Below are 105,535 nucleotides of genomic sequence, written 5' to 3'. Positions count from 1 at the left end.
CACAAACCACATCAGGCACTCATCCATCACCTACAACGCTATGAATGGCATCAAGGCAGACGAGCGGGGGGTGATGAGCTGGCCACAAAAAACGAACAGCTTATCGCCTCTTATCGGCATCAAAGCCTAAGTGCCACCGCACATGGCAGACTAAAGGGCATACAGGTTGCCCATTTATTTACCCTAACAGGTCACCCTCATCAAAGCATGAATACCGACTGGGTTGTCTACGCCTTACAGATGAGCATCAAACCCATCGATGAAGACAACAACACCCATCAGTACTATACCGCTGATACAAGCTTTACCGCATACCCTGCCACACATCCGCTTGTGCCCACAACCCTGCCCAAGACCCATTGCCCGTACCCAAACCGCCACTGTCGTCGCCCCAGAAGGTGAAGAGATACACACCGACCAATACGGTCGCATCAAAGTCAAGTTTCACTGGGATAAACCCACACTCACCAAAGACACCTTGTAGACAATCGCACCGGTGATGACAAAGATGACCTAAGTCAGATAAACACCTGCTATCTTCGTGTCGCCAGTACCTGGCAGGAGATCACTATGGGCACATTGCACTACCCAGAGCAGGCCAAGAGGTCATCATTGACTTCTTTGGAGGCAATCCTGACATGCCCTATGTGGCAGGCTCTTTGACCAATCCAAACAACATGCCTCTATACACCCTCCCTCATGAAAAAGTCCTCTCTGGCATCCGCTCCAAAGAGTATGGGGGAGACAAATCCAACCAACTCATCATGGATGACACTAAAGACAACTGCAAACCCACCTAAAATCCGACCACCTACACACCGAGATTAACCTAGGACACATCAGACGTCTTACCACCCCCAAGGACGAGGTGAATACGAGGCGAGGGCTTTGAGGTGAGAACTGATGGACATGGGTGGTAAGAGCAGATAAAGGTGTGGTGATTACCACGCATGGGAGCCACATGCCACAAGTCACATCAAGACATCAAAGAGACCACAAGTCAATTAGAACAAGCCACAAGCACCCACTCATCACTCATACAAGTAGCATCCAAGCACAATGCGAAAGCGAGCCTTGGATAATACCTCATGCCCACCTTAGATGGGCTTAAACAAGCATGACAGGTAGGGAGATCAATGACCATCATGCCCATGTCAATCACCACGATGACGACTTAGATGACACCCTAAGTCATCCAGAGCTGTCAAACCCACACATCGTCCTTAGCTCACTGGCGGGCATGACCTTAACTGCCAACAAAACATTCACATCACCACCGACACAACCTTGCCATCACCACAACAAAGACCTAAGCCTTGCCACACCTCAAAGTACAATCTAACCGTCCAAAACGGCATCAGAGTCTTGTCCAAACAGGAGGTATTAAACACTACACCGCCAAAGACACATAGAACTACAAGCCCAACAAGGCAACATCAAACACATCGCCAAAGACAACATAGAGATTATCTCAACAGAAGGTAAAATCCAATCACAAGCCCACTCAATTATCCATCAACATCTGTGGTTCTGAGTTAAAATGAACGAACAAGGCGTGTTTATCACAACACCTGGGGTGTTAGGGTTAAGAGCAATGAGAAGGTGATGGAGGGGGGTGAGTATGTGGGGTATGAGGTGCCAGAATTACCTGATATACAGATTGGTGATTACTCTGAAGGCTTTCATGTTGCTGATAAAGAGACTCAAAGACCGCTATCCAATCAAACTTTTTGGATTAGACGATCAAATGGAAAAATTCAAAAAATCAATACAGATGCCAAGGGTTTAACAGGTATGATAAAATCTGAAGAAGCTGAAGAAGTAACATTAATGTTTCTATACCTTTGGAACCATTAATTGATTAATGTGCATTTATAGAGAGTTAATTATGAGTGATAATATATTTTACTTTACTAAAGATGATGCAACCATTAATAAAGATGGTAGCATCAATATATCAGGAAAAAAATCTGATGGCACAATTATTATATAAAGTGTAGTGCTCAGGATTTATGTACTGCAACTTTAAAACCTATAATAAAAACAGTAAGATATCAACCACAACTAATTTTTTCAAACTAACAGATATACCAATGTGATGGAAAGTAAAGGGTGGGTACAAGCGGCTTTTTTGCAAAGAAAGTGGTTCAATGATTCTAATTTAGAAATGACTTTATCGGATAAAAGAGGAGGTTGGGGTAATTCAAATCCAAAACTTGATTATTATAACCCTAGTAGATTAATCATGAATGGCTATCAAAATTTCCACGCTATAATCAAGCATTAAATAATCTAATTGCAAATTTATTAACAGAAAAATCAAAAAAAGTTATTATTAAATCATTAAAAAACTATCTTTTTCCCCTTTTAATTTTGAGGATTCTGACACTTATGAGTTCTCGAGTTCTTACTATAGAGGAGCTGATATAGAATTATTAAAATCATTCCATAGAGATTGGCAAATACAAAGGGAGGCAATTGATAATTCTTTCCCTGCAAAATCAGCAACATATATATCCAACTCTCTTAACATTGATGATTTATGGGCTGCATTTGGAGCGTTCAATATCTATGCGTCTATTGGAGATTATAGTGTTTCTTATATTAAGAGTAATGATAGCTATAAAATAAACATAAAATCCATATATTGTTATGCAATAGACAGCTACGATTTTATTATTGATGGAAATAAGGGAAAGGAGACTATTTAGGTCATTGGAATAAAATGATATGACTTTTTCCTTATATGATAAAGATGATATTAAAACAGCATGATGACCGTTGTCGTTGATGATACAGGAACAACGGAAAAGTATTTTATTCCCGAGAAATTATTTTTTCCAATTTTTAATCAGCACTATCAACTTTATCGTAAAAAACATAATAAAGGCAAAGATATGGTGATTTGGACAAAACCACATTTAATAAAACTTGAATCTAACAAAAATTCATTTTTTCAGATAAGTAAGAAAGAAGTGGATAAAATATTAGGAGGATAAGAATGAATAAATCAAGAATTTTTATATTATTAATTTCATAATATTTGTTGCCATGGCATGGTTTTCTGTTTATATTGTTTACTATTTTCAAGCACAAAAAATAATGAAAGAAGTTAATTTAAATAATTTTGATGACAGGTGTTATGGTATGTCAACATTGGAATTTAGATGGTCAGAAAAAATAAAAAAAGAACATCTGTTTTTTAGTTGTCATCTGACATTTTATGGCAGTAATTTTTACTCTTTAGTGTTTTTTTATAGTCCTAAAGAGAAAAAGGTGGTAGACTACCTAATGATAAATAATTTTTATCAAGAGGATATTTTTGATGCAGATTATATGAAGTTGTGTTTTACTTGGAAGGATAAAAAGATGAATTGAGAGTTATGCATGAACAGTGTGAGGTAGTGTTAGAGGATTCTTATTTTTTTTCAAGAGCAATACAAACTCCAATTTATTCTTATATAGAGCAGGAGTAAATATACACTCTGCAAAATGAAAAAAGTACTACGTTTGCAGTTCATAGTAAGGTTTGTCAAACAATAACGAAAATGACCTTTCTATAAGCTCGAGTGAATGATTTCCCGTAGCAAAATTCAATTTTGTTAGTTGTACTCTTTGTTTATAATAATGGCAAGTTATCGGTCGGTAGGATAATTGATATTAATACAAGCTCGTCAACGACAAGACCACGAACCAGACCACACCCCAACCTTTCATTGGACGGGACGCAGATATGATAAATCCATCAATACCCGTGTTGCCAATGCCAACAAACCAAAAACTCAAGCTAAACAAGCAAAATAATCCGATTAACACCAACCTAGGAGCATATCATGCCAAACGCCTTTATCCAAAACGCCGTCAGAAGTTTATGACCAAGGATTATTATGAAAAAATGAAAGAATACTATGATGATGTTGTTGATTACAGTATACAAGACCAAAACCTTATGTGGATGAATTTAATTTCTTGTCTGTGGATTTACAGCCAGACTGGATAATCCTATTTGATGTATATTACGGACAACTCCTACTTGCCTATACCGCAGGTGATGACATCAAGACTCTGATTCCTTATCTATACAAATGTATCGAATGCAAAGAAAATGAAGCTGCCGCCATTGCCAAACATCATTATGATGAAGGCAGTCTACCAAGTGTTTTAGGTTCTAATTCTGACAAAGTCTTACAATTTATCAGTCTAGCCTATTTGTTAGATTGCCGTGATTTATTACCTAAAATTAAGCTGTTGGCAGAAGGTCAAAACCAAGATGTCTTTGATGCCACCGATGCAATGACTGACCGTTTGTTTAGAATCAGTGGTCTTGTGCAAGAAGTGCGAGCTGGCAATGTGGACGGTGGTTTATACAACAACCCTTGGTATACGATTATCTGTGACTGCCTAGATGATTTATATCACAACACAGGCAACACCCAAAAAATCAAAGACGCCATCATCGATGAGCTAAGACAAAACCTAGAAGAATGGTACGAATACCACAATGATAAGCTATGGCATAACAGCCATCTTAGAATGGAAGATGAATACGGCTATTTTGGCTACTGGGAATTTGTGCCAGCATGCCTTGTCTATCTTTTTGATTTGGACGATACACCCTTGCACAAATTCATCCATTACCCCAAAGATTTGGTGGCGTGGGCAAGACAAAACAGTCCTAAGCCAACACCAACCACCCCACCCAAATATGATGAAACCTGCATCATCCAAGAAGGACAACCTGCTACTGTATCAGGTTATTACCAAGACCGCATGACTAAAAAAATCATCTACCTAAACATCGGTGATGTATCACCCATTTACCCAACCCCAAGCCACTTATCTAAATCACAGGCTTATGTTTGGTGCAAACTCACAGAGCATGGCATCAGTCTCATCCCAGAAGAAATCCTCGCCAATGCAAAAAAATAATCCGTTAAACACACCCCAAAAAACACAGCTTCTAGCTGTGTTTTTTCACCCCCCCCCTTGACCCCCTCCCACCTCCCATGCTAAAATCCAATCACTCCTAAATCATTCTCATTAACCCCACCTAACCATTCAATCATTCAATAAGGACATCCCATGAACCATCGTGCTCATCTACACTCTGTTTATCTGCCCAAAAGTGTATCTGGCACGCCTTATCTATGGTTCGACAGCTTACAAGGGGTAGAGAGTATCAACGGACTGTTTGAATACAAACTCATCGTCAAAGCCAAAGACGAACATGGCAACCCTGCCCATGGTATAGAGGGGCTAGAAGGTTATGTCAGTTTTGAAGCTTATCATGGCAGTATCATCCACCCCAAAGAGGGTACCCCCCACCAAGGCACCACCTCCTACCAAAGCGTCGCCTCTCACTTAGACCTAAGCTCCCTCATCGGCACGCCCTTAGGCATATCCCTTGACTTAAATGACAAACACCCCATCGATGATAGAACCATCACAGGACAAGTCACAAGACATGGCATCATCACCAGCTGTGCCAAACTCACCACACACAACAGGCATGCCGTCTATGAACTCACCTTATCTCCATGGACTTACCTACTCACCAAAACAAATAACTACCACATCCACCAACACAAATCCATCCCACAAATCATCGAAGAGGTGTTATCCTGCTACCCTTATCCTTGGCAGTTTGAACTCATCCATGACTATCCTGAACAAGACTACCAAACCCAATATGACGAATCAGACTACGCATTCATCACTCGCCTCATGAGTGAGCATGGCATCAGCTTTTACTTTGAACACACCAAAGACAATCACACCCTAATCATCACCGACCATGTCAGTCACCTAAAAAGACACGCCAATCCCTTTTATGACACCTTGACGCTCTATCCACCCAATCAGCGTATGCCAGAGTATGCTGAATACCTAGAACACTTTAACCCCAAAAGCAGACTGACCTGTGCCCAAAGTCTCTTATCTGATTATCAGTTTAAAACCCCTAATGAACCCCTAATGGCTCATGATACCATAAAAGGGGTGCAAACTGACACACACAAACCACATCAGGCACTCATCCATCACCTACAACGCTATGAATGGCATCAAGGCAGACGAGCGGGGGGTGATGAGCTGGCCACAAAAAACGAACAGCTTATCGCCTCTTATCGGCATCAAAGCCTAAGTGCCACCGCACATGGCAGACTAAAGGGCATACAGGTTGCCCATTTATTTACCCTAACAGGTCACCCTCATCAAAGCATGAATACCGACTGGGTTGTCTACGCCTTACAGATGAGCATCAAACCCATCGATGAAGACAACAACACCCATCAGTACTATACCGCTGATACAAGCTTTACCGCATACCCTGCCACACATCCGCTTGTGCCCACAACCCCCTGCCCAAGACCCATTGCCCGTACCCAAACCGCCACTGTCGTCGCCCCAGAAGGTGAAGAGATACACACCGACCAATACGGTCGCATCAAAGTCAAGTTTCACTGGGATAAACCCACACTCACCCAAAGACACCTTGTAGACAATCGCACCGGTGATGACAAAGATGACCTAAGTCAGATAAACACCTGCTATCTTCGTGTCGCCAGTACCTGGGCAGGAGATCACTATGGGCACATTGCACTACCCAGAGCAGGCCAAGAGGTCATCATTGACTTCTTTGGAGGCAATCCTGACATGCCCTATGTGGCAGGCTCTTTGACCAATCCAAACAACATGCCTCTATACACCCTCCCTCATGAAAAAGTCCTCTCTGGCATCCGCTCCAAAGAGTATGGGGGAGACAAATCCAACCAACTCATCATGGATGACACTAAAGACAAACTGCAAACCCACCTAAAATCCGACCACCTACACACCGAGATTAACCTAGGACACATCAGACGTCTTACCACCCCCCAAGGACGAGGTGAATACCGAGGCGAGGGCTTTGAGGTGAGAACTGATGGACATGGGGTGGTAAGAGCAGATAAAGGTGTGGTGATTACCACGCATGGGAGGCCACATGCCACAAGTCACATCAAAGACATCAAAGAGACCACAAGTCAATTAGAACAAGCCACAAGCACCCACTCATCACTCATACAAAGTAGCATCCAAGCACAATGCGAAGAGCGAGCCTTGGATAATACCCTCATGCCCACCTTAGATGGGCTTAACACAAGCATGACAGGTAGGGAGATCAATGACCATCATGCCCATGTCAATCACCACGATGACGACTTAGATGACACCCTAAGTCATCCAGAGCTGTCAAACCCACACATCGTCCTTAGCTCACTGGCGGGCATGACCTTAACTGCCAAACAAAACATTCACATCACCACCGACAACAACCTTGCCATCACCACAAACAAAGACCTAAGCCTTGCCACCACCTCAAAGTACAATCTAACCGTCCAAAACGGCATCAGAGTCTTTGTCCAAACAGGAGGTATTAAACACTACACCGCCAAAGACGACATAGAACTACAAGCCCAACAAGGCAACATCAAACACATCGCCAAAGACAACATAGAGATTATCTCAACAGAAGGTAAAATCCAAATCACAAGCCCCACTCAATTATCCATCAACATCTGTGGTTCTGAGTTTAAAATGAACGAACAAGGCGTGTTTATCACAACACCTGGGGTGTTTAGGGTTAAGAGCAATGAGAAGGTGATGGAGGGGGGTGAGTATGTGGGGTATGAGGTGCCGAGGTTGCCGAGGAAAAATAGCATACGTTTTTTATTTGAAGATGACTATAAAACACCTTTATCATTTACATCCTATACAGCGACCAATAAGCTTACAGGAGAAATTATTGAGGGGGTTACTGATGAAAAAGGTTGGACGCAAATTTTTTATACAGACAACCCCAATGTTATTGATATACATCTTGATTTGGAAATAGGAGAAAATAATGTCAGCAACATCTAGAGAGCCTGTCAGCTCAGCAATAACAGGTACTAATAACCCAACAAGGCATGTTAATATTAGTTTACCTAATTTTACTGTACATTTTAGAAGTCCTGATATTAATAACCAAGATAAGCTTGGTAGATATGGATTTGACTATCCTAGAGATGAAGATTTTTATCCAATTGAGAAAATTAATGGGCAATATCAAACGGTTGCCAAAAACGTAGTGGCACTACAAGATTCCTACTGGCAAGAAGTCACAGGCAATTACCTTAAAGAATTTGGGTATATACCTGCTTGGCTTTATATGTTTCCCAATACAACCAATGATATCTTTGCGGGAGGCTCCAATATGCATGCAGAGGGAATTGCACTCAATTTGCAAATACATGAAAATTACAATCAAGGTTTGGATTATAATACCACTTTGTTGCTTAGTGCGAGCGATGACAAGATTGTAGTTAGCCCAACGGTTATACCTGTTAGCGATTTTCAAGGAACAAGAAAGGTTTTTGATATAGATAAAAGATCTAATATGAAAAAACAGCGGGTACAGCACACATTAAACCCAGCTTATGCTCAAAAAACAAAGGTGGTTATTAAGCTTAAACCCAATACCGTGCTAACTAAACATGCTCGTATTAATATTCATGTTGATGTAAAAGGACAAAAAATTCTAGTAGGTATGTTAATGGTGCATAAAAATAATATTACGTATAAATCGGAGTTGGTGTTGGTTAAAGTGCGTTCGAATGCAAACAGTCCAATATTTCCAAGTCCTTCCGGTGATGTTGAGTATTATCTAAAAAGACGGTTCTTTAACCAAGCTCTAATCAGAGCTGAGGTGGTATTGGAAACAAAGTTTGACTTGGTTGAACTTTCTAAAACACATCAGGAGGTGAGGAGTTTTTTGGGTCAATATGATGAAAAAAACTATGTTGGTATGTCTGCAACTGATTTTATATTAAATGGTATTAAAAATTTATATGAAAAGTATGGCGATAAACAACCGAAAGATGATAGGGGGAAAGTTATTAAATTGGATGATTCTAATAATAAAAGAACTTTTGTTTTTATTACCGATTTTGATATCGGTTATAATGGTCTCGCGTCTTATGACAACTCGTCAGGTAAATTCAAATTTGGTAATTATATCATAATCTTTAAACCTGCTAAAAAAAGAAATGATACCCTGGCTCATGAGTTAGGGCATAGTTTTGGTTTGTTTCACGTCTTTGAAAGTATTGATGCTAACAAATTTCAGTTTCATCAAGGTTATAGCAATAAAGTCATGGATTATCTCCAAAGAAAAGATGGAAGTGAAAATAAATATATAAGAAGATTGTTCATGCGTCATGAATGGTATATTATGCAAAAAGACCAAAGTGTTGTCAAAGCATTTTACTACAAGGGGAACTAATAATGAAAATTATTTTTATAGTCATAGTTTTTTCTTTTTTAACTGCCTGTCAAGATAATGGCATTAATCAGGAGTTATTATCATTGAAATCAAATAATAAAGAAGGAGAATTTCTTGATTTTAGCACAGTTCAATGTCAAAAATCATTTGACTTACATGAATACATTTTTCCTTACGAATGCTCTGATAATTGTCAATTACCTTATTCGAAAAATCCTAGTTTTAATAATAAAAGTTTTTTTAATGAATTATCTATTGACAAGTATGATATTGATAATTGGTTTTTTACAGAAAAAGTTGAAAAAAGATTAATATCTAGTCAAGAATTTTCAAAAGATGAAGATAATAGTATTTTTGGTAGAATTAACTACTGCAACACATCCGAGATAATATATAATTTTTCTCCTATTCATTACACAAAAAATATTAGAAAAGATGATATTGTATATCTTAAAGGGCATTTAAACGATATAAAATTTGATGAATTGGATAGATATAATATCTATCAAATTATTAGATTAGGCGGAGAAAATAATCCTGAAAAATTTTTTGAAAACCTAATGAATACTCCAAGTCTTAAGGGCAACTATTCTTGTGATATTAGACAAAAAGAAGTTCCTTATGGTATGGTGGAAATGGCATATTGTGCTGAGTATAACAAATTAACAGTAATTACTTTATATAATCCCAATTGATTGGTCAAGGTATTTTCTCAGGAATTATTATAAAACCCTAGCCGCCCTACATAACCCAGACCAAATCCTTGATGGTAACCTTAACAGCAAAGTCCCTATGGACATGGGACTTACAAATGTCAATTCTTCTATTGGCAGTCAATGGAAAAATGTGCCTGATGATGCTACAATAGACGCATCGGACAAAGGGCATACCCGAGTGGGTGCTATTGATGAAGCCATCAAAGCAATTCCCGAAAGTGAGCGAGCCAACACGCGTATGAATGTTAAATTAGAGAGGTGTAAATAATGCAGGACTTAGAATTAGATGCTAAGCAAAAAGTTGATGAGTACTTGAAGTACTGGCAATCACAAAACATCAAAATAGAAACAGGTGCCAAACCCACCCAAGCCTTTATAGACACCTATGGTGATTTTTTTCCAAGACCGTTGTGGTATCTTTGGGAGCAAATCGGCTTTGCCTGTTTTGACAATGGCGGATTTTGGCTGGTAAATCCTGATGATTATGCTGACCTGCTTGATGAGATTTTAAAACCTACGCCGTTTTATGCCCACGATGATTGGTATGTACTGGGCAGAACGGCGTTTGGGGAGTTGAAGGTGATGGGTAGGTACACCAGGTCTCATTTAACCATTGTCTTGGATTATATTCGTATTTTTCCAGCTATTGAAGACAATCGCCAACTAACGCAAAGACAGCACGCCATTAACATAGTTGTAGAAGTTAATGGTGCTATTAGAGAGATTGGAGGCGAAAAATCCTATGATTTAACCGACACCCACCGCACCCCCCTCTTTAACCGCTGTCTTGCCAGTTATGGCAAACTCAAAGAAGATGAGATGTATGCCTTTGTGCCAGCCATCGCCTTAGGTGGTAAGCAACTTCTACAAAATGTCCAAAAGGTTAATATCTTTGAACACATTAACTTTATCACGCAGTTAGAACCCTTTGAGATTATGATGGACATTAACAGGGTGGTGGACAATCTAGGTATCACCCCAGAGAGTGCTGCCGCCTTTGTTGCCTCTCAAAATAGCCCACCAACCACCCCACCCAAATATGATGAAACCTGCATCATCCAAGAAGGACAACCTGCTACTGTATCAGGTTATTACCAAGACCGCATGACTAAAAAAATCATCTACCTAAACATCGGTGATGTATCACCCATTTACCCAACCCCAAGCCACTTATCTAAATCACAGGCTTATGTTTGGTGCAAACTCACAGAGCATGGCATCAGTCTCATCCCAGAAGAAATCCTCGCCAATGCAAAAAAATAATCCGTTAAACACACCCCAAAAAACACAGCTTCTAGCTGTGTTTTTTCACCCCCCCCCTTGACCCCCTCCCACCTCCCATGCTAAAATCCAATCACTCCTAAATCATTCTCATTAACCCCACCTAACCATTCAATCATTCAATAAGGACATCCCATGAACCATCGTGCTCATCTACACTCTGTTTATCTGCCCAAAAGTGTATCTGGCACGCCTTATCTATGGTTCGACAGCTTACAAGGGGTAGAGAGTATCAACGGACTGTTTGAATACAAACTCATCGTCAAAGCCAAAGACGAACATGGCAACCCTGCCCATGGTATAGAGGGGCTAGAAGGTTATGTCAGTTTTGAAGCTTATCATGGCAGTATCATCCACCCCAAAGAGGGTACCCCCCACCAAGGCACCACCTCCTACCAAAGCGTCGCCTCTCACTTAGACCTAAGCTCCCTCATCGGCACGCCCTTAGGCATATCCCTTGACTTAAATGACAAACACCCCATCGATGATAGAACCATCACAGGACAAGTCACAAGACATGGCATCATCACCAGCTGTGCCAAACTCACCACACACAACAGGCATGCCGTCTATGAACTCACCTTATCTCCATGGACTTACCTACTCACCAAAACAAATAACTACCACATCCACCAACACAAATCCATCCCACAAATCATCGAAGAGGTGTTATCCTGCTACCCTTATCCTTGGCAGTTTGAACTCATCCATGACTATCCTGAACAAGACTACCAAACCCAATATGACGAATCAGACTACGCATTCATCACTCGCCTCATGAGTGAGCATGGCATCAGCTTTTACTTTGAACACACCAAAGACAATCACACCCTAATCATCACCGACCATGTCAGTCACCTAAAAAGACACGCCAATCCCTTTTATGACACCTTGACGCTCTATCCACCCAATCAGCGTATGCCAGAGTATGCTGAATACCTAGAACACTTTAACCCCAAAAGCAGACTGACCTGTGCCCAAAGTCTCTTATCTGATTATCAGTTTAAAACCCCTAATGAACCCCTAATGGCTCATGATACCATAAAAGGGGTGCAAACTGACACACACAAACCACATCAGGCACTCATCCATCACCTACAACGCTATGAATGGCATCAAGGCAGACGAGCGGGGGGTGATGAGCTGGCCACAAAAAACGAACAGCTTATCGCCTCTTATCGGCATCAAAGCCTAAGTGCCACCGCACATGGCAGACTAAAGGGCATACAGGTTGCCCATTTATTTACCCTAACAGGTCACCCTCATCAAAGCATGAATACCGACTGGGTTGTCTACGCCTTACAGATGAGCATCAAACCCATCGATGAAGACAACAACACCCATCAGTACTATACCGCTGATACAAGCTTTACCGCATACCCTGCCACACATCCGCTTGTGCCCACAACCCCCTGCCCAAGACCCATTGCCCGTACCCAAACCGCCACTGTCGTCGCCCCAGAAGGTGAAGAGATACACACCGACCAATACGGTCGCATCAAAGTCAAGTTTCACTGGGATAAACCCACACTCACCCAAAGACACCTTGTAGACAATCGCACCGGTGATGACAAAGATGACCTAAGTCAGATAAACACCTGCTATCTTCGTGTCGCCAGTACCTGGGCAGGAGATCACTATGGGCACATTGCACTACCCAGAGCAGGCCAAGAGGTCATCATTGACTTCTTTGGAGGCAATCCTGACATGCCCTATGTGGCAGGCTCTTTGACCAATCCAAACAACATGCCTCTATACACCCTCCCTCATGAAAAAGTCCTCTCTGGCATCCGCTCCAAAGAGTATGGGGGAGACAAATCCAACCAACTCATCATGGATGACACTAAAGACAAACTGCAAACCCACCTAAAATCCGACCACCTACACACCGAGATTAACCTAGGACACATCAGACGTCTTACCACCCCCCAAGGACGAGGTGAATACCGAGGCGAGGGCTTTGAGGTGAGAACTGATGGACATGGGGTGGTAAGAGCGGGTAGGGGACTTTTGTTATCCACCCAAGCACGCACACAGGCACAGTCTCATTTGACAGATATCCAAGAACCGATTGGCATTGCAGATACCGCCTATCATCAGCACACCAATCTAGCAAACTCGGCCATCTCCCATCAAGCCCAAGAAGAAGATGACCAATCCGCTGTTGCCCAAAAACTCTCAGAGCAGTTACAGGCACTTCGTGGTGCAGGCGACACCAAAGAAATCTCATCGCCACAGCTAACCCTACATAGCCCAGAGGGCATACAAGCCTTGTCTGACAAATCACTTCATTTGGCATCTGCTCATCATACTGCCGTAACCGCCTCACAGCACATTAGCCTAAGTGCTGGCAAAAGTCTGCTTGCCACTGTTAGAGGGGCTGTCCGTTTCTTTGCTCAGTTGGCAGGTATTCGTCTGTTTGCTGCCAAAGGAAAAATTGAGCTCGATGCCCAAACCGATGGTATTGATGTACTGGCACTCAACAACATCAAAATCCATTCAAACAACGACTGGGTAGAAATCACCGCCAAACAAGGCATTCTCATCAATGCAGGAGGCAGCTATATTCGCATTACCCCACAAGGCATTGAACAGGGTACAGATGGCGACTGGAAGGCTCTTGCCACAAGCCACGAACTCTCAGGGGCAAACAGTTTGCCCATACAGACAAACAGTCCATTGTTTAATGATGAGATGTTTGTGCTTAGGGATATGGATGGGAATATATTGGCAAACGAACGTTACAAGATTGTCAGTAAATCAGGCGAAGTGTTTTATGGTGTCACTGACAAAGATGGACAGACCGAGCGTATCTTTACAGGTGGCTTGACAGACGATTTGGAGGTATTTTTAGATGACAGATAGTACAAAACAAGACAATGTTCTGACAAAAGTTATGTGGAACACCCAAGTGCTTGCCCCCACACACTACCCGATAGAGCTCGTGGCAGGAGAGAGTTTTTGGTTCTTTGATGAGATGGGGGATGAACGAGTGGGCTTTTATGCCCAAGCTGGCGGTGGTTGGCGTAATGGTGCAGTAGATACCATCGGAGGTTCACCCAGCAGTCCCACATTTTTGCCTGTGGGTGTCAAACTGATGTGGTTATCCTTTGCAGAGTCTTGTTTTTATCATGCTGTCCTACTGTTGCCCATACAGTCATTGCAAGCGTTGGCAGAGCAAACACTTGATACGAATAAGCAGGTTATCAAAAACCTTATTACCATTCAGTTTGCCATCGCTCCACATGGCTTTGTGAGTCTGCGAGCAGGGTTTGGCAATCATATACAAGAGCTTAGTACACATAAAGCAGAGGTGGCAAATGCTTCTTGGGAGTTTTTTGCACTAACCAACCATTTTTCTCCTGACTTGATGACAATGGAACAGTATATTGCCAAACAATTAGCAAAAGCACCAAAAGCAGTACAAGAACAAATCAAAAACGGCAATTTACCAACCAGATGGCAAGAATACAGTGAACGCAAATTCGCTTGGCATATCGCCTGTGATGTTGCACTATTTGCCCATCAAATTGCTTATGTCAATGGCGAATCATCTTTGCACCTAACATCAACAGACAAACAAAGCACAAATACCTCCCCAAAACTACAACCTGCCCCTGCTTGGATAGAACTCTTTTTTAGAAAAAACAATCAGCGACATTGTGTAGTGGTTAACCTATCTCATCATCAGTTTGGTAGAACCGAACAGCCCGAGGATGATGTGGCGGTGTTTGAGGTATTCAAAGGCTTTTTTAGCTCAAACAGACCCACCGCATTGGTTATTAACCTAACCAAAGATATGGCGGATGCTGTATTTTTGACCAATGGACACAAAGAACAAGCACTAGATGCTCACATCATCACAAAGACACTTGCCGATGATGAGTATCCTTGGTTTAAATAGGAGGATATATGGAACACACAAATACCAACACAAACACAGGGAAAACTCCCCAAAAAAGCATCGGCAAAGGCACGAGTAACTCCAAAGATAACTCCTGTGTTGAATGCACGGTCAATTGCTTGGAAATCAATGTTTTCTTTGACGGCACTTGGAACAGTCGTTATAATAGTGATAGGTATAATAGTCATAAAGAAGAGGATATGAGTGCACTACTTAATAAACCTGAGAACCAAAAAAAGACTTGGCAACCGTGGGATGATGACAAAATAGTTGCTCAGAAAGTCCTTGAAGGTCGCCTACTTGGGGAGGATTACAAAGGAGGAAATACCAGCTTTGCCCGAGCTCCCACAGGCGTAGACCAACTGGCACGAGCTTTTGGCGGTAATGAACGCATGGTAGCATTGTATGTTGATGGCTCAGGCACCATCACGCCTGAGGCTGTGGACATTACCAACGAGAATTTAAATCAACTCCCAAAAGACAAAGTTCAAAAATACGGCAACACCAATGCCAAGGAACCCAATAAAGACATTGCCATTGAGAATAACAGATATTCAAATGACAGTGCTTGGGGTGCAGGTTTGGGTGTGGGAGCAACATCAATACACAAATGGGATTTTTTTAATTCAGGTGTAAAAAGCAAGCTCCGCCAAATGCTCCAAAAAATTTATGTCACACTCCAACAAAAAAACATTAAATCAGATTGCTTGGTAAGTTTTAATGTCTATGGTTTTAGTCGGGGGGCTGCCACCGCTCGTATGTTTGTTCATCGTGTGTTAAACTATGGGCATGACAAAGATATTACCAAAGAAGTGGATGACATGCTTGGTAACTCATCTGACAATCCTATCACTTTGACCCAATTTGGCGTAAAATTCCGTGTTAAGTTTGTCGGACTCTTTGATACCGTCAGCTCCATCGGCACCAACCACAATGATGATGTAATTGATGAAAAACAAGAGCTGTGCTTTGATGAGCATCGCAGACCCAATCAAGTCGTCCACATTGTCGCAGGTCATGAGTTTCGCCAAAAGTTTGCCACCACCACCATTGCCAGTGCGGTTCAAAATGGTTGTGGCTTTGAGGTTGTCCTACCGGGTTGTCATACCGATATTGGTGATGGGTTGGAGACAAGGTGGGTGCAAGATGAAGATGTTAATCCTAAGACAGGACAGCGGGACTGGAACTTAAAGCATGTCGAAGACCGCACAACCATTTGTCAAAAGTACAATCTACTTTCCACACCATTTATGGCATTAACCAAGTTAAAACTATTTTCGCCACTTGCATTCTCACAGGTAATTCGAGCCGAAGAAAAAGCCTTACTAAATCTACAACGAGCAGAGTTCAAAGAAATCAAAAGACGCTTGGTAGAGCAAGGTTGGTTTGTAGAATCTACTGACAAAACCAAAAACGAGATTGAGATTGATGATGATGTCTTGACGATGGAAAAAATTAAGGTGCATAGAAAACCTCATTTTAATCCAGAAGGTCGTATTAAAACCCTCTCCCCCGATTATCCCAAAATCGCCACCAAACTGATGCTTGACATCATGACAGAGGTTGGGGTGAATCGTAATTATGATTTAGATAAATACCATGCTGATAAAGTCAAAGACCCTTATTTTCAAGCATTCTCCGAAGAGTTGATTGGCGAGGCTATGAAACGATATAAGGACTTTAAAACCAACAAAGCCAAATACTTTGTTGATAATGATATCATCAATGGCACACAAGAGGGTAAAGACTACTATGTTGGCATTCAAGATATCCAACAAAGAAAAATCCTATTTCACGACTACCTACACTGGTGTAGCAGTATGGATAGAAAGTTTTTAAGCCTGATTGGCACACAAGTCAGTGTTCCCCAAATTAACCCAAACACCAATCAATTCTACCGAACCGTTTATCAAGGCTAAACAAGGAGCAATCTTATGAAGAACATCACAATTTTATCCCTTATTCTATCATCAGTACTTTCTTTAACTGCCTGTGGCATGCTAGATGGCTATGGACAAGAGGCGGGGGCGAATGGTAAGCCAACACCAAGATTTAAAAATGCTAGGGGGGGGGAGATTTTAGGCTGTCAAAAGGAAATAATACCTGCCAGTGATGGCGGTGCGTGGCTAGAATATTATAACCTACCCCCAGAAATCGGCGGTAACTTTATCTGTGAAAATGGCAAGCCCAAACTCCCCAAAGACTGTCAAGGTCGGGAGATTCGTAGTGAGGCACAATTTATTGCTTTTTGGGAAAAACATCAACTTCCTATTGGTCTAAAATACTTTGAATGCGTGAATGGTCAGCCACGCATTCCTGCAATACAGCTAGAAACATGGAAGCAGATGGAAAGAGAAAAACCCACCTGCAAAGATTCTCGTGGTCGTAAACGCCCTTGTGTCTAATGATAGATAATTAAGTAGCGTGAACAAACCAAATTCACGCTACTTTTATACTTTTTACACTACCCCAAAATCGCCACCAAACTGATGTTTGACATTATGACTGATATTGGTGTCAATCGTAATTATAATTTGGACAAATACCATGCCGATAAAGTCAAAGACCCTTATTTTCAAGCATTCTCCGAAGAGTTGATTGGCGAGGCTATGAAACGATATAAGGACTTTAAAACCAACAAAACCCAATACTTTGTTAATGAAAATATCATCAATGGCACACAAGAGGGTAAAGACTACTATGTTGGTATTAAAGACATAGACAAAAACAAAATCTTATTCCACGACTACCTACACTGGTGTAGCACCATGAAAAGAGACCCAGCCAGTCTCTTACTGGCTTATGTCAGCGTTCCCCACATCAACCCAAAAACCAATCAATTTTATAGAACAGTCTATCAAGGCTAAATCACACAAGGAGCAATGCCATGAAAGCTTTTAACATCTGCCTTATCATTATGATAAGCTTATCATCTCTAACTCTAAGTGCCTGCGACCCATTTAAAGGTCTAAGAGATTATGGACAAGAGGCGGGGGCAAATGGGAAATTTAAAGGATTTAAAAATGCTAGAGGGGGAGATGTTTGGACTTGTAAAGATAATGTTATACATGCCCATGAAGGCAATAGTTATTTAGAAAAATATGGTCTCCCCCTAGAAATCGGCGGTAACTTTATCTGCGATGGCGACACCCCCAAACTCCCCAAAGACTGTCAAGGTCGGGAGATTCGTAGTGAGGCACAATTTATTGCTTTTTGGGAAAAACATCAACTTCCTATTGGTCTAAAATACTTTGAATGCGTGAATGGTCAGCCACGCATTCCTGCAATACAGCTAGAAACATGGAAGCAGATGGAAAGAGAAAAACCCACCTGCAAAGATTCTCGTGGTCGTAAACGCCCTTGTGTATAATATTGCGGTATGATGTGGGGTATACGACTACAGTTATAGACTTACTATCTGAGCTTTCTTGGTTAAATCATGTTTATTTTAAGGGCAAGTGGCAATTATTTTTGCGTCCAGTCCTGATCGGTGCATTTAAATTGACCACCAGTCTCCCAAAAATGCGATTTTCTGGCTTTAACCAGTCGTGTTGTTCCTTTTTGGGATTTTAGGACGCAAAAGCTTGCCTTATGATAACGATAACGGTATTTTTTCATATCTTCGGCGGCGACTTTTATATATATTTCATAGGAGCTATTGTAAATAAATTTATGTGAAACATCATAGCCATAACTAACACAATGACCATTATAATGAAAATTATTTTCTTGTAATGGTAGTAATTTTGGGTCTTCGCCACCCATATCCCTAAGATAAAAACTGCTGATTTCTTTATTAGCATTTAGACTAAAACAGGGATAATTATCCACCAAAGAAATCAACACTTCGCCATCTTCTTTACTAAGATTAACAAATGAATTGGCATAACCCATTGAAAGAGGGGATAGTGTCATTAAAATAATAAAAAACTTATACATCATTGCGTGTTATTGGGTGAATTTAGCAATCACAAAGAGTAGATAATTAAGAATAGGTAATCATCATTTTGGTGTCCAGTCCTGAGCGGTGCATTTAAATTGACCACCAGTCTCCCAAAAATGCGATTTTCTGGCTTTGACCAGTCGTGTTTTTTCTGTTTTTAAAATACAAAAGTTGGTAGTAGAATAAATGTGGCTACTACTTCTATTTCCTTGTATGTTATTTGGACTATTTTGTATATAGGCGTTATTATAACCACCGACATACACACTAAACGGAGTGTTGTAGGGAAAGTCTTTATGATGGTCTACAGTAATACAAGTGCTTTCACTAAAGCCAAATTTTTCTTCGCCAATTTTATGTGAATAATTGTACTTATAACCATCCAATCCCCTAGAAGCTAACCCAATATGATAAATGGGCTCATTATCTGTTAAATAAAAGCAGGGGTAATTATTTTTTAGGATAATAAGTATTTTACCATCTTCTTTGGCAAGAGTTGATGTAGAATGAACATGACTAGAGAATAACAATACAAGTAAATAAAAAGGTATCTTAAGCATGATTATCTCTTGGAAGTAGTTGTTTATTGGAAGGGTTGTTTTTAAATTCTTTTAAAATGCTATCAATAAGAGGCATTCCTTTTGTGTATGGATGAGGACTAGGAGATGTATGGTTATTTGTGGTGTCTATAAAATAATCTGCAATAATACTTCCTTGCTGCTCCATATTAAAGTCAGATAAGTCTTGATTGGATTGAACTTTAGAAAGGTACTCATAAGCTTTATTATTTATATATCCCCCTTTGAGTGCAATAATAATGCCATTTAAAAAAGGTGAATAACCTAATTGGTACTGCCACACATGGGTCATTTCATGAACAAAAAGATGTTGGATTATATTGGGATTTATTAAATTTTGAATCGGATTTGCATAATCCTCTTCGTAAATATCGTCAGGAAAATGAATGGTACCAAAGGGTGTCATGGCAGTTTGACTGGGCTGAAAGATTGGGATAAATCGTCCATGATGAATCTTAACTTTATCATAGTCAATGCTGTCTTTAAATATCGGCATGACAAGCTTACGCTCATTTGCAGTAAGCCCTCTATATTTACCAAAAATAAGTTGCAATATTTTCTTTGAAATGCCAATCAGTGAATTGGTAAGTAGGGTAGGCTGACTTTGGTATTGATTGATAGGCAAATCATACATGGCAATCTCTGCACTTGCACTACAGCAGTCCCCTTGGGAGGGGGGTATAAGTACAGGATAACTAATTTCTACCAATTCCAAGGCGGTATCTGCCTGTATACGCTCTGTACAACCCTCATCGCAGGTTACCCCCTTAATGATAGAGCCATCTGAAAATTTTAGTTCATATACCATGCCTGTAAGCAATGTACCGTCTTCACTTTGCAGGACAAACTGTTCATCAAACAAAGGTGTGGCAGAATCGGTGTTGCTGGAAGCTTTGTGAGCAGCACCCTTACCTTTTGTTATTTCTACCACAAACTGTGATTGCGAGGCAATGAGTTTAGCACCACAAGCAGTCATCATGCCATCTAATGCTAAAGATTTGCCAAAGGTATTGGCGCTAGAGGCACCTTCAATAATAGGAAAGGTACCTCGGCATTTTGGGCAAGTAACCATATCGCCCATACAAGCGCCTGTTTTTCCATAAATATTTAAATTAGAGGAGGCGGTGATGACTGTACCACCATGTGTCGTAGTATCGCCTTGTCTTATGGCAGGATAAACAGACATAATCATTACTCTCTATAAACTTTCGATATGATTATCGTATCATTAAACAAAGTTGATATCAATCATGTTTGTGGCACACTATCGTAAAAGTTAGCTTGCTCTGTGTTTGTATATTGAGAGAGCCGTTTATCAAGACTAAATAAGGAGAGACCTTATGAAAACCAAAGCCATGCTTATTTTATCAATCCTTTTATCAATCCTTTTATCATCATTTACCCTAACCGCCTGCGACCCATTTAAAGGTCTAAGAGGCTACGGTCAAGAAGCAGGGGCAAATGGTAAATCAAAGAGATTTAAAAATGCTCGAGGTGAGGCGAGGTTTGATTGTCAAAAAGGATTTATACATGCTCATGAAGGAAATAGCTATCTAGAAAAACACGGTCTTCCCCGTGAAATTGGTGGTAACTTTATCTGCGATGGCGACGCCCCCAAACTTCCCAAAGACTGCCAAGGTCGTGAAATCCGTAGTGAGGCAGAATTAAATGCTTTTACAACCAAACTCCAATTACCCTTAGCTTTAAATGACTTTATTTGTAAAAATGGTGTTCCTACCATTCCTGTTAAAGATTTAGAATACTAGAAACGCCATGAATCTATCATGCCCACCTGCAAAGACAGCCGTGGTCGTAAACGCCCTTGTGTATAATATTGCGGTATGATGTTGTTGTCATGTAGGGGGCTACACAGACCCCTACACTCACGCTCGTACAGTCAAAAAAGGAGGATTGGGGCGAACGTTTTAACCCAAGTGTGGCTGTATAAATTTTAATAATAATTGTTGTTATTTTGTTCTAAATGATGTATGATTTTATAGGGTAATTTAGACATCTATTTGATGTGGTCGGGTGGCTTCTTTTGTTTGATTTATTATGAGCATAGCAACGTTGATGATTGGTGAAGTATGGTTAAACGCAAAAATATATTAGGAATATTGGGTTGTGTGCTATGTATGACGACCGCACACGCCAACACTGGGGCATCAGAAGATAAGGCAAGGCAGTATGCTCGCCAAGCTATTTTTGAGAGCTTAGCAGAGGCAGATAGAGAGCTCACCGCAGAGGAGAGACAGATTGAGGATGAGATTGTCAAGGCATATTTGATTCTGCAAAAAGAGTATGGGCAGTCACTGACACAGTTACAAATGACTCAGACTCCACCAACCACAGACAGTCAAAATAATGAACTGCTGGCAAAAAAATTATTAGAACTCAAACAGTCAATGCATGAGTTTTTTTTGGATAGAAATTTTGGCATGGAGCATCGTTCTGCTTTGGTTTATCCTGATGATTCACCCGATAAGACAGCAGTGGATGATGAGACATTAGAAGGTCAGACGAACCAGACCAACCATGAGGATAACAAGGCAGATGAAAAATAAGTTAATATCCCAAAGCTTTACACGCAGTTGGGTTTTACTGCCAAAGATGATGTTGCTAGGACTGCTGACGACATCGACCATCGCAGTGGCTGACCTAGATGAGGAATACTTTATCGCCCATCAAGTGGCTCAGTCCCATCAAATCCCAGGTCTTCTAAAAGGCGATACCGAGACTCTGGTCAATGAAGTGCTTGCCGAGCTTATTAAAACTCATAAGCAAAAAGAAATCATCAAACAGTACTACGAGGACAAAGCGACTTCACCCATGCTAAAACAGAGCATGGTAGAGGCTGTATCTTCATCTGAGTTTGACTCTTGGTTGAATGAAAAAATCGCTACCATTTATATGGATTTGTATGATGTAGCACAGCTTAGGCAGATGTACAAAGACAGTCGCACCCAAGGTGATGCAGATAAGCCCTCTGATGACATGGCGGTTTATTTGTCACAGTACATTCAGTCAAGCCTCTCTTATGAACACAAAAAAGAACTTCAAGAGCAGTTATTTTTAACAAAACTCAAAGAAACCACCCAAAACATCTTAGACCAACACGCCAAGCCTGATAATACAGATAAGGATGATGATGAATATTATTAAACGCACAAAAGGTCTGTGGAGTATCTTATTACCCATCATGACTCTGTATGGCTGTGCTTCTTTGCCGTCAAGTGATGACAAAGCACCCTCTGAGATTGACGTGGTTTTGATGTCTGACGCCGACATCAATGAGGATGTGTTGGGTGTTGCCTCACCTGTTCGTCTAACATTATTACAGCTAAGTTCTGAGATACAGTTTAGACAACTGCCACAAATGGCGAGTGATGATAAGTCTTATGATGAGCTTTTGGGCGGAAGCATGCTTGAACAGACTGATGTCACCCTAAGACCTGACGAGCTTTTAGAATTCAAGCTCCCCCTAAATGACAAAACTAAATACCTAGGAGTGGCGACAGCTTATCGTGATGAGTCAAATGATTGGAAGCAATCTCTACAAAAGCAGGATAAACGTTGGTATCAAGTTAGGGACAATCATTTTTTATACTTGCATGTTCAGCCACAGGGCGTGGTTCAGTTATCCAAACAAGAAGCTTTGAGTAAAATGCTTGCCTTTAAACTCAAAGAGCAGGGCAAGAGTATGGAGAATTTTAAAAAACTCACCAAGCGTGAGCAAGACAAAGCATTAAAAAAACTTGAAAAAGCACTTGAAGAATCTGCACCTGCTGACATGTCAAAGGGCTATTTTTCGTCACCTAAGCCAAAGCTGGATGTGGTTGATGTCTTAGGGGATGGTAAAACTGCTACGGATAAAGCATTGATGGCGGATTGATGTGATTTTTATATTTTTACAAGAGGTGAGCGTATGATTGATTTTAAGGTTGTTTGGGGAGAGGGCACGTTAATCTCACCTCAGCATTTTCAACAGCAAGAGCGTTATTTTGAGACACTGATTAATAATTTTGCACTCAATAAAAACCATCATTGGGGTTTTAAAAACTTGGATTTTAATGAATCCGCCAAGGAAATGGGTATTTTAGAAGTGGCACAGGTCAGCGGTTTTTTTAAAAATGGCTTGTATTTTGAAGAGACTTCTCAAAGCTGTCCAAGATTAAAGATAGAAATCCCGCCAAACATAGAATCCGAAACCGTGTATTTGGCGTGGTCAAATGAGTCTGTATACCAGCAAAACTATGCCATGATTGATGATGCTGATGGCATAAATGCTCAGTATATCCTGCACGGTATTGAGCTGTCAGATGCTACCGAATTAAATTCTGCCAAAAGACAGGTCGTCGTTGCCAATAAAAACTTACGCTTGGTGTTATCAAGCCAGCTTGGCGATGGCATGATTCACCTACCTGTTGCCAAGATTTTATCAAGCAACGCCAACGGCGAGTATTTTCTGGACAAGACATTCATCCCACCATTTTTGAACGTGAACAAAAATGAGATTCTAGCCAATCATCATCAAGAGTTGCATGGTATATTAAAACAGCGTATTCAATCCTTGACTGGGGTTTTGACCAACCCATCTCTAATGACAAGTAATGACGTCAGAGACTTCCTGTTTTTACAGACCCTCAATCGCTATCAGGCTTATATGCACCATACTGCCACATTGCCTGTGATACATCCTTGTGAATTATATGAAAGTTGGTTAAAACTCTATGGTGACCTAAGCACGTTCGAGCCAACCAAAATGAACTTGGCATTGCCGAGTTACCATCATGATAATCTCAAAGAATGTTATGCTGAACTCATGGCGTTGCTAAAACAGGCTCTGTCGATTGTGCTAGAACAAAAAGCCATTCTCATTCCGTTTGAGATGACTGATGAGACGACCCGAGTTGCCATTACACCTGATAAGTCACTGCTTAATAACTGCCGTTTTGTATTGGCGGTGAATGCCAATATCCAGCCGGAGACATTAAGACAGACACTGCCAGCGACCATCAAGATTGGCTCTGTTGAAAAAATCAAAGATTTGGTGGCTTATCATCTGCCTGGGGTCAAGGTCAATGCATTGGCAACGGCACCCAGAGAGCTCCCATATTATGCAGGGTTTAGCTACTTTGAGCTTGATAAGACTTCTGAGCTGTGGGCGGATTTACACCAATCATCAGGCATGGCACTACATCTGGCGGGCGAATTTCCAGAGTTACAAATCGAATTTTGGGCAATCAAACCTGTTTATTAATCAAACAGGCATGATGAGTTAAGTTATGATAATAATGCATTTAAATAGGACAAATCATGCAAACGGTCAGATTTGAAGAAATTGAGACAGGATTATCCAGTCAGCAGAGTGCCTCTATCAATGCTGATGACAGCAATCCTTTGGTGAAATCAGCCATTCCCTTGTTTGCGATAGCCTCTCAGATGAAGTACTACTATAGCAATCTGGGGAGTGCGGAAGTATTAAAACATCTAAAAGCACAGATTGAGGTTTTTGAAGAGCAGTCTGAGGGTATGGGTGTGCGTTATGAGACGGTTCGTGCTGCCAGATATTGTTTATGCACACTGCTTGATGAATTTGCCGCCAAGCATGGTTGGGCGGATCAAGAGTGGATGGCAAACAGTCTGTTGGTCACGTTTCATAGTGAGACGTGGGGTGGCGAGCAGTTTTTTGCCATGTTGGATAAAATCAAGGCGGAGCCCCAAAAAAATCTTAACTTAATTGAGTTTATGTACTATTGTTTGGTTATTGGGTATATGGGCAAATATCAGGTGCTCAATAATGGACAGGTCAGCGTTCACAACCTCAAAAAAGAGCTGGAAAAACTCATCGCCAAATACAAGTCATTGCCCTCATCGCCATTGTTGATGGATAAGTCATCAGCAGGCGAGCTAAGCGGTATTAGAAATAAGGTGGTGCCTATTTGGGTAATGGCACTGGCTTTTGGTTTGCTTTTATTGGGGCTTTATAAAATCTTTGATTATCAGCTTACAAACAGAACAGACGACATCAATCAATCCATACAAGCACTAACCATTCCCGTCAAACAAGACACGCCCGTTGCAAGCACACAACCAAGAAGGCTAACACCGCTACTCAAAAATGAGATTGAAAGCGGGCTTATTGAGGTCAGTGAGATGCCAACAGCAAGCAAGATTACCATCTTGGGCGATGAGCTGTTTACCTCAGGCTCAGACAAGATAGAAGATAGGTTTTTCCCTGTATTGGCAAGTGTGAGCCAAGCCCTAAATATCGTCCATGGTCAGATTATTGTCTCAGGCTATACTGACGATAGACCAATCAGTAGTTCGGCTTACCCCTCTAACTGGCACTTATCACAAGGAAGGGCGGATGCAGTTAAGCAGATTTTGCTCAGATATATTGAAGATGCTTCTCGAGTGCGTTCTGAGGGTAAAGGCGACCAAAATCCTGTACTGCCTAATGATTCCGAATTAAACAGAGCGAAAAATCGCAGAGTAGAAATCATTGTGTATTTGGATGAAGGCTCACCATCGCTGCAAGATACTGAAGGCACGCAAATTAACACAATACAATAATGGGGTAATAATGAACTTTTTGTCAATGATAAATGTTGGGATGCTATGGGGTGGATTTGGGGCGGTATCTCTAATTTCCATGATTTGGTTTGGGGGTGCTTATCTTCAGATAGGCACATGGAAGCCTTTGGAGCCAACTTGGGTAAAAGTCTTGTTAAGTTGCCTTATTATACTGGTGGTAATCGGGGTAAATGTCTATAAATGGTATAAACAAAGACAGCTTAACAAACACGTCATGGAAGAGCTAAAAGCCAGCGACCTATCCTCTGATGATAAAGCAGTCAATAAAAACAAAATCACCGAACAGTTCAATTCGGTGGATTTGATTTTGCAAAAGCATAATGACACACAAAACAAAAATCTTGTACAAAGACTATTTACGGATAAAAAAGGTTACATCTATCAAAAACCTTGGTTTTTGTTGGTAGGTGCTTCAGGCGTTGGAAAGACCACCTCTATTCTAAATTCGGGGTTAAAATTCCCCATCGGCACCGTGGATAATACTTCTAGGTTGGCGGGCACACAAGATTGTGACTGGTTTTTGACGGATGATGCGGTACTGATTGATACAGCAGGTAGATTCGTTGAGCAGGACAGTCAGTCAAAAAACAGTGATGACTGGCAGGAGTTACTCCATCTATTAAAGCGGTGCCGTACCAAACAGCCTATCAATGGGCTGGTGTTGATGATTGGGGCGGACGACATCATGAAAAATGATGAGCAGTATCTAGAAAGCCAGCTGTCCGAATTTAGAATTAGATTGCAAGAGGTGCAAAACACATTTAACATCAGCTTCCCATTTTATGTGGTCATTAATAAAATTGACCTCATTACTGGTTTTGGGCAGTATTTTAATTATCTTACCGAAGAGGATAGAAATAAGGTATTTGGCATTACTTTGGATGTTTTGTCCGATAATTCGGCAGAAAAGATAAATATCATCACCAAAAAATTAGACGACATCGCAGAATCCATTGAGTTAAATATATTTAACAGTGTGGCATATAACAATCAGCAGAATGAGCCATCGGATTTGGCATTGTCTTTTGCCTCAGAATTTGCTGACTTTACCACGCACCTAAAAAGCTATCTCAAAAAACTCCTAAATTTGTCAAAATACGATGCCATGCTTCATTTGGGCGGGGTTTATTTTACCAGTTCTGCTCAGCAGGAAATGGGGGAGATGACTCATGCCAATCTCAAATACCAACTGCAATCCAAATACATCCAAGACAATAACGGCTTAATGTTTGGTTCAAAGCCTTATTTTATTAATCATTTTTACCATTTTGTTTTGATGGAGGCGTCCAATTTGGCAGGGACGGACGCTTCTTGGCTCAAGAAGCAAAGAATGATTTATTGGGGGTTGTGCTTGTTATTGTCAGTATTAACCATTGCGTGTGCGGTGATTTTTGTCAAGGCTTTCTTCAAGAACTCGGCATATCTTGACAAGGTGGAGAAAAACACCCAAGAGGCTCATGCCGTCTCAAGCTCGGTGGATGGTAGTAATGCCTTGGCAGTACTTGATTTTGCCAACAAAGTTAGGGTTATCCCCAATCGTGACATATCAGCAGAGCTAACCCAAAAAAGTTTTTTGGGCGATGTTGGTCTAAATGATTATGACAGGATTTATGCCACCTCACAACAAAAATATCGTTCGCTTATTGAGGGGAGTTTGAACGAACTCATCTCCACCACCATCAAAGAGAAGCTCAAAAATAACACCACCCAAGGCTCTTTGGCGGGACTATATCAAAATCTAAAAGCCTATCTCATGCTTTATAATCATAAGCATTATGATGGCAAATTTATCGCCGGATGGGTGCAGTCCAACTTACCTAATGAAGCATTTGAGTCAAACGCTGATAACTTTGAGCAGTTAAAGCAAATATTGATTGACAAAAAAATCACGCCAAAAGATCCCCAAGATTTGGCGATGATAAATAAAGCCCGAGAGATGTTGGCAGGGCAGGATATTGGTAATGTGGTCTATGCCGATTTGATAGGATATACCCAAACTCTTGACACCAAAGGCATGCCGTCCGTATCTTTTGTGTCCATGGGTGGTTCTGCCACGCAAAGCTTATTTCGCAGGATAAGTGGCAAGACATTGAATTCTCCCATGCCAGTACTGTACACAAAATATGGCTATCAGAACCTGTTTTTGCCTTATGTAAATACTCGCCTAGATAATTTTTATAATACAGAAAATTGGGTCATGCCAAGCAATGATTTTTTTGCCTCAAAAGATCAGGTGTTGTCAGATATTTATCAAAAATACACCAATGACTATATCACCTATTGGCAACAGTACATTGCAGACATTAGGATGTTAGAACCAAAAAATTTACAACAAACCATCGTCATGTCAAAGCAGTTATCAGAAAAAAACTCCTCTTTGGCAGGCATTATCCGTGGTATTTATGATAACACCAACCTTGTGGAGGAGGTTGCCAAGCCAACACCTGATGTTGCCAACGATGCCACGGCGAACACAGGGCAGGAAGCCAAGCAGGGCAAGGAAGCTGTGATGCAGGCTAAAAAGACCGCCAAGACCAACGAAACTTCTGCTCAGATGAGAGGCTATCTGCAGGATGTGGCAACTCATTTTTCTCAATTTCATGTATTAGCCCAAAGCAGTGAAGGCATGCCATCTCAGTTGGATGAAATTGCCAAATCAATCAATGACTTGTATGTGTATTTGGTGGCATTGCAGATGAGCATGCAAAACAATGATGCGCTGATGCCTGATAACAAGCCAGTCATTAACTATCAGGCTCAGGTCAGTCGTCTGCCTGACCCATTTAGACCTATGTTAGACCAATTTGTGGGGCAGATCTCCCAAACGAGCAAAGACTATCAACAAACCTATAAAGACGAGCAAGCACAAGCCGTCATCGAAGAGCAAAAAAAAACGGTACTGTCCATCGCTGAACAACAAGATGCCCATGTCAGGCAAGGCTGTGAAAGCTTAATTACTGGAAAGTATCCTTTTGATAAATCAGCCTCTCAAGAAGTATCGCTTCAAGAGTTTGCCAAAGTATTTGGCTCGGAGGGTTTGTTTATGCAGACATTGCAGAGTAATATTTTGGTGAATGAGCGACTAAGCACCCCTTTTTTGTCGCTACTTGAAGGTTCGGATAGGCATAAACATTACCAAAATGCCCAAAAAATCAATACAAAATTTTTGGCGGGCTCCAAAAACCCTGCATTGGATTTTACGATGAAAATCATGGCGATGGATAAAGATATTAAAGAGCTGTCCGTAAGTTATGATGGTACGCAGACCACCTATTATCATGGACCTCAAAAAAGCATCAAACTCTCTTGGCCATCAACGCAAAAAAGCATGACTCTAAAAGCCATGGATTTTAATAACCAAAGTCATGGCTTGGAAGTAAAGGGTGATTGGTCTGTGTTTAGATTGATGGATAAAGCAAGTCGGATTATTAACACCAAAGACAACAAAGGGGTGATTGCAACCTTTGAATTAGATAAACATGAAGTACATATTGAGTTTAAGTCTATCTCTGGCACAAATCCTTTTTTACTTGGTGAGTTAAAGGGGTTTGTATGTTAGTGTCATTTTATGGTAAATTGCCTCACCATGCCGAGTTCCTCACATCACATAACTTGCCATTATGGTCTAAGACCATCACTGACTGGATGATTCGAGGGCAGGGTCAGCTTGGTGAGATGATTTTAAAGCAAAATCACAAAAGACCAAGCGTGTATTTTTTTATGATGGATGGTCATGACTTGCCAGTTCAGATTTCAGGTATTTTTTTGGCGAGTCATGACAGCAGACACAGGGAATTCGCCTTTGTGTTGTTTCATGAATATGAAAAGCAGTCATTAATGTTGATTAGAGATGGTTATCAAGAGGCCATTAGGCAGGCGAGTTTTGACATTTCGTTGCTTGCAGATATGAATAATGGTGAGCTGTTGGATGGCTATGAAGATTTTTTGCAAAGAACTGAGGTGCCATTAAATGAAGGCATCTGGCAGAGTGCTTGCTATGCCTTAGAGCGTTTGAGTTCCACACAGTTAAGTAGTACACTTTATCGTAAATTAATCATGAGTTCTTAGGAGGATTGGATGGATGACTTTTTGGCACCATTGCACGATGAACGGGTAGCAGGGCATAATATCGAGTATGATGACGATTTTTTAAACTTGATGAGCCTACTACAAGACAAGCCAGAGCAACAATATGGCGATTTGGTGGTTGAAGCTGGAATTAAGGACTGGCGTGCTATTTATGAGTCTTGTCATCAGATTTTACTGCATAAGAGTAAAGATTTGCTTGTCATGAGTTATTTTACTCAAAGTGGTATTGTGCTAAATGGGCTTATGGGATTAAAAGAAGGGCTGTTTATCATCAAGGGTAATCTTGAGAAATATTGGGAGGATGTCTTTCCAAAGCTTATTGATGAAGATGGTGATTATGACCCTGATTTTCGAGTGAATGCACTGTCTTTGTTCTTCGCTCCTGATGGTATCTTAAAAGACCTAAGAAATGCCCCTTTGGTTAAAAATGGATTGTCAGGAAAGTTTCATACGGTAAAACAGATAGAGGCTTTTTTGGAGAGCTATGATGAGTCACTATATACTGGAGGTATTCAAAGGCTGGTCATTGATTTGTCTGTTGCCTCCGAAGATGAGCACTCGCCCATAAGCCAGCTAAAAGAGGCAGGCGTGCTCATATCGGCAATCAAGGCATTATTTGAAAAATACGAGATAAGTGGTCTAAAGTTTGAGCCTGCTGAGCAGTTAATTCAAAAGATTTTGGATTTACTAAACCAATCAGGAGAGTCTGGTTTGGGGCGACAAGATGTCACACCAACCAAGATGACCGACATAAAAATAGCAGAATCTGTCACGCCTGTGATGAATTGGGCGAGCTATTCTGTAAATTCAAGAGAGGATGTGCAATTATTGCTTGAAAAGATTCATGTGTATTTTGAAAAGCATGAACCTTCACATCCTGCACCATTATTTATCAGACGCATTCAAAAATTGATGAATCTTAATTTTTATGAAATAATGAAAGACATCAGTCCAGAATCATTAGATAGATTGGAAAATTTGGTGGGGCAACCCTTGTCTAATGATGATGAATTTAATTAAACCCAAGTCAAACCCTAGGAGATGACATGAGTAGTAAATCCGCTCAGAAATTTATTGCTAAAAACCGCTCGCCTCGTGTTCAGATTGAGTATGATGTGGAGGTGTATGGCACCGAAAAAAAGATAGAATTGCCCTTTGTGATGGGTGTGTTTGCTGATTTGGCAGGCAAAAGCAAGCAGGAGTTGCCAAGCATTGCCGATAGAGCATTCATGGAGATTGATGCGGACAATTTTGACGACCGAATGAAATCAATCAAGCCTAGAGTTGCTTTTAATGTAGATAATAGATTAGAAGAGGATGGGACTCAGCTCGGTATTGAAATGGAGTTTGAAAAAATGGAGGATTTCTCACCAGAGCAAATCGCACAAAAAATTGACCCATTAAAACAACTCTTGGATGCAAGAACAGAGTTGTCAAATCTACTTTCCTATATGGATGGTAAGGCGGGGGCAGAAGATTTGATTGATAAGATTTTATCTGACAATGAACTGCTTCAATCTTTGGCAACTTTACCAAAAAACGCCACATCAGAAGATAATAATTCCTAAGGAGGCGTCATGACTACGCAACACGAACATCAAACACACACCCAAACTGTTTTCGATAATGACTTTGAAGCTTTGGTTAATAAAGAATTCAAGCCCAAATCCAAGCAAGCAGAAGATGCGGTTCAAGGTGCACTAAAAACATTGGCTCGCCAAGCACTGGGCAACACTGTCAAGCACTCATCGGATACTTATCAAACCATCCAAGCAATCATCGCTCAGATTGATAAAAAGCTATCCGACCAAATCAATGAAATTATCCATCACGAAGAATTTAAGCAAATGGAGAGTGCTTGGCGTGGGCTACATCATCTGGTCAATAATACCGAGACCAATCACCTGCTTAAAATCAAGGTTATGCCTCTAACCAAAAAAGAACTCGCTCGCAACCTCAAGAAGTTTAAAGGGGTGATGTGGGATCAAAGCCCAATATTCAAAAAAATCTATGAAGAAGAATATGGGCAGTTTGGTGGCGAGCCCTTTGGTTGCTTAGTGGGAGATTATTATTTTGACCACAGTCCGCAAGACATTGAAATCTTGACGGAGGTTGCTAAGATATCCTCTGCTTCTCATTGTCCGTTCATTACGGGTGCCAATCCAAGCCTTATGCAGATGGATTCTTGGGAGGAGTTATCAAATCCAAGAGATATCACCAAAATATTCCAAAACACAGAATATGCAGCATGGAGAAACTTGAGAGCTAGTGATGATGCTAGGTATTTGGGGTTGGCATTACCTAGATTTATGGTGAGAGCACCTTATAGTAGTGCAAGTAACCCTGTTGATGAGTTTCACTTTGAAGAGCGGGTATCAGACCATGAAGGGTATGCATGGGCAAATGCCGCTTATGCCATGGCAGTCAATATCAACCGCTCATTTAGCGAGTATGGTTGGTGTACTTCTATCCGTGGTGTTGAATCTGGCGGTACGGTGGAAAACCTACCAACTCACACCTTTGAGACTGATGACGGTGGTGTGGACTTAAAATGCCCAACCGAGACTGCCATTAGCGACCGTAGAGAGGCGGAGCTGTCCGCCAATGGGTTAATGCCACTTGTATATCGCAAAAACTCTAATTTAGCCGCCTTTATCGGTGCACAGTCCCTGCAGGAGCCAACCCAGTATCACGATGCAGATGCCACAGCCAATGCCAAGCTCTCTGCCAGATTGCCTTATCTGTTTGCTTGTTGTCGTTTTGCTCACTATTTAAAATGTATCGTGCGTGATAAAGTTGGTTCTTTCCGTGAACGTGAAGACATGGAGCGTTGGCTCAATGATTGGATTATGAATTATGTTGATGGCGATCCGGTCAACTCATCCCAAGAGACCAAAGCCAAGAAACCTTTGGCAGCAGCTGAGGTGATTGTGGAAGAAGTGGCGGACAACCCAGGGTTTTATACCTCCAAGTTTTTCTTGCGTCCGCACTATCAACTTGAGGGATTGACAGTGTCCTTGCGATTGGTGTCCAAACTCCCCTCTCTTAGAAAGGACTAGCAGAACATAGCAACCCCTTAGGCGGGGGTTGCTATTTTTTTAGAATATAAGGGGCAATATTATGACCATTCGCTACTATATCCTAGAAGGCGACACCACCACCGCAGGCGGTGTCGTCCAAAAAACCACCAACTCCCTATCCTTTAAAGTCTATGGCAAAGAACAAAGCTATATCGGCGATGATGTTTGGTGTCCTGCTTGTCAATCCATGGGTAAGATTGCACCAGACCAAGGCAGACTCTCCACCAAAGTAAATGGACGAATGCCTGCCTTAAATGACGACCTATGTCTATGCAAATGCACTCCACCGCCAAAGCTGGTGAATTCGCAGATGAGCTTTAGGGAAGTGGTTGATGATGGCTATAACACTCAGCCCAAAAATCACAAGGAAAAGAGTGGTGCAAAAATTTTTGATAAACGCATTAAGTTCGACTTTGGAGAAATAAATAATGATATTATCCCATTTTTGAGATATAGGTTAAAGATAGATGGCATAACATATGAGGGAGAGCTTGATGATGAAGGTAATACAGATATTTTTTATAGTGAAAAAATAGCAAAAATCACAGATTTAGAGTTATTTTTGATATCAACTCATGAGGAATGAAATGGATTTGTTAATAGATCAACGTTATGATGTGGCAGAATTTTCTATTCCAAAAAGAAATTTGACATCAGAAGAGATAGACTTAGCTAAAGTTGTTTTTTGGTAACACCATTAAGTATCATGAAGTTAAGGTATTTAAAGTGGATTATCTGATACACCAAGATAAAAACACCATTGTTACGCCAAATGGTAGCTTGTATCCCGGTCAAGATGTTTACAGTGAAAATTACGCTCTTGATCGAGATGGAATCAAACACTTATTTATCCATGAGATGGCTCATGTCTGGCAAAGTCAGAAAGGCATGTGGGTGCGTTTATCAGGTGCTAAAATACATATCTGTTCTTATCTTGATGGCACTAATCCTTATTTGTACAATATTCATCAAACATTTGGGACTAGGGTGGTGAAAATGCAGACCGCTCAAAGCAAGACAGTGTCCAATATTATAACAGTTAAGTCCAAACTGTCAGATTATAACATGGAAGCACAGGCGGAGATTATCGCCGACTATTGGGCATTAAAGTTTAAAAGAAACCCCGATCTGATGAAAACAAAGAATTTTGAAACTAATGTCAGGGCTAGAAACCTAGATGATGTTATTCGACTTTATGAATATAAAGTCAGAGAAGCTATTCGATTATAGATGGAAATATGCTTATGTCAAATAAAATAAACAAAATTAAGATATTCTTTCTGTTTATTAAAATTTTATTTATCATCGCAATAATATTATACTTTGTTATTATGCATGATAAAGAAAAAGACCTGGTCAAGAAAGGATTGTTAGTAGATGCAACTATTCAAAAAAATGATATAGTATTTAATGTTAAAAAAGATTATGCTTCTGGATTGATAATTAGAGATAATAATATTAGTATATATGATAAAAACCTGGGGTATGAAATTTCAAATATTATTATAGAAAACTATCCCTCCGCCATTCATGATAAAAAAATTTATCATTTTATGTTATATCAATATGAACTTGGAGGTCATGGATTTTCTGGATTTGATTTTTGCATTAATAACAAAAAAGTTTTTTATGGGAAAAACATAAAAAACTGTTTAAAAGATGATGGTCTTGATTGATTTTAATAAATCTAGCAATAATCTACGGCTGTTAAAGTAAATGGCTTGGTCTGCCCTAAATGACGACCTATGTCTATGCAAATGCACTCCACCGCCAAAGCTGGTGAATTCGCAGACGAGTTTTAAGGAGGTGATTGAGAATAATAGCAATCGCACAATAAATAATGAGGCATTGATCCAAAAAGATAATTTTATTATAGATGATAATTATCAGTTGCAATTTCAGTGCATTGATAGTGTAAGTGGTTTCCCAATTTTTGGTATTTATTATATTGCTATATCTAATACCGGTACTATCTTAAAAGGATTGACTGATAAATGTGGTTTAACAGAAGTGTTAACTAAGGACAAAGAAGAAACTTTTGAGATACATTTTTTTGAAGAGGTGATATTGTGAGTGAAAAAAATTTTACTGTTAGAATTAAAGTTACATCAAAATCCGAAAAATTAGAAAAATGCTGAAATATAGATTGGTGTTTTTTAAAAAATCTAAGTCTTATAACGGTGTATTTGATGATAATGGCTGTAGTAAGGTGTATAATGCAGATTATTTTGATATTGTTTGGTTTGAAATATATATAGGTAATGATTTGATAGATAAAATATTTGTTATGCCAACAATGAATGGGAAATATAATGCTTATGAAGTAAAAGTAAAGTATGGAGAAATTTCTATGAACAAAACCATCATTTCTGTTGGGTATAATAAGCCCATAGCACCAACTACATCATTAAAAAAAGTTTCATTTTGTGAAGCATTGGATTTATTTATAAAAAATAGAAGTATTTGGACTTTTGATAACCCTCCGGATTTTTACAGAAATGAAATAGGTGATGAACAATCCTATATTAGGAGTTTGGGTATTCACCCTAATACGACAGACGGGGTTGATTTACAGTATTTCTTGGTGCAGTATAGATATAGAAGAACAGTGGATCCTTTTACTGGATTTTTAGCTTGGAGTTTTCTTACTGGTTACATTTATATTGGTAGTGCTTTTTCCGCATATCATAGCAAATCTGGAGTGGACGGATACTTTAAAGGTATTTTAAATGATTTTTCTGGAAATAATGCTGGTCATGATGCCGCTGTGTACGGTTTAGAAAATTACAAGGAGAGATTGTGTGATTAGAAAAACCAAAGTAGAGAAAATTGCGGATAAATTAATTATTTTGATATTTTTAATTGTATTTATTTTGATGCTATATATAATATTTGAACCTTATCTCATTGTAAATAATTTAGGTGATAATATGCATACAGCTATAGATAGATTGGGACATCCAGATCTAATATATGATAAAAATGATTGTCTGGTTTTATCTATGGTTAGCTGTGATGATTTTGATAAAAATAATATACATAGTATTGCCATTTGGTATTACGGCATTGAAAGTAATATTGTTGTTGGTTTTGATAAAAGAGAAATTATTGTATACAAAGGAGTGGTGGATAATATATATAAGTGACTATATTTTATGATAAATTCTTAGATTGTATTAAGAATTCATTATTGAAATTCTTATAATGAAATGTTTGGAAGAAGACTATTTATTTAAATCCATTTGAAAGTATTTGGTATTAAGGTGTAAAAAAATAAATTGTTAAAATTGTTTAATAGTTTTATGAAGGATTATTTTAGTCTTGTGTATCAGATTGCATAAATAAATTATCTTTATTACAGATAAAATATAAAGCGAATTTTAACTTAGAAACAAGACAGACTTTCAACTAAAGTAAACGGCAAACGCTAGCCCTGCATGACGACCTATGTCTATGTAAATGCACTCCACCGCCAAAGCTTGTGCATTCGCAGACGAGTTTTAGGGAAGTGGTTGATGATGGCTATAACACTCAGCCCAAAAATCACAAGGAAAAAAGTGGTTCAAAAATTTTTGATAAACGCATTAAGTTCGACTTTGGAGAAATAAATAATGATATTATCCCATTTTTGAGATATAGGTTAAAGATAGATGGTGTAACATACGAAGGAGAGCTTGATGATGAAGGTAATACAGATATTTTTTATAGTGACATAGAAACCGAGATTGCGGATTTAGAACTGTTTTTCTCGCAAGATGGAGACAACTAAATGGGCATACCAATCAATAAAAGTGGCGACAAGCTAATCATTAATATACCGAGCAGAGATTTAACGGCAGAAGAAATAGCCTTGGCAAGATTGATATTTGGTGAAACTATCAAGTATCAAGCAGTTAAAGTATTTAAGGTTGATTACCTACCCAATCAACAAGAAGAAACCATCGTAACACCCAACGGCAATCTATATCCAGCAAAAAAGGTATATAGTGAAAATTATGCTCTTGCTAGTGATCGCATGAAGCACTTATTCATCCATGAAATGGCTCATGTTTGGCAAAGTCATAAGGGCATGTGGGTGCGCTTAATAGGTGCTAAAATACATACTTGTGTTCGTCTTAATAATATTGACCCTTATTTATACAACATTCACCAAACATTTGGAAGCAAGATGATTAAAATGCAAACTTCTCAGAATAAATCGGTATCTAATGTTGTGACAATTAAGTCCAAGTTGTCAGATTACAACATGGAATCTCAGGCAGAAATCATAGCTGATTACTGGGCATTGAAATTTAAAAGAAACCCCGACTTAATGATAACAAAAAATTTTGAAACTAATGTCAGGGCTAGAAATTTGGATGCAGTGATTCGACTTTATGAAGAAAAAGTAAAGCAAGCAATTGGCGCTTAGGACTGGTATGATGGAAAGGGTAGAAAAATTCATAAAGGCAATTGCTGTTTTTATGTTATGTTTTTTTGTTATGGTGATTGGTTTGATGTTATGGATAAGTCATATCATGTCTCAAGACAAAGACCTTGTCAAAAATAATTCATTAAAAAATGCAATTATTAAGCAAAACGATTTAGTCTTTGAGATTCAGGAAGGTTATGCAAGTGGTCTTGATGTTGGTTATGATAGCCAAACCGTTTATTCGCAAGGTTTGGGGAAAAAAGTATCAAAATTAACCATTGAAAATTACCCCTCCATGATTCATGATAAAAAAATTTATCATTTTATGCTATATCAATATGAACTTGGAGGTCATGGATTTTCTGGATTTGATTTTTGCATTAATAACAAAAAAGTTTTTTATGGGAAAAACATAAAAAACTGTTTAAAAGATGATGGTCTTGATTGATTTTAATAAATCTAGCAATAATCTACGGCTGTTAAAGTAAATGGCTTGGTCCGCCCTAAATGACGACCTATGTCTATGTAAATGCACTCCACCGCCAAAGCTTGTGCATTCGCAGACGAGTTTTAGGGAAATTATTGATGATAGTTGGATTGCAAAGCATTGTCAGACACAAGGGCAACAGCACCATCAAGCAAAATTACAAAATAAAGAAGCGGAATACCATACTCTACCCCACTCTCAACTTAAAATCATCTCAAACCTAAGCGGTGGATTGCCAAGTTGTTTGTTGATTTGTACACAAAGACTGTGAGCTAAGAGTTTTCTAATAAAACGGTTGGACAGATGACACAAGTCTCTTGCTTTGGTGGTTTGAACATTAAATCTTTGTGATAATTGAGAGATGACGGTTTGGGTGGTTTTTCTTGTTCGTTTAAGATAAGACACAAAACCTTGACCTCTATCCTCTTTCATATTATCCCTAAGAGGTGTTTGTAAATCAACCCCCAACTTAGCAAGTTCCTCTTGTAATGCTTTGGATAAATAGCCCTTATCCCCAAAGACCAAACTGGCTTGCCCTCCTTGTAAGGACTGTGTCAACTCAAACACCACCTGTCTGTCATCTGTATTGGCAGGTGTTAATGAGTAAGCAATCACTTGACCGTCTTGGTTTGTGAGTAAATGGGCTTTAAACCCAAAGTAGTGTTCGCTCTTACTGGCACAATAACCAAAGCTCCCAACCCCCTTAAACCCCTTAAACCCCTTAAAAGATTTGTGTCTTTTTGCTCTTTGATAGACACAGACAGGCAAAGGAAAGCTGTCAATCAAATAAGGCTTAGTGGGACGACTGTCTTGATTGTCAAGAATACACAAAGAGCCAAGTACCTTCATCATTTTGTCTTTAACCCAAACCAAGTTGGCACAGTGTTTGGCAAAGTTTGGGTATGAGCCTAATTTGGGGAAATAGTGTTAATAGCAGTTTTTAAAGTAAGCCCAAATCTCCTTATCAGTGTCAAAACCTAAGCTTTCACCCACAAGCTCCATGGTGATGATTTCTGTGTCAGACAAGGCAGGCAAAAAGCCTTTGCTTCTTAGAGGTTTGGTTACAATATTTTGATACAAAGCCTCTACCAACAGATAGACAGTAATGATAAAATCATCATAAGACATAGCTTACTCCTAGACTGTTTTGTGGTGAAACATTGGATTGGGCTATGTTGTTTTTATTTCAAGCACCCTGCTTGTTGTGGTGTGTTAGTTGAGAGTGGGGTAGCAAATATATTAGCCAATCATGAATCGGCAAACAACACCTTATCATCGCCATAATAAAACTCATCATTGATGAAAATCTGACATGCCACACCTGTGCCTTGTGCGTTATTGCCAAGCTTAATGGTGATTTTGGTGCCATTGACAAAAAAATCATGAGCTGTGCCAAATATCGCTCGAGAGTCGAACGGATTTTTAAAGGTCAGCAGTTTTTTAAAAGAAAAAAACTGACCTTGATATAAATATACTCGCTCGCCATTGATAAAAATGGTCTCTTTTGATCCGCCAAAGATGCCCCATGCGTTATCCACCTTGATGTCAATGCCATTGTAGCTTGTGTGCCATGTTTTTTTGAACATTTCTATCCGCCTTTTAAAAAAGAAATCCCTATCTTAACAAAAATACGTTACAATAGCATGGTTGATTTGTTATTTTAATTACTGTAAAGGCATGAACATGAACCTATTTACCCTGGCCCAAAACTTAGCCCCACAGCAAACCCAACAAATTCAATGAGTTATGCCATAAATGCTGGGTTACGCTATCGCTAACCCAGCCTACGGGCTTTATCTGGATCGTGTCTGTCCATCCACAATCGCCAATCTGCTTCGTCTGTATAGCGTTCACCTAAAAAAAATCTAATGTGAGTGATACCATTTTCGGACAAAAGATACCTTTCAGGAAATTCATAACGAATTTTATCTTTTATTTCATCGTACACTGTAGTATATTTGAAAAATTTTAGCGTATCATATTTATCAAGGCGTTGTGCCATTTGTTCATCAGAAAGCATGACGTTATAATAAGACATGGCATGGCTAAGACTTGTTAAGCTAAGCACTGCAATAGCAGTCATGATTTTAAAGAGTTTCATACTTTATCTCCCTATTTAGCTATTATATTGCCATCATTATAGATAATATCCCATTGGTATTTATTAAGTGCGATACCTGAGTTATAATCCATAAGATTGTCTGTGGAAAATTTTGCAAATACAAAATGATTTGGTTCCTTATGGTTAAAACTATGTTCTAACCCCAAACTATGTCCCAGCTCATGTACGGTTGTGCGTAATCCTTCATCATTATTGGGGCGGTCATAGGTTAGGCAAAAATTACCCCAATAAGTACAACATCCCAAGGTGCAGTCCATTGGGTTTTTCCTATGGGTTCTGCCTCCCCAAGCGTTATCATGGTGGTATTGTTTTCTTGATATTCTTTGGGATAGTCTGTAAATACAATATGGGTTGTTTGATGAAACTTTTGCTTTCTGTCGGACAGTTCAGGTGTGCTGTTAATGATGTTACGATAGAGATTTCTTGCATCCATCAAGATACTCTGGTTGCCGACATTGACTTGGGGTGGGTATTGGATTAGATAGTTGCTAATCTCTTTATCTAAGTCTAAAGAGTGAATATAATCCATAAACCTGTAAGAACCGCTATCAGCTTGACAACCAAACTAACGATTACTACGACCCATGCCAATCAATCTTATGTGTGAAACTCGTCTAGCCTTTAAATCGTCACGAGCATAGACAACCCCTATTGCTGAAACATAAAAACCATCGATATGGGTAACACTACGCACGACACACTCATCAAGGCAAGTTTGTTTTTCTTTGGCATAGTCTTCTAAATATTTTTGATAAAATCTATCAAACATCTGCTCAGATTTTTGTTTATCATCGGTAGATATTAAGTAAAGTGATGATTTCTTGGCGTTCTCCATCGTAAATATAGGGGGTGTATTTTTCTAGGCTGTCCCTGTCTTGAGAGCCGAAGAATATGTAATCCAAAATAACCAACCTATCGGAACAATCATCAAATACTTTCTCAACCTTTTTTTATTATTCACCAAATCTTGCGCATGATATTTTTCAACACGCTCAAGAAACGCCTGCCTATCTTTAAACAATATTTTACCCTTATAACACTCTGGTGGACCTGCAAATGCCACATTAAAACACAGTGCCATCAGTGGTATGATAAACAGTTTAAAATATTTCATTTGGCTACTCCGATGGACTTAGTTAAATTGATGTCGTTGTGTATTTTAGTCCATTGCTATTTAAAGAGTGAGCATAATCATCGCTCTGACCTCCTTCTAATATCCATCCAATAAATTCCAGTATTGACATCTTTATCATGCCCCTGTAATCTACCGTGAAAATTAATAATAATATCGTCATAAATATATTGGGAGCCAATATAGTACCAATAGTCATAACATTCTTGTTTGGTTTGACTTAAAAAATCACGATATAGTTTATAAAAAATAGCCTCAGCCTCTTTCTCGTTATCGGTAGCAATCTTAATTAAGGTAATAACTCTGTCTTTTTCAAAATCAAATATTAGATGCTCCTCAGGGTCTTTATCATAAAACAATGAAAACTCCTGCGGAATACGACCGCCACTATTTACCACCTTTGAGTGTTCAAAATATCCAAGAAAAAAGTATTGTAGCCCAACACTAAAAGGGATATCAGGTGACACATAATGCTCATCAAAATAATAATTTGAACCGCTTATTAAGCCATATTCAATAAAATTTTTATCATCATATTTTTCAATGCGTTCTACAAGCTCCAAATCAGTTAAAAATATAGGGAGATAACGACCAGCGTAACTTATTTGTGAATAAACACAAAACGCAAAAATACATAATAAATGGGTGAATTTCATAAAGTTACTTCCATTCAAGGTTGTTGTCATTGTTCATAATATCCCAATGGTGTTTAAAAAGAGACCATTGATTGCCTTTGTATGGATTAATATCGCCATTTTCGGTATGTTCATAGTCCATGATATTGTCGGTATAACCCCATGAAAATCTCAATCCTGTCTCATCTCTAAAAGTATGCGACAATCCAAAGCTGTGTCCCAGTTCGTGAATCAGGGTGTGTGTATCACTTTGGTTAAATAGCACACAGACATTTCCCCAATGATTGCATACTCTGTCTGTCTGACAAGCGTTGTAATCATCGGTTACTTCATGCTTTTGAGCAATCCCTGCCAATTGACTATCAAATCCAGCAATGGCATAATCACTAAATATAAGATGTGTATGTTTTTGATAATTTTTGCTATCAGCATATTCTTTTATTCCTGATAGTAATAATCTGTGCAACCCAACCAAGTCTTGCATTAATTGTTTTCCGTCATACTTATAAGCACTGTATTGATTGTTGGCATCTTTTATTTGTGGATATTTTTGTAAAAATTTGTCAATCTTCTGATGATACAGCGATGGTATTTTTTGTGTATCATTGCCAGCATATATCAGTTTGTCTGCCAAATTAACACTGATTGGCTCCAAAGCATCAGCTTGAATAAGTGCCTGTGAAAACAGATGTTTTTGAATGTCAGTCTTATAATTCATCGGGTGTGTGGCAACAGAGATATTTGGTATAGTAACGATAAATGTAGGTTGAATAACCGCCTTTTGAATCTTATTATTTGGATATACACATAGTAAACCAACCTGTTTTTTGGTACTGCCTTTTTGAGCGAATACTTTGATATAGCCTATTTCTTTAAAGGATTGAGTACAGGTTATGGTTATGATAGGGTTTTGGCTTTGGTGGTAGATTAAGGTTCTGCTTTCTTGCTTAGAGCTGTATTTATTACCTTCTTGAATAAGAATGGTATCATCAAAATGGATTTGTTGTTTGGTCATTTGTGATAAAGCTTGACCCAATGATAGTGTAGGTGTGACTACCTGCAATCCTTGACTACACTCAAAAGATAAGGTTATGCCATTATCGGTTAAAGGTTGCGGATTGGTTTCATCTGAATCTATACGCAACTTTAATGAGACTTGACTAACACCGACAGGGCTAGTTGAGACAAATAAAGTTAGCCAAGCAGGGGTATAACTAAGGCTATCCACACCGTTTAGCTCTTTTATAGATTGGCTTTTAAATTTTTGATATTCATCAATCAATCTTTTAGTATCTCCTTGAAATAACTTCTGTTTTTTGCTGTTAACTTCAACCAAAGGATAAATATACTCATCACGGAGCCAATCAAACCCATACCTCCCTTGATAGTTATCATCTCGTCTAAAATGCACAGTAAACTTAGGCAGCTCATCATCGTTAGCTTGGGTGTTGGCTAGATTGTTTTGTAATTTTGCTTGGCGATACTGTGCTTGTGCTTGGCGATATTGGGCAAGTCTATTATCATCAATAATCTCTTTAAAACTTTTCTGAGAATTGATAAGTTTTGGTGGTGGATTGCATTTGCACAGACATAGGTCATCATTTAAGGCAGGCATTGCCCCACCCAAAGAAAAGGACAGTCTTGGACCACTAGGAACGATTTGCCCCATAGACTGACAAGCAGGACACCAGACATCATCGCCGATACAGCTTTGTTTTTTGCCATCTACATCAAAAACAATGGGATTGGTGGTTGTCTGGACGATACCGCCTGCTGTGGTGGTGTCGTTTTCTAGGATGTAGTAACGGGTTAGGGGCATGAGATGTCCTCATGTTGAGTGTGTCTATCAATGGTAAGTTTAAATTCATTATCAACAACGGTCAATGTCATATTTCTAATGGGATTAGGATTGCCGATAGATAAAAGTATCTCATGACTTATCATGGGCAGGATGTGATTGGTGATGATGGCATCAATCATACGACCGCCTGACTCTATTTCTTGACAGCGATTGGTGATGAGGGTGATGACGGCATCATCATGACTTAGTGTGATGTTATGATTGTCCCGCATGCGTTTGATGACTTTGTTTAGTTGCAGGGTGATGATGTGTGACATCATCTCGTGATTGAGTGGGTAGTAGGGAATGTTTTGGATTCTACCCAAAAGTGCCGCCGGAAAAGTCTGCAATAAAGGCTCTCTTAATGCCGTAGCCAGTCCTTCTATATCGGGTTTTAGAAGCTCGTCTTGACATAAAGTTAGGGTAAGCTCTGAGCCGACATTGGTGGTTAGGATGATGATGGTATTTTTGAAGTCAATATAGCGACCCTCGCCATCTTCCATAAATCCTTTATCAAAGACCTGAAAGAAAATCTCGTGAACATCAGGATGAGCCTTTTCTATCTCATCTAGTAGGACAACACTATAAGGACGTCTGCGAACGGCTTCGGTTAGCACGCCACCTTCACCATAGCCGACATATCCTGGAGGGGCACCTTTAAGCGTGGAGACGGTATGAGGTTCTTGGTATTCACTCATGTTGATGGCGATGAGGTTTTGTTCACCGCCATACATGATGTCTGCCAGCGCAAGGGCGGTTTCGGTTTTGCCCACGCCAGAGGGTCCTGTTAGCATAAAGACGCCAATCGGTTTATTGGGATTGTCTAGATTGGCTCTGGCGGTCTGTATGCGTTTGGCTATCATATCAGTTGCATGGGGCTGACCGATGATTCGTTGGTTGAGCGTTTCTGATAAATGAAGGATTTTTTGCACTTCGTCATCCATCATTTTACCAACTGGAATGCCTGTCCATTCAGCAATGATTTGAGCGATGAGATGAGAATCTACCACAGGATGAACCAATGCCTCTTGTTTTTGTATGGTCTGAAGTTTTGTGATAAGTGCTTGTTGCTCTGCTTTGAGGGCATTTATTTCCTCTGGTTTATCATCATCCGATGAGGCTATGGATGCTCTGATTACATGAAGTGCCTCGACAAGTTGTTTTTGGTCTTGATATTGTGCATTGATAGCATCCAACTCTGACTGTATGGCTTGGATTTGTTGCTGTTTTTGTGCAATGACATCGCCATCGGTTAGGTAGCCTGATTCTTGTTGTTTTTGAAGCTGGTGAATCTGCTGTTCGATGGATTTTATGCTTTCTTCTTTGGTGGTGATAGACAGAGGGGTGCTGTTTAAGCTGACGGCAACCCTAGCACAAGCGGTATCAAGAATGCTAATAGCTTTGTCTGGCAATTGTCGTGCAGGAATATAGCGAGCTGAGAGTTTGACAGCAGTTTGCACGGCATCGTCTAAGATGAGTACCTGATGATGGGATTCTAGTCTGTCCACCAAGCCCCTTAGCATATCGGTTGCCACTTCTTGGTTGGGTTCTGGCACTTGAATGACTTGAAATCTTCGGGTCAGTGCAGGGTCTTTTTCAAAATATTTTTTGTATTCTGACCATGTGGTTGCACCAATGGTGCGAAGCTCGCCTCTTGCCAAAGCGGGTTTTAAAAGATTGGCGGCATCGCCTGTACCTGCAGCACCGCCAGCACCCACTAATGTATGAATCTCGTCAATGAATAAGATGATAGGCTTGGGACTTTGGTGGACTTCTTTGATAACTGCTTTTAGGCGATTTTCAAACTCACCAGAGACACTTGCTCCTGCCTTGAGTGCACCGATATCAAGTAAGATGATTTCAACTTCTCTTAGGTGGTTTGGCACATCGCCTTGAGCAATTTTTAGAGCAAGACCTTCAACGACAGCAGTCTTTCCTACACCAGCCTCACCAGTCAATAATGGGTTGTTTTGCTTTTTGCGAGAGAGTATATCCACCATTTGGCGGATTTCGTTATCCCTGCCTGTAACGGGGTCTAACTTCTCTTGTCGTGCCTGCTCGGTAAGATTGGTACCAAAACGTGCCAAGGCGGATTGCCCCGTTGGGTCATTGGGTGACAAGGAGACTTCCTGAGCTGTGGGTTTTTCAATGGAATGTTGGCATATTTGGTCGTAGTCGTCATACAGCTTTTGAGTATTGATTTTGCCAAATTCGGAACTGATTCTAAGAAGTTGGTGTTTAAACTGGTTGGATTCTAACAGTGTGTAAATAAGATGACCTGTGGTGATGCGTGTTTGATTAAACTTTAAAGAGGTATACAGCCATGATTCTTCGATGAGTGCCATGATGTCGTCAGAGAAGTCACTGACCTGTTCATAGCCTGTTTTTAGGGTTGTTAAGTGGTTTGCAATGTCGCTTATTAGATAGTCATGATTTAGTTCAAAATGACCCTCTATGAATCGTAAATCCGTATCGTCCATTTGTAATATTTGATATATCCAATGGGAGAGTTCAACATACCTATTTTCACGCAACTTGGCAAACATAAAAGCACTTTCAAGGCTCTTATATAGTGATGTATTTAGTTTGGCAAATAAAGCAGAGCGGTTGATTTGAGACATATCGGTTCCTTGTTTGGTGGCTTAAAAGTAATATCATAACAAAATATCTCACCAAAAGTCCACAACCAAATCATAATTATGGTGGAAGCAAATGATGGATGTTTGGTGTCATTGAACTTCTGCCAGTACAGAGGATGTTCCATCATCATTTAAAGAATAGATAGAGTGTATATTGCTTGACGATTACATCTTTCTATAGGATGATAATGAGTATTAATGCCTCTTAAAGAAAAATATTTCCCATCATGCTCTAAAAAAACAGAGATATACCCATCAACAACAAGCTCTAACTGCCCCAAATATCTTTTATACAGTTCGTCTAATATTTCTTGGGATTTTTGATGGTCTTGAACAACCAAGTTGATGGTTTCTATCATTGCCATTTTGTCATCATCGGATAAAGTATGCGTTCTTTTCTTATCTTTTTCTGTTTCATGACGCATATAATATTGTAAATAGTGAACCATGCCATGGCTTCTACCGATATAAAGATAGCTGTTTAATTCATTAAACTGCATAATGTGATCTTTACCTTCTTTTACGACCCAACGACTTAGATCGTCTGTATGTTTATCCAAAGATACTTCAAAACGGGTCAAGAATTCATCAAAAGACATCAGTTTAACTTTTCTGTCATGGGGTATGCCAATATACGAGGGCGGGGGAAGATAATTGTATTTTACCTGCCATTCTGGTTTGCAATATGTCTTACCGTAATAATCTGCTGACTCATAAGGCGGTGCTGAAAAAGCAGTTGTGTGGATAAAGGCAAATAAAGTAGCGATAAAATATTTCATCATAACTCCTTGGTCTTGGGAATGGTTAGACTTCTGTCGGCACGGAGGATGTTCCATTGCCATTTAAACAGAGAATTCATTTTGCCAGAAAATTCATTAACTGTTTGGTGTTGTGAAGGCTTGTCTTCTAACTCAGAATCTTTGATTTCTGTGATTCTCCCCTCATAATCCATCACATTATCTGTATATCCTTGATAAAACTGATATGTGGGAAAGCGGTTTAGGATGGCTTTGGCGCGGTTCTCGTCCAGATGTCCTTTGCTGGCTTTGAGTTCATCTAATTCTGGTGGCTTGTCAAAGGTATGGGGCAGACCAAAGCTGTGTCCAAGCTCGTGAAATATCGCATAAATATCATTTTGTGCGACAGCATAGATGATGGCGGTATTGCCACCGACATAATCGGCTCGATTTAATAACTTGTCGTTAGGAATACCTGCAAAACAACCACAAGAGATTTCATCTTCTGTAAAGGGGCGTGGTGTTACAACACCGCCAATGGCACCAGTAACACTGCTATCTGAATGAATATAATCTGTCACTGGGGGTGGTATTTTTCCTGTCTCGTCAGGTTTGCAGGTTGGCACTACTGCATTCATAGTAACAGGCTTGACATCGGTAAATATGAGATGGGTAGTTTTATTTTGATTGCTCTCCGTCCAGTGGCCATAGATGGCACTGCTTTGTAGTGCTTTACTGGGATACAGTTGCTCAAATAACTGCCGAACATCCAAGTCAAAATTTGACCTATTTTGCCGATCTATAGGAGTGTTATTAAAAGCCAACAGATTTGGGTAGCTATTTGTTCTGGTTTTTCTACATTCGTATTTTTTTAAAAACTCTTCTATCTCTCTTTGATGGTGGCGTGTGTGTATTTTTTCATGAAGCCTCATGTTAAAAACCTTACTCTCAAAGGTTAGATTGATAAGTGCCTGACCAAAGGCTTCTGATCTTAGTCTATCCTGATATCTAAGCTCTGGCATGGCGTAGCTGTTTGGTATCATGGCAAATTGCACTATTGAATGTGTGCGGCGGGTATCTCATGATTGGGATAGATGAGTAGAACACCAACATCTCGGCTGTGATTATTATGTTTGGCGGTTACCAAGATATGGCGAACCTTATCACTGGGGGTTTTGACCTTGATGGTAAGCTGTTTGGTTGGGTCGGCATAGTATTTAATGGAGGTGTCTTTGCCCAAAGGACGGGTGAGTTGACCTTTTTCCAAAAATATCTCCAGTGGCACCTTTAGAATGTTCTTGTCTCTAGACTTGTCTCTAAAATAAATCTCAACACCATCATCACTGGGGGTAAATATCAGTACCGTGCCATCTTTGGCAAGTGGTCTATCCATGTCTACTGCCTCTTGGTCTATCTGCAGGTAGAGTTTAGCATAGGTGTGTGTTACGCCTTCGGGCTTATGCTTCTCAGCAAATACTGCCAGCCATGATGGGATATATTCATCGACACCGCAGGTCTTAATCCTACTTAAAACCTCGACAGGCTGTGGGTCATCAAACCAAAGATGGGTATATTCTTTTTTAAGTTTGTCAATATCACCTCTGTATAAGCGTGTGGGCTCATTGTTATTTTCTAGGACAGAGACGATGTCATGGATGTACTCATCTCGAAGCCAGTCAAAACCAAAGTTTTGCACTTGCTCGCTCACAGAACCCCAAGGGTCATCAACAAGAGGTCTGCGAAAATGTACCAAAAATTTTCGAGGGACACCAGAGATGACCACCTTGCAAGTCGGAGCATCTGTCGCTGTGCTGGCGGTGGTGGTTTTATATTCGTTTTGAGGCATAATAACTCCTTAAATATCTAGATGAATTTCGATATCCTCTTGGGAGTCTGTATAAAACACTTGTGTCTTGCCCTTGTCGTCAGTAACCCCCTCGAATAGCTCGCCCGTTACTTTATTGTGGGCAGTATAAGCAGTATGAGCATATGGCACATTATCATCATTGGTAAAGTGAAAACGCAACGTGTAGAGCTTAGGTAAGAAGGGCAAGTTGGGCATGGGTACCTGCTCACCCTCCAGAAGCTTTGTTATCTCTGCTTTGACTTTGAAAATCTTCGGTGTGGTAATGAATACACCATGTTCATTTATTTTAATTTCTGAACCTGCTACCATGACTAGTCCTCATTGATAGAGTGATTGATGTGATAATATCTTACAATATTACTTAAAATTACCTTTATTAGCAAATAATTTTTACAAAAAAACAAACCATAAATGCTTGTTATGGCTTGTTTTTAAGGGTTGAAGTTATCTAGGCGACTTTGGTGGCTGACATTGCCAAGGTTGGGGTCGCGAGTTCGAATCTCGTTTCCCGCTCCAAATTTTAAAAAGTCCAAATCGAAAGGTTTGGGCTTTTTGTTGTTCAAATTTGTATTGAAAAACTGTAAAATCCCTTGATAAATGATAAAATTATCAATAAAACCAATATATTTATTTTCTAAATTTATAAATTATTTTTATCAATTTGTCTAAAAATTCATCATATTTGGGGCGAAACCCACAAATTTTCCTGTAAAATTGGCATAATTTTACATTGACGGTGGTTTAAATTATAAAGAGTTGTGTTATAATTAGCAAGATATGGCAAATTCGTTTGAATGCTGTCATAAATCTGTCTGTGAAATTAAGACAATCCGAGCGAAAATTTCCATACCTAAATTCATAGGTTAATAAGAGGACATATCCATGGCCAAAGCCAAATTCGAACGTAACAAACCACACGTAAACGTTGGTACCATCGGTCACGTTGACCACGGTAAAACTACCCTAACTGCTGCTATCGCAACTGTTGCTGCTAAGCACCACGGTGGTGAAGCAAAAGACTACGCTGCCATTGACTCAGCGCCTGAAGAAAAAGCTCGTGGTATTACCATTAATACCTCTCACATCGAGTACGACACTGCTAACCGTCACTATGCACACGTAGACTGCCCCGGTCACGCCGACTATGTTAAAAACATGATTACTGGTGCTGCTCAAATGGACGGTGCTATCCTAGTTGTTGCTGCCACCGACGGTCCTATGCCACAAACTCGTGAGCACATCCTTCTATCTCGTCAGGTTGGCGTACCTTACATCATGGTATTCATGAACAAGTGCGACCTAGTAGATGACGAAGAACTACTAGAACTGGTAGAAATGGAAGTACGTGAACTTCTGTCTGACTACGACTTCCCAGGTGATGACACCCCAATCATCAAAGGTTCTGCTCTTCTAGGTCTAAACGGTGACGCTGGTCAATACGGCGAGCCTGCCATCCTAGAACTACTAGACACCCTAGACAGCTACATCCCTGAGCCTGAGCGTGACATCGATAAAGCATTCCTAATGCCAATCGAAGACGTATTCTCAATCTCTGGTCGTGGTACTGTGGTAACTGGTCGTGTTGAATCTGGTATCATCAAAGTAGGCGATGAAGTTGAAATCGTTGGTATCAAAGACACTGCCAAGACTACCTGTACTGGTGTTGAGATGTTCCGTAAGCTACTAGACGAAGGTCGTGCAGGTGAAAACTGTGGTATCCTTCTACGTGGTACTAAGCGTGAAGAAGTTCAACGTGGCCAAGTACTTGCTAAGCCCGGTTCAATCACCCCTCACACCCAATTTGATGCAGAAGTATACGTACTGTCAAAAGAAGAAGGTGGTCGTCACACCCCATTCCTAAATGGCTATCGTCCACAGTTCTACTTCCGTACCACTGACGTAACTGGTGCCATTACTCTACAAGAAGGTACTGAAATGGTTATGCCTGGTGACAACGTTGAGATGAGTGTTGAGCTTATCCACCCAATCGCTATGGACAAAGGTCTACGCTTCGCCATCCGTGAAGGTGGTCGTACCGTAGGTGCTGGTGTTGTTGCTAACGTTAAGAACTAATCTAACAAGATTGGCTTAAGAGTAAACAAGACTAATAGTCAAAACCAAACCCCCTGCCAGAGATGGTGGGGGGTTTGGGTTTTTGGGGAGTTGGGTTTGGAAAAAAGGAAAAAAGGGGGTGTTTTCAGAGCTACCACCAAAGCAGATATCACAGCGACTGCCAAATTTGCTATAATACACGCCTTACCTAACGATTTGGGGTAGGGCTTTTTTGTGGCAATCCTTGCCATTGTAATATTAACCAGATACTAAGGAACTAATATGTGCGGTATCGTTGGGGCAATTCGTGCCCATGCCAATGTGGTGGATTTTTTAACAGATGGGCTAAAACGCCTAGAATATCGTGGCTATGATTCGTCAGGCATTGCGGTATACAGTGAGAGCGAACAAAAGATTAAACGAGTTCGTCGTGTGGGGCGTGTCGCTCTGATGGAAGAAGCGGTTAAACAAAAAGGACTGACGGGTCATATTGGCATCGGACATACCCGCTGGGCGACCCATGGCGGTGTGACCGAGCCAAATGCTCATCCACATATCTCAGGCGGGCTCATCTCGGTGGTGCATAATGGCATTATTGAAAACTTTGAAGCCGAACGTATCCGTTTAGAAGCGTTGGGTTATGAATTTGAATCGCAAACGGACACCGAAGTCATCGCTCACAGCGTCCACCATGAATACGAAAATAACGGCAAGGATTTGTACCGTGCAGTGCAAACAGCGTGCAGTCGTTTTCATGGAGCGTTTGTGATTGCCGTGATATGCCATGATGACCCTGCTCACATGGTGGTGGCTCGCATGGGCTGTCCGCTCCTCGTGGCATTTGGTGATGAGGAAGTATTTATCGCATCCGATGTGTCGGCAGTCATTGCCTTTACTCGTAAAGTCACTTATTTAGAAGATGGCGACATTGCTTTGTTGTCTGCTAACGGCATTGACATGCTCCTTGACAAAAATGGCGACAAAACCGAGCGTGCGGTAAAAACTTCCGAGCTATCATTGGCAAGTTTAGAGCTTGGTGGGTATAGCCACTTTATGCAAAAAGAGATTTATGAACAGCCAAAAGCGGTGGCGGATACAGCAGAGATTTTCCTAGATGGCGGTTTTGTGCCAGAGAATTTTGGCGAGCATGCCCCAGAGATTTTCTCAAAAATTAAAAGTATTAAAATCCTAGCGTGTGGTACGTCTTATTATTCGGCACTTACGGGTAAATATTGGCTAGAATCCATCGCTCGTATTCGCACCGATGTGGAGATTGCCAGTGAATACCGTTACCGTGATGTCATCGCTGACCCTGATGAGCTCATCATCACGATTAGTCAGTCGGGAGAGACGCTAGACACAATGGAGGCGTTAAAATACGCCCAAGCCCAAGGGTATGAGTGCAGCCTGTCTATCTGTAATGTATTAGAATCTGCCCTGCCCCGAGCCAGTACGCTCGCCATCTATACCCGAGCAGGGGCAGAGATTGGTGTGGCAAGCACCAAAGCCTTTACTACTCAGCTTGTGATTTTATTTGGGCTGGCAGTGACACTGGGCAAACTTCGTGGACATGTGTCTGATGATGAACTGACTTGCTATGCTGATGATTTACGTCAGCTACCGGGGAGTGTACAGCACGCCCTAAACTTAGAGCCACAGCTTGCGGTATGGGCAAAAGAGTTCGCCACCAAGCCGTCTGCGTTATATTTGGGTCGTGGCATTCATTATCCGATTGCCTTAGAAGGGGCGTTAAAACTAAAAGAGCTGACCTATATCCATGCCGAGGCTTATCCTGCGGGCGAGTTAAAGCACGGTCCTTTGGCACTCGTTGATGAGAACATGCCCGTGGTGGTCATCGCTCCGAACGATAAACTGCTTGATAAGGTCAAAGCCAATATGCAAGAAGTCGGAGCTAGGGGCGGAGAATTGTTTGTCTTGTCTGACCTTGACAGCGACTTTGCCGAAACAGACGGCGTACATATCATTCGCACACCACGTCATATCGGGGTGTTATCGCCCATTGTTCATACCATTGCCGTGCAACTGCTCTCCTATCATGTTGCTTTGGTGCGTGGTACGGACGTGGATAAACCCCGTAACCTTGCCAAATCAGTTACGGTGGAATAACCCTTGATTTTTGTTTGGCTTTTTATTATAATGAGCCGTTTTATGTGTCCGTGTGGCTCGGACGTGGATTGAGCTTTTCAATCTGATGATGATATGATATGCGACCTTTGAGCCATGTAGAAAGGTATGAGCCTATGTCATTTATTGGAGTATTCCATGAGTAACAAACATCCCCTAGTTCAACAAATTGAACAATCACAGCTAAAAGACCACCCTTCATTCGCCCCTGGTGATACTGTTGTGGTTAAAGTTCGTGTCCAAGAAGGCGACAAAGAGCGTCTGCAAGCCTTTGAAGGCGTGGTTATCGCTAAGCGTAACCGTGGTCTAAATTCATCTTTCACCGTACGTAAGATTTCAAGCGGTGTGGGTGTTGAGCGTGCATTCCAACTACACTCACCAATCATCGGTGGTATCGAAGTTAAGCGTCGTGGTGATGTTCGCCGTGCCAAACTTTACTACCTACGTGAGCGTTCTGGTAAGTCTGCCCGTATCAAAGAAAAATTGGGTGCCAGAAAAGACGCTTAATGTCTTATCTGATTTATCCAATCAAAACCCTGCTGACATGGCAGGGTTTTTTATGGTTTGGCTTTATGCTCATTTCTTTAAAACATGCCAATGGGCGTGGAAAGCACATCCTTTAATGGCGTTATTTTTATCACGCACAACAAAAAACACTCAACCGAAGTTGAGTGTTTTTAAATATGGTGGCGTGGGGCAGGATCGAACTGCCGACACACGGATTTTCAATCCGTTGCTCTCCCGACTGAGCTACCGCGCCATGTTTAGCTTTATTGGCTAAGTGGTGCGTATTATATATGATTTTAAAAACTTTGCAAGCACTTTTTGCATATTTTTTGAAAAATTTTTAAAAACCCATGATTTTTACCCAAAATCCTTGCGTTTTGGGGTATGATAGCGTTTTTTGACGTGGGGGCGGACATGAGTAAATTGCAAACCAATGATTTAAACAGCGTACAAGAGTTTACAAAAAATCAGCTAATGGCGGATTTTGATGTGTTATTTGACACCGTTAATCTACCAAACCCACTAAATGAAGCGTCTCGTTATGCCATTTCCAACGGGGGTAAACGGGTGCGTCCTTTGCTTGTACTGGCGACTTTTTTGGCAGTTGGGGGGCGTGTGGATACGCCTGCCTTTGGGGCGGTACGCCGTGCCATGCTTGCCATAGAGTGTGTGCATGGCTACTCGCTTGTGCATGATGATTTGCCGTCTATGGACGATGATGAGTTACGCCGTGGTAAGCCAACTTGTCATGTGGTCTATGGCGAAGGGGTGGCGGTGCTGACAGGCGATGTGTTGCAGTCGCTTGCCTTTGATGTGCTAGGCGGAGAGTATGAGCTTGGGGCGGTTGGGAATGATGTCGTGGCAAGGCTACTTGTCATACTCGCCCCCAATGCTCGGCGTATGGTGGCAGGGCAACAGGCGGATTTAAACGGTGAGCAAAAACAGCTTAACCAACATGAGCTAGCAGCCATTCACAAGGAAAAAACAGGGGCGTTAATCGTGGCAAGCGTCCTGATGGGGGCGGCGTGTGGCGGTGCGTCTGATGAACGCATGGTAAGTCTTGGCGAATATGCACGGCTTATCGGGCTTGCCTATCAGGTGCAGGACGATGTGCTGGATGTGGTGGCGGACACCCAAACGCTAGGAAAAATGGCAGGCAGTGATGAAAAACTGGATAAATCTACCTACGTTAAACTGCTTGGTGTGGACAATGCCCGTGCCTATGCTGATGAACTGTTTAATAAGGCAAGAAAACTAGTGTCGGATTTGGGTGATGATAATCTACTTTTGCAAATGGTGGATTGGCTACAAAAAAGGGATTATTAAACAGAGTTTTGATGTTTGGAAAAATGTCAAATTTTTACTTTTGCGATTTAAATTAATAACTTTTTCAAGCCTGCCCCGCTAATTTCCCCATTGCCTTTGGTACGCCCAATCCGCTATGACCTTTTTGCCAAACAAAATCGGCATGCATGGCGGTTAGGGCGTGGTTGATGTTGTTATAAAGTGCTTTATCAATATTTATATCAACCAATGACAAATGCCAGTGAAAATGCGTGAGCGTGTGTTTAATAGTTTTGGCGTTATTGATAGGGATGTTTGGCAGATTATCCAAAATTTGACGCTCGGCAAGGCTTGGGCTTTGGGTATGGGTAAAATGTTCGTGCATGGTTTTGGCATGATATAAATCATGGGGTAAATCGCCTTGTTTGTCATTTATCATCAGCATGGGCAGGGCAAACAGCCCGTCCCAAATGCCTGTGCCTATGTTGCTTTGGCGTTTTATCCATAACAGTTTGTCATCATATATCAGGGCAAGCACGAGCGAATGGCGGTGGGGCTTGTCCGCCTTTTTGGTTTTGACAGGATAAGCGGTGGGGTTGCCGTTCTTATGGGCGGTGCAGTCGTCTGATAGTGGGCAAGAGACGCAAGCAGGGCGAGTGCGAGTACAGACAGTCGCCCCCAAATCCATCATTGCTTGGGCGAACTTACCGCTCTCATGTGTGGGCGTGAGTGTATCAGCAAGCTCCCACAGCACCTTGTCGGTGGCGGATTTGGTGATGTCGCCGTCTATGCCTGCCCAGCGTGTCAGCACCCGTTTGACGTTGCCATCACATATCACGCCACGCCCACGCACGCCCATCGCCACAATCGCCCCTGCGGTGGAGCGTCCCACGCCACGCACGTTTTGCCATTCGTCTATCGTTTGTGGGAAATGCCCATGCGTGGCGATATAATCCGCCACTTGCTTTGCCCCTTGATGTAGATTTCTTGCCCGAGCATAGTAGCCAAGCCCTGCCCATAGGCTTGCCACATCGTCCCAGTCGGCATTCGCCAAGTCTTGTACGGTGGGGAATGTATCCATAAACCGCCCAAAATAGCCCAACACAGTGGCGACTTGGGTTTGTTGAAGCATGATTTCGGACAGCCAAACGGCATAAATGTCAGACGTGTCGGCATGATGATATTGCCAAGGTAAGTCATGGCGACCGTGCGTGGCAAACCAAGCAAGCAGGCGTGGGGCGAAAGTGGCGTGGTTCATGGGTGGGGATAAATAAGTTCAAGATAACAAGAAACGTGATTATGGGGATGATTTGCCAATTTTCCATGGGCAAAGATGTGTTTGGGATAAATATAATAAACCCAATCTTTGCCATAGTGTCAGAGATTGAAAGCCTAGCAATCCCGATAACCCTACCGCTCGCACCAAAAATCGGGTATAATGGCACGCATTTTAAGTAGCTAATACCATGTCCTATCTCTACTCATCAGGCACTCGCCCATTCCATCTGTGGGGGCTTGCCTTGGTACTGTTGTCCTGCCACAGTGCTTATGCCAATAACACCGCCGTTGCCTATGGCGATAACGTGGCGACGGCTTATGCTGACGACCGCAATCACGCCCATAACCACAACGCTCATAATACCAATAGTTTAAACACCGCCACCGCTTATGCCACGGCTCATGACGGGGGTTATGTGGTGGAACAGTCCACGGGTTTGACGACATCAGATGAGCCTGTTGGGGTTTTTGTGGGACAGCAGACGACAGCGAACACCGCCCAGAGTCTTGCCAGTTGTCCTGAGCATTTTTATGCCAATACCGCCCCGCAGTTGGTTGGCACCAAAGGACAAAAATTGGCTCGCAAAAATTACGAGCTGTGCTTTGATGGCTTTGCTGTGCTGTATTCAGGCATCTCACGCACGCCCATCTACTCTGCCGAGTATCTGACCCGTGAACGCATTCATCAGGCACGTTCACTGGCTCGCAAAGACAGCTTTCATGAAGAGTCACGCCTGCCTACAAACGTGAGAGCAACGCTCAATGACTATCGCCGTTCGGGCTATGACAGGGGGCATTTATCGCCCAATGGCGACATGGCGAATCTCTCACAGCAGTTTGATAGTTTTAGCCTAGCCAACATCGCCCCCCAAAACAACGCTCATAATCGTGGCGTATGGCAAGACATCGAAAAAAACACACGAAACTTGACGGTCAAATATGGCGAGCTGTATGTCGTGACAGGCGTGGTGTTCCAAGGTCGTCAAATCGCCCAGATCGGCGATGGCGTACTGGTGCCGAGCCACTTTTTTAAGGTGGTTTATGTCCCCAGTATCAACCGTGCAGGTGTGTACTATACGCCCAACAACGAAGCAGGCGTGGTCGAGCATATCAGTCTTGCCGAGCTCTCCGAACGAACGGGCATCAGTGCCATGCCGTCGCTGTCGCCACAGGTGCAGTCATCGGCTTTTAATTTACCCCCTTTGTCTGAGAGTGTGGACAGCGTGGATAAAGGGGGCGATACAGAAGGTTGGCTTGCGATTTTGGTGTTGTTGGTGGAATTTGTGATGAGTTTATTAAAATAAGGTGGAGCGATGAATGTCTTTGACAATGACAGCGAAGTCCTACAAATTGGGGCTTTGACCATAGAAAATGGTACGGACAGTGTCATCATCAGTGGCGATGTAGAAATTACCAAAACGCAGGCGGGCAAGGCACAAGCACAGGCATCGCTCGACTTTGCACAGGCACTTTGTGGGGCGTTTGATGAGTTAGGTGGTCAAGATTTGCCTGCCACTGCTGACAAAGACCCATCCAAAGTGGTCATGGTAGATAACCCTTTTGAGTAGACATACCCTAGGCAGAAACATTTTTACCAAGCAATTACAAAAAGGCAGATGGCTTACAAAATTAATGTTTGCAATTTAAAAAATCCTTGTTTATAATGGGTAAACAGTTGTCAGTACGAGTACTGACTGGCTTGAATTAATTAGATTTTTGCAAACAGGAGTAAGTCATGAAATTGAACAAACTACTTGCCATCGGTCTGGGTGTTGCAGTATCTGCCAGTGCATTTGCCAATGATGATGCCATCGTGGGCAACTGGAAAATGAGCGAAAAAGGCGAAGCCAAAGCCATCATCAACATCAGCAAGTCAGGCAGTGGTTATCAAGCTGTGATGACCAAAGGCTTGACCGAAAAAGCCAAAAAGCGTGAAGGCACTACCGTCATCAGAGACATCAAAGCCCAAGGCGGTGGCAAATACGCAGGTAAAGGCAAACACCCAACCCTGCCCATCTCAGGTACTGCCAACATCACGCTAAATGGCAATAACATCACCATCAAAAGTAAAGCAGGCACTCAAACAGGTGTCAGACAGTAAGTCCAAGACTGGTTTAAACGGTCAAACACACAAAACCCCACTTCGGTGGGGTTTTCTTATAGGGCATTCTCGTCCGTCTCTCCCGTGCGAATGCGAATGACTTGCTCTAATGGCATAACAAAAATCTTGCCATCGCCAATCTTACCTGTATTGGCGGTGTCAATAATAGCACCAATGACGCCATCAACCATGTCATCAGCACAGGCGATTTCTAGTTTGACTTTTGGTAAAAAATCCACCACATATTCCGCCCCACGATACATCTCGGTATGTCCTTTTTGGCGACCAAAGCCCTTGACTTCGGTGATGGTAATGCCGTTTACGCCAATGTCCGACAAGGCTTCACGGACATCGTCCAGTTTAAAGGGTTTGATAATGGCGGTAACAAGTTTCATAAAAATCCTTATTGGCAAGTAGCTTTTGTCATTATATGATAATTTTGGCAAAAATCCAACAACGCCCACGCCAATTCTGATAGAATAATGATTATTTGACATTTAAAAAGGCATACTCATGGCAAATTATACAGTCATTGGCTTGGGCGGTTCTGGGCTGTCTGCGGTTCAATTTTTGGTACATCAAGGACATACGGTTGCCGTTACGGACGGTAATTTTCCTCCATTGGCGGACAAATTGCCAAGCGGTGTGGCGACTTATTTTGGCGGTATCAATGCCGATATTTTACTTGCTTCGGACAAAGTCGTCATCAGCCCTGGCATCGACCCCACCACGCCTGCCATAGCCCAAGCCATCGAGCAGGGTGTAAGTGTGGTCAGCGATGTACAAGTGTTTATTGAAAATCTAAAAAAGCGAGATACGGACAACGGCACGCACACGCCGATTGTCGCCATTACAGGCTCAAATGCCAAATCTACCGTAACCACGCTGGTCGGACTCATGGCAGAAAAGTCAGGCAAAACCGTGGGTGTGGGCGGTAATATCGGCACACCTGCCCTTGATTTATTAAACATTGACGGCATGGACATGGCGGTGCTTGAACTGTCGAGTTTTCAGCTTGAAATGATGAGTGAGCTTGGGGCAGACGTGGCGACCATTTTGAATTTATCTGCCGACCACTTGGACAGACATGGCGATATGGCAGGGTATCTTGCCCAAAAATTACGCATTTTTGATAATGCCAAAAATGCGGTGGTGTGGCTGGATGACAAAGAACTTGCCCGTGCCTGTATCGCTCATTTGCCCAAACACGCCCAAATGATAAGCACATCAGGGGAGATTGGCGAAGGCTTTTCGGCGGATTTTTGTCTAAAAGGCGAGCGTGATGACAATAGTGAGAATGGCGAAACCATTTGGCTGTGTCATAATGGCGAAAAGCTCATCTCATCTGATGAAATCTTGATTAAAGGCAAGCATAATCTACTTAACGCCTTGTCCGCCTTAGCCTTGGGCAGTGCCGTGGGGCTTGACATGAGTGCCATGCTTGATGTGCTACGGACGTTTAAGGGCTTGCCACACCGCTGTGAATATGTGGCGGACGTGAATGGTAAGGTGTATTTTAACGACTCAAAAGGCACCAACATCGGAGCGACACTCTCCGCCATTGATGGACTTGGGGCGGTGTATGGGGAGCAGTCGCTTGCCTTGATTTTGGGCGGTCAAGGCAAGGGGCAGGATTTTGCCGAGCTTATCCCTTTTGCTAAGCAGTTTGCCGACAGCATTTATCTTATCGGACAAGACGCCGATTTGATACAAAAAACGTTGGCAAACAGCCCTGATTTGGCAAGTAAAATGACACAGGCAGGCAGTCTTGACAAAGCGGTGGAGCTTGCCAGTCAAAGCTCTGCCAAAGTCGTGCTACTGTCGCCAGCATGTGCAAGCCTAGACCAATTTAAAAGCTATAATGAGCGTGGCGAGCGGTTTGTGGCATGTGTCAAAGCGTTGGCGTGATTGGGTTTTTATAAATTGACTTTAATCTTGGCTTATATCAAGTGAGAATACACCTGCCAATTTGATGTTTGTTGCAGGCTTTATAGTGCGTGCGCTTCCCGTCATGGTTTGACAGGCTCACCACGAACGGAAGCCGTCACACTTTTCCATTTTGTAGAGTGTATAAGGCGTGCACAGCACGCCCCTACGCCAGACATTATTTGAATTTGTGGTATATTTTTACCTTATAATTTAGACAACACCAAACCCTACCCAAATCCTACGCAATTTTTGCCCAAGCCTTTCTAATCTCCCCAAATTTTTGCCAAATAATCAAGCATTTAGCAGGGATTTGGTTTATAATATAGCCCCCAAATTTTCCCAAGCATTGCCCTGTCATGAGTTTTTTTAACATCCCCACGACGATAGCCACATCGCCCTATGTACCGTCTGCTCGGACGGTGTTGATGACGAGCCTGTTTTTGTTGCTGTCCATGAGTCTTTTGATGATGGCGTCAGCGTCAGTGCCGTTTGCGATGACCAAAGGCTTGTCGCCCATGACTTTCTTTTATTCACAGGCGACTTATATTGTTATCGGTTTGTTGGCGGGCATGGTGGTGTATCGCTTTCCTTTGAAGTGGTATTTTGAAATTGGGCTGTTGGTGTTGGCATGGCTCGTGGCACTGTTACTGTTGATAGTGACGCTAATAACAGGGACGGTCATTAATGGCTCACAGCGATGGCTTGACTTTGGGGTGTTTAATTTTCAGACGTCTGAATTTGTCAAACTGCTGATGGTGTTGGTCATTGCTGACTATGTGGTCAGACGGTCGGCAGAAGTGCGGGGCAGTCTGATTGCAGGGTGGCGACTGACGGTGTGGTATTTGCCGATGATTGCCCTGATTTTGTGGCAACCTGACTACGGTTCGGTGGCGGTGATTATCGCCACAGCGAGCATTATTTTGTTTGTCAGTGGGGTGCCATTACCGCATTATGTGGCGTTGGTGTCGGCGGTGTTCGTGCCTGCACTGGTTTATGGACTGCTGTCGTCGGATTATCGTAAAGAGCGACTCATGTCGTTTTGGGAGCCGTTTGATGACGTGCAGGACACCGATTATCAGCTATCTCGCAGTCTGATAGCCTTTGGGCGGGGGGAGTTTGATGGGGTGGGTTATGGCAACAGCGTGCAAAAATTATCGCACCTGCCCGAAGCTCATACCGACTTTATCCTAGCCATCACAGGCGAAGAATTGGGTTTTTTGGGAGTGGCGTTTGTGTTACTGCTTGAAGTGCTGATTGTGGCGGCGATTATGAGAATCAGCCATACCGCCCTAAAACGTCGCCAACTGCGTCTTAGCTACATGGTATTTGGCTTTGGCGTGGTGATTTTTGGGCAAGTGCTGATTAATGCAGGCATGAACATGGGGCTTATGCCGACCAAAGGCTTGACCTTGCCATTTTATAGCTTTGGCGGTTCGTCCATGCTGATGGCACTTATCATGATTGCCATGATTTTAAAGGCGGACAAAGAAAGCGAGCGAATTTATCTGGAAAATAAAAACAGAGAGTATTAAAAGGGTTGGGGTGTTTAAACCGCCCCCAATGTTGCCCCTTGTAACACGCCATTATCCCAATGACGAGTCGCCCACATGAGTATCGTGTCGGGCGTCTCTTTTTGTAGTTCTGTTGGCGGATTTTGCCCGAGCAAGGTTAAAGCGGTAAAGAGTAAATCGCTCACTTTATCAGGCGTGGTGGTGTCTATCGGTGTGGCAAGGTTTTGTTTGGAGAGTTTTTGTCCGTCATGATTGACAAGTAGGGGCAGATGATAAAAATAGTGAGGCGTGGGCAGGAGACATGCTTTGGCGATACAGAGCTGGGCGACCGTCATCGGCATGATGTCAAGCCCCCGCATGACGTGCGTTATTCCTTGCAAGCCGTCATCAATGGTGCAGGCGAGTATGTAGTTTATCATGCCGTTTTGGCGTTTGACGACCACGTCGCCAAGACTTTTGGCAGGGTTGTCCCATATCACGCCTTGTATGCCGTCAAAAAAGGCGGTCAGCACGTCAGGCAGGCACAGACGGATTTTGTTGTCGCTTAGGTTTTTGTGCAGGCATAATCGGGGGTAAATCGGGGCAAGGTGTAAGTCTTTGATATTCACGTCATAAAAACTCACCGCAGGTATGGATAGGGCGGACAAGTCCTTGCGAGAGCAGGTGCAGTGATAAGTGATATTTGACAGATAATTAAGATATTCATCATAAATATCCGTGCGTTTGGACTGAAATAGGATTTCGCCGTCCGAGTATAGTCCTAAATTTTCCAAATCAGTCAAGATAGACGTGGCATAATCAGGCTTACACCGCTCAAAATCCACGTCTTCAATCCGCACAAGCCAGCGACCGCCCAATGATTTGATATGACAATAACTTGCCAAAGCGGTACACAGCGACCCCAAATGCAACGCCCCAGTCGGGGACGGGGCAAAGCGACCGATAGTGGGGCGTGGGTTCATGGCAGACTCAGTGTCCGTGATTTTGTTTTTCTTTCATCTCGGACATGGTTTTGCAGTCAATGCACTGCGTGGCGGTGGGGCGTGCTTCTAGGCGTTTTAGCCCAATCTCCGTGCCACACGTCTCACAAAACCCATAATCGCCTGTCTCAATCTCGGCTAGCGATTTATCAATCTTACGCACCAGTTTACGTTCACGGTCTCGGGTGCGTAGAGCTAGGGCAAACTCTTCTTCTTGGGTGGCACGGTCATTGATGTCCGCCATTGCCCCTGTCTCTTCGTTAATGTAATCCTTAGTGCGTTCGGCTTCGGCGAGCAGTTCGGTTTTCCAATTTACCAAAATCGCACGAAAATGCTCTAACTGAGCGTCCGACATATATTCTTCGTCTTTGGCAGGGGTGTAGGGGGTGAAAGTGGCGTTTGCCATGCGTTTATCCTTTAAAAACGGTCAATTTGACCAAGCATGAAAAAATTAACACTCAAAAAATTGCGTCCTAAATGGGGATATGTTTGGATTTTTCAAGTGGGGCGTGTTGAATGTTGGTATTTGCAATGAAAAATGAGAAAAATCGCACGTTTTTCAAGGAAAAAGTGAAGTTTGATAGTCGTTCTATCAAACGAGCTTTTGACGATGAAAAACACCCGACCACTTAATCCGTAAAATCCAAGACCATCTTTAATCTTATAAGATTAAGTGGTTGGGTAGCCATTTTTCATGCAAAAATTGATTAAATCATCAAATTTTTATCAAATTCAATAAAATGTTATCAATGTTCAACACGCCCCAAATCCATAAAAAATTTAAGTATTAGGGCATAGGGGCGAATCATATTCGCCCAAAAATCAACACGTTATTATAGAGCAAATGTGATTTGCCCCTACAAGTCTATCTAAAAGTATGGTCAATTAACAATGCTTTTTTAAAACTCGCGGTATTGTTAATTGAGTATACTTTTCTAGAAAGCCGTTCGTGGTGAGCTTGTCGAACCATAACGGTTTTCCTAGACTTCGACAAGCTCAGTCCGAACGGAAAACCTTAAAATCTATCTTTATTTAACAATACCAAACTCGCTATTATCCAGCCTTTTGACCCATGTGTCTAGCGTACGATTGTTATGTAATTGTAGCAAACGAAAACCGCTCGCTACATCATCAATGCCAAATTCATCTCGGTGCGGGGCAAATTGGCGAGACGTGGCAGGGCAGGTATAGAGCGTTCCGCCATTTTGTTGCAAGATATGTGCCTGATGAACGTGTCCACAGAGAACATGGGGGCGATTGGTGGTATTGGTGGTGTGAGCGTTTAGTATCGCCCAAAATTCATTGCCATTTTGCAACATATGCTCATCTATCCATGCCGAGCCGACAGGGGTAGGGTGGTGGTGTAGGGCGATAAGGGTGGGCATGGCGTGATTTAGATGAGTCTTTAAAAAGGCAAGCTGGGCATCATCAAGTCGCCCATAGACATGACCATGTAGGGCAGAATTGACCGCTAAAAGTTGCCAAGTGGCGTGGGGTAGCTCGATGATAAGGCGGTGGGTGTCAATAAGCCTGTCATCTTTGGCAATGGGGAGAAATGTGCGTTTGTCAAAAGGTAAATCATGCCCTATCTCATGTGTTACGTCATGATTGCCTGCCAAGCACAGATAGGGGGTGTTGGTTTTATCCAATGTAGCAAACAGCCAATCATAAAGGGGTAAATGACCGTCATTGACCAAATCGCCTGTGAGTAACAGTAAGTTCGGCTTAAAGGTTAAGGCAAAATCCAGCACCTTTAAAAATTTATCGGTATTAGTAGGGGCGTGCGTGGATAAATGCAAATCGCTGATTTGAGCGATGATAAAATCGGACGGGGCGGATAGGTGGGTGGGGTAGGTCATGGGTCATGGGTTTAAAAATATGGTTAAATTTAAAGAGGGTGGATTGCAATTTGTGCAAATATAATCATTTAACTTCAAAATACACTCATTGGCAGTAAGGTGCATATCACGCACCAATAAGATTTTTTGCTATATTATTTGTTCAAATTCATAGGGCAAATGTGATTTGCCCCTACAACGCCTTTTAAAGGTATGATAAATAATGCCAAACAGATTTCAATTGTAATTTAAAAGGGTAATTAACCAATTTACGATTTACCCAACACCTTCCCCACACCAAACACCGCAAAAAACCCAATCGCCAACGTCATGACAATGGCAAGCCCCGTTTGCACGTCAAGCCACACGCTTCCCCACACGCCTGTGGTTACGGCGATTTGGGCGATTATCATGGCAAAAATAACCATTTGTGTGGGCGAGTGAGCAAGCAGGCGAGCGATAAGAGCAGGTAGGATAAGTAGCCCTGTGATGAGCAAACTGCCGACCGCTTGAATGGCAACCGCACAAAACCCCGCCAGAAGCCCCATAAAAAAGAGCTGTTCGGTCTTAGGATTGATGCCTGCGATAGACGCTAGGGCTTCTGATGTGGCAAGTTTAACCTGTTTTTGCCAAATCCACGCCAAAAAAACAAGCCCTGCCCCAACCATGACCACCAAACGGGGCAAATCGCCCCAATCCATGTCAAGTAAGCTACCAAACAAAAAGCCTAGCACGTTGGCTTGTTGCTGGGTAAGCTGGGTGAGCGTTAAAAGCCCCAGACACAACAGGGACACGGCAAGCACCGACAGCGTGGCATCGCTCGGCAGTCGCTTGTCTTGTAGGAACATGAGCGTGATGACCACGCCTATGCTCACCACGCCCACACCCATGTCGGCAGGGATAGACAGCCACGCCCCAATCGCCACGCCAAGCAGAGCCCCATGAGCAAGCGTATCGGCAAAAAACGCCATGCGTCGCCACAGCACCAAACAGCCAAGCGGTGCAGAGAGTAGGGCAAGCAGTGAGCCTGCAAGCCAAGCAGGGGCGATAATCGGTAGCCAATCGTTCATAATTAGTGGGTATGCTGACAGTGGTCGTGATGATGAATGTAGGGGGTTTGGTGGGTGCTGTGATATTGCCCAAATAACGCAACAAATTCAGGCAGATGAGCGATGTCGGACGGCACGCCTTGACAGCAGATGTGTTTGTTTAGGCAGACGACACGCCGAGTGCCTTTCATGACCCAGTGCAAATCGTGCGACACAACGAGCATGGCACACGCCAAAAATGGGGGCATACTGTCTATAAAGTCATAAAGTAACTCTTCGCTATCGGGGTCTAGCCCTTGCATGGGTTCGTCTAAGATGAGTAGGTCGGGCTTGTCAAGCAGTGCCCTTGCCATAAGGACACGCTGAGTCTCGCCCCCTGATAGGTGGTGTATTTGGCGGTCAAGTAGGGGGGCAAGCGATAGCTTTTGTAGGACAAAATCACGCTCATCAGGCGTTAGGCGTTTGGTGTTCGCTTGGGCGAGCAAATCTTTGACACGGAGCGGTAAAATGCTCGGCACGCTAAACTTTTGGGGAACGTAACTTATCACGCTGTTGTGCTTGATGATGTCGCCTGACGTGGGTTTGTTTAAGCCTAAAATGAGTTTGACCAGCGTGGACTTGCCCGCCCCGTTTGGACCGATAAGACTGACCATTTCGCCTTTGGATAAGGTGAGTGATATGTCCGTTAAAATCTTGTTTTGACCGACATGAAAGCTGACTTTATCTAAGCGAAACAGCTCGTCTGTATTAGCAACTGTGTTAGCGACAGGCACGACACACGCCTTTTAGTTCAATGACCGTGCGTTCTATGTCAAACCCTGCGTCATCTTTGGCAAAATTGACAATAGCGTCCACAGGCACGTTAGAGCATTCTTCAACGCCTTGGCATTTTTGGCAAATCAAAAAGGCGGCGGCGTGCTTGGAGCGTGGGTGGCAACATGGCACATAGGCGTTCATGGAGCTTAACTGATGAATCAACCCTTCGGCAAGCAAAAATTCTAACGAACGATAAATGGTCGGTGGGGCGATGTTTTTGTTTTTTGCCCCTGATGAGTGGCGAGCAGACTGCAAGGCACTGATAAGGTCATACGCCCCAAGTGGCTTATCCGCTTCCAAAATCAGTCCGTATACTTCTTCACGCAAGGGCGTAAAACGCACGCCACGAGCTTCACAGTGGGCTTTGGCATCAAGCATACGCTGTTTGGGGTCTTGATGTTCGTGGACGTTGTGGTGGTGGTCGCATTGGCAGGCGTGGTCGGTCATGATAGGCTCTTTTGGTTGTTCAAAATTATAAAAATTACATTTAAAATATACGTTATTTTACCATAAAAATAATTGGACAATTTTAAAATGACTGATGAATGCCATTGATATAACATATCATCAAATGGGCGGTGTTTGTGTTGGTAATTTTTAAGAAAAATGCTCGTTTCATCTTAATTTAGATACATTATAACAAAAACCCATGATGTATGATATAATCTTACAAGACATTATCGCAAATTTATGCAAGTTTTGTGCCATTTTTTATATTTTTCCAAATAAATTTATTTAATTTAAAAGGTTGCCATGTTATTTTCTAAATTCCCCTTTGCTAAACTAAGCCTATTTGCCTTGCCCACCCTACTGTCTGCGACCGTCCATGCAGGCACGGTAACGGTGAGTAATTATCCGTTGTTACTACTGTCCAATGCAGTAACACAGGGAGCAGAACCTGCCCAAATGCTACTATCCACAGGCGATGTCGGTCATCATGGCAGTCTCTCGCCAAGCAAAGTCAAGCTCGTGGGCGACAGCGATTATGTGGTGTGGTTCGGGCATGAGCTTGAACAAAATCTCGTTAAGACCTTAGATAATGCCCCGAACGCCATTTCGCTATTTAAGATGAAGGCGTTTTATCGTCTGCCCATGAGGCAGCTTGATGGCACGCCCCGAGCCGACACCTTTGACCCACACATTTGGCTAGACCCAGAGAATGCCAAGGCCATTGTGCGAGCATTGGCGGTGGTGCATTCGCACGCCAACCCCGAGCATAAGGGGTTGTATGCTGATAACGTCAAGGCATTTCATCAAGCCATGGATAAGGCGGTGGCACAGGTGCCAAAAGAGCATAAGCGGGCGTATTGGGCGTATCATGATTCGTTTGCCTATCTTGAACGCTCGGCAAATCTACGTTTTGCAGGGGCATTGACCCCCGACCATCATCTGTCACCCAAAGCCAGCCAATTTCGCATTTTAAATAACGACCGCCCATCGCCTTATATGTGCCTACTGTCGCAAGGGGCGATTTCGGACGGTATTAAAAATAAGCTCGGCAATGTCGGCACGCTCGTCAAACAAGAAGACATGTCAGACGGCACCGATTTTGTGGACGTGTGGCAGGCGACCGTCAATGAGATTTACGCGTGTATCGACCAAAAATAAATTGGCGGATAGGGTGTATATAAAGGCGATGTGATGAGCATTGCCTTTTTGTCTATAAATGACATCTATCAAACCTGCTACAACCAAAGGCGTATTTTATTTTCCTAAAACCGACAAAAGCTTCATTCTATATTTATCATAAAAATAAATGATATTATCACTTTTTACTGATGAAAAAATGCCGATAAAATCTTGTAAGTTTTTTAAAAACTTTTTATAATACAGAACCTTACGATTTTTCATTGTGTTTTTGAGAGCATCATGAGCAAGCCTGCCCAGCGTCATCAGCAAGCCCGTGTGTACCGCTTGCAATTTCGTCAAGCATGGGCGGTATTGATACTCATTGGCATAGGGTTTATCCTTGAAACGTTGGGCGTTGCTCACGCCACCAAAAGCATGGCATCGGGCGGACTGCTTGGCTACATCGCCCAGTGTGCGTTTACACTCATTGCCTACCGCACGACAGGGGCGAGAGCAGGGCGTGTTATCATGCTCAACATGTATTTGGGGCAGATGATAAAATGGTTTATCACGCTGATGGGTTTTGCCCTGATTTTTATGTTGGCTAAGCCGATTGGGGCGTTTTTGGTGATTTTGAGTTATTTTGCTCTACAAGTTGTGCATGTTATGGTAATGTGGCGTATTTAGATTATCAATTAATTTTTAAAAATAGTTAGATTTTTTAAATTTAATACTCATTTTTTTGCCAAAAATTGAAAAAATTCTGTAAGAAAACTCATAATTACCCTTTACAAGAACTACCAAAGTAGGGTATTATACTTCGGATTGCTTACAAACATTCCGATAAAAATTTCATAAATTTATAAGTATGCTATTTTCAATGATTTGTATGAAATGATTGACAATAATGTACTTTAAATGAATGATTTAAAATTGCTGATTGATATTTATGGGATAAGTTGAACCAGCAATTTTTTATTGTGTCATTTTAGAGCGTGTTGAGAACTCAACACCTTGCAAATTGATGGATTGCGTGATGAATTTTTCACACGTTCTGATTAACCAAGTTAAAAATAAGAGCTTATTATGGCAGCGGATTCTTCAGAATATATTGCTCACCATTTAACCAACTGGACGTATGGTTATCATCCAGAACATGGTTGGAAAGTGGCACACACCGCCCAAGAAGCCGCAGAGATGGGCTTTAAAGCCATTCATTTGGACTCCATGCTGTGGTCGGTTGGTTTGGGTGCTTTCTTTTGCTGGCTGTTTTGGATGGTTGGGCGTAAGGCGACATCAGGCGTACCTACCAAGCTACAAGCCTTCATTGAGATGATTGTTGATTTTGTGGACAACAGTGTCCGTGAATCTTATAAAGGTCCATCAAAGCTGATTGCACCTTTGTCATTGACAATTTTTGTGTGGATTTTCTTGATGAACTTGATGGATTTGATTCCCGTCGATTTCATCCCTGGTACCGCACAGTGGATTGGCAGTCTGATGGGTCATGACCCGCACCATGTTTACTTTAAGATTGTGCCAAGTACTGACCCGAACATCACGCTCGGTATGGCATTTTGTGTGCTACTGCTCATCATTGGCTTTGGTCTTAAATACAAAGGCGTGGGCGGATTTATTGGTGAGTTTACCTTACACCCATTTAGTGCCAAAAACCCAATCTTGCAGGCGATTTTAATCCCCATCAACCTAGTTTTAGAGACAGTAACTCTGCTTGCCAAACCCATTTCGCTAGGCCTGCGACTGTTTGGTAACATGTATGCCGGTGAGCTTATCTTTATTCTAATTGCACTTATGTACATGTCTGAGAGCTTGTTTGTTAAAGGCTTGGGTGTACCGCTACATTTGGCTTGGGCAATCTTCCACATCTTAGTTATTACTTTACAGGCGTTCGTGTTTATGATGCTGACGATAGTTTATCTGTCGCTCATCTCACAAACATCAGAACATTAATTGACACTTTTATTCTAACCCTTCAAATAGGTCATTAAGGAGACATCATGGATCCAGTAATCGCTCAGTACACGCTTCTTGCTGTGGCTCTTCTAATCGGTGCAGGTGCTTTGGCAACTGGTATTGGTTTTGCTATCCTAGGCGGTAAGTTCCTAGAAAGTACTGCTCGTCAGCCTGAGCTTGGCTCACAACTTCAAACCAAAATGTTCATCGTGGCAGGTCTTCTTGACGCCGTACCGATGATTGGTGTTGGTATTGCCATGCTTCTACTATTCGCCAACCCATTCGCATAAGTTGAAGCGGTCAGTCTAGGTCCATTCTTGTCGGCAGTTTACTTGCCGACAGCAATTGGCTATCACCTGACTTTCACTAACAAATGAGGTGATTGGATGAATATTAATTCCACCATTATCGGTCAGATGATTGCGTTTGCGTTTTTCGTGTGGTTCTGCATGAAATTCGTATGGCCGCCACTCATCGGAGCGATTAACGAGCGTCAACGTAAAATCGAAGAAGGCTTAAACGCCGCCGAAAAAGCAAAAGCTGACCTTGCATCTGCTGAGTCACAAGTTCAAGCAGAGTTTGCAAATGCCAAAGCTGAGGCTGCTTCTATCATTGAACGTGCTAACAAAACTGCCAATCAAATGATTGAAGACGCCAAAGTCACAGCCCGTCTTGAAAGCGAGCGTATTATTGGTGCGGCCCAACAAACGGTTGACCAACAAATTGCCCAAACTCGTGAACAGCTACGTTCACAAGTTGCGACTCTTGCAGTACTTGGTGCTGAAAAGATTCTAGAAGAAAAAGTTGATGAACAAAAACATGCCAGCATGCTAGCACAACTGGCAACCAAGCTGTAATTAGAGGAACTCATGGCTGAATTATCTACCTTGGCAAGACCTTACGCAAAGGCTGCGTTTGACTATGCTAAAGAGCAAAATGCGATTAACGAATGGGAAGACTTCTTGTTGATGGCATCGGATATTGTGCGTGATGACGCATTTATTGGTTTGCTACACAATCCAGCCATTCCCGCCAGTCAAAAAACTTCGGTGCTGATGGATATTTACACCAGCCAAAGACCGAGTAACTCGCCACTTGCCCAAACGTTGCAGACAGCGGCGTCACAGGGTGTGGACGTGAGTGCGGCGGCAGAAGTATTAGCAGGAAGTAAGCATTTGACAGCCAATAAGGCATTGACAAACTTTGTCAGCCAGCTGTCTGATAATGACAGACTGTCTTTGCTTCCTGAGATTCATGCTCATTACAGCAAGCTAAAATCACAAGAGCTAAAACAGGTTGACGCTTACGTAACATCAGCCTACCCACTAACTGAAGCCCAACGCAAATCCCTACAAGAATCTTTGGCTATCTCAACAGGTTCTATCGTGATTTTACACGAGGCTGTGGATAGTTCACTGTTAGGGGGTGCGACCATTAAAGTGGGCGATAAGTTTACTGATGGCTCGGTGCGTGGCAAGTTAAAACAATTAAAGACTCAGCTAACAGCATAAACTGTGGCTGTCTAAATTATAGGAAACAAGGCAATGCAACAATTGAATCCAGCTGAAATCAGCAATCTGATTAAGCAACGTATTCAAGACCTTGACGTAAGCGCAACTGCTAAAACTGAAGGCGTTATCGTCAGTGTCTCTGATGGTATTGTAAAAATTCATGGTCTAGAAGAAGCCATGTATGGCGAGATGATTGAGTTTGAGGGCAATGTCTATGGCATGGCACTAAACTTAGAACAAGACTCAGTCGGTGCGGTCGTTTTGGGCGACTATTTACCCCTGCAAGAGGGACAAAAAGCATACTGCACAGGTCGTATCCTAGAAGTACCCGTAGGTCCTGAACTGTTGGGTCGCGTGGTTGACGCTTTGGGTAATCCTATTGATGGCAAAGGTCCTATCAATGCCAAGCTAACCGATAAAGTTGAAAAAATCGCCCCTGGCGTTATCGCTCGTCAATCGGTTGATGAGCCTGTTATGACAGGTTATAAAGCGGTTGATACCATGATTCCAATCGGACGTGGTCAGCGTGAGCTTATCATTGGCGACCGTCAAACAGGTAAGACCGCCATGGCAATCGATGCTATCATTGCCCAAAAAGACTCTGGCATCAAATGTATCTATGTTGCTGTTGGTCAAAAACGCTCAACCATCGCTAACGTGGTGCGTAAACTAGAAGAGTCAGGTGCATTGGCTTATACTACCGTTGTGGTTGCATCAGCATCAGAGCCTGCAGCACTACAATACATCGCCCCATATTCTGGTTGTACCATGGGTGAGTACTTCCGTGATCGTGGTCAAGACGCACTTATCATCTATGATGATTTGTCTAAGCAAGCGGTTGCCTATCGTCAAATCTCGCTACTACTACGCCGTCCACCAGGACGTGAAGCCTACCCAGGGGATGTATTCTACTTGCACTCACGCCTGTTAGAGCGTGCATCTCGTGTCAATGCAGACTATGTAGAAGCGTTTACGGGTGGCGAAGTCAAAGGCAAAACTGGTTCATTGACTGCCTTGCCTATCATTGAAACCCAAGCAGGTGACGTATCAGCGTTCGTACCTACCAACGTAATTTCGATTACTGATGGTCAGATTTTCCTAGAATCTAACCTATTTAACTCAGGTATTCGCCCTGCGGTAAATGCTGGTATCTCGGTATCTCGTGTGGGTGGTGCAGCTCAAACGAAAATCATCAAAAAGCTCTCAGGCGGTATCCGTACAGCCTTGGCACAGTATCGTGAGTTGGCTGCCTTTGCTCAGTTTGCATCAGATTTGGATGACGCAACCAAACAGCAACTAGAACACGGTCAGCGTGTGACTGAGCTGATGAAGCAAAAACAATACGCACCGATGTCTATCGCTGACCAAGCGGCGGTCATCTATGCATCAAACGAAGGCTATCTTGCTGATGTACCTGTTGAAAAAATCGGTGCTTTTGAGCAAGGTTTGTTAAGCTTCCTTCGTGGCGAACATGGTGCTCTCATGAGTGAGATTGATGAGACTGCCAACTATAATGATGACATCGAGAGTCGTCTAAAAGCAGGGATTGAAGCTTTCAAAGCATCTCGTAGCTACTAAGAGCAATATGGTGTATCATTGATACACCATATACCCATTTAAACTGAGTCCAGTTTTGGAATAATTATGGCAAGCTTAAAAGAAATACGTGCAAAAGTAACCAGTATTAAAAGCACTCAGAAAATCACACGTGCCATGCAGATGGTTGCTGCCAGTAAAATGCGTCGGGCTCAAGAACGCATGGGCATGGGTCGCCCTTATGCTGAAAGTATGCACCGTGTGATTTCACACCTTGTGCAAGCACAGTCCGATTATAAGCACCCTTATATGGTCAGTCGCCCTGTGAACCGTGTGGGTTTTATCGTGGTTACTTCTGACCGTGGTTTGGCAGGTGGTCTAAACATTAACCTGTTTAAAAGTTTATTAAAGTCAGTCAAAACTTACCAAGAGCAGTCTGTCGAAGTTGAGTTTGCAGCCATTGGCTCAAAAGGCGTTGGTTTTTTCAAAAACTTTGGTGGTAATGTCACATCGGTAGTTACCGATTATGGCGATAGCCCAAGCTATGAACACATCAGCAGTCCCGTACAGACCATGCTTGATGATTACCAAAATGGCAAATTAGATAGAATCTATTTGGTGTACAATCAGTTCATCAATGCCATGACCCAAAAACCATCAATCACTCAGCTTGTTCCTTTACCTGAGGGAGCTTTGTCCGATGATGAGGGTATCAGTCACGGTTGGGATTATATTTATGAGCCTGATACAAAGACGTTGATTGACAGTTTGATGGTACGCTATATTGAATCATTGGTTTATCAAGCCGTCCTTGAAAACATCGCATCAGAGCAATCTGCTCGTATGGTAGCGATGAAAGCGGCGACAGATAATGCTGGTAATTTAATTAAAGATTTACAATTGGTTTATAATAAGCTCAGACAAGCAGCGATTACCCGAGAGATTTCGGAAATCGTTGGTGGTGCTGCTGCGGTATCTTGATAAAATTGGAGTTCTTATGAATCATTATGTGCGTGGTGTGTTGGTATCATTGATTGTGGCAACTTTGGCGGTGGGCTGTGCATCAACAGGAAATGTGGCCATGAAGGAACAAAACCAACAAAGCATTGAACAAGCCATCATTAAAGGTAAAACCACCAAACAAGATGTGAGCAAAATTTTTGGTTCTGCTGATAATGTCTCATTTACTGACAGTGGTAATGAAATTTGGACGTATCGTCATTCCAAATCAAAACCAATGGCAAGAAATTTTATTCCTTACAATTTTTTCTCACTGGGTGAGAACACTCAAACCAAAGAGTTGGTTATTTTATTTGATAATCGTGGAGTGGTCTCCAACTATACCTTTAGAGAGACTGCCAATCAGTCCAAAATGGGTATTGCAGAATAACTTATATTTAGGAGAACGCAATGAGCGGTCGTATTGTACAAATTATTGGTGCGGTAATTGACGTTGAGTTTAGCCGTGGTCAAGTACCCCAAATTTTTGATGCATTAAGTGTTGATGGCACCGAAACAACTTTGGAAGTACAACAACAATTAGGTGATGGCGTGGTACGTACCATTGCCATGGGTTCTACCGAAGGTCTAAAACGTGGCTTGCCTGTTTCTAATACAGGTGCACCCATCTCTGTGCCTGTGGGTACAGCAACACTAGGACGTATCATGGACGTATTGGGTCGCCCAATCGATGAAGCAGGTCCTGTGAATGCTGAGCAAAAATGGTCTATTCACCGTGAAGCCCCAAGCTATGATGAACAATCTAACTCAACAGAGCTACTAGAAACTGGTATTAAAGTTATTGACTTGCTTTGCCCATTTGCAAAAGGTGGTAAAGTTGGTCTGTTCGGCGGTGCCGGTGTTGGTAAGACCGTTAATATGATGGAGCTTATTAACAACATCGCCCTAAAACACTCAGGTCTGTCCGTGTTTGCAGGCGTGGGTGAGCGTACTCGTGAGGGTAACGACTTTTATCACGAAATGCAAGAAGCTGGCGTTGTTAATACCGAAGACTTTACCAAGTCAAAAGTTGCGATGGTATACGGTCAGATGAACGAGCCACCAGGAAACCGTTTGCGTGTTGCTCTAACTGGTCTGACCATGGCAGAGTACTTCCGTGATGAAAAAGACGAAGCTACTGGCAAAGGTCGTGACGTTCTGTTGTTCGTTGATAACATTTACCGTTATACCCTAGCAGGTACCGAAGTATCAGCACTTCTAGGTCGTATGCCATCTGCGGTAGGTTATCAGCCGACACTTGCCGAAGAGATGGGTGCATTGCAAGAACGTATTACTTCTACTCAGTCAGGTTCGATTACTTCTGTACAAGCCGTTTACGTTCCTGCGGACGACTTGACTGACCCATCGCCTGCAACCACCTTTGCTCACTTGGACGCAACGGTCGTACTTAGCCGTGATATCGCTTCACAAGGTATTTACCCTGCGGTTGACCCGCTTGATTCAACATCACGTCAGCTTGACCCACAAGTTATCGGTGATGAGCATTATAATGTTGCTCGTGGTGTGCAAGAAGTACTACAACGTTATAAAGAGTTAAAAGACATCATTGCCATCTTGGGTATGGATGAGTTGTCAGAAGAAGATAAGCTGGTTGTTTATCGTGCTCGTAAGATTCAGCGTTTCCTATCACAGCCTTTCCACGTGGCAGAAGTATTTACAGGAGCACCTGGTAAATATGTGGCATTGCGTGATACCATTGCTGGCTTTAAATCCATCATCAGTGGCGAATATGACCACTTACCAGAACAAGCCTTCTATATGGTAGGTGGTATTGATGAAGTGATTGCAAAAGCTGACAAGCTAAAAGCTGCTTAATGTCCAAAGTTAAGATTGGAGAAATCCAATCTTAACTGACTTTATCACGGACAAAACGATGATATAAAATAGATAGGAGTCATCATGGCAACATTTACATGCCGAGTGGTCAGTGCCAGAGAAGAGCTTTACTCAGGTGACATTAGCGTGCTTGTGGCTTCGGGTATTGATGGTGAGCTTGGTATTTTGGCAGGTCATACGCCAATCATCACCTTGCTAAAACCAGGTCCTTTGCACCTAAAATCAGCCGATGGTACAGATGAAGTGATTTATGTACAAGGTGGCGTACTTGAAGTTCAACCTAAGATTGTGACCGTGCTTGCTGATTCGGCAGAACGTGCCAGTAATCTGGATGAAGCAAAAATTGCCGAAGCTCGTCGCAATGCTGAGCAAGCCTTGGCAAATCAAAGTGCTAATATTGATACCACTGCTGCCCTGACAGCATTGGCAGAGTCATTGGCACAGCTACAAACCATTCAAAAATATAAAAATCGTGCTTAATTGCTGATTAAAAATCGTGCTTATTGTTCAAAAATTTGTTAGAATAAGCACGTCCACCAAACAAGTCTGCTTGATTGATGGCATTACCTGATTTTGATGTATCTTTTGATGTATTCAAGGATAATATATGACAACGACAGCCCCAGAAAAAGAAGATATTCCCCGAATTCTGATTGTTGAAGATGATGAGCGTCTTGCCGTCTTAACCCAAGACTATCTCAGACGTAACGGATTGGACGTGGCGATTGAAACTGATGGCACTCGTGCGATTCGTCGCATCATTAGTGAACAGCCTGATTTGGTGGTGCTTGATGTCATGTTGCCAGGTAGTGATGGTTTGACAGTGTGCCGTGAAGTACGTCCACACTATGCTCAGCCGATTTTAATGTTAACAGCACGCACCGAAGACATGGATCAGGTGTTAGGCTTGGAGATGGGAGCGGATGATTATGTGGCAAAACCTGCCCAGCCCCGAGTGTTGCTAGCCCGTATCCGTGCCTTGCTTCGTCGCTCTGACTCGGCACCGACAGACGACACACCACAGCGTTTGGAATTTGGTGACTTGGTCATTGACAATGGCGGTCGCTCAGTTACCTTAAATGACGAATTGGTTGATTTTACCAGTGCTGAGTATGATTTGCTTTGGTTACTTGCGTCAAATGCAGGTCGTATCTTATCTCGTGAAGATATTTTTGAGCGACTTCGTGGTATTGAGTACGATGGTCAAGACCGTTCAATTGATGTGCGTATCTCTCGTATTCGTCCAAAAATTGGCGATGACCCAGAAAATCCCAAACGTATCAAAACAGTGCGTAGTAAAGGTTATCTGTTTGTTAAAGAAGGCAATTAATTGTAATCTTAACATCAGTCAATATCCAAGCTATGCTACAATAAAGCCAGCCACATCGCTGGCTTTTTATTTTCACTCATGATAAGTCAATGGTATGGCACTCTCATCAATCACCGAACGTAGTATCTTTTTTCGTATTTATGCAGGGCTTTTGCTTGTCTGCTTTTTGGTTGCCTTTTTTGGCTATTTTCTCATGCAGGCAATTAACCAGCAACGCCTGCAATCTTATCGAGAATCCATTGCCACGGTTGCTTTTTATTTAGGCACAGCTTCTTATGACAGACAGCATGAGAGCAACAAAGAGCAGTGGCTACTGGCAACCAGTCGAGCTTTTGGTTCTGAGATTCATGTAACGCCCGTTGATGAATTTGATTTTAAAGGGCGTGAGTTAAAACGCCTCCACGAGGGCAAATCTGTGGTGCGTCATGATGAGATGACCCGTCATTCTACGGTTTATCATCAAATAGATGATGGTCAGAACATATTATCTGCCGAACTTGACCGCATTAACGAAAGACAAATTCATGCCGCCATGGGTTTTTTGCTTGATGATTTAAGAGATTATGATACTTTAGAAGAAAAACAACAACGCCTTACTTACCTAAGTAAAAATTTTGGCTACCCCATTGTACTCATGCCACTGGCAAGTTTGGAGTTGGACAGGGAGCAGTTTGATAAGCTAAATGCAGGCAAAGCAGTGCTGACTTTTGACAACCAAAATCAAAACCCACATTTGTCAGTGATGATTTCATCAAACATCCCCAATGAAGTGTTGGTGGCGAATGTGCCGTTGTTTAATTTCTTCTCTTTGGACGTCATTATCAGTATTGTGCTGATTTGCCTGTTACTGGTCAGCTTTGGGGTGTATGCCCTGATTTTCCCATTAGAGCGACGTTTGCAACTATTACAAATGGGGGTTAATAAAGTTGCTGAAGGCAAACTTGACACCATGGTGCAGGTGGCAGGGTACGATGACATAGCCCGTCTGTCATCAACCTTTAATACCATGACCCGCCACATCAAAAGACTCATCGAGTCTCAGCGTGAGCTGACCCGTGCCGTCTCGCATGAACTAAGAACACCAGTGGCACGCATTCGTTTTGCGGTGGACATGCTTGCTGATGATGATGATTATGAGTCACGGCAGGTACAAAAGCAGTATATTGATGATGACATTGCTTCTTTAAATGAACTCATTGATGAAATTTTAACCTATGCCAAGCTCGAAGAAGGCTCGCCCAAGATGGATTGGGAAATGGTGTGCCTAAAAGAGCTCCTTGAACAAATTGAGCGTGAGACCAATGCTTTGGGCAAACCCATTGCCATACAAATCAAACCGCCCGCCCAAAAAGTGGTGGCGATGGCAGACAGGCGTTATTTGCACCGCGTGGTACAAAACTTAGCAGGCAATGCCCTGCGTTATGCCAAAAGCACCATCATCATCAGTGCAGGGGTCAAAAAAGGCATGGCATTTGTCACCGTCGAAGATGATGGGCATGGGATTCCCGAAGCCGACCGTGAAAAAGTGTTCATTCCTTTTGCCCGTCTCGATGACAGTCGTACCCGTGCGTCAGGTGGCTATGGGCTTGGACTGTCCATTGTTTCACGCATTGCATTTTGGTTTAGTGGTAACATGAGTGTGGATGAAAGCCCAAGTTTGCATGGGGCGAGATTTACCATGGAATGGCCAGTCAAACAGGTGGGCGTGGTTGTCGTGGCAGATGAGCTGACGGGCGCAAAAAGTGAGAAAAAACTCATCGGTACAGACGAATAGCGATAAATACAGATAACTGGCGTGGCATTTTGACAAAGTTATGCTAAAATAAATTACAAATTTATCTTAGGATGTCAATATGCCTTATCTTTTTGGATTATTGGTGCTTGCCAATGCGGCTCTGTTGGGTTATTTTCTGCTGGTGCCTAGTACCGATAAGAATGTTGAGCAAGCCAAAGCCAGTCTTGTCGCCCCCGTCAGCTTTACCGATACGACCAATCAGCTGCCCCCCGAGATTGGTAAAAAATAATTAAAAATCACACCATTTTTAGACTGATAGGATTTATTGGCTTAAATAGGGCTACTCTCATCTTGACCGATATCATGTTTTGTCGGATTGTCTGATGTGTCAGTTGTGCTTCGTGTATTATCTACCAAAGGAATATGCACAAGAACTTCTAGCCCGCCATTGTCATGGTTGCGGGCGATGACCTCGCCTTGGTGCAGGTGAGCGATACGACTGACAATGGCAAGACCTAGCCCACTACCTTGGGTTGTCCGTGCTGTCTCACCACGCTCAAAAGGTTGCATAATACGTTGTAGTTCACTCTCCGCCACACCCTCGCCCTCATCACGCACACTGATGGTGAGTATTCTTTTTTTAAGGGTTTCAGCGGTCAAATCATCAGCGTCTCGATAATCAATTACCGCTCCCAAATGAATGGGTTCACGCCCATAACGCACCGCATTATTGACCAAATTGACAATCAAACGTTTCATGGATAAAGGACGCACCATGACATCTTCGGCGACCTGATTGTCATAGACAAAACGCACGTCATTAAACTGCACGCTGATTTCATGGAAAATCAGCTCCAAATTGGTCGCTCGCACTGCTTCATCCGAGCCGTCTTTCATAAATGACATGAACTGCTCCAAAATAGCATCCATGTCCTCGATGTCATACACCAGCCCTTCTCGAAAAAACTCATCAGGCAACATCTCGGCAGTCAGTCGCATGCGAGTTAGGGGCGTGCGTAGGTCATGGCTGATGCCAGCGAGCATGATGGTGCGTTCTTTTTGGGCTTGATGTAGGGTGTGAAATAGGCGGTTAAAGGCGGTATTGACTTTACGAATCTCATTTGAGCCAACCTCGGGTAGCACGGTTGCATGCCCTAGATGAATGTAGTCATTGGCGGTGCGTTCTAGTTTTTTGAGTGGGCGATTTAGGCGACGCACCAAAACCAGACTTACCAAAATGGTCAAAATCGGCAAGCCAAACACAAAGCCTGCCAGTAACCCCGCACTGTACTGCGAATAATGAATGACAGGTTCGCGTAGCCAAACGTTGGGGTATTTGCTGTCCCAAATCCACAGCTTCGGAGTTGGTTTGAACTTAAAATAAACCTTGACCTCACGCCCAAGCTCTCGGCTGACTTGCCCTGCAAAAATGTCGGTAAAAAAGTCAGCCACTATCTTGTCATTGACCACAGGAAACTCGCTCGGGTCGCTGATGATTTGCACATGGCTGTTGTCCTGCACCCATTTGAGCATGGCAGGGTCGTCTGCAAAGCTCTGATTGGCGTTGTCAATAAAGGTCAGCTCGCTTGCCAAATAACTGGCGTGATTCTTAATCTCAGGCAGATACAGGCTTCGCCAAATGAGCCAAATCGATAAGGCGATACTGGCAAAGACGATAAAAATCACCATGCTGACCGTCTGCCATGTGTTAGAATTTAGCGTGTGTCTGATTTTAAGTTGCCAGTACTTGTAATTTTTTTTCATAAAAATGGGATAAAAGTGCGATACGCTCTATTTTAACACACGTTTTGTGCATAAAGTCGGAAATTGCTTTGTCAAACCAATTTATGCCCATGTTGTCAGGTATTGCATCACGGCATGAGAATTTTTAAAAAATTACTTTGAAAATGGCATAAAAATTGGTATAATTAGGGTCTTTTTATAAATCTGGTTTTGCCATCGGCTCATCCTCACATTTTTGGCGACCAGTTTTTTCTTGCAAATACTTTGTCATTTAATGAATTCAAGAGAGAATTATCATGGTTGTTATTCGTCTAGCTCGTGGCGGTTCAAAAAAACGCCCATTCTACCAAATCGTTGTTGCTGACAAGCGTGCGTCTCGTGACGGTCGCCACATTGAGCGTATTGGTTTCTTTAACCCACTGGCTCGTGGTCAAGAAGAAGCGTTTCGCATTGACCAAGACGCTTATAATGCGTGGATTGGTAAAGGAGCTCAGCCTTCTGACCGTGTTGCCCAACTGGTTAAGGCTAGCAACAAAGCGTAATCGCTGACATCTTGTGTCGGTTTGTGTGTCTCTTATCATTGATTGATGAGTGTCATGCAGACCGATTTTTTATTTATCTCTTTACTGGTTTTAAAATAAGTCAAAACTCTTATTTACCTTGCAAGCATTTATTTTTATTAATTTATTTAAAACGCCATGACAACATCGCCCAATCCTGACACGCTCATCCAAATCGCTACCCTAAAAAAACCTTATGGCATTAAGGGCTGGCTGTGGGTGTTTAGCTTGACTGACAACCGCTCGGACATCTTTGACATGCCTCATTGGTACATGAAAACAGCACTCGGTTTTCGCCCTTTGACGGTCAGCGACTGGCGAGAGCAGGGGGCAGGGTTGGTGGCAAGTTTTAAGGAAGTGCCTGACCGTAACGTGGCAGAGACCATGAATGGCGTGAGCGTTTGGGTGGATAAATCAAACTTGCCCGCTTTGGATGATGATGAGTATTATTGGTCGGACTTGGTGGGGCTGACGATCATCAACGAAGAAGGCGATAATTTGGGCGTCATCAAAGAGATGTTCGAGACGTCCGCCCATGCCATCATTTCGGTCAAGCCGACTGCCGAGAGCGTGGATAGTGAAGACAGGCTTATTCCGTGGCATAGTGACATCGTACTTAATGTGGATTTGGACACCAAAACCATGCTCGTGGCATGGGGCAGGGACTATTAAGCCATGGCACTCAAAATCACAACCGACTGTATCAACTGCGATGTGTGTGAGCCTGTCTGCCCCAATGAAGCCATCTCAGCAGGGGATGACATCTATGTCATCAATCCCGACCTATGCACCGAATGCGTGGGACATTATGACACGCCCCAATGCGTGGACATATGTCCTGTGGACTGCATTCCCAAAGACCCTGATTATGACGAGAGCGAAGATGAGCTACTTGTTAAATATCACAAAATTACCAACAGCTAGATAAAGGCGATATGGCTACAAAACTTTAAAATTACCACAAATCTATGATGTATGAATGTAGAGAGCTGGCTCTACGCACCTATAAAGATAGTGTGCTAACCAAGGGCGTGTTCAACACGCCCCTACAAATCTGTGGTAAATATTAAGCTCATTAAGCATGATTATTTATCGCTTTTCTTGTTATAAAACAGGAACATCTCATCTATGATGAAAACCCTAAGACATTTTTATTTTGACATATTTTTTACCATCGTCTGCTTGATTGGGGCGGCGTACTGGGGCTTTACGCATGGTGGGACAACCGCCATGCTCTCGGCACTGTTTATTACAATGGTGCTGGCACTCATGGAAATCTCATTATCCTTTGATAATGCGGTGGTCAATGCGTCCGTCTTAAAGCATTGGGATAAGTTTTGGAAAATGCTGTTTTTAACCGTCGGTATGCTTATCGCTGTGTTTGGTATGCGACTGGTATTTCCCATTGTCATCGTGGCGGTAACGGCAGACATGGGTATGAAAGAAGTTGTCGATTTGGCACTTAATAATCCCACAGAATACTCCGCCAAGCTCATGGCACATCACGCCGAGATTGCCGCGTTTGGTGGTATGTTCCTACTCCTTGTCTTTTTGAACTTTGTGTTTGATGACAAAGACATTCATTGGTTTGGCTGGCTTGAAAAACACCTTGCCAAATTTGGTAAAGTCGATGCCATGAGCGTGTTTGTGGCGATTGTGATTTTGATGACATCCTTGTCGTGGGTAGATGAAGTACATGAACCTGCTGTCCTTATGGCAGGCGTGTGGGGCATTCTTATCTATATGGGTGTAAACGTGCTATCCACTTTCTTAGAAGGCGATGATGACGATGACAAAGTGGACGGCAACGAAGTAGTGGGAGCGATTGCCAAAGGTGGTATCGCAGGCTTTTTATATTTAGAAGTGCTGGACGCATCATTTAGTTTTGATGGGGTGATTGGGGCATTTGCCATTACCAATGACGTGGTCATCATCATGATTGGTCTTGCCATTGGAGCGATGTTTGTGCGTTCGATGACGATTTTCTTGGTTGAAAAAGGCACGCTGGATGAGTTTGTGTACCTAGAACACGGGGCTCATTATGCCATTGGGGCGTTGGCAATTATCATGCTTATCTCGATGAAATTTCATGTGCCTGAGATTATCACGGGGCTTATCGGGGTTGCCTTTATCGTGGCGTCAGTGATAGCTTCCATTCGCTATCGCAAAAATAATTCGCCTGAGTCTATCTCCAAGCAGTGATAAGCCACACTTAGCACAAATAATGCCATAAAACAGCAAAATCGCTTGTACTCTACTGCATTCATTGTTAAGATACGCCTTATTTTCATCAATAAGGCATTATCATGACTACTACCCAAACCGCCCAAATGTGGGGCGGACGCTTTACCGAAGCCACCGACCGTTTTGTTGCCGAATTTACCGCTTCGGTCAATTTTGACAAACGCATGGCAAACCAAGACATTCAAGGCTCTATCGCCCACGCCACGATGCTTGGGCAGTGCGGTATCATCACCGCCGATGAAAGCCGTCAAATCGTGGACGGACTGACCCAAATCAAAGGTGAGATTGAGCGTGGCGAATTTGAATGGCGTGTGGAGCTAGAAGACGTTCATATGAACATTGAGAGTCGCTTGACCGCCTTGATTGGCGATGTCGGCAAAAAACTGCACACAGGGCGTAGCCGTAACGACCAAGTGGCGACCGACATTCGCCTATACCTAAGAGATGAGACCGACAAAATCATCGCCTTAATTGGCAAATTACAAAATGGTCTACTTGATTTGGCAAGCAAACACACCACGACCATCATGCCCGGCTTTACGCATTTACAGACCGCTCAGCCTGTGAGTTTTGCTCATCATTTGATGGCGTGGTTTGAAATGCTTTGCCGTGATAGCGAGCGTTTTGCCCAGACTCGCACTCGCATTAACCAAATGCCACTTGGCTCGGCAGCCTTGGCAGGGACGACTTATCCGATTGACCGTACGATTACTGCCAAATTGCTTGGCTTTGAAGGCATTTGTGAGAACTCGCTCGATGCGGTGTCTGACCGTGATTTTGCCATTGAATTTACCGCCAACGCCAGCATTTTGATGATGCACTTATCCAGAATGAGTGAAGAGATTATTTTGTGGATGTCGGCTCAGTTTGGTTTTGTACAAGTGCCTGACCGCTTTTGTACAGGATCAAGTATTATGCCCCAAAAGAAAAATCCTGACGTGCCAGAGCTTGTGCGGGGTAAGGCGGCACGAGTGTTCGGACAGCTGACCACCCTGCTTACGCTCATGAAAAATCAGCCGTTGGCATATAATAAGGACAACCAAGAAGACAAAGAACCCCTGTTTGACTGCGTGGATACGCTGACAGGCTCGCTCATCGCCTTTGCTGATATGCTTCCAAACATCACGCCAAACGCCCAAAATATGCGTACCGCCACAATGAAAGGCTATGCCACAGCGACTGATTTGGCGGATTATTTGGTCAAAAAGGGCTTGCCGTTTCGTGATGCTCATGAAGTGGTTGGGAGTGCGGTGGCGTTAGGCGTATCAAAAGGCGTGGATTTGGCAGAGTTGTCGCTTGATGAGTTAAAACAATTTAGCGATTTGATTGGCGATGATGTCTTTGACTGCTTGACCCTTGAAGGCTCGCTCAATGCTCGTAACCATATTGGGGGAACTGCTCCAATGGCGGTTAAACAGGCGATTGAAAATGGTAGAAAAAGGATTATGTAATTTGGCTTGACGGTTTTGGCTTTTTAGGCTATCATTATTAAGCTATCTATCTTTTGTGTATGATTATGAATACAATTATTTTAAAACAATCTCATTCAATGATTTGTATTTGCTACCCTAATTTTAGGAGTGGTAGGCTTAGTCGTGCATAAATTTTTTTTTTGCAATGGTAAATCACTCAAATTTTTGGGTGGTTTTTTTATTTTTGGAGTTTCTTATGAAAAAAGTCATTTCTTTATTTAAAAGAGATTATGAAGGCACTCGCCAAGTCTATGATGAAATCGTGGCGGGGGCGGAGTGGGTTGTGGCAGGCGAAGGCGTGGCAACGGTTAAGATTGACGGCACTTCCACGCTCGTCCAAGACGGCAAACTCTACAAACGCTATGATGCCAAAAAGGGCAAAACCCCGCCTACGGGATTTATCCCTGCCCAAGAGCCAGACCCTGTTACAGGGCATTGGCCGGGCTGGGTGGCGGTGGAAGCTGACAACCCTGCCGACCGTTGGCACAATGAAGCCTTTGCTGATTTTGTGGGCGATGATGGCACTTATGAGCTGATTGGTCCAAAGGTGCAAGGCAATCCGCACAAAGTCGCCACGCACCAACTTGTCAAGCACGGGGCTTGGCGATTTGAGAGCGAACCGCCCCGAGATTTTGACGGCTTAAAACAATGGTTTGAAGCCAATGTGGTGGAAGGCATTGTGTGGCACAGAGACAATGGCGATATGGTCAAAATCAAACGCCGTGATTTTGGCTTGCAATGGGGAAAATAGGGCGGATTGTGCTTGCAAGATGGGGCTAATTTTTGTAAACTGATGGAGTACTGTCAGTTTACAAGGGTCAAATTATGCTCGTTGCGTACCAAGCCAAAATCAATGGCAATCAAATCCATTGGATAGACACACCGCCTGATGTGTCTGATGTGGAAGTGCTGATTTTGCCAAAACAAAAACAAGAAGCCCCCAAACCCAAACGCCAACCCCCCAAAGAATTACAAGGACAACTAAAAATTGTAGGCGATATTTTTGATATGTCAGAAAGTTATCAAGAGTGGGAGCATTTTAAATGAAATCACTCTTATTGGATACGCATATTTTATTGTGGTATGTCAATGAGCCTGATTTGCTTTCTGATAAAATCAAACAAGCCATTGATACTTATGATAAAGTATATGTTTCGGCAATTTCGTGTTTTGAGATTAATTGGCTTGTTCGTCACAATCGAATTATTTTGCCAAATGGGCTTAATTATACCGCTTGGATAACACGCATTCAGCAATTAACTGGCATTGAATTTTTAAACATCACACCAGAAATTGCCAGTTTGTCGGTTGAATTGCCAGAACACCACAAAGACCCTTGGGACAGACTTATCATCGCCACGGTCTTAATTCACGATTGTTATTTGGCAAGTGTGGATACCAAATTCCCTTTGTATCAAGAATTAAATAACAAACTTATCAATTAAAAAGGCAACCCAAATGACCGAAATTTTTAACCCCAAAGCCAACCTTGTATTTTGTCGTAAATACCAAGAAAATTTGCCAAAATTACCAAATCCACCTTTCCCCAATGCCAAAGGCGAAGAAATCCAAAACACCGTCTCAAAAAAAGCGTGGGACGAATGGCTAGAATTACAAACCATGCTCATCAATGAAAAGCACCTAAGTATGGTGGATAAAGACGCCAAAAAATTCATCGCTGAACAGCGTGAATTATTCTTAGACAATGGCGATTACGAACGCCCAGCAGGGTTTAAACCTAAAGACAGCTAACTTTGCACAACAAAAAATCGGACTTAGTGTCCGATTTTGTTTTTGGGTCAACAAGGAATTAGCACGCCACACCGATAATCCATTCACTCTTATCATTAGTGCTTTTGTCTAGGTCTGCACGGCGAACCAATGGCTCGGTACAGCCTTTGGGGGTGATATAGCTGATGGCGATTTTGACTGCGGTATCTGCCATAATCGCTGTGCCATCTGCTGTACGTACATGGATATAAAAAGGTTGCTCTAATGGAACGACATAGCTATCAAGCAGATAAATCCTGTCGCCATAAGTGACTTTGGCGTGATAGTCTCTAAAATGAAGCATGCCCACACCGTCCACATAGGTGTCAGGGCTAAGCGGTTCGTTGGTCTTTTTGGTGTTAGGCATGACCAGTAGAGATGGCATGGCAGGCGGTGTAGCAGGTGTACTGGCACAACCGACCAGTATCCCTGCTGTGATTAGAGTTGATAATAATTTTTTCATCATTACTCCTTTTGTCCTTGGGTTTTCTTAACCCTTATAGGCATATTTAGGGTCGGCAGCAGCGGTAAATAACACGTCGGTTGATGAGTTAAGGGCAGTCTCTGCTGAGTCTTGTACCACCCCGATGATAAAGCCGATGGCAACGACTTGCATGGCGATGTCGTTGGAGATATTAAACAGTCCGCACGCCAACGGGATGAGCAGTAGTGAGCCACCTGCCACACCTGAGGCACCACAAGCACTCACCGCTCCGACGATGGCAAGCAGTAGGGCTTGGAAGAAGCTGACTTCCACGCCAAGGGTATGAGCGGCGGCAAGCGTCAAGATGTTGATGGTGATGGCGGCCCCCGCCATGTTGATGGTTGCCCCCAGTGGAATGGTGAGCGAATAGGTGTCTTCGTTTAGCCCAAGTTTTTTGGCAAGGTTCATGTTCACTGGAATGTTGGCGGCAGATGAACGGGTAAAAAATGCCGTCACTCCTGATTCACGCAGGCAGGCGATAACGAGCGGATAGGGGTTTTTACGAGTCTTGACAAAGACGATGATGGGGTTTACCACCAAAGCGATAAACAGCATGGCACCGACCAGTACGATAAGTAGCTTGGCGTAGCTTGCCAAACCGTCAAAACCTGTCTCTGCCACGGTCTTTGACACCAGCCCTAAGATACCAAATGGGGCAATCGCCACAATCCATTTTACCACCGCTGAGACGGCATTTGAGATGTCATGAACGACCGTTTTGGTGGTCTCGGACGCATGACGTAGCCCCAAACCAATCAGTACCGACCATGTCAAAATACCCAGATAGTTGGCATTGCTAAGGGCGGTCACGGGGTTGGCAACCAGATTCATGAGTAGGTTTTTTAGGACTTCACGTAAAGATTGGGGGGCGGATTGCTCTACCGCTTGCATGTCGGCCAGACCCACAAGCTCAATGGGAAAGGCAAAACTTGCCAGTACAGCAGTCAAAGCAGCGGTAAACGTCCCCACTACATACAGTAGCATGACAGGCTTGACCCGAGCGTCGCTACTGCTCTTAAATCCTGCCACGGCAGAGAGTACCAAGGCGAACACCAATATCGGGGCGACTGCTTTTAAGGCTCCGACAAACACATCGCCCAGCACCCCAAGCGACATGCCAACATCTTTGGCAACACTGCCAATCAACACGCCTAGCACCAAGGCAATCAAAATAAGTGGCACAAGTCCCACACGCATGTATGCATTCACAAGTTGACGCATGAATCATTCCTTATTAACAAACACTTGTTAAATCACAAGATGATAAGATTACAAAATGTGATAACTATACCACTTTTTGTAATAAAAGTGTTAATGAATTTTTATTTTGTTAGGGCGTGCCTGCCTTTGGTATTTGCAATGAAAATCACGAAAAATCGCACGTTTTTCAAGGAAAAAACTTGAGATTGATAGTCGTTCTATCAAGCAAGTTTTCGCCTTCGAGCCACAAGATTTAACCATTTTTCATGCAAAATAGATAAAAGCGTTAAATGTTCATCTTATTTTATAAAAATGTTATACTCAATTCAACTCAAAATAAGACATCAGCCCACCTTCAATACTCTCAAACTTTGACAGATGACTTCTAAGCCATCTCTTAATAGTTGCCCAAGTGTGTTCTATGGGGTTTAGGTTAGGTGAATAAGGTGGGAGTGGCAAGATAACATGTTTGTATGTTGTGTTATTAGCAAGTACTTGTAACTGCTTCATTCTATGAAATCTTGCATTATCTAAGATGATGATACAAGGTTTACCTGTTTGCTTGGCGTGGTTGTCAAGGCTAGGTAGAAGCATTTGTTCAAACCAAGTTTCAAATAAGTTGCTTACCATTGTGTTTTGATAGATAAGCGGAGCAATCAAGTTTTTGGCTTTGTTACCAATTTGTCCAGCAACCAATGATATGCGTTGATAATATTTACCACTCACCTTATCATAGACTTTTTAACCCTTTAAACTTCTGGCGTGGGTGCGGTGTAGGTAAGTGTCAATACCAGTTTCATCTACATAAACAAGCTCGTAGTCTTGTATGCTTTGTAACTGTTTTAGCCTGTCTTGATAGTCTTTGATTTTGTTTGGGTCTTGTTCTTTGTAACTTGTGGTCTTTTTTTATGGGTAATACCAAGAGAGCGTAAAGCATAAAAGATGGTACTTGTACCACAATTAAAAACTTCAGCAATTTCATACAAGTAAGCATCAGGGTTTTGCTCTACATAAGTTTTAAGCTTATTTCTGTCCACTTTAACACCACGATTGCCACCACTTTGACAGGACAAATCACCTTGTTCTTGTTTTTTAATCCAAGCATACAAGGTGCTTCTTGAAATGTTGTAAGCAGTACAAACTGTGCTAATATTACCACACTGCTCTAAGTAGGCTAAGGCCTTTTGTTTAAGTTCTATTGAATATGCCATAATAGGGATATTTTAGCATAGATTTGTAGGGTTTTAAAATGAATTTAGTATATCAATGGTAGGCACGCCCTATAATTCTCAAAGGTTAAAAAAACGACCATGCACATATGGTCGTTTTGAATGATGATTTGTTGGGGTTAGTCTGCTTGTCCCACTAAGTAACGCATGAGCATGGGTACAGGGCGACCGCTTGCTCCTTTGTTGTCGCCACCTGACCATGCTGTGCCTGCGATGTCTAAGTGAGCCCATGCTTGACCTTCTTTGATAAAGCGTTGCAAGAAGCACGCTGCCGTGATAGAACCGCCTTCACGTCCGCCGATGTTTTGGACGTCTGCAAAGGTAGATTTAAGTTGTTCATCGTAGGCATCATCTAGGGGCATTTGCCATACTAGGTCGCCTGTGTACTCGCCTGCTTCTTCTAGGGCGAACAGCGTGTCTTCGTCATTGCAATACAGCCCTGAACGCACTCCACCCAAGGCAATCACGCACGCCCCTGTCAGGGTTGCGGCATCGATGATGGTGCGTGGCTTGTAGTTGTCTTGGACGTAGCACAGGGCGTCACACAGCACCAGACGACCTTCGGCATCGGTGTTTAGAATCTCAACACTCATGCCGTTCATGGCGGTTACGATGTCTGATGGGCGAGTGGCTTTGCCCGATGGCATGTTCTCAGCACAGGCAAGCACCACGACCATGTCTAGTGGCAGGCGAGCTTCACACACCGCTTTGATGGTGCCAAGCATGGCAGCTGCTCCGCCCATGTCGTATTTCATCTCATCCATGCCTGCTGATGGTTTTAGTGAGATACCGCCTGTGTCAAAGGTAATGCCTTTGCCGACTAGGGCGATGGGGTCTTTTAGTTTGCTCTTTTTCTTGCCTGATTTGCCGTGGTATTCGATGATTGCCAGTTTGCCTTCGTTGTCTGAACCTTGTGAGACTGCCAAAAAACAGCCCATGCCCAGTTTTTTCATCTCTTTTTCACCAAGCACGCTCACACTGACCACGTCTTTGTAGTCTTTGCCCAGTTTTTCGGCAACTTTGGCAAGCTCAGCGGGAGTCATGATGTTGGGGGCATCATTGGCGACATCACGAGCCAAACTCTGCCCGATGTGTGTGGCAGTAGCGACGGCTAGGGCGTTTTCGTAGTCGGCTTTGGCGTCTTTGGTGTTGATAAATTCAACAGTAGATAGGGCGATTTTGTCGCCTTTTTTGGATTTGTAGGGTTCAAAGCGGTATTCAGCATGCAGTAAGGCATTGACAAACTGTCCAAAGTGCTTTTGGCAAATGACATCGCCCCACGCCACGACCGCAGATTTGCTGTTTTTGATGGTGTTAAAGGTGGCTTTACCCAGTTTTGGCATTTGCCCTGCCAGCTTGTCCAGCGAACCTGTGCCAATCACGCTGATGACATGTCCGTCATCAATGCCATAATCGGTCACACTCTCACCGACCGAGCCTTTAAAGCCACTGGCTTTGATGAGTGCGTTGGCACGGTCTAGGTGACCGCTGTCAAGGTTGCCCAAAATCTTGGCATCGCTGTCGGCAAAGACGACCAGATGGGGCTGGGCTTTGGTTTTTTTGGGGCTAAGCTTGTCGCTGACGCTTAGGTTTAGGGTGGATACAGACATACAAACTCCTTGTTTGTGAGTGGGGAAAGGATTGTTTAAATTTTAGCACACTTTTGGGGGTTTGAGCATGGGTTGGATGATTGATTACAAAAAATATGGATGGGATGACACGGCTAAACAAACTAGGATGGATTGAGAGTGGATTGATTGGGAATGGATGGTTTGGTTTATTAAATGGTATTTTTTATGATACAAGTGATGACATATTTACAATGCAGTAAAAAATAGAGATAATGAGGGGTGTTTATTAACTTTATAAAAATTCTATTTTAGGATAACTTGGACAACCATACGCCAACCCCTAACTTTAATCATCAAAGGAGCTGTGATGATGACTTTGACACCGACAGTTAAATTTGTATCCAAATTTGTCATCAAATCCATGGCATTGTCAATACTCACTCTATTTATTGGGTATGCCCATTCGGCACCCTTGTACATGGATTATGTCGTCAAAAATCCCAAATACGAAAGCCACATGCCCTATGACACCATTCATGGCGTGATGGGCGAAGATGGTAAGGTCATCATCCCTGCGATTTATGAATCCGTCAAGCTAACATACGATGACGACCAAACCTATCTGCTGGGGGTTAATCCCTATGCCACAGAGCAGGTCATTCATCGATTTGATGAGGCGGGTCATAAGATTGAGACGCTTGATAATCATTCGATGGGCGGGGGTGTGATGATACTGCCCTTTACGCTTGAACGGAATGAGGGGGCTAGTGAAGACAGTAAGAAGTTTTTTGAAGAGATGGAGTCAATATTTGAAGAGCGAACTGCCCATTTGTCTGATGATAGCGAATCAGAGAAAAGGGCTATCGCTCGGAATCTATTTTTTGAGATGGTGACCAAAAACAGCCATTTGGTCAATCACGCCACAGGCGAGAGGGTGGATTTGTCCGATAAGGACATCGCCCAGTTACAGCTCATGCTTTTGGATAATGAATTAAAACACCAAATCATCCCCGCCCGCAGTACAAAAAATAACCTGTGGGGCTATGTCAATCCCCAAGCCCAGTGGGTCATCGAGCCGATGTATGACAGTATCAATGGCGAGTCTAGCGACTGGCAAAGAATTGATGGTTTTGATGAGATATTGGGCGTGTATAGAAATGAAGACCCAGAAAAAGAAGATTTTGGGTGCATGGGTTTGATTGACATTCATGGTAAAAAGCGTGGCGATGTGTTTAGGAATATGTATTACTCGCACGAGGGTTATGCCATTGCCACGTCATGCCAACGTGGGGTGAATGAGTGGGAGTCTGATTATAAAGGTATTATCAATCAGCATGGACAGTGGCTCGTCAAACTGCATGGTGATTTAAAGGTGCGAACATTGCCTGATAAAGATGGTTATTTTGTGGTTGAAAACAGCAAAACTGATAAAGAAGGTATCATGCACATCTTAGGCAAATGGATAATCCCTGCCGAGTACTATTTTCCCAATAAAAACATCAGTCACAATCACCAATCTGCCGTTGATTCGCCTTTATTTGACGCCCAAGAACTCATCGCTGTCAAAAAAGACAAGCAAGACAGCCATTACGGATTCATGAACAAAGAAGGGGTGTGGGTGATGGATGATGTTCTGCCTGTTGGCGAGACGGTGTTTTATGACATGAACAGTTACCGCTTTGATGAGCATGGATTTGCCTACGGGCGGCTGGCGGGGGCGTGTGATTGCCGTGTGGTGTTTGATGTGCAGGGCAGGCAGGTCTTTACTCATCAGGGCAATTATGGCGATTTTAACGAACAAGGCTATGCCCCCTTTGTGGCAGATGGCACGAACGTCATGCAAATCATTGACAAACACGGTCAATTCATCACCGAGCCGATATTTAACAATAACATCACCAAACTTCATCAATACAATGTCTTTTCGTGGGCGGATGACTGGGCAAAACAGCAGGGCAGGCTACACCCCTTGGAGCGACTACAAGATAATACTGGGCTGTCGGGGGTCATCAATCATAAAGGCGATGTCATCATTCCTGCCTTATACAAAGACATAGAGCTGTGGGATGAGTATGTCATCGTTACAACCGATGACGGTCAGTATGGTGTGCTGTCTTATGAGAACAAATGGCTCATCAAGCCCCAAGCCCATCGCCTAAAACCGATGAATTCGGGGGTGTATTTTGGCGAGTTGTCGTTTGGGCTTTAAAGGTGTCTGTGGATGATGTTATGATAGATGTTAGCGTATCACAGCTAAATGCCTTTATCCATCTTGCCAAGACAGGGAGCATGAGCCAGTCCGCCCAAGCTCTTGGTATCTCACAGCCGACTTTGTCTCGGCATATTGCCAGTTTAGAAAATATACTTGGGCAGGTGCTGATTGACCGTACCCACCGCCCGATGAGACTTACCGAAGCTGGCGAGTTTTTCTTTGAACACCTCCAAAAAAGCGTGGGCGAGCTTAATGAGCTTATCCTGCTTACCCAAAAATTTGGCAAAACCGCCCACAGTCTTACCATCGGCTTTGTGGCATCGGTCTTGTATGGGCGACTGCCTGAGATTGTCGGTCAGCTAAAACAGCACCTGCCAAACCTTGACATTCGCTTGATTGAGATAAGCTCAAATGAGCAAATGCACGCCCTAAAAACAGGGCAAATTGATGTGGGCTTTGGGCGGTTTTTGTATCAAGACCATTTTGTCCATCAGCGATTTTTAAGACAAGAAAAACTTGTGGTTGCCATGCCACACACGCACCTTTTGGCGGACATGGAGGTGCCGATAAGCCTGTCGCAGTTGGTGGGCGAGCCCATCATCTTGTATCATCGCACGCCCATGACGCTCGCCCCGAACCATACCCAAGACCCGATTTTGCACCTGTTTCATCAGCGCCATCTGTACCCCAAAAACACCCCAAAAGCCCGAGACATTCAAATCGCCCTAGGACTCGTGTCAGCAGGCGAAGGCATAACCTTTGTCCCTGAGAGCCTGACCGCCGTCCGCAGTCATCAAATCGCCTATCTGCCCCTAGCCGATCATGCCGTCTCGCCCATTTATCTGAATACGCTTGCCACCGCCCAACATCCGCACATGTCGGCACTATTAAACGCCATTCATGCCGTGTACGATGATAAATTGTAACAAAATATGTCAAAACAATAAGAATTATTCTTGACCTGTCAAATAACTATGCAAAAAATTAATAAAACAGGTGTAGATTATATTATTTTTGGCAAATTGTATGCAATTTTTGCATAATGTTAGTATTTTTAATAAAAAATTTTATAAAAATTAAAAAATATCAGATAAAGACAAATGGATTTTTTGTGGGTATACTAATGGTCAAAGGACTTTGAAATTACCAAAATTTATGATATGTAGCGTAGGGACGTGCTGAGCACGTCCTTTGACGATAGCAGTTTTTTGGGCGTGCTCAGCACGCCCCTACAAAGATTGTGGTAAATATTAAGTTCGTTGGGTATATAACGCCATTCACTCACCGCCAGCTTTTTAGTTGAAATTTTAAGGATAAATGCCATGAGTCTCCCCTCTGCAGGTCTCGCCTTCCGCCAAGCCGTCGCCAACGAAAATCCCCTACAAGTTGTCGGCACCATCAACGCCAATCACGCCTTACTTGCCAAACGAGCTGGCTTTAAAGCCATTTATTTATCTGGCGGTGGTGTGGCCGCTGGGTCTTTGGGCTTGCCTGATTTAGGCATTAGCGGTCTTGACGATGTTTTGACCGATGTTCGTAGAATTACTGATGTCTGTGATTTGCCCTTGCTTGTGGACGCTGATACTGGCTTTGGAGCAAGTGCCTTTAATATGGCTCGCACCACCAAATCTTTGATTAAATTTGGGGCAGCGGCAATGCATATTGAGGACCAAGTCGGTGCCAAACGCTGTGGACACCGCCCAAACAAAGCGGTTGTTAGTACACAAGAGATGGTAGATCGCATCAAGGCGGCGGTGGACGCTCGCACCGATGAGAATTTTGTGATTATGGCTCGTACCGATGCGTTGGCGGTTGAGGGTTTAGAGGCGGCAATAGACCGTGCCTGTGCCTATGTCGAGGCTGGGGCAGATATGCTGTTTCCAGAGGCAATTACTGATTTGGCAATGTATAAACAGTTTAGCGATAAAACGGGTGTACCTATTCTTGCCAATATTACCGAATTTGGTTCAACGCCCCTTTATACCACAGACGAATTAGCCAGCGTTGATGTGTCCTTGGTGCTGTATCCACTGTCGGCATTTAGAGCGATGAATAGCAGCAGAGAATGTCTATAATGCCATACGAGCTGACGGCACGCAAAAAAATGTCATAGACACAATGCAAACTCGTGCAGAATTATACGAACGCATTAATTACCACGCTTTTGAGGATTATTTGGATAATGCGTTTAATTCAGAAACATCTCAAGTCTAACATATAGATTTTTTATACGAATAAATTCATATTTAGAAATAAATAGGTGGTATGATGAAAAAAGATGAGTACAATATAGAAATATTTAAGTCCATCAGAGAAGAAATAAACTCAAGAATAGGCGTTCATTACAACTTGATTTTATCAAAATTAGCTCTATCTGGTGGGTTATTTTCATTTCTGTATGGAAAAGATATACTTATTTCTCCTTTTTTTATAGCATCTATATTTTCACTAATTTTTGATATTATTATCATTGAAAATTTGGGGTGGATAAGGGGAGCTGGAAATTACATCAAAAACTATATTGAGAATAGCAATCTCAATATAGTTCGTTGGGAAACAAATTTTGCTCAAAGTAGCAACCAATGGGTATGTTTCACTCCCATAGGCTACATTTTGGGAATTTGGTTGTTTTCAATTTTTTGGTTTATTGGTGGAATTATTTATTGGACAACAAACGGTCTTAATATATTGAGTTTGTTGGCAATATTTAGTTTAATAATTTATACATTATTTTTAGTACACAGGCATTTGTATTTAAAAATAAATAATAATACTAATGATGATAATTTATCGCCAATTTCGGAATGTGAGTAGTAAATTTTTATACAAAATGACTTATGTAAAACCCCAAAACTTTTAAAAAAATTTAAATATCCCCACCAAGTTTAAAAAAAGGATATTTAAAAACGGATAATTATCTAACCATAATTATCCAAAAACCGATAATTTAACTGCCTAATGCCATTAAATTATCATTCTTCCCATTAAGGACAAAAGGAACACTGCTATGAGTGAACAAACCTTACCCAAAATTGATGGCTTTAAGCCCCAAAAATATAAACACATTGATTATCATTATTTTGAAGACCGTTTGGATAATGCGTTTAAGAAATGATTTTTAAACAAATAATTTTGGAGTAATTTAAAATGCAACAAATTTTTGACCGTATTCACACCCAATTCGCCCGCTTAAAAGAAAAATATCAAAGCGATATGGATTTATCTTTTAATGATGGGGCGACCGATGATGATTTTGCTAAATTAGAAAAAGTATTGGGCTTTGAATTACCTAATGACTTTAAAGAAATTTATCGCATTCATAATGGTTCGTATAATCTTGGTGTCTTTGTTGATGAAAGTTGGTTTTCTATTGATGATATTATCATTGAATATCAAATTTGGATAGATTTATACAATAATGGTGATTTTAAGGACGGTGATGGCGATTGTGGTTGCAGTCCTGAACACAACGAAATCAAAGCGGATTTTTGGTTTAATCCAAAATGGATACCATTAACAGGCAATGGTTGTGGCGACAGCAAAATGATTGACCTTGACCCAAGCGAAACTGGCACGGTTGGGCAAATCATTCAAATGTGGCACGATGAGCCAAGTCGCACATTAGAAGCTGTTTCTTTAAAAGTCTTATTTGAACAATTTGCCACCGATTTGGAAAATGATGAATATATTATTCACCCAGAATATGAAGGTATTGTTCGGGCTGATGAAGTATAGATTTTGAATAATTCGGTGCGTATGACACACTAAAATTTGGAGATTTTTAAATGTTTATGCCGACCTATTTAACTTCTTTTGCACAAAATAGCACAGTTAAAGACGAAATAATTACTTGTTTTGATTTAATTGCAAGTAATGGAAAAGATAAATTTATCATTGAGTATTATGGCGAATTTTTATCTGATGATAATAAAGTAATTGTACAAACTGATTTTGCTCCACAATTAGTTATTGCTATTGAACCAATCAGCAATGAAAGAATTGTTTTATTTGACGGCACAGAATACGGCTATAACGCAATGTTTTGTGATGAATATAGCAATCAACAAATAAAAAATCGTCCATTGGTCAAATTGAGCGATGATTTGTATTCTGTTAAATTTGAAATATTCTATGGTATTGATTATGTTGAAGAAAAAGAAGATTTTATCAATGATAATGGTGAAATTGAATTGATAAATGGAGAAATTATCAATTTTGAAACCTTGCAAAATAATGGTTTTGATGCATTGGTAATTAATTTAATTGATAATAATGGAAGAGAGTTTGAGATTGTCAATGAAGAATTAGCTTAATTTAATTGGAAATCTGGTTAAAACGGTGCGTGATACGCACCTTACCCAAACCCTAAAACTTTTTAAAAAAATTTAAATATCCCCACCAAGTTTAAAAAAAGGATATTTAAAAAACGGATAATTATCCAAGCATAATTATCCAAAACCTGATAATTTAACCGCCTAATGCCATTAAATTATCATTCTTCCCATTAAGGACAAAAGGAACACTGCTATGAGTGAACAAACCCTACCCAAAATTGACGGCTTTAAGCCCAAAAAATCAGTCGCCCTAAGCGGACAAATCGCAGGTAATACCGCCCTATGTACCGTTGGTAAATCGGGTAACGATTTGCATTATCGTGGTTATGATATTTTGGATTTGGCAAATAACTGCGAATATGAAGAAGTCGCTCATCTTTTAATTCACGGACATTTGCCAAACCGCTATGAGCTAATTGCCTATAAGCAAAAATTAAAATCAATGCGTGGTTTGCCAATTCGGGTCATTGAAGTATTAGAAAGTTTGCCCGCTCATACGCACCCAATGGATGTTTTGCGGACGGGCGTGTCTATGCTTGGCTGTGTATTTCCAGAGCGAGAAAGTATGCCAACCAGTGAAGCCCGTGATATTGCCGATAAATTATTGGCGTCTCTTGGTTCTATTCTTTTGTATTGGTATCAATATAGCCACAATGGCAAACGCATTAGCGTGGAGAGTGAAGAAGATTCTATTGGCGGACATTTCTTGCATTTATTGCACGGTAAGCGACCCGATGAATACCACAGAAAGGCAATGCATATTAGCTTAATCTTATATGCCGAGCACGAATTTAATGCGTCCACATTCACAAGCCGAGTCATTGCAGGAACGGGTTCGGATATGTATTCTTGTATTTGCGGAGCGATTGGGGCGTTAAAAGGTCCAAAACACGGCGGAGCGAATGAAGTGGCTTACGACATTCAAAAACGCTATCGCACACCTGATGAAGCTGAAGCTGACATCAAAGAGCGTATTGCCAAAAAAGAGATTATCATTGGTTTTGGACACCCAGTTTATACCATTGCCGACCCTAGAAATGTCGTCATTAAGCAAGTTGCCAAAGATTTAAGTGAAGAAACAGGCGATATGCGACTCTTTGACATCGCCGAACGCTTGGAGACCTTGATGTGGGATGAGAAAAAAATGTTCCCAAATCTTGATTGGTTCTCTGCGGTGTCTTATCAAAAAATGGGCGTGCCTACTGCAATGTTTACCCCACTGTTTGTGCTGGCTCGCACGGCTGGCTGGGCGGCTCATATCTTAGAACAACGAGCAGATGGTAAAATCATTCGCCCAAGTGCCAATTATACAGGCCCTGAGAATTTGGCATTTGTACCGATGAATGAGCGGTAATTAAATAAAACAAGGGCATATTTTTAATTGGGAAAATGTGCCTTTGTTTTTAAAATGTTGAGTGGTTTTAAAGATGTCCTTAGAAAATTTTGATTTAAAATATGAATTAAAAAATTCCAATTATTTTATTTGGGAAAAGGTTGATGATGAAAAACTTAAAAATCATTTAAATAATGAATTGAAAAAAGAAGTTGATGTTGGACACTTGCTTTATGGTATGAATTTAACAGCCATATTTAGTTATATAGATGATGTTGTCTATCAATTTTTAGAGAATGATAAAATTGCCGTTGTACATTTAACCTATTGCTCTGGCAAGGATACTCCGCCCTTTCCCTTGTGTAGGATTTATGATAATTTAGATGATTGGTATGAAAAAGAGTTTTTCCAAAATTTGGATTATCCATTAAATTGCATTGAAACCTTAAATGAATTTGAAAAAATTGTATTGGGATATGCGTTAAATTTTATCAGTAATCAGGATTTTGAACAATATATTTATGGGTTAGATGAGCATAATTTGCCTTTTAATTATATGGATTATATTGATTTAATTTCACTGAATTTTAATGATAAAGAAAGTGTTATGTTATTTTTAAATGAATGGTATATCAAGAAATTTATTGAAGAAAATTGTTATGATGACTGGGCAAATGATTTAATGGATTTTTATACCTTAGCACAATAATATCTTAAAGCCCATTATTAAACCCATTAGAAAAATACAGTTTGTCCGCATCCAAAACCCAAAATATTATTTATCATTGAATTTTTCACAGCCAAAAGGAAACAGCAATGAAAAACTACCGTAAACCCCTACCAAACACCGAGCTACATTATTTTGATGTAGAACCGTAAGGTGCGTATAACGCACCGTTTAGAGAGTTATCTTTTGATTGGTGCGTGGTACGCACCTTACGATTATTTTTTGGACTTCTTTTAAATAGGGTAACAATCAAAAATGTTACAAATGATATATTTTCGCTCTGGTGAACAAAAAAGAATGTTGGCTCGTTGTCAATTTGGTATGTTTTTGGGAAATCCCAAAGCAGGAGCAACATTTACTTATCCATTGCAGGATTATTCTTGGCGATATGCAATTTATCGTCATTATGAATTTGATATTAATTTGGATACACAAAATAAAATGTTTGATGAAATATCGTCTTTTTTGCAACATTCTGAAAATTTAAAAAACGATGATTTATATAGCGATTTTTCCGAACAAGCCAATGCCATTTCTAGGGTAGTCGCTACCAATGAAAGTTGCCACAATTTTTTAATTATTGACCACAATAACACAGACCCAAACCATAATTATCAACAAATTATCTTGGCGGACAATTCCCCATTGTGGTTAAATTCATTTTGTTATAAGATTTTAACAGAATTGTTCAAGCCTTATGAACAAATTGCCGAACAATTTCCCAAACCACGCCAACGAAAACTCCCTTAATATTTTTCACAGCCAAAGGAACTTAGCAATGAAAAACTACCGTAAACCCTTAGCCGATACTGCATTAGACTACTTTGATGTAGAACAGGCAATTAACGACATTCGCCCAAATGCGTATGAAGCACTTCCCTACACCGCCAAAGTACTTGCCGAGCAACTGGTACGAAATTGTAGCGATGACCCAAAACTTACCGATTATCTAAATGAACTTATCGGTAATAAGCAAGAGCTAGATTTTCCTTGGTACCCTGCACGAGTGGTGTGCCACGACATTTTGGGTCAGACGGCTTTGGTCGATTTAGCAGGGCTTCGTGATGCGATTGCCCAAGCTGGCGGTGACCCCTCCAAAGTCAATCCTGTGGTACAAACCCAGCTCATTGTAGACCATTCTTTGGCGGTGGAACACGGAGGCGATGACCCTGACGCTTTTGCCAAAAACCGTGCCATTGAAGACCGCCGTAATGATGACCGTTTTCATTTTATCAACTGGACAAAAACCGCCTTTAAAAATGTGGATGTGATTCCTGCTGGCAACGGCATTATGCACCAAATCAATTTAGAAAAGATGTCGCCTGTGGTGCAAAGAAAAGATGGTGTCGCTTTCCCTGACACTTGTGTAGGAACAGACAGCCATACGCCACATACCGATGCTTTAGGCGTGATTTCTGTGGGCGTAGGCGGTCTGGAAGCCGAATGCGTGATGCTAGGACAACCCTCAATGATGCGTACGCCTGACATTGTGGGTGTGCATTTGACAGGCAAGCGGCAAGCAGGGATTACGGCAACTGATATTGTATTGTCTTTGACCAAGTTTTTACGAGATGAGAGGGTCGTTGGTGCATTCTTGGAATTTTTTGGCGAAGGGGCAAACTCGCTTAGTGTGGGCGACCGTGCCACCATTTCTAATATGACGCCTGAATATGGGGCAACGGCGGCGATGTTTTATATTGACCAAAATACCTTAGATTATCTGACCCTAACAGGGCGAGAGCCTGAACAAGTAAAATTGGTGGAACAGTACGCCAAAACGGTGGGGCTGTGGGCGGATAAAATGGTAAACGCCCAGTATCCACGAGTGTTAGAATTTGATTTATCACAGGTTACTCGCACCATCGCAGGACCTTCCAATCCACACGCCAAAGTTGCCACTGCTGAACTAAAAGAGAGAGGCATTGCAGGGGTGATAGAAAATCTTAACGATGGACTAATGCCTGATGGTGCAGTGATTATTGCTGCCATCACCAGTTGTACCAATACCTCAAACCTAAGAAATACCGTTGCCGCAGGACTTTTGGCAAAAAAAGCCAATGAACTTGGTCTAACTCGTAAACCGTGGGTCAAATCGTCTTTTGCCCCCGGCTCAAAAGTTGCCAAGCTCTACCTAGAAGAAGCAGGGCTACTGCCCGAACTTGAAAAATTGGGCTTTGGCATTGTTGCCTATGCTTGCACGACTTGCAATGGAATGAGTGGGGCTTTGCGACCAGAAATTGAACAAGAAATTGTAGAGAGAGACCTATACGCCACGGCGGTGCTGTCTGGTAATCGTAATTTTGATGGACGCATTCACCCACAAGCAAAACAGGCATTTTTGGCAAGTCCGCCACTGGTTGTGGCGTATGCCATTGCTGGCACGATTCGTTTTGACATTGAAAATGATGTCTTAGGCTATCATAATGACAAACCAATTTATCTAAAAGACATTTATCCATCAGATGATGAGATTGATGAGATTGTCGCCAAGTGCGTAAAACCCGAGCAATTTAAAGAAATCTACATTCCAATGTTTGATTTGGATAAATCTGACAAGGCAAGCAATCCTTTATATGATTGGCGTGAAAAGTCCACCTATATCCGCCGTCCACCCTATTGGGAGGGAGCATTGGCAAAAGAATGTGAACTTAAAAACTTACGACCGCTTGCCATTTTGCCTGATAATATTACCACCGACCATCTCTCGCCGTCCAACGCCATTGTCAAAAATTCAGCCGCAGGCGAGTACCTTGCCAAAATGGGCGTGCCAGAGGAAGATTTTAACTCTTATGCCACACACCGAGGCGACCATTTGACCGCACAAAGAGCGACTTTGGCAAATCCAAAACTCTTTAATGAAATGGTCAAAAACTCTGACGGCACCGTGCGACAAGGCTCGCTGGCACGAGTTGAACCAGATGGCACAGTGATGAGAATATGGGAAGCAATAGAAACTTATATGAACCGCTCACAACCTCTCATCATCATTGCAGGGGCGGATTATGGGCAAGGGTCAAGCCGAGACTGGGCGGCAAAAGGCGTGCGTTTGGCTGGCGTGGAAGTGATTGTGGCAGAAGGCTTTGAACGCATTCACCGCACCAATTTAGTGGGAATGGGCGTGTTGCCACTGCAATTTATAAACGGTCAAAATCGCCATACCCTAAAATTGGACGGTACGGAAATTTATTCGGTGAAAGGAGAAATTTCGGCTCGTTGTGAGCTTACCCTTGTCATTGAACGCAAAAATGGCGATATTGAAAAAGTGCCTGTCTTATGTCGCCTAGATAGCGATAGTGATGTGAGAACTTATAAGGCGGGGGGTGTGTTAAGGGAGTTTGCGGGGAGGTTTTTGGGGTAATAGGTGTAGGATATTGTGGCATAATTGACTATTTAGTGCCTGAAGTTGAAGATTTCGGTAATAAGTGTAGGATATTGTAGTATAATTGACAGATAGTGTGGTGCTGTCTGTTAGTTAAAATAGATAGTGATTGTTGTAGAATAATTTTGCCATGGTACTATCCAATCAAAGGTGATGAAATGAAACTTAAAAATATTGTCATAAAAAGATTCCGTTCTATCAATGATATTAAACTAGAAATTGATACCAATCATAATTTTATTAGTATTTGTGGAGCTAATAATGTTGGAAAAACAAATGTATTGCGTGCATTGAATTTATTTTTTAATCCAAATAGCTATATCTTTGATAAAGACACTCCGTATTTAAAACAGAATACAAGAGGAGGGTCTATAGCGACAGAAATTCAGTTGCAATTTGACGATGGTAATGGAAAAACATACGAATTAATCAGAAATATTGAGAAAAAAGATGGTAAAATTAATATAGAAAGCAAATGCACTTTAATTAATAAAGTTGGTAAAAATACTTCAAAAAGTAGTTTACCAGAAAGTAAATTTAATGAAATATTAAAGAATATTGCATTCTTTTATATTCCAGCTATTAATATTTCCTTTCCTGATTTAATTAATATTATTATTAATGATGTATATGAAATTGAATTTGATAAATCTAGGTTTTCTGGTCTTAAAGGGGAGCTAAAAGATTCTTTTGAAAAATACAATAAAGGATTAATAGATGTTTTAAGTAAATTGGCAGAGGAAATAAACCCACTTTTTGAAAGATTTAATGAAAATTGGTCTGTTGAGTTTAAAAGTAATGCGGAAGTGAAAAAATTCCAAGATTTAATATCAGCGGATATTAGTTTTCATATTAATGATAAAGCTGGTTTTAACAATGATACAAAGGGTTCTGGTTTGCAAAAATTAGGATTTATACTATTGCATCAAAAAATTATTGAGAAACTATCTAGAAAACATGTTATTTTTTGTATTGATGAACCAGATGCTTTTTTACATAGAGGACTTCAATTAAAACTCAAAACTATTCTATATGATATAGCTAAAAAGCATCAAGTAATTGTTACTACTCATTCTCCTGAGTTTATAGATTATTCCAGTTTAAGAAATGTGATTCTATTAGATCAAGAAATTAGTGAAGAAAAATTTTATAAGAGAACCCAAACTTATATTAACCCTATTAATACAATTGCCATAGATTTATCGCAAGAAGATGGTGCGAAAAAAATTAGAGAATACCTAGGTCTTGAGGAAGATAAAACAGATCTATTAGACCAGTATAACATTTTCGTTGAAGGAGAATGCGACAAAAAATACATTACTGAATTATGTCAGTTCTTTGGGATAAAAACCAAAAGAATTTTTTCAATAAATTCAGTTGATAAATATGACGTTCAGCTACAGTTCTATGATGATTGGTATGCTAATTTGCAAAAGAAACCTCATATCCTTGTGTTATTTGACAATGATAGTGCTGGTAGAGAAAGTTACAAATTGATTAAACGAAAGACTTTTAAAAATATTCAAGTTGATTGTCAATTTATTCCTAATGTTTATGGTGAGTTACCAGATCTGGAAAATTTACAGAAAGTGAAAAGTAACTTAGAAATAGAAGATTTTATCTATCCTGAATTATTTTTTCAACTATCTATGCTGATACTAAATGAAAAAACAAATTTATCTAAATTTAATTTTAAAGAATTGGAGAAAAATTTGCAAAATAAGAGTTTTGCAAATGATGGTATCTTAACTATCATGGATATGCTATTAAAAAGCAAAAATCCTGATGGTTTAGGTTCTCTAAGTTTTTCCTCTCCAAATATGAAAGGTGGAATTGCATCAAAATTGAATGTATCTGGCAATCTTAAGATTACAAATATATTAAATGAAGCTAATACAAAATATCCTGAAGTTAAAA

109 protein-coding genes, 1 tRNA gene and 3 pseudogenes (1 of these 113 cut by a window edge) are annotated in these 105,535 nt (G+C 41.9%); 82 read left to right on the top strand and 31 right to left on the bottom strand.

Annotated elements, in window-relative coordinates:
* From DX073_RS14320 to DX073_RS08700, 19 genes and pseudogenes are all read left to right on the top strand, one after another.
* On the top strand, positions 1 to 402 hold a 402-nt coding region (locus tag DX073_RS14320), incomplete at its 5' end, for a hypothetical protein (protein WP_220186734.1).
* A 128-nt stretch (positions 403 to 530) separates the two neighbouring features.
* Entirely contained in the window at positions 531 to 800 is a 270-nt protein-coding gene (locus tag DX073_RS14530) for a phage baseplate assembly protein V (protein ID WP_220186740.1), read from the top strand.
* Positions 801 to 1,117: 317 nt separating this feature from the next.
* Positions 1,118 to 1,342 (top strand): hypothetical protein, encoded by a 225-nt coding sequence (locus tag DX073_RS08785; RefSeq protein WP_115007511.1) that lies wholly within the window; start codon positions 1,118 to 1,120, stop codon positions 1,340 to 1,342.
* 263 nt (positions 1,343 to 1,605) lie between these two features.
* A complete protein-coding gene (locus tag DX073_RS08780; RefSeq protein ID WP_115007509.1) occupies positions 1,606 to 1,857 on the top strand; it encodes a hypothetical protein in 252 nt (83 codons plus the stop codon).
* Positions 1,858 to 2,339: 482 nt separating this feature from the next.
* Positions 2,340 to 2,999: pseudogene (locus DX073_RS14730) on the top strand (DUF6402 family protein).
* Positions 3,000 to 3,102: 103 nt separating this feature from the next.
* Positions 3,103 to 3,378 carry a hypothetical protein gene (locus DX073_RS08765; RefSeq protein ID WP_147279710.1) on the top strand — a complete coding sequence of 92 codons (276 nt, stop codon included), beginning with the start codon at positions 3,103 to 3,105 and terminating at the stop codon, positions 3,376 to 3,378.
* 355 nt (positions 3,379 to 3,733) lie between these two features.
* Entirely contained in the window at positions 3,734 to 4,000 is a 267-nt protein-coding gene (locus tag DX073_RS08760) for a hypothetical protein (RefSeq protein WP_115007501.1), read from the top strand.
* Complete coding sequence (locus DX073_RS08755) at positions 3,952 to 4,929, top strand: PoNe immunity protein domain-containing protein (protein ID WP_181814405.1); 978 nt, start codon at positions 3,952 to 3,954, stop codon at positions 4,927 to 4,929. The genes DX073_RS08760 and DX073_RS08755 overlap by 49 nt, the downstream gene beginning before the upstream one ends.
* Positions 4,930 to 5,082: 153 nt before the next feature.
* Entirely contained in the window at positions 5,083 to 7,899 is a 2,817-nt protein-coding gene (locus tag DX073_RS08750) for a type VI secretion system Vgr family protein (RefSeq protein WP_115007497.1), read from the top strand.
* Positions 7,883 to 9,301, top strand: coding sequence for a hypothetical protein (locus DX073_RS08745; protein WP_115007495.1), 1,419 nt, complete (start codon positions 7,883 to 7,885; stop codon positions 9,299 to 9,301). Before DX073_RS08750 ends, DX073_RS08745 begins: the two co-directional genes overlap by 17 nt.
* A gap of 2 nt (positions 9,302 to 9,303) precedes the next feature.
* Positions 9,304 to 9,996, top strand: coding sequence for a hypothetical protein (locus tag DX073_RS08740; protein ID WP_115007493.1), 693 nt, complete (start codon positions 9,304 to 9,306; stop codon positions 9,994 to 9,996).
* Positions 9,983 to 10,285 (top strand): polymorphic toxin type 15 domain-containing protein, encoded by a 303-nt coding sequence (locus DX073_RS08735; RefSeq protein ID WP_115007491.1) that lies wholly within the window; start codon positions 9,983 to 9,985, stop codon positions 10,283 to 10,285. Before DX073_RS08740 ends, DX073_RS08735 begins: the two co-directional genes overlap by 14 nt.
* The gene (locus DX073_RS08730) at positions 10,285 to 11,280 is read left to right on the top strand and encodes a T6SS immunity protein Tdi1 domain-containing protein (protein WP_115007489.1); all 996 of its coding nucleotides are present in this window, start codon (positions 10,285 to 10,287) and stop codon (positions 11,278 to 11,280) included. Before DX073_RS08735 ends, DX073_RS08730 begins: the two co-directional genes overlap by 1 nt.
* Before the next feature lie 153 nt (positions 11,281 to 11,433).
* A complete protein-coding gene (locus tag DX073_RS08725) occupies positions 11,434 to 14,163 on the top strand; it encodes a type VI secretion system Vgr family protein (RefSeq protein WP_115007487.1) in 2,730 nt (909 codons plus the stop codon).
* Positions 14,153 to 15,202 carry a DUF2931 family protein gene (locus tag DX073_RS08720; RefSeq protein ID WP_115007484.1) on the top strand — a complete coding sequence of 350 codons (1,050 nt, stop codon included), beginning with the start codon at positions 14,153 to 14,155 and terminating at the stop codon, positions 15,200 to 15,202. The genes DX073_RS08725 and DX073_RS08720 overlap by 11 nt, the downstream gene beginning before the upstream one ends.
* Before the next feature lie 8 nt (positions 15,203 to 15,210).
* Positions 15,211 to 17,121 carry a T6SS phospholipase effector Tle1-like catalytic domain-containing protein gene (locus tag DX073_RS08715; RefSeq protein ID WP_115007482.1) on the top strand — a complete coding sequence of 637 codons (1,911 nt, stop codon included), beginning with the start codon at positions 15,211 to 15,213 and terminating at the stop codon, positions 17,119 to 17,121.
* A gap of 15 nt (positions 17,122 to 17,136) precedes the next feature.
* The gene (locus DX073_RS08710) at positions 17,137 to 17,607 is read left to right on the top strand and encodes a hypothetical protein (protein WP_115007481.1); all 471 of its coding nucleotides are present in this window, start codon (positions 17,137 to 17,139) and stop codon (positions 17,605 to 17,607) included.
* Between the two features lie 84 nt (positions 17,608 to 17,691).
* A complete protein-coding gene (locus DX073_RS08705; RefSeq protein WP_115007480.1) occupies positions 17,692 to 18,069 on the top strand; it encodes a hypothetical protein in 378 nt (125 codons plus the stop codon).
* A gap of 20 nt (positions 18,070 to 18,089) precedes the next feature.
* Positions 18,090 to 18,572, top strand: coding sequence for a hypothetical protein (locus DX073_RS08700; protein WP_115007479.1), 483 nt, complete (start codon positions 18,090 to 18,092; stop codon positions 18,570 to 18,572).
* A 95-nt stretch (positions 18,573 to 18,667) separates the two neighbouring features.
* Here DX073_RS08700 and DX073_RS08695 read toward each other — a convergent pair whose 3' ends face one another.
* From DX073_RS08695 to DX073_RS08685, 3 genes are read right to left on the bottom strand one after another with little or no spacing between them, the layout of a single operon-like run.
* On the bottom strand, positions 18,668 to 19,144 hold the full coding sequence (locus DX073_RS08695) for a hypothetical protein (RefSeq protein ID WP_147279709.1): 477 nt from the start codon (positions 19,142 to 19,144) through the stop codon (positions 18,668 to 18,670).
* A 60-nt stretch (positions 19,145 to 19,204) separates the two neighbouring features.
* Positions 19,205 to 19,705 (bottom strand): hypothetical protein, encoded by a 501-nt coding sequence (locus DX073_RS08690; RefSeq protein ID WP_115007476.1) that lies wholly within the window; start codon positions 19,703 to 19,705, stop codon positions 19,205 to 19,207.
* Complete coding sequence (locus tag DX073_RS08685; protein ID WP_115007474.1) at positions 19,698 to 20,915, bottom strand: PAAR domain-containing protein; 1,218 nt, start codon at positions 20,913 to 20,915, stop codon at positions 19,698 to 19,700. Before DX073_RS08685 ends, DX073_RS08690 begins: the two co-directional genes overlap by 8 nt.
* 148 nt (positions 20,916 to 21,063) lie before the next feature.
* Here DX073_RS08685 and DX073_RS08680 point away from each other — a divergent pair, with 148 nt between their 5' ends.
* From DX073_RS08680 to DX073_RS08585, 20 genes are all read left to right on the top strand, one after another.
* Complete coding sequence (locus tag DX073_RS08680; RefSeq protein ID WP_115007472.1) at positions 21,064 to 21,489, top strand: hypothetical protein; 426 nt, start codon at positions 21,064 to 21,066, stop codon at positions 21,487 to 21,489.
* Positions 21,490 to 21,858: 369 nt separating this feature from the next.
* Positions 21,859 to 22,287 carry a hypothetical protein gene (locus DX073_RS08675; protein WP_115007470.1) on the top strand — a complete coding sequence of 143 codons (429 nt, stop codon included), beginning with the start codon at positions 21,859 to 21,861 and terminating at the stop codon, positions 22,285 to 22,287.
* Positions 22,277 to 22,885 carry a hypothetical protein gene (locus DX073_RS08670; RefSeq protein WP_115007468.1) on the top strand — a complete coding sequence of 203 codons (609 nt, stop codon included), beginning with the start codon at positions 22,277 to 22,279 and terminating at the stop codon, positions 22,883 to 22,885. Before DX073_RS08675 ends, DX073_RS08670 begins: the two co-directional genes overlap by 11 nt.
* Positions 22,872 to 23,615: a type VI secretion system lipoprotein TssJ gene (gene tssJ / locus DX073_RS08665; protein ID WP_181814404.1), complete on the top strand. Its 744-nt coding sequence runs from the start codon at positions 22,872 to 22,874 to the stop codon at positions 23,613 to 23,615. The genes DX073_RS08670 and tssJ overlap by 14 nt, the downstream gene beginning before the upstream one ends.
* Before the next feature lie 33 nt (positions 23,616 to 23,648).
* Positions 23,649 to 24,983: a type VI secretion system baseplate subunit TssK gene (gene tssK, locus DX073_RS08660; RefSeq protein WP_078275031.1), complete on the top strand. Its 1,335-nt coding sequence runs from the start codon at positions 23,649 to 23,651 to the stop codon at positions 24,981 to 24,983.
* 56 nt (positions 24,984 to 25,039) lie between these two features.
* Entirely contained in the window at positions 25,040 to 26,299 is a 1,260-nt protein-coding gene (gene tssL, locus DX073_RS08655; protein WP_115007464.1) for a type VI secretion system protein TssL, long form, read from the top strand.
* 10 nt (positions 26,300 to 26,309) lie between these two features.
* Complete coding sequence (gene tssM / locus DX073_RS08650; protein WP_181814403.1) at positions 26,310 to 29,879, top strand: type VI secretion system membrane subunit TssM; 3,570 nt, start codon at positions 26,310 to 26,312, stop codon at positions 29,877 to 29,879.
* Complete coding sequence (locus DX073_RS08645; protein ID WP_115007460.1) at positions 29,873 to 30,388, top strand: TagF domain-containing protein; 516 nt, start codon at positions 29,873 to 29,875, stop codon at positions 30,386 to 30,388. The genes tssM and DX073_RS08645 overlap by 7 nt, the downstream gene beginning before the upstream one ends.
* A gap of 9 nt (positions 30,389 to 30,397) precedes the next feature.
* On the top strand, positions 30,398 to 31,429 hold the full coding sequence (gene tssA / locus DX073_RS08640) for a type VI secretion system protein TssA (RefSeq protein WP_115007458.1): 1,032 nt from the start codon (positions 30,398 to 30,400) through the stop codon (positions 31,427 to 31,429).
* Positions 31,430 to 31,455: 26 nt separating this feature from the next.
* On the top strand, positions 31,456 to 31,977 hold the full coding sequence (gene tssB, locus DX073_RS08635; protein WP_065256168.1) for a type VI secretion system contractile sheath small subunit: 522 nt from the start codon (positions 31,456 to 31,458) through the stop codon (positions 31,975 to 31,977).
* A 9-nt stretch (positions 31,978 to 31,986) separates the two neighbouring features.
* On the top strand, positions 31,987 to 33,468 hold the full coding sequence (gene tssC, locus DX073_RS08630) for a type VI secretion system contractile sheath large subunit (protein WP_115007456.1): 1,482 nt from the start codon (positions 31,987 to 31,989) through the stop codon (positions 33,466 to 33,468).
* Positions 33,469 to 33,529: 61 nt separating this feature from the next.
* A complete protein-coding gene (locus tag DX073_RS08625) occupies positions 33,530 to 34,075 on the top strand; it encodes a PAAR domain-containing protein (protein ID WP_115007453.1) in 546 nt (181 codons plus the stop codon).
* Positions 34,076 to 34,215: 140 nt separating this feature from the next.
* A complete protein-coding gene (locus DX073_RS08620; RefSeq protein WP_115007451.1) occupies positions 34,216 to 34,719 on the top strand; it encodes a hypothetical protein in 504 nt (167 codons plus the stop codon).
* A gap of 14 nt (positions 34,720 to 34,733) precedes the next feature.
* Positions 34,734 to 35,165: a hypothetical protein gene (locus tag DX073_RS08615; protein ID WP_115007449.1), complete on the top strand. Its 432-nt coding sequence runs from the start codon at positions 34,734 to 34,736 to the stop codon at positions 35,163 to 35,165.
* Between the two features lie 130 nt (positions 35,166 to 35,295).
* A complete protein-coding gene (locus DX073_RS08610; protein ID WP_147279708.1) occupies positions 35,296 to 35,562 on the top strand; it encodes a hypothetical protein in 267 nt (88 codons plus the stop codon).
* Positions 35,563 to 35,620: 58 nt separating this feature from the next.
* A complete protein-coding gene (locus DX073_RS08605) occupies positions 35,621 to 36,298 on the top strand; it encodes a hypothetical protein (RefSeq protein WP_115007445.1) in 678 nt (225 codons plus the stop codon).
* Positions 36,291 to 36,635 carry a hypothetical protein gene (locus tag DX073_RS08600; RefSeq protein WP_062498971.1) on the top strand — a complete coding sequence of 115 codons (345 nt, stop codon included), beginning with the start codon at positions 36,291 to 36,293 and terminating at the stop codon, positions 36,633 to 36,635. Before DX073_RS08605 ends, DX073_RS08600 begins: the two co-directional genes overlap by 8 nt.
* Positions 36,636 to 36,997: 362 nt before the next feature.
* Positions 36,998 to 37,258 carry a hypothetical protein gene (locus tag DX073_RS08595; protein ID WP_115007443.1) on the top strand — a complete coding sequence of 87 codons (261 nt, stop codon included), beginning with the start codon at positions 36,998 to 37,000 and terminating at the stop codon, positions 37,256 to 37,258.
* Positions 37,259 to 37,900 carry a hypothetical protein gene (locus DX073_RS08590; RefSeq protein ID WP_115007441.1) on the top strand — a complete coding sequence of 214 codons (642 nt, stop codon included), beginning with the start codon at positions 37,259 to 37,261 and terminating at the stop codon, positions 37,898 to 37,900.
* A gap of 7 nt (positions 37,901 to 37,907) precedes the next feature.
* On the top strand, positions 37,908 to 38,348 hold the full coding sequence (locus DX073_RS08585; RefSeq protein WP_147279707.1) for a hypothetical protein: 441 nt from the start codon (positions 37,908 to 37,910) through the stop codon (positions 38,346 to 38,348).
* A 237-nt stretch (positions 38,349 to 38,585) separates the two neighbouring features.
* On the opposite strand, the pseudogene DX073_RS08580 reads toward DX073_RS08585, so the two are convergent.
* The 13 genes and pseudogenes from DX073_RS08580 to DX073_RS14095 form a co-directional block, all read right to left on the bottom strand.
* Positions 38,586 to 39,515 (bottom strand): annotated as a pseudogene (locus tag DX073_RS08580) (IS982 family transposase).
* Positions 39,516 to 39,634: 119 nt separating this feature from the next.
* Positions 39,635 to 39,973, bottom strand: coding sequence for a hypothetical protein (locus DX073_RS08575; RefSeq protein WP_115006820.1), 339 nt, complete (start codon positions 39,971 to 39,973; stop codon positions 39,635 to 39,637).
* A gap of 188 nt (positions 39,974 to 40,161) precedes the next feature.
* Positions 40,162 to 40,488 (bottom strand): hypothetical protein, encoded by a 327-nt coding sequence (locus DX073_RS08570; protein WP_115007436.1) that lies wholly within the window; start codon positions 40,486 to 40,488, stop codon positions 40,162 to 40,164.
* 229 nt (positions 40,489 to 40,717) lie between these two features.
* On the bottom strand, positions 40,718 to 41,038 hold the full coding sequence (locus DX073_RS08560) for a hypothetical protein (RefSeq protein WP_115007434.1): 321 nt from the start codon (positions 41,036 to 41,038) through the stop codon (positions 40,718 to 40,720).
* Between the two features lie 36 nt (positions 41,039 to 41,074).
* Complete coding sequence (locus DX073_RS08555) at positions 41,075 to 41,344, bottom strand: hypothetical protein (RefSeq protein ID WP_115007432.1); 270 nt, start codon at positions 41,342 to 41,344, stop codon at positions 41,075 to 41,077.
* Positions 41,345 to 41,368: 24 nt separating this feature from the next.
* A complete protein-coding gene (locus DX073_RS08550) occupies positions 41,369 to 41,623 on the bottom strand; it encodes a hypothetical protein (RefSeq protein ID WP_115007430.1) in 255 nt (84 codons plus the stop codon).
* A gap of 77 nt (positions 41,624 to 41,700) precedes the next feature.
* The gene (locus DX073_RS08545) at positions 41,701 to 42,297 is read right to left on the bottom strand and encodes a hypothetical protein (protein ID WP_115007428.1); all 597 of its coding nucleotides are present in this window, start codon (positions 42,295 to 42,297) and stop codon (positions 41,701 to 41,703) included.
* Between the two features lie 4 nt (positions 42,298 to 42,301).
* Positions 42,302 to 44,095: a zinc-dependent metalloprotease family protein gene (locus tag DX073_RS08540; protein WP_115007426.1), complete on the bottom strand. Its 1,794-nt coding sequence runs from the start codon at positions 44,093 to 44,095 to the stop codon at positions 42,302 to 42,304.
* A complete protein-coding gene (tssH, locus tag DX073_RS08535) occupies positions 44,086 to 46,737 on the bottom strand; it encodes a type VI secretion system ATPase TssH (RefSeq protein WP_115007424.1) in 2,652 nt (883 codons plus the stop codon). The genes DX073_RS08540 and tssH overlap by 10 nt, the downstream gene beginning before the upstream one ends.
* Before the next feature lie 149 nt (positions 46,738 to 46,886).
* On the bottom strand, positions 46,887 to 47,534 hold the full coding sequence (locus DX073_RS08530; protein WP_115007421.1) for a hypothetical protein: 648 nt from the start codon (positions 47,532 to 47,534) through the stop codon (positions 46,887 to 46,889).
* Positions 47,534 to 48,535 (bottom strand): zinc metalloprotease, encoded by a 1,002-nt coding sequence (locus DX073_RS08525; protein WP_147279706.1) that lies wholly within the window; start codon positions 48,533 to 48,535, stop codon positions 47,534 to 47,536. The genes DX073_RS08530 and DX073_RS08525 overlap by 1 nt, the downstream gene beginning before the upstream one ends.
* Positions 48,536 to 48,546: 11 nt before the next feature.
* Positions 48,547 to 49,338: a hypothetical protein gene (locus tag DX073_RS08520; RefSeq protein ID WP_115007410.1), complete on the bottom strand. Its 792-nt coding sequence runs from the start codon at positions 49,336 to 49,338 to the stop codon at positions 48,547 to 48,549.
* A gap of 9 nt (positions 49,339 to 49,347) precedes the next feature.
* On the bottom strand, positions 49,348 to 49,554 hold the full coding sequence (locus DX073_RS14095; RefSeq protein ID WP_147279705.1) for a hypothetical protein: 207 nt from the start codon (positions 49,552 to 49,554) through the stop codon (positions 49,348 to 49,350).
* A gap of 687 nt (positions 49,555 to 50,241) precedes the next feature.
* Here DX073_RS14095 and tuf point away from each other — a divergent pair.
* From tuf to rplS, 3 genes are all read left to right on the top strand, one after another.
* Positions 50,242 to 51,432, top strand: a complete 1,191-nt coding sequence (gene tuf, locus DX073_RS08510) for an elongation factor Tu (protein WP_115007405.1) — start codon at positions 50,242 to 50,244, stop codon at positions 51,430 to 51,432.
* 261 nt (positions 51,433 to 51,693) lie between these two features.
* Positions 51,694 to 53,538 carry a glutamine--fructose-6-phosphate transaminase (isomerizing) gene (glmS, locus tag DX073_RS08505; RefSeq protein WP_115007403.1) on the top strand — a complete coding sequence of 615 codons (1,845 nt, stop codon included), beginning with the start codon at positions 51,694 to 51,696 and terminating at the stop codon, positions 53,536 to 53,538.
* Between the two features lie 156 nt (positions 53,539 to 53,694).
* The gene (rplS, locus tag DX073_RS08500; protein ID WP_115007401.1) at positions 53,695 to 54,063 is read left to right on the top strand and encodes a 50S ribosomal protein L19; all 369 of its coding nucleotides are present in this window, start codon (positions 53,695 to 53,697) and stop codon (positions 54,061 to 54,063) included.
* Between the two features lie 177 nt (positions 54,064 to 54,240).
* On the opposite strand, the gene DX073_RS08495 is transcribed toward rplS, so the two are convergent.
* Positions 54,241 to 54,316 (bottom strand) — tRNA-Phe (locus DX073_RS08495).
* Between the two features lie 131 nt (positions 54,317 to 54,447).
* Here DX073_RS08495 and DX073_RS08490 point away from each other — a divergent pair.
* Positions 54,448 to 55,389 (top strand): polyprenyl synthetase family protein, encoded by a 942-nt coding sequence (locus DX073_RS08490; protein ID WP_115007399.1) that lies wholly within the window; start codon positions 54,448 to 54,450, stop codon positions 55,387 to 55,389.
* Between the two features lie 64 nt (positions 55,390 to 55,453).
* On the opposite strand, the gene mutY is transcribed toward DX073_RS08490, so the two are convergent.
* On the bottom strand, positions 55,454 to 56,605 hold the full coding sequence (gene mutY, locus DX073_RS08485) for an A/G-specific adenine glycosylase (protein WP_115007397.1): 1,152 nt from the start codon (positions 56,603 to 56,605) through the stop codon (positions 55,454 to 55,456).
* 208 nt (positions 56,606 to 56,813) lie between these two features.
* Between mutY and DX073_RS08475 the strand changes: the two genes are divergently transcribed.
* The 3 genes from DX073_RS08475 to DX073_RS08465 all read left to right on the top strand — a co-directional run bounded on the left by DX073_RS08475 (position 56,814) and on the right by DX073_RS08465 (position 58,726).
* Positions 56,814 to 57,929, top strand: coding sequence for a DNA/RNA non-specific endonuclease (locus tag DX073_RS08475; RefSeq protein WP_115007393.1), 1,116 nt, complete (start codon positions 56,814 to 56,816; stop codon positions 57,927 to 57,929).
* Between the two features lie 9 nt (positions 57,930 to 57,938).
* Positions 57,939 to 58,193, top strand: a complete 255-nt coding sequence (locus DX073_RS08470; RefSeq protein ID WP_115007390.1) for a hypothetical protein — start codon at positions 57,939 to 57,941, stop codon at positions 58,191 to 58,193.
* A gap of 167 nt (positions 58,194 to 58,360) precedes the next feature.
* Positions 58,361 to 58,726: a DUF2147 domain-containing protein gene (locus DX073_RS08465; protein WP_115007388.1), complete on the top strand. Its 366-nt coding sequence runs from the start codon at positions 58,361 to 58,363 to the stop codon at positions 58,724 to 58,726.
* Between the two features lie 56 nt (positions 58,727 to 58,782).
* Here DX073_RS08465 and glnK read toward each other — a convergent pair whose 3' ends face one another.
* Positions 58,783 to 59,121: a P-II family nitrogen regulator gene (gene glnK, locus DX073_RS08460; RefSeq protein ID WP_115007386.1), complete on the bottom strand. Its 339-nt coding sequence runs from the start codon at positions 59,119 to 59,121 to the stop codon at positions 58,783 to 58,785.
* A 118-nt stretch (positions 59,122 to 59,239) separates the two neighbouring features.
* Between glnK and murD the strand changes: the two genes are divergently transcribed.
* A complete protein-coding gene (murD, locus tag DX073_RS08455) occupies positions 59,240 to 60,634 on the top strand; it encodes a UDP-N-acetylmuramoyl-L-alanine--D-glutamate ligase (protein ID WP_115007384.1) in 1,395 nt (464 codons plus the stop codon).
* Positions 60,635 to 61,011: 377 nt separating this feature from the next.
* Complete coding sequence (locus DX073_RS08450) at positions 61,012 to 62,187, top strand: FtsW/RodA/SpoVE family cell cycle protein (RefSeq protein ID WP_115007382.1); 1,176 nt, start codon at positions 61,012 to 61,014, stop codon at positions 62,185 to 62,187.
* A 14-nt stretch (positions 62,188 to 62,201) separates the two neighbouring features.
* Here DX073_RS08450 and gluQRS read toward each other — a convergent pair whose 3' ends face one another.
* From gluQRS to DX073_RS08420, 6 genes are all read right to left on the bottom strand, one after another.
* The gene (gene gluQRS, locus DX073_RS08445; RefSeq protein ID WP_115007380.1) at positions 62,202 to 63,128 is read right to left on the bottom strand and encodes a tRNA glutamyl-Q(34) synthetase GluQRS; all 927 of its coding nucleotides are present in this window, start codon (positions 63,126 to 63,128) and stop codon (positions 62,202 to 62,204) included.
* Positions 63,129 to 63,135: 7 nt separating this feature from the next.
* Positions 63,136 to 63,552 carry an RNA polymerase-binding protein DksA gene (dksA, locus tag DX073_RS08440; RefSeq protein WP_115007378.1) on the bottom strand — a complete coding sequence of 139 codons (417 nt, stop codon included), beginning with the start codon at positions 63,550 to 63,552 and terminating at the stop codon, positions 63,136 to 63,138.
* 622 nt (positions 63,553 to 64,174) lie between these two features.
* Positions 64,175 to 65,005 (bottom strand): metallophosphoesterase, encoded by an 831-nt coding sequence (locus tag DX073_RS08435; RefSeq protein ID WP_115007376.1) that lies wholly within the window; start codon positions 65,003 to 65,005, stop codon positions 64,175 to 64,177.
* A 248-nt stretch (positions 65,006 to 65,253) separates the two neighbouring features.
* Positions 65,254 to 66,054, bottom strand: a complete 801-nt coding sequence (locus DX073_RS08430; protein ID WP_115007374.1) for a metal ABC transporter permease — start codon at positions 66,052 to 66,054, stop codon at positions 65,254 to 65,256.
* A 2-nt stretch (positions 66,055 to 66,056) separates the two neighbouring features.
* Positions 66,057 to 66,806: a metal ABC transporter ATP-binding protein gene (locus DX073_RS08425; protein ID WP_115007372.1), complete on the bottom strand. Its 750-nt coding sequence runs from the start codon at positions 66,804 to 66,806 to the stop codon at positions 66,057 to 66,059.
* Positions 66,793 to 67,296 (bottom strand): Fur family transcriptional regulator, encoded by a 504-nt coding sequence (locus tag DX073_RS08420; RefSeq protein WP_115007370.1) that lies wholly within the window; start codon positions 67,294 to 67,296, stop codon positions 66,793 to 66,795. The genes DX073_RS08425 and DX073_RS08420 overlap by 14 nt, the downstream gene beginning before the upstream one ends.
* A gap of 306 nt (positions 67,297 to 67,602) precedes the next feature.
* Here DX073_RS08420 and DX073_RS08415 point away from each other — a divergent pair, with 306 nt between their 5' ends.
* The 14 genes from DX073_RS08415 (at position 67,603) to DX073_RS14310 (ending at position 79,649) form a co-directional block, all read left to right on the top strand.
* Entirely contained in the window at positions 67,603 to 68,457 is an 855-nt protein-coding gene (locus tag DX073_RS08415; RefSeq protein ID WP_115007368.1) for a metal ABC transporter substrate-binding protein, read from the top strand.
* A gap of 261 nt (positions 68,458 to 68,718) precedes the next feature.
* The gene (locus DX073_RS08410) at positions 68,719 to 69,105 is read left to right on the top strand and encodes an ATP synthase subunit I (protein WP_115007366.1); all 387 of its coding nucleotides are present in this window, start codon (positions 68,719 to 68,721) and stop codon (positions 69,103 to 69,105) included.
* Positions 69,106 to 69,504: 399 nt separating this feature from the next.
* The gene (gene atpB / locus DX073_RS08405; protein WP_029102939.1) at positions 69,505 to 70,389 is read left to right on the top strand and encodes a F0F1 ATP synthase subunit A; all 885 of its coding nucleotides are present in this window, start codon (positions 69,505 to 69,507) and stop codon (positions 70,387 to 70,389) included.
* Positions 70,390 to 70,436: 47 nt separating this feature from the next.
* Complete coding sequence (atpE, locus tag DX073_RS08400) at positions 70,437 to 70,682, top strand: F0F1 ATP synthase subunit C (protein WP_003658962.1); 246 nt, start codon at positions 70,437 to 70,439, stop codon at positions 70,680 to 70,682.
* 96 nt (positions 70,683 to 70,778) lie between these two features.
* Positions 70,779 to 71,249: a F0F1 ATP synthase subunit B gene (locus DX073_RS08395; RefSeq protein WP_115007364.1), complete on the top strand. Its 471-nt coding sequence runs from the start codon at positions 70,779 to 70,781 to the stop codon at positions 71,247 to 71,249.
* Between the two features lie 12 nt (positions 71,250 to 71,261).
* A complete protein-coding gene (locus tag DX073_RS08390) occupies positions 71,262 to 71,903 on the top strand; it encodes a F0F1 ATP synthase subunit delta (protein ID WP_065255034.1) in 642 nt (213 codons plus the stop codon).
* 33 nt (positions 71,904 to 71,936) lie between these two features.
* Positions 71,937 to 73,481 carry a F0F1 ATP synthase subunit alpha gene (gene atpA / locus DX073_RS08385; RefSeq protein ID WP_115007362.1) on the top strand — a complete coding sequence of 515 codons (1,545 nt, stop codon included), beginning with the start codon at positions 71,937 to 71,939 and terminating at the stop codon, positions 73,479 to 73,481.
* Positions 73,482 to 73,547: 66 nt separating this feature from the next.
* Positions 73,548 to 74,420: a F0F1 ATP synthase subunit gamma gene (gene atpG / locus DX073_RS08380; RefSeq protein ID WP_078274458.1), complete on the top strand. Its 873-nt coding sequence runs from the start codon at positions 73,548 to 73,550 to the stop codon at positions 74,418 to 74,420.
* 16 nt (positions 74,421 to 74,436) lie between these two features.
* Complete coding sequence (locus DX073_RS08375; RefSeq protein ID WP_258556916.1) at positions 74,437 to 74,829, top strand: outer membrane protein assembly factor BamE; 393 nt, start codon at positions 74,437 to 74,439, stop codon at positions 74,827 to 74,829.
* A gap of 20 nt (positions 74,830 to 74,849) precedes the next feature.
* Positions 74,850 to 76,274 (top strand): F0F1 ATP synthase subunit beta, encoded by a 1,425-nt coding sequence (gene atpD, locus DX073_RS08370; RefSeq protein ID WP_115007360.1) that lies wholly within the window; start codon positions 74,850 to 74,852, stop codon positions 76,272 to 76,274.
* An 84-nt stretch (positions 76,275 to 76,358) separates the two neighbouring features.
* The gene (locus DX073_RS08365; RefSeq protein ID WP_115007358.1) at positions 76,359 to 76,775 is read left to right on the top strand and encodes a F0F1 ATP synthase subunit epsilon; all 417 of its coding nucleotides are present in this window, start codon (positions 76,359 to 76,361) and stop codon (positions 76,773 to 76,775) included.
* A 127-nt stretch (positions 76,776 to 76,902) separates the two neighbouring features.
* Positions 76,903 to 77,625 carry a response regulator gene (locus tag DX073_RS08360; protein WP_029102947.1) on the top strand — a complete coding sequence of 241 codons (723 nt, stop codon included), beginning with the start codon at positions 76,903 to 76,905 and terminating at the stop codon, positions 77,623 to 77,625.
* Positions 77,626 to 77,719: 94 nt separating this feature from the next.
* A complete protein-coding gene (locus tag DX073_RS08355; RefSeq protein WP_115007356.1) occupies positions 77,720 to 79,399 on the top strand; it encodes an ATP-binding protein in 1,680 nt (559 codons plus the stop codon).
* Between the two features lie 79 nt (positions 79,400 to 79,478).
* Complete coding sequence (locus tag DX073_RS14310; protein WP_181814402.1) at positions 79,479 to 79,649, top strand: hypothetical protein; 171 nt, start codon at positions 79,479 to 79,481, stop codon at positions 79,647 to 79,649.
* A gap of 41 nt (positions 79,650 to 79,690) precedes the next feature.
* Here the strand turns inward: DX073_RS14310 and DX073_RS08350 are convergent, their stop codons facing one another.
* On the bottom strand, positions 79,691 to 81,124 hold the full coding sequence (locus tag DX073_RS08350) for an ATP-binding protein (protein ID WP_115007354.1): 1,434 nt from the start codon (positions 81,122 to 81,124) through the stop codon (positions 79,691 to 79,693).
* 275 nt (positions 81,125 to 81,399) lie between these two features.
* On the opposite strand from DX073_RS08350, the gene rpsP reads away from it, so the two are divergent.
* The 9 genes from rpsP (at position 81,400) to DX073_RS08305 (ending at position 87,131) form a co-directional block, all read left to right on the top strand.
* Complete coding sequence (gene rpsP, locus DX073_RS08345) at positions 81,400 to 81,645, top strand: 30S ribosomal protein S16 (protein ID WP_029102950.1); 246 nt, start codon at positions 81,400 to 81,402, stop codon at positions 81,643 to 81,645.
* 156 nt (positions 81,646 to 81,801) lie between these two features.
* A complete protein-coding gene (rimM, locus tag DX073_RS08340; RefSeq protein WP_115007352.1) occupies positions 81,802 to 82,335 on the top strand; it encodes a ribosome maturation factor RimM in 534 nt (177 codons plus the stop codon).
* A 3-nt stretch (positions 82,336 to 82,338) separates the two neighbouring features.
* Complete coding sequence (locus DX073_RS08335) at positions 82,339 to 82,587, top strand: YfhL family 4Fe-4S dicluster ferredoxin (protein ID WP_115007350.1); 249 nt, start codon at positions 82,339 to 82,341, stop codon at positions 82,585 to 82,587.
* A gap of 207 nt (positions 82,588 to 82,794) precedes the next feature.
* Positions 82,795 to 83,865, top strand: a complete 1,071-nt coding sequence (locus DX073_RS08330) for a DUF475 domain-containing protein (protein ID WP_115007347.1) — start codon at positions 82,795 to 82,797, stop codon at positions 83,863 to 83,865.
* Positions 83,866 to 83,993: 128 nt separating this feature from the next.
* Positions 83,994 to 85,358, top strand: coding sequence for an argininosuccinate lyase (gene argH, locus DX073_RS08325; protein ID WP_181814408.1), 1,365 nt, complete (start codon positions 83,994 to 83,996; stop codon positions 85,356 to 85,358).
* Between the two features lie 217 nt (positions 85,359 to 85,575).
* Positions 85,576 to 86,130 carry an RNA ligase 1 family protein gene (locus DX073_RS08320; RefSeq protein ID WP_115007343.1) on the top strand — a complete coding sequence of 185 codons (555 nt, stop codon included), beginning with the start codon at positions 85,576 to 85,578 and terminating at the stop codon, positions 86,128 to 86,130.
* A 74-nt stretch (positions 86,131 to 86,204) separates the two neighbouring features.
* Complete coding sequence (locus DX073_RS08315) at positions 86,205 to 86,426, top strand: hypothetical protein (RefSeq protein WP_066804580.1); 222 nt, start codon at positions 86,205 to 86,207, stop codon at positions 86,424 to 86,426.
* Positions 86,423 to 86,824, top strand: coding sequence for a type II toxin-antitoxin system VapC family toxin (locus DX073_RS08310; RefSeq protein ID WP_115007341.1), 402 nt, complete (start codon positions 86,423 to 86,425; stop codon positions 86,822 to 86,824). Before DX073_RS08315 ends, DX073_RS08310 begins: the two co-directional genes overlap by 4 nt.
* A 13-nt stretch (positions 86,825 to 86,837) precedes the next feature.
* A complete protein-coding gene (locus tag DX073_RS08305) occupies positions 86,838 to 87,131 on the top strand; it encodes an oxidative damage protection protein (RefSeq protein WP_115007339.1) in 294 nt (97 codons plus the stop codon).
* A gap of 58 nt (positions 87,132 to 87,189) precedes the next feature.
* Here the strand turns inward: DX073_RS08305 and DX073_RS08300 are convergent, their stop codons facing one another.
* The 5 genes from DX073_RS08300 to DX073_RS08280 form a co-directional block, all read right to left on the bottom strand.
* On the bottom strand, positions 87,190 to 87,612 hold the full coding sequence (locus DX073_RS08300) for a hypothetical protein (RefSeq protein ID WP_115007337.1): 423 nt from the start codon (positions 87,610 to 87,612) through the stop codon (positions 87,190 to 87,192).
* A 27-nt stretch (positions 87,613 to 87,639) separates the two neighbouring features.
* On the bottom strand, positions 87,640 to 88,854 hold the full coding sequence (sstT, locus tag DX073_RS08295; RefSeq protein WP_115007335.1) for a serine/threonine transporter SstT: 1,215 nt from the start codon (positions 88,852 to 88,854) through the stop codon (positions 87,640 to 87,642).
* A 300-nt stretch (positions 88,855 to 89,154) separates the two neighbouring features.
* The gene (locus DX073_RS14915; RefSeq protein ID WP_147279704.1) at positions 89,155 to 89,559 is read right to left on the bottom strand and encodes a transposase; all 405 of its coding nucleotides are present in this window, start codon (positions 89,557 to 89,559) and stop codon (positions 89,155 to 89,157) included.
* Between the two features lie 116 nt (positions 89,560 to 89,675).
* Entirely contained in the window at positions 89,676 to 90,044 is a 369-nt protein-coding gene (locus DX073_RS14910) for an IS630 transposase-related protein (RefSeq protein ID WP_115007331.1), read from the bottom strand.
* Positions 90,045 to 90,181: 137 nt separating this feature from the next.
* A complete protein-coding gene (locus DX073_RS08280; protein ID WP_115007329.1) occupies positions 90,182 to 91,672 on the bottom strand; it encodes a leucyl aminopeptidase in 1,491 nt (496 codons plus the stop codon).
* Between the two features lie 328 nt (positions 91,673 to 92,000).
* Between DX073_RS08280 and DX073_RS08275 the strand changes: the two genes are divergently transcribed.
* The 11 genes and pseudogenes from DX073_RS08275 to DX073_RS08225 all read left to right on the top strand — a co-directional run.
* A complete protein-coding gene (locus tag DX073_RS08275; RefSeq protein WP_115007326.1) occupies positions 92,001 to 93,842 on the top strand; it encodes a WG repeat-containing protein in 1,842 nt (613 codons plus the stop codon).
* Positions 93,761 to 94,771 (top strand): LysR family transcriptional regulator, encoded by a 1,011-nt coding sequence (locus DX073_RS08270; protein ID WP_220186733.1) that lies wholly within the window; start codon positions 93,761 to 93,763, stop codon positions 94,769 to 94,771. Before DX073_RS08275 ends, DX073_RS08270 begins: the two co-directional genes overlap by 82 nt.
* A gap of 396 nt (positions 94,772 to 95,167) precedes the next feature.
* A pseudogene (gene prpB / locus DX073_RS08265) lies at positions 95,168 to 96,059 on the top strand (methylisocitrate lyase).
* Positions 96,060 to 96,113: 54 nt separating this feature from the next.
* A complete protein-coding gene (locus DX073_RS08260; protein WP_115007325.1) occupies positions 96,114 to 96,659 on the top strand; it encodes a hypothetical protein in 546 nt (181 codons plus the stop codon).
* 333 nt (positions 96,660 to 96,992) lie between these two features.
* Positions 96,993 to 97,580 (top strand): SMI1/KNR4 family protein, encoded by a 588-nt coding sequence (locus DX073_RS08255; protein ID WP_115007323.1) that lies wholly within the window; start codon positions 96,993 to 96,995, stop codon positions 97,578 to 97,580.
* Between the two features lie 50 nt (positions 97,581 to 97,630).
* Entirely contained in the window at positions 97,631 to 98,158 is a 528-nt protein-coding gene (locus tag DX073_RS08250) for a hypothetical protein (protein WP_115007321.1), read from the top strand.
* Positions 98,159 to 98,372: 214 nt separating this feature from the next.
* The gene (gene prpC / locus DX073_RS08245) at positions 98,373 to 99,533 is read left to right on the top strand and encodes a bifunctional 2-methylcitrate synthase/citrate synthase (protein ID WP_115007319.1); all 1,161 of its coding nucleotides are present in this window, start codon (positions 98,373 to 98,375) and stop codon (positions 99,531 to 99,533) included.
* A gap of 73 nt (positions 99,534 to 99,606) precedes the next feature.
* Positions 99,607 to 100,221 carry a hypothetical protein gene (locus DX073_RS08240; protein ID WP_115007317.1) on the top strand — a complete coding sequence of 205 codons (615 nt, stop codon included), beginning with the start codon at positions 99,607 to 99,609 and terminating at the stop codon, positions 100,219 to 100,221.
* Between the two features lie 345 nt (positions 100,222 to 100,566).
* Entirely contained in the window at positions 100,567 to 100,989 is a 423-nt protein-coding gene (locus tag DX073_RS08235) for a hypothetical protein (RefSeq protein WP_147279703.1), read from the top strand.
* A 28-nt stretch (positions 100,990 to 101,017) separates the two neighbouring features.
* A complete protein-coding gene (acnD, locus tag DX073_RS08230) occupies positions 101,018 to 103,597 on the top strand; it encodes a Fe/S-dependent 2-methylisocitrate dehydratase AcnD (RefSeq protein ID WP_115007313.1) in 2,580 nt (859 codons plus the stop codon).
* A 179-nt stretch (positions 103,598 to 103,776) separates the two neighbouring features.
* On the top strand, positions 103,777 to 105,535 hold the 5' portion of the coding sequence (locus tag DX073_RS08225) for an ATP-dependent nuclease (RefSeq protein ID WP_115007311.1). The gene runs 32 nt beyond the window's last position; 1,759 of the gene's 1,791 nt are visible here — the first part of the coding sequence; it begins with the start codon at positions 103,777 to 103,779; the stop codon falls past the right edge of the window.

Origin of the sequence: Moraxella lacunata (assembly GCF_900453205.1) — a bacterium.
In the GTDB taxonomy this organism is placed as follows: Bacteria; Pseudomonadota; Gammaproteobacteria; order Pseudomonadales; family Moraxellaceae; genus Moraxella; species Moraxella lacunata_B.
Note: the sequence above shows the minus strand (reverse complement) of the source record. Positions and strands in the feature narration are given on the sequence as shown.

Excerpts from the sequence above, each read along its gene's own strand:
- DX073_RS08625 (WP_115007453.1), top strand. The coding sequence starts at position 33,530 with ATGACCATTCGCTACTATATCCTAGAAGGCGACACCACCACCGCAGGC.
- DX073_RS08555 (WP_115007432.1), bottom strand. The coding sequence starts at position 41,344 with ATGGAGAACGCCAAGAAATCATCACTTTACTTAATATCTACCGATGAT.
- rimM (WP_115007352.1), top strand. The coding sequence starts at position 81,802 with ATGACAACATCGCCCAATCCTGACACGCTCATCCAAATCGCTACCCTA.
- sstT (WP_115007335.1), bottom strand. The coding sequence starts at position 88,854 with ATGCGTCAACTTGTGAATGCATACATGCGTGTGGGACTTGTGCCACTT.
- DX073_RS08450 (WP_115007382.1), top strand. The coding sequence starts at position 61,012 with ATGAGTTTTTTTAACATCCCCACGACGATAGCCACATCGCCCTATGTA.
- DX073_RS08700 (WP_115007479.1), top strand. The coding sequence starts at position 18,090 with ATGAAAGCTTTTAACATCTGCCTTATCATTATGATAAGCTTATCATCT.
- murD (WP_115007384.1), top strand. The coding sequence starts at position 59,240 with ATGGCAAATTATACAGTCATTGGCTTGGGCGGTTCTGGGCTGTCTGCG.
- DX073_RS08675 (WP_115007470.1), top strand. The coding sequence starts at position 21,859 with ATGACGACCGCACACGCCAACACTGGGGCATCAGAAGATAAGGCAAGG.
- acnD (WP_115007313.1), top strand. The coding sequence starts at position 101,018 with ATGAAAAACTACCGTAAACCCTTAGCCGATACTGCATTAGACTACTTT.
- gluQRS (WP_115007380.1), bottom strand. The coding sequence starts at position 63,128 with ATGAACCCACGCCCCACTATCGGTCGCTTTGCCCCGTCCCCGACTGGG.
- DX073_RS14910 (WP_115007331.1), bottom strand. The coding sequence starts at position 90,044 with ATGGCATATTCAATAGAACTTAAACAAAAGGCCTTAGCCTACTTAGAG.
- DX073_RS14095 (WP_147279705.1), bottom strand. The coding sequence starts at position 49,554 with ATGCCCAACTTGCCCTTCTTACCTAAGCTCTACACGTTGCGTTTTCAC.
- tssB (WP_065256168.1), top strand. The coding sequence starts at position 31,456 with ATGAGTAGTAAATCCGCTCAGAAATTTATTGCTAAAAACCGCTCGCCT.
- DX073_RS08275 (WP_115007326.1), top strand. The coding sequence starts at position 92,001 with ATGATGACTTTGACACCGACAGTTAAATTTGTATCCAAATTTGTCATC.
- tuf (WP_115007405.1), top strand. The coding sequence starts at position 50,242 with ATGGCCAAAGCCAAATTCGAACGTAACAAACCACACGTAAACGTTGGT.
- DX073_RS08585 (WP_147279707.1), top strand. The coding sequence starts at position 37,908 with ATGATGGAAAGGGTAGAAAAATTCATAAAGGCAATTGCTGTTTTTATG.
- glnK (WP_115007386.1), bottom strand. The coding sequence starts at position 59,121 with ATGAAACTTGTTACCGCCATTATCAAACCCTTTAAACTGGACGATGTC.
- DX073_RS08355 (WP_115007356.1), top strand. The coding sequence starts at position 77,720 with ATGGCACTCTCATCAATCACCGAACGTAGTATCTTTTTTCGTATTTAT.
- tssK (WP_078275031.1), top strand. The coding sequence starts at position 23,649 with ATGATTGATTTTAAGGTTGTTTGGGGAGAGGGCACGTTAATCTCACCT.
- DX073_RS08255 (WP_115007323.1), top strand. The coding sequence starts at position 96,993 with ATGCAACAAATTTTTGACCGTATTCACACCCAATTCGCCCGCTTAAAA.
- DX073_RS08420 (WP_115007370.1), bottom strand. The coding sequence starts at position 67,296 with ATGACCGACCACGCCTGCCAATGCGACCACCACCACAACGTCCACGAA.
- DX073_RS08730 (WP_115007489.1), top strand. The coding sequence starts at position 10,285 with ATGCAGGACTTAGAATTAGATGCTAAGCAAAAAGTTGATGAGTACTTG.
- DX073_RS08260 (WP_115007325.1), top strand. The coding sequence starts at position 96,114 with ATGAAAAAAGATGAGTACAATATAGAAATATTTAAGTCCATCAGAGAA.
- DX073_RS08525 (WP_147279706.1), bottom strand. The coding sequence starts at position 48,535 with ATGATACCAAACAGCTACGCCATGCCAGAGCTTAGATATCAGGATAGA.
- DX073_RS08320 (WP_115007343.1), top strand. The coding sequence starts at position 85,576 with ATGAAAAAAGTCATTTCTTTATTTAAAAGAGATTATGAAGGCACTCGC.
- tssC (WP_115007456.1), top strand. The coding sequence starts at position 31,987 with ATGACTACGCAACACGAACATCAAACACACACCCAAACTGTTTTCGAT.
- DX073_RS08530 (WP_115007421.1), bottom strand. The coding sequence starts at position 47,534 with ATGAAATATTTTATCGCTACTTTATTTGCCTTTATCCACACAACTGCT.
- DX073_RS08430 (WP_115007374.1), bottom strand. The coding sequence starts at position 66,054 with ATGAACGATTGGCTACCGATTATCGCCCCTGCTTGGCTTGCAGGCTCA.
- DX073_RS08490 (WP_115007399.1), top strand. The coding sequence starts at position 54,448 with ATGATAGCGTTTTTTGACGTGGGGGCGGACATGAGTAAATTGCAAACC.
- DX073_RS08780 (WP_115007509.1), top strand. The coding sequence starts at position 1,606 with ATGGAGGGGGGTGAGTATGTGGGGTATGAGGTGCCAGAATTACCTGAT.
- DX073_RS08705 (WP_115007480.1), top strand. The coding sequence starts at position 17,692 with ATGTTTGACATTATGACTGATATTGGTGTCAATCGTAATTATAATTTG.
- DX073_RS08685 (WP_115007474.1), bottom strand. The coding sequence starts at position 20,915 with ATGATTATGTCTGTTTATCCTGCCATAAGACAAGGCGATACTACGACA.
- DX073_RS08470 (WP_115007390.1), top strand. The coding sequence starts at position 57,939 with ATGAATGTCTTTGACAATGACAGCGAAGTCCTACAAATTGGGGCTTTG.
- DX073_RS08240 (WP_115007317.1), top strand. The coding sequence starts at position 99,607 with ATGTCCTTAGAAAATTTTGATTTAAAATATGAATTAAAAAATTCCAAT.
- tssJ (WP_181814404.1), top strand. The coding sequence starts at position 22,872 with ATGAATATTATTAAACGCACAAAAGGTCTGTGGAGTATCTTATTACCC.
- DX073_RS08365 (WP_115007358.1), top strand. The coding sequence starts at position 76,359 with ATGGCAACATTTACATGCCGAGTGGTCAGTGCCAGAGAAGAGCTTTAC.
- DX073_RS08395 (WP_115007364.1), top strand. The coding sequence starts at position 70,779 with ATGAATATTAATTCCACCATTATCGGTCAGATGATTGCGTTTGCGTTT.
- DX073_RS08520 (WP_115007410.1), bottom strand. The coding sequence starts at position 49,338 with ATGCCTCAAAACGAATATAAAACCACCACCGCCAGCACAGCGACAGAT.
- DX073_RS08570 (WP_115007436.1), bottom strand. The coding sequence starts at position 40,488 with ATGAAACTCTTTAAAATCATGACTGCTATTGCAGTGCTTAGCTTAACA.
- atpG (WP_078274458.1), top strand. The coding sequence starts at position 73,548 with ATGGCAAGCTTAAAAGAAATACGTGCAAAAGTAACCAGTATTAAAAGC.
- DX073_RS08560 (WP_115007434.1), bottom strand. The coding sequence starts at position 41,038 with ATGGATTATATTCACTCTTTAGACTTAGATAAAGAGATTAGCAACTAT.
- DX073_RS14310 (WP_181814402.1), top strand. The coding sequence starts at position 79,479 with ATGCCTTATCTTTTTGGATTATTGGTGCTTGCCAATGCGGCTCTGTTG.
- argH (WP_181814408.1), top strand. The coding sequence starts at position 83,994 with ATGTGGGGCGGACGCTTTACCGAAGCCACCGACCGTTTTGTTGCCGAA.
- prpC (WP_115007319.1), top strand. The coding sequence starts at position 98,373 with ATGAGTGAACAAACCCTACCCAAAATTGACGGCTTTAAGCCCAAAAAA.
- DX073_RS08375 (WP_258556916.1), top strand. The coding sequence starts at position 74,437 with ATGAATCATTATGTGCGTGGTGTGTTGGTATCATTGATTGTGGCAACT.
- DX073_RS08670 (WP_115007468.1), top strand. The coding sequence starts at position 22,277 with ATGAAAAATAAGTTAATATCCCAAAGCTTTACACGCAGTTGGGTTTTA.
- DX073_RS08250 (WP_115007321.1), top strand. The coding sequence starts at position 97,631 with ATGTTTATGCCGACCTATTTAACTTCTTTTGCACAAAATAGCACAGTT.
- DX073_RS08550 (WP_115007430.1), bottom strand. The coding sequence starts at position 41,623 with ATGAAATATTTTAAACTGTTTATCATACCACTGATGGCACTGTGTTTT.
- DX073_RS08315 (WP_066804580.1), top strand. The coding sequence starts at position 86,205 with ATGCTCGTTGCGTACCAAGCCAAAATCAATGGCAATCAAATCCATTGG.
- DX073_RS08690 (WP_115007476.1), bottom strand. The coding sequence starts at position 19,705 with ATGCTTAAGATACCTTTTTATTTACTTGTATTGTTATTCTCTAGTCAT.
- DX073_RS08360 (WP_029102947.1), top strand. The coding sequence starts at position 76,903 with ATGACAACGACAGCCCCAGAAAAAGAAGATATTCCCCGAATTCTGATT.
- DX073_RS08330 (WP_115007347.1), top strand. The coding sequence starts at position 82,795 with ATGAAAACCCTAAGACATTTTTATTTTGACATATTTTTTACCATCGTC.
- DX073_RS08475 (WP_115007393.1), top strand. The coding sequence starts at position 56,814 with ATGTCCTATCTCTACTCATCAGGCACTCGCCCATTCCATCTGTGGGGG.
- DX073_RS08545 (WP_115007428.1), bottom strand. The coding sequence starts at position 42,297 with ATGAAATTCACCCATTTATTATGTATTTTTGCGTTTTGTGTTTATTCA.
- DX073_RS08270 (WP_220186733.1), top strand. The coding sequence starts at position 93,761 with ATGGCTCATCAAGCCCCAAGCCCATCGCCTAAAACCGATGAATTCGGG.
- tssH (WP_115007424.1), bottom strand. The coding sequence starts at position 46,737 with ATGTCTCAAATCAACCGCTCTGCTTTATTTGCCAAACTAAATACATCA.
- DX073_RS08300 (WP_115007337.1), bottom strand. The coding sequence starts at position 87,612 with ATGAAAAAATTATTATCAACTCTAATCACAGCAGGGATACTGGTCGGT.
- DX073_RS08410 (WP_115007366.1), top strand. The coding sequence starts at position 68,719 with ATGAGCAAGCCTGCCCAGCGTCATCAGCAAGCCCGTGTGTACCGCTTG.
- atpA (WP_115007362.1), top strand. The coding sequence starts at position 71,937 with ATGCAACAATTGAATCCAGCTGAAATCAGCAATCTGATTAAGCAACGT.
- rplS (WP_115007401.1), top strand. The coding sequence starts at position 53,695 with ATGAGTAACAAACATCCCCTAGTTCAACAAATTGAACAATCACAGCTA.
- DX073_RS08645 (WP_115007460.1), top strand. The coding sequence starts at position 29,873 with ATGTTAGTGTCATTTTATGGTAAATTGCCTCACCATGCCGAGTTCCTC.
- DX073_RS08590 (WP_115007441.1), top strand. The coding sequence starts at position 37,259 with ATGGGCATACCAATCAATAAAAGTGGCGACAAGCTAATCATTAATATA.
- DX073_RS08335 (WP_115007350.1), top strand. The coding sequence starts at position 82,339 with ATGGCACTCAAAATCACAACCGACTGTATCAACTGCGATGTGTGTGAG.
- DX073_RS08745 (WP_115007495.1), top strand. The coding sequence starts at position 7,883 with ATGTCAGCAACATCTAGAGAGCCTGTCAGCTCAGCAATAACAGGTACT.
- DX073_RS08280 (WP_115007329.1), bottom strand. The coding sequence starts at position 91,672 with ATGTCTGTATCCACCCTAAACCTAAGCGTCAGCGACAAGCTTAGCCCC.
- DX073_RS08310 (WP_115007341.1), top strand. The coding sequence starts at position 86,423 with ATGAAATCACTCTTATTGGATACGCATATTTTATTGTGGTATGTCAAT.
- tssA (WP_115007458.1), top strand. The coding sequence starts at position 30,398 with ATGGATGACTTTTTGGCACCATTGCACGATGAACGGGTAGCAGGGCAT.
- DX073_RS08715 (WP_115007482.1), top strand. The coding sequence starts at position 15,211 with ATGGAACACACAAATACCAACACAAACACAGGGAAAACTCCCCAAAAA.
- DX073_RS08605 (WP_115007445.1), top strand. The coding sequence starts at position 35,621 with ATGCTGAAATATAGATTGGTGTTTTTTAAAAAATCTAAGTCTTATAAC.
- DX073_RS08695 (WP_147279709.1), bottom strand. The coding sequence starts at position 19,144 with ATGATGTATAAGTTTTTTATTATTTTAATGACACTATCCCCTCTTTCA.
- DX073_RS08785 (WP_115007511.1), top strand. The coding sequence starts at position 1,118 with ATGACAGGTAGGGAGATCAATGACCATCATGCCCATGTCAATCACCAC.
- DX073_RS08710 (WP_115007481.1), top strand. The coding sequence starts at position 17,137 with ATGAAGAACATCACAATTTTATCCCTTATTCTATCATCAGTACTTTCT.
- glmS (WP_115007403.1), top strand. The coding sequence starts at position 51,694 with ATGTGCGGTATCGTTGGGGCAATTCGTGCCCATGCCAATGTGGTGGAT.
- DX073_RS08725 (WP_115007487.1), top strand. The coding sequence starts at position 11,434 with ATGAACCATCGTGCTCATCTACACTCTGTTTATCTGCCCAAAAGTGTA.
- DX073_RS08750 (WP_115007497.1), top strand. The coding sequence starts at position 5,083 with ATGAACCATCGTGCTCATCTACACTCTGTTTATCTGCCCAAAAGTGTA.
- tssL (WP_115007464.1), top strand. The coding sequence starts at position 25,040 with ATGCAAACGGTCAGATTTGAAGAAATTGAGACAGGATTATCCAGTCAG.
- DX073_RS08575 (WP_115006820.1), bottom strand. The coding sequence starts at position 39,973 with ATGTTCAAAAAAACATGGCACACAAGCTACAATGGCATTGACATCAAG.
- DX073_RS08390 (WP_065255034.1), top strand. The coding sequence starts at position 71,262 with ATGGCTGAATTATCTACCTTGGCAAGACCTTACGCAAAGGCTGCGTTT.
- rpsP (WP_029102950.1), top strand. The coding sequence starts at position 81,400 with ATGGTTGTTATTCGTCTAGCTCGTGGCGGTTCAAAAAAACGCCCATTC.
- DX073_RS08720 (WP_115007484.1), top strand. The coding sequence starts at position 14,153 with ATGACAGATAGTACAAAACAAGACAATGTTCTGACAAAAGTTATGTGG.
- DX073_RS08350 (WP_115007354.1), bottom strand. The coding sequence starts at position 81,124 with ATGAAAAAAAATTACAAGTACTGGCAACTTAAAATCAGACACACGCTA.
- DX073_RS08305 (WP_115007339.1), top strand. The coding sequence starts at position 86,838 with ATGACCGAAATTTTTAACCCCAAAGCCAACCTTGTATTTTGTCGTAAA.
- DX073_RS08415 (WP_115007368.1), top strand. The coding sequence starts at position 67,603 with ATGTTATTTTCTAAATTCCCCTTTGCTAAACTAAGCCTATTTGCCTTG.
- atpE (WP_003658962.1), top strand. The coding sequence starts at position 70,437 with ATGGATCCAGTAATCGCTCAGTACACGCTTCTTGCTGTGGCTCTTCTA.
- tssM (WP_181814403.1), top strand. The coding sequence starts at position 26,310 with ATGAACTTTTTGTCAATGATAAATGTTGGGATGCTATGGGGTGGATTT.
- atpD (WP_115007360.1), top strand. The coding sequence starts at position 74,850 with ATGAGCGGTCGTATTGTACAAATTATTGGTGCGGTAATTGACGTTGAG.
- DX073_RS08540 (WP_115007426.1), bottom strand. The coding sequence starts at position 44,095 with ATGCCCCTAACCCGTTACTACATCCTAGAAAACGACACCACCACAGCA.
- DX073_RS08435 (WP_115007376.1), bottom strand. The coding sequence starts at position 65,005 with ATGACCTACCCCACCCACCTATCCGCCCCGTCCGATTTTATCATCGCT.
- DX073_RS08740 (WP_115007493.1), top strand. The coding sequence starts at position 9,304 with ATGAAAATTATTTTTATAGTCATAGTTTTTTCTTTTTTAACTGCCTGT.
- dksA (WP_115007378.1), bottom strand. The coding sequence starts at position 63,552 with ATGGCAAACGCCACTTTCACCCCCTACACCCCTGCCAAAGACGAAGAA.
- DX073_RS08765 (WP_147279710.1), top strand. The coding sequence starts at position 3,103 with ATGAAAGAAGTTAATTTAAATAATTTTGATGACAGGTGTTATGGTATG.
- DX073_RS08615 (WP_115007449.1), top strand. The coding sequence starts at position 34,734 with ATGTCAAATAAAATAAACAAAATTAAGATATTCTTTCTGTTTATTAAA.
- DX073_RS08465 (WP_115007388.1), top strand. The coding sequence starts at position 58,361 with ATGAAATTGAACAAACTACTTGCCATCGGTCTGGGTGTTGCAGTATCT.
- DX073_RS08680 (WP_115007472.1), top strand. The coding sequence starts at position 21,064 with ATGAAAACCAAAGCCATGCTTATTTTATCAATCCTTTTATCAATCCTT.
- DX073_RS08760 (WP_115007501.1), top strand. The coding sequence starts at position 3,734 with ATGATAAATCCATCAATACCCGTGTTGCCAATGCCAACAAACCAAAAA.
- atpB (WP_029102939.1), top strand. The coding sequence starts at position 69,505 with ATGGCAGCGGATTCTTCAGAATATATTGCTCACCATTTAACCAACTGG.
- mutY (WP_115007397.1), bottom strand. The coding sequence starts at position 56,605 with ATGAACCACGCCACTTTCGCCCCACGCCTGCTTGCTTGGTTTGCCACG.